General features: G+C 36.1%; 108 protein-coding genes, 13 tRNA genes and 1 pseudogene (1 of these 122 only partly in view). 47 read left to right on the top strand and 75 right to left on the bottom strand.

Going from position 1 to position 115343, the window contains the following annotated elements; all coding sequences use genetic code 11:
* Positions 1-241: 241 nt before the first annotated feature.
* From KIK00_RS19590 to dapA, 4 genes are all read right to left on the bottom strand, one after another.
* The gene (locus KIK00_RS19590; RefSeq protein ID WP_255813960.1) at positions 242-688 is read right to left on the bottom strand and encodes a response regulator; all 447 of its coding nucleotides are present in this window, start codon (positions 686-688) and stop codon (positions 242-244) included.
* A complete protein-coding gene (locus tag KIK00_RS19585) occupies positions 681-1262 on the bottom strand; it encodes an AraC family transcriptional regulator (RefSeq protein ID WP_255813959.1) in 582 nt (193 codons plus the stop codon). The genes KIK00_RS19590 and KIK00_RS19585 overlap by 8 nt, the downstream gene beginning before the upstream one ends.
* A 295-nt stretch (positions 1263-1557) precedes the next feature.
* Entirely contained in the window at positions 1558-2061 is a 504-nt protein-coding gene (locus KIK00_RS19580) for a GNAT family N-acetyltransferase (RefSeq protein ID WP_255813958.1), read from the bottom strand.
* Between the two features lie 112 nt (positions 2062-2173).
* Entirely contained in the window at positions 2174-3046 is an 873-nt protein-coding gene (gene dapA / locus KIK00_RS19575) for a 4-hydroxy-tetrahydrodipicolinate synthase (protein WP_255813957.1), read from the bottom strand.
* 107 nt (positions 3047-3153) lie between these two features.
* On the opposite strand from dapA, the gene KIK00_RS19570 reads away from it, so the two are divergent.
* Genes KIK00_RS19570 through recO form a run of 4 tightly spaced genes read left to right on the top strand, consistent with a single transcriptional unit; the run spans position 3154 to position 7809 of the window.
* Entirely contained in the window at positions 3154-3912 is a 759-nt protein-coding gene (locus tag KIK00_RS19570; protein WP_255813956.1) for a 5'-nucleotidase C-terminal domain-containing protein, read from the top strand.
* The gene (locus tag KIK00_RS19565) at positions 3912-4862 is read left to right on the top strand and encodes a bifunctional UDP-sugar hydrolase/5'-nucleotidase (protein ID WP_255813954.1); all 951 of its coding nucleotides are present in this window, start codon (positions 3912-3914) and stop codon (positions 4860-4862) included. Before KIK00_RS19570 ends, KIK00_RS19565 begins: the two co-directional genes overlap by 1 nt.
* Position 4863: 1 nt before the next feature.
* Positions 4864-7119, top strand: a complete 2256-nt coding sequence (locus tag KIK00_RS19560; protein ID WP_255813953.1) for a T9SS type A sorting domain-containing protein — start codon at positions 4864-4866, stop codon at positions 7117-7119.
* A 3-nt stretch (positions 7120-7122) separates the two neighbouring features.
* Positions 7123-7809, top strand: coding sequence for a DNA repair protein RecO (recO, locus tag KIK00_RS19555; protein ID WP_255813952.1), 687 nt, complete (start codon positions 7123-7125; stop codon positions 7807-7809).
* A 26-nt stretch (positions 7810-7835) separates the two neighbouring features.
* Here the strand turns inward: recO and KIK00_RS19550 are convergent, their stop codons facing one another.
* The 4 genes from KIK00_RS19550 to KIK00_RS19535 form a co-directional block, all read right to left on the bottom strand.
* A complete protein-coding gene (locus KIK00_RS19550) occupies positions 7836-10505 on the bottom strand; it encodes a glucosidase (protein ID WP_255813951.1) in 2670 nt (889 codons plus the stop codon).
* A gap of 94 nt (positions 10506-10599) precedes the next feature.
* Complete coding sequence (locus tag KIK00_RS19545) at positions 10600-11409, bottom strand: glucose 1-dehydrogenase (RefSeq protein ID WP_255813950.1); 810 nt, start codon at positions 11407-11409, stop codon at positions 10600-10602.
* Positions 11410-11482: 73 nt separating this feature from the next.
* Positions 11483-11956, bottom strand: a complete 474-nt coding sequence (locus KIK00_RS19540; RefSeq protein WP_255813949.1) for a GNAT family N-acetyltransferase — start codon at positions 11954-11956, stop codon at positions 11483-11485.
* Positions 11957-11960: 4 nt separating this feature from the next.
* The gene (locus tag KIK00_RS19535; RefSeq protein ID WP_255813948.1) at positions 11961-12578 is read right to left on the bottom strand and encodes a DUF1684 domain-containing protein; all 618 of its coding nucleotides are present in this window, start codon (positions 12576-12578) and stop codon (positions 11961-11963) included.
* Positions 12579-12709: 131 nt separating this feature from the next.
* Here KIK00_RS19535 and KIK00_RS19530 point away from each other — a divergent pair, with 131 nt between their 5' ends.
* Positions 12710-14290 carry a GMC family oxidoreductase N-terminal domain-containing protein gene (locus tag KIK00_RS19530; protein WP_255813947.1) on the top strand — a complete coding sequence of 527 codons (1581 nt, stop codon included), beginning with the start codon at positions 12710-12712 and terminating at the stop codon, positions 14288-14290.
* Between the two features lie 2 nt (positions 14291-14292).
* Here KIK00_RS19530 and KIK00_RS19525 read toward each other — a convergent pair whose 3' ends face one another.
* The 4 genes from KIK00_RS19525 to KIK00_RS19510 all read right to left on the bottom strand — a co-directional run bounded on the left by KIK00_RS19525 (position 14293) and on the right by KIK00_RS19510 (position 18455).
* The gene (locus KIK00_RS19525; RefSeq protein WP_255813945.1) at positions 14293-15159 is read right to left on the bottom strand and encodes an AadS family aminoglycoside 6-adenylyltransferase; all 867 of its coding nucleotides are present in this window, start codon (positions 15157-15159) and stop codon (positions 14293-14295) included.
* Between the two features lie 5 nt (positions 15160-15164).
* Positions 15165-15563, bottom strand: coding sequence for a hypothetical protein (locus KIK00_RS19520; RefSeq protein WP_142719526.1), 399 nt, complete (start codon positions 15561-15563; stop codon positions 15165-15167).
* Between the two features lie 66 nt (positions 15564-15629).
* Entirely contained in the window at positions 15630-17135 is a 1506-nt protein-coding gene (mqo, locus tag KIK00_RS19515) for a malate dehydrogenase (quinone) (RefSeq protein ID WP_255813944.1), read from the bottom strand.
* A gap of 279 nt (positions 17136-17414) precedes the next feature.
* Positions 17415-18455 carry an NAD(P)H-dependent glycerol-3-phosphate dehydrogenase gene (locus KIK00_RS19510; RefSeq protein ID WP_255813943.1) on the bottom strand — a complete coding sequence of 347 codons (1041 nt, stop codon included), beginning with the start codon at positions 18453-18455 and terminating at the stop codon, positions 17415-17417.
* 225 nt (positions 18456-18680) lie between these two features.
* Here KIK00_RS19510 and KIK00_RS19505 point away from each other — a divergent pair, with 225 nt between their 5' ends.
* Positions 18681-19709 carry a M23 family metallopeptidase gene (locus tag KIK00_RS19505; protein ID WP_255813942.1) on the top strand — a complete coding sequence of 343 codons (1029 nt, stop codon included), beginning with the start codon at positions 18681-18683 and terminating at the stop codon, positions 19707-19709.
* A gap of 59 nt (positions 19710-19768) precedes the next feature.
* On the opposite strand, the gene KIK00_RS19500 is transcribed toward KIK00_RS19505, so the two are convergent.
* From KIK00_RS19500 to KIK00_RS19475, 6 genes are all read right to left on the bottom strand, one after another.
* Positions 19769-20449 carry a hypothetical protein gene (locus KIK00_RS19500; protein WP_255813941.1) on the bottom strand — a complete coding sequence of 227 codons (681 nt, stop codon included), beginning with the start codon at positions 20447-20449 and terminating at the stop codon, positions 19769-19771.
* 166 nt (positions 20450-20615) lie between these two features.
* Entirely contained in the window at positions 20616-21788 is a 1173-nt protein-coding gene (locus KIK00_RS19495; protein ID WP_255813940.1) for an MBL fold metallo-hydrolase, read from the bottom strand.
* 17 nt (positions 21789-21805) lie between these two features.
* Complete coding sequence (locus KIK00_RS19490; RefSeq protein ID WP_255813939.1) at positions 21806-22459, bottom strand: NAD(P)-dependent oxidoreductase; 654 nt, start codon at positions 22457-22459, stop codon at positions 21806-21808.
* A 60-nt stretch (positions 22460-22519) separates the two neighbouring features.
* A complete protein-coding gene (locus tag KIK00_RS19485; RefSeq protein WP_255813938.1) occupies positions 22520-22930 on the bottom strand; it encodes an Rrf2 family transcriptional regulator in 411 nt (136 codons plus the stop codon).
* A gap of 66 nt (positions 22931-22996) precedes the next feature.
* The gene (locus KIK00_RS19480; RefSeq protein ID WP_255813937.1) at positions 22997-23947 is read right to left on the bottom strand and encodes a hypothetical protein; all 951 of its coding nucleotides are present in this window, start codon (positions 23945-23947) and stop codon (positions 22997-22999) included.
* A 145-nt stretch (positions 23948-24092) separates the two neighbouring features.
* A complete protein-coding gene (locus KIK00_RS19475) occupies positions 24093-24527 on the bottom strand; it encodes an FKBP-type peptidyl-prolyl cis-trans isomerase (RefSeq protein ID WP_255813936.1) in 435 nt (144 codons plus the stop codon).
* Positions 24528-24824: 297 nt separating this feature from the next.
* On the opposite strand from KIK00_RS19475, the gene KIK00_RS19470 reads away from it, so the two are divergent.
* Positions 24825-25826 (top strand): catalase, encoded by a 1002-nt coding sequence (locus KIK00_RS19470; RefSeq protein ID WP_255813935.1) that lies wholly within the window; start codon positions 24825-24827, stop codon positions 25824-25826.
* Between the two features lie 178 nt (positions 25827-26004).
* On the opposite strand, the gene KIK00_RS19465 is transcribed toward KIK00_RS19470, so the two are convergent.
* From KIK00_RS19465 to KIK00_RS19425, 9 genes are all read right to left on the bottom strand, one after another.
* Positions 26005-26418, bottom strand: coding sequence for a nuclear transport factor 2 family protein (locus tag KIK00_RS19465; RefSeq protein WP_255813934.1), 414 nt, complete (start codon positions 26416-26418; stop codon positions 26005-26007).
* Between the two features lie 3 nt (positions 26419-26421).
* Positions 26422-26949 (bottom strand): TetR/AcrR family transcriptional regulator, encoded by a 528-nt coding sequence (locus KIK00_RS19460; RefSeq protein ID WP_255813933.1) that lies wholly within the window; start codon positions 26947-26949, stop codon positions 26422-26424.
* A gap of 345 nt (positions 26950-27294) precedes the next feature.
* Positions 27295-28338 (bottom strand): TerC/Alx family metal homeostasis membrane protein, encoded by a 1044-nt coding sequence (locus KIK00_RS19455; protein ID WP_370647717.1) that lies wholly within the window; start codon positions 28336-28338, stop codon positions 27295-27297.
* Between the two features lie 85 nt (positions 28339-28423).
* Complete coding sequence (locus tag KIK00_RS19450) at positions 28424-29032, bottom strand: TerD family protein (protein ID WP_034693587.1); 609 nt, start codon at positions 29030-29032, stop codon at positions 28424-28426.
* Positions 29033-29102: 70 nt separating this feature from the next.
* The gene (locus KIK00_RS19445) at positions 29103-30044 is read right to left on the bottom strand and encodes a hypothetical protein (protein WP_255813931.1); all 942 of its coding nucleotides are present in this window, start codon (positions 30042-30044) and stop codon (positions 29103-29105) included.
* A gap of 16 nt (positions 30045-30060) precedes the next feature.
* Positions 30061-31236 carry a toxic anion resistance protein gene (locus tag KIK00_RS19440; RefSeq protein ID WP_255813930.1) on the bottom strand — a complete coding sequence of 392 codons (1176 nt, stop codon included), beginning with the start codon at positions 31234-31236 and terminating at the stop codon, positions 30061-30063.
* 2 nt (positions 31237-31238) lie between these two features.
* Positions 31239-31796, bottom strand: a complete 558-nt coding sequence (locus KIK00_RS19435) for a TerD family protein (RefSeq protein WP_047428250.1) — start codon at positions 31794-31796, stop codon at positions 31239-31241.
* Positions 31786-32610, bottom strand: coding sequence for a phosphoribosyltransferase family protein (locus tag KIK00_RS19430; protein WP_255813929.1), 825 nt, complete (start codon positions 32608-32610; stop codon positions 31786-31788). Before KIK00_RS19430 ends, KIK00_RS19435 begins: the two co-directional genes overlap by 11 nt.
* Positions 32611-32618: 8 nt before the next feature.
* Positions 32619-33287, bottom strand: a complete 669-nt coding sequence (locus KIK00_RS19425) for an HAD family hydrolase (RefSeq protein ID WP_255813928.1) — start codon at positions 33285-33287, stop codon at positions 32619-32621.
* A gap of 627 nt (positions 33288-33914) precedes the next feature.
* Between KIK00_RS19425 and fusA the strand changes: the two genes are divergently transcribed.
* Entirely contained in the window at positions 33915-35981 is a 2067-nt protein-coding gene (fusA, locus tag KIK00_RS19420) for an elongation factor G (RefSeq protein ID WP_255813927.1), read from the top strand.
* A gap of 158 nt (positions 35982-36139) precedes the next feature.
* On the opposite strand, the gene KIK00_RS19415 is transcribed toward fusA, so the two are convergent.
* Positions 36140-37678, bottom strand: coding sequence for a SulP family inorganic anion transporter (locus KIK00_RS19415; protein ID WP_255813926.1), 1539 nt, complete (start codon positions 37676-37678; stop codon positions 36140-36142).
* 624 nt (positions 37679-38302) lie between these two features.
* Between KIK00_RS19415 and KIK00_RS19410 the strand changes: the two genes are divergently transcribed.
* The gene (locus KIK00_RS19410; RefSeq protein WP_255813925.1) at positions 38303-38731 is read left to right on the top strand and encodes a transposase; all 429 of its coding nucleotides are present in this window, start codon (positions 38303-38305) and stop codon (positions 38729-38731) included.
* 11 nt (positions 38732-38742) lie between these two features.
* The gene (locus tag KIK00_RS19405; RefSeq protein ID WP_255813924.1) at positions 38743-39081 is read left to right on the top strand and encodes a helix-turn-helix domain-containing protein; all 339 of its coding nucleotides are present in this window, start codon (positions 38743-38745) and stop codon (positions 39079-39081) included.
* Positions 39082-39515: 434 nt separating this feature from the next.
* Here the strand turns inward: KIK00_RS19405 and KIK00_RS19400 are convergent, their stop codons facing one another.
* From KIK00_RS19400 to KIK00_RS19385, 4 genes are all read right to left on the bottom strand, one after another.
* The gene (locus tag KIK00_RS19400; protein ID WP_255813923.1) at positions 39516-40355 is read right to left on the bottom strand and encodes a hypothetical protein; all 840 of its coding nucleotides are present in this window, start codon (positions 40353-40355) and stop codon (positions 39516-39518) included.
* A gap of 444 nt (positions 40356-40799) precedes the next feature.
* Entirely contained in the window at positions 40800-41021 is a 222-nt protein-coding gene (locus tag KIK00_RS19395) for a phosphate ABC transporter substrate-binding protein (protein WP_255813922.1), read from the bottom strand.
* 342 nt (positions 41022-41363) lie between these two features.
* Positions 41364-41891 carry a DUF6584 family protein gene (locus KIK00_RS19390; protein ID WP_255813921.1) on the bottom strand — a complete coding sequence of 176 codons (528 nt, stop codon included), beginning with the start codon at positions 41889-41891 and terminating at the stop codon, positions 41364-41366.
* A gap of 297 nt (positions 41892-42188) precedes the next feature.
* On the bottom strand, positions 42189-43706 hold the full coding sequence (locus tag KIK00_RS19385) for a TROVE domain-containing protein (RefSeq protein ID WP_255813920.1): 1518 nt from the start codon (positions 43704-43706) through the stop codon (positions 42189-42191).
* Between the two features lie 364 nt (positions 43707-44070).
* Between KIK00_RS19385 and KIK00_RS19380 the strand changes: the two genes are divergently transcribed.
* A complete protein-coding gene (locus KIK00_RS19380; protein ID WP_255813919.1) occupies positions 44071-44523 on the top strand; it encodes a VOC family protein in 453 nt (150 codons plus the stop codon).
* A 134-nt stretch (positions 44524-44657) separates the two neighbouring features.
* Here KIK00_RS19380 and KIK00_RS19375 read toward each other — a convergent pair whose 3' ends face one another.
* Both KIK00_RS19375 and KIK00_RS19370 read right to left on the bottom strand, forming a co-directional pair.
* The gene (locus KIK00_RS19375; RefSeq protein ID WP_255813918.1) at positions 44658-46001 is read right to left on the bottom strand and encodes an SWIM zinc finger family protein; all 1344 of its coding nucleotides are present in this window, start codon (positions 45999-46001) and stop codon (positions 44658-44660) included.
* A gap of 3 nt (positions 46002-46004) precedes the next feature.
* Positions 46005-48701, bottom strand: coding sequence for a DUF6493 family protein (locus KIK00_RS19370; protein WP_255813917.1), 2697 nt, complete (start codon positions 48699-48701; stop codon positions 46005-46007).
* Between the two features lie 505 nt (positions 48702-49206).
* On the opposite strand from KIK00_RS19370, the gene KIK00_RS19365 reads away from it, so the two are divergent.
* The 3 genes from KIK00_RS19365 to KIK00_RS19355 are packed head-to-tail and all read left to right on the top strand — an operon-like array spanning position 49207 to position 50880.
* A complete protein-coding gene (locus tag KIK00_RS19365) occupies positions 49207-49632 on the top strand; it encodes a MarR family winged helix-turn-helix transcriptional regulator (RefSeq protein ID WP_255813916.1) in 426 nt (141 codons plus the stop codon).
* 4 nt (positions 49633-49636) lie between these two features.
* Positions 49637-49975, top strand: coding sequence for a GIY-YIG nuclease family protein (locus tag KIK00_RS19360; protein WP_255813915.1), 339 nt, complete (start codon positions 49637-49639; stop codon positions 49973-49975).
* 5 nt (positions 49976-49980) lie between these two features.
* Positions 49981-50880 (top strand): alpha/beta fold hydrolase, encoded by a 900-nt coding sequence (locus KIK00_RS19355; RefSeq protein WP_255813914.1) that lies wholly within the window; start codon positions 49981-49983, stop codon positions 50878-50880.
* A 13-nt stretch (positions 50881-50893) separates the two neighbouring features.
* Here the strand turns inward: KIK00_RS19355 and KIK00_RS19350 are convergent, their stop codons facing one another.
* The 30 genes from KIK00_RS19350 to KIK00_RS19205 form a co-directional block, all read right to left on the bottom strand.
* Positions 50894-51925, bottom strand: a complete 1032-nt coding sequence (locus KIK00_RS19350; protein WP_255813913.1) for a hypothetical protein — start codon at positions 51923-51925, stop codon at positions 50894-50896.
* A 43-nt stretch (positions 51926-51968) separates the two neighbouring features.
* The gene (locus KIK00_RS19345) at positions 51969-52523 is read right to left on the bottom strand and encodes a 3'-5' exonuclease (RefSeq protein ID WP_255813912.1); all 555 of its coding nucleotides are present in this window, start codon (positions 52521-52523) and stop codon (positions 51969-51971) included.
* 113 nt (positions 52524-52636) lie between these two features.
* Positions 52637-53179 (bottom strand): 3'-5' exonuclease, encoded by a 543-nt coding sequence (locus KIK00_RS19340; RefSeq protein WP_255813911.1) that lies wholly within the window; start codon positions 53177-53179, stop codon positions 52637-52639.
* 108 nt (positions 53180-53287) lie between these two features.
* Positions 53288-53851 carry a metallophosphoesterase family protein gene (locus KIK00_RS19335; RefSeq protein ID WP_255813910.1) on the bottom strand — a complete coding sequence of 188 codons (564 nt, stop codon included), beginning with the start codon at positions 53849-53851 and terminating at the stop codon, positions 53288-53290.
* Positions 53852-53942: 91 nt separating this feature from the next.
* Positions 53943-54959: an RNA ligase, Rnl2 family gene (locus tag KIK00_RS19330; protein ID WP_255813909.1), complete on the bottom strand. Its 1017-nt coding sequence runs from the start codon at positions 54957-54959 to the stop codon at positions 53943-53945.
* Positions 54960-54965: 6 nt separating this feature from the next.
* Entirely contained in the window at positions 54966-55529 is a 564-nt protein-coding gene (locus KIK00_RS19325; protein ID WP_255813908.1) for a DinB family protein, read from the bottom strand.
* Positions 55529-55900 carry a cyclic-phosphate processing receiver domain-containing protein gene (locus KIK00_RS19320; RefSeq protein WP_255813907.1) on the bottom strand — a complete coding sequence of 124 codons (372 nt, stop codon included), beginning with the start codon at positions 55898-55900 and terminating at the stop codon, positions 55529-55531. Before KIK00_RS19320 ends, KIK00_RS19325 begins: the two co-directional genes overlap by 1 nt.
* Before the next feature lie 87 nt (positions 55901-55987).
* Complete coding sequence (locus KIK00_RS19315) at positions 55988-56473, bottom strand: ribonuclease H-like YkuK family protein (protein ID WP_255813906.1); 486 nt, start codon at positions 56471-56473, stop codon at positions 55988-55990.
* 110 nt (positions 56474-56583) lie between these two features.
* Positions 56584-56654 (bottom strand) — tRNA-Trp (locus KIK00_RS19310).
* A 176-nt stretch (positions 56655-56830) separates the two neighbouring features.
* Positions 56831-56903: transfer RNA gene (locus KIK00_RS19305), tRNA-Phe, on the bottom strand.
* Positions 56904-56981: 78 nt separating this feature from the next.
* Positions 56982-57057: transfer RNA gene (locus tag KIK00_RS19300), tRNA-Leu, on the bottom strand.
* 340 nt (positions 57058-57397) lie between these two features.
* Positions 57398-57469, bottom strand: a tRNA-Glu gene (locus KIK00_RS19295).
* 82 nt (positions 57470-57551) lie between these two features.
* Positions 57552-57635 (bottom strand) — tRNA-Tyr (locus tag KIK00_RS19290).
* Between the two features lie 185 nt (positions 57636-57820).
* A tRNA-Cys gene (locus KIK00_RS19285) sits at positions 57821-57902 on the bottom strand.
* Between the two features lie 219 nt (positions 57903-58121).
* A tRNA-Ile gene (locus KIK00_RS19280) sits at positions 58122-58195 on the bottom strand.
* A gap of 83 nt (positions 58196-58278) precedes the next feature.
* Positions 58279-58350: transfer RNA gene (locus KIK00_RS19275), tRNA-Pro, on the bottom strand.
* A gap of 69 nt (positions 58351-58419) precedes the next feature.
* A tRNA-Arg gene (locus tag KIK00_RS19270) sits at positions 58420-58493 on the bottom strand.
* Positions 58494-58496: 3 nt separating this feature from the next.
* A tRNA-Lys gene (locus KIK00_RS19265) sits at positions 58497-58573 on the bottom strand.
* A 44-nt stretch (positions 58574-58617) separates the two neighbouring features.
* Positions 58618-58691, bottom strand: a tRNA-Ile gene (locus KIK00_RS19260).
* An 8-nt stretch (positions 58692-58699) separates the two neighbouring features.
* A tRNA-His gene (locus KIK00_RS19255) sits at positions 58700-58767 on the bottom strand.
* 574 nt (positions 58768-59341) lie between these two features.
* Positions 59342-59470: a penicillin-binding protein gene (locus tag KIK00_RS19250; protein ID WP_255813905.1), complete on the bottom strand. Its 129-nt coding sequence runs from the start codon at positions 59468-59470 to the stop codon at positions 59342-59344.
* Between the two features lie 231 nt (positions 59471-59701).
* Positions 59702-59962, bottom strand: a complete 261-nt coding sequence (locus KIK00_RS19245) for a hypothetical protein (protein WP_255813904.1) — start codon at positions 59960-59962, stop codon at positions 59702-59704.
* A 12-nt stretch (positions 59963-59974) separates the two neighbouring features.
* Entirely contained in the window at positions 59975-60997 is a 1023-nt protein-coding gene (locus KIK00_RS19240; RefSeq protein ID WP_255813903.1) for a soluble NSF attachment family protein, read from the bottom strand.
* Positions 60990-62687, bottom strand: a complete 1698-nt coding sequence (locus tag KIK00_RS19235; RefSeq protein WP_255813902.1) for an APC family permease — start codon at positions 62685-62687, stop codon at positions 60990-60992. The genes KIK00_RS19240 and KIK00_RS19235 overlap by 8 nt, the downstream gene beginning before the upstream one ends.
* A complete protein-coding gene (locus KIK00_RS19230; RefSeq protein ID WP_255813901.1) occupies positions 62677-65055 on the bottom strand; it encodes a hypothetical protein in 2379 nt (792 codons plus the stop codon). The genes KIK00_RS19235 and KIK00_RS19230 overlap by 11 nt, the downstream gene beginning before the upstream one ends.
* The gene (locus KIK00_RS19225) at positions 65046-65789 is read right to left on the bottom strand and encodes a hypothetical protein (protein ID WP_255813900.1); all 744 of its coding nucleotides are present in this window, start codon (positions 65787-65789) and stop codon (positions 65046-65048) included. Before KIK00_RS19225 ends, KIK00_RS19230 begins: the two co-directional genes overlap by 10 nt.
* Complete coding sequence (locus KIK00_RS19220; RefSeq protein ID WP_255813899.1) at positions 65762-66895, bottom strand: AAA family ATPase; 1134 nt, start codon at positions 66893-66895, stop codon at positions 65762-65764. Before KIK00_RS19220 ends, KIK00_RS19225 begins: the two co-directional genes overlap by 28 nt.
* Before the next feature lie 12 nt (positions 66896-66907).
* On the bottom strand, positions 66908-67489 hold the full coding sequence (locus tag KIK00_RS19215) for a DUF4919 domain-containing protein (protein WP_255813898.1): 582 nt from the start codon (positions 67487-67489) through the stop codon (positions 66908-66910).
* Entirely contained in the window at positions 67476-68132 is a 657-nt protein-coding gene (locus KIK00_RS19210; protein WP_255813897.1) for a hypothetical protein, read from the bottom strand. The genes KIK00_RS19215 and KIK00_RS19210 overlap by 14 nt, the downstream gene beginning before the upstream one ends.
* Before the next feature lie 336 nt (positions 68133-68468).
* Positions 68469-68858, bottom strand: coding sequence for a VOC family protein (locus tag KIK00_RS19205; RefSeq protein ID WP_255813896.1), 390 nt, complete (start codon positions 68856-68858; stop codon positions 68469-68471).
* Between the two features lie 262 nt (positions 68859-69120).
* Between KIK00_RS19205 and deoD the strand changes: the two genes are divergently transcribed.
* On the top strand, positions 69121-69831 hold the full coding sequence (gene deoD, locus KIK00_RS19200) for a purine-nucleoside phosphorylase (RefSeq protein ID WP_255813895.1): 711 nt from the start codon (positions 69121-69123) through the stop codon (positions 69829-69831).
* Positions 69832-69889: 58 nt separating this feature from the next.
* Here deoD and KIK00_RS19195 read toward each other — a convergent pair whose 3' ends face one another.
* From KIK00_RS19195 to KIK00_RS19185, 3 genes are all read right to left on the bottom strand, one after another.
* Positions 69890-70675: a TatD family hydrolase gene (locus KIK00_RS19195; protein WP_255813894.1), complete on the bottom strand. Its 786-nt coding sequence runs from the start codon at positions 70673-70675 to the stop codon at positions 69890-69892.
* A 288-nt stretch (positions 70676-70963) separates the two neighbouring features.
* On the bottom strand, positions 70964-71614 hold the full coding sequence (locus KIK00_RS19190) for a hypothetical protein (protein WP_255813893.1): 651 nt from the start codon (positions 71612-71614) through the stop codon (positions 70964-70966).
* A gap of 3 nt (positions 71615-71617) precedes the next feature.
* A complete protein-coding gene (locus tag KIK00_RS19185; protein WP_255813892.1) occupies positions 71618-72331 on the bottom strand; it encodes a DUF434 domain-containing protein in 714 nt (237 codons plus the stop codon).
* Positions 72332-72604: 273 nt separating this feature from the next.
* Between KIK00_RS19185 and KIK00_RS19180 the strand changes: the two genes are divergently transcribed.
* Complete coding sequence (locus KIK00_RS19180) at positions 72605-73444, top strand: DUF4822 domain-containing protein (RefSeq protein ID WP_255813891.1); 840 nt, start codon at positions 72605-72607, stop codon at positions 73442-73444.
* Positions 73445-73537: 93 nt separating this feature from the next.
* Here the strand turns inward: KIK00_RS19180 and KIK00_RS19175 are convergent, their stop codons facing one another.
* The 3 genes from KIK00_RS19175 to KIK00_RS19165 all read right to left on the bottom strand — a co-directional run bounded on the left by KIK00_RS19175 (position 73538) and on the right by KIK00_RS19165 (position 78231).
* Positions 73538-74587, bottom strand: coding sequence for an MBL fold metallo-hydrolase (locus KIK00_RS19175; RefSeq protein ID WP_255813890.1), 1050 nt, complete (start codon positions 74585-74587; stop codon positions 73538-73540).
* Positions 74588-74598: 11 nt separating this feature from the next.
* Positions 74599-76179, bottom strand: a complete 1581-nt coding sequence (locus tag KIK00_RS19170) for a Na+/H+ antiporter (protein ID WP_255813889.1) — start codon at positions 76177-76179, stop codon at positions 74599-74601.
* A 300-nt stretch (positions 76180-76479) separates the two neighbouring features.
* Complete coding sequence (locus KIK00_RS19165; protein ID WP_370647716.1) at positions 76480-78231, bottom strand: alkaline phosphatase; 1752 nt, start codon at positions 78229-78231, stop codon at positions 76480-76482.
* 223 nt (positions 78232-78454) lie between these two features.
* On the opposite strand from KIK00_RS19165, the gene KIK00_RS19160 reads away from it, so the two are divergent.
* Complete coding sequence (locus KIK00_RS19160; RefSeq protein ID WP_255813887.1) at positions 78455-78961, top strand: hypothetical protein; 507 nt, start codon at positions 78455-78457, stop codon at positions 78959-78961.
* A 51-nt stretch (positions 78962-79012) separates the two neighbouring features.
* On the opposite strand, the gene KIK00_RS19155 is transcribed toward KIK00_RS19160, so the two are convergent.
* The 3 genes from KIK00_RS19155 to mce form a co-directional block, all read right to left on the bottom strand.
* On the bottom strand, positions 79013-80761 hold the full coding sequence (locus tag KIK00_RS19155; RefSeq protein WP_255813886.1) for a T9SS type A sorting domain-containing protein: 1749 nt from the start codon (positions 80759-80761) through the stop codon (positions 79013-79015).
* 64 nt (positions 80762-80825) lie between these two features.
* Positions 80826-80899, bottom strand: a tRNA-Ile gene (locus tag KIK00_RS19150).
* 62 nt (positions 80900-80961) lie between these two features.
* A complete protein-coding gene (gene mce / locus KIK00_RS19145; RefSeq protein WP_126653567.1) occupies positions 80962-81360 on the bottom strand; it encodes a methylmalonyl-CoA epimerase in 399 nt (132 codons plus the stop codon).
* A 93-nt stretch (positions 81361-81453) separates the two neighbouring features.
* Between mce and rbfA the strand changes: the two genes are divergently transcribed.
* From rbfA to KIK00_RS19100, 9 genes are all read left to right on the top strand, one after another.
* Positions 81454-81813: a 30S ribosome-binding factor RbfA gene (gene rbfA, locus KIK00_RS19140; protein WP_047377769.1), complete on the top strand. Its 360-nt coding sequence runs from the start codon at positions 81454-81456 to the stop codon at positions 81811-81813.
* A 3-nt stretch (positions 81814-81816) separates the two neighbouring features.
* A complete protein-coding gene (locus KIK00_RS19135) occupies positions 81817-83022 on the top strand; it encodes an ABC transporter permease (RefSeq protein WP_255813885.1) in 1206 nt (401 codons plus the stop codon).
* A gap of 80 nt (positions 83023-83102) precedes the next feature.
* On the top strand, positions 83103-84893 hold the full coding sequence (locus KIK00_RS19130) for an endonuclease (protein ID WP_255813884.1): 1791 nt from the start codon (positions 83103-83105) through the stop codon (positions 84891-84893).
* A 62-nt stretch (positions 84894-84955) separates the two neighbouring features.
* Complete coding sequence (locus KIK00_RS19125; RefSeq protein ID WP_255813883.1) at positions 84956-85693, top strand: shikimate dehydrogenase; 738 nt, start codon at positions 84956-84958, stop codon at positions 85691-85693.
* Between the two features lie 74 nt (positions 85694-85767).
* Positions 85768-87570 carry a DUF349 domain-containing protein gene (locus tag KIK00_RS19120; RefSeq protein ID WP_255813882.1) on the top strand — a complete coding sequence of 601 codons (1803 nt, stop codon included), beginning with the start codon at positions 85768-85770 and terminating at the stop codon, positions 87568-87570.
* Between the two features lie 63 nt (positions 87571-87633).
* Positions 87634-88659: a bifunctional diaminohydroxyphosphoribosylaminopyrimidine deaminase/5-amino-6-(5-phosphoribosylamino)uracil reductase RibD gene (ribD, locus tag KIK00_RS19115; protein WP_255813881.1), complete on the top strand. Its 1026-nt coding sequence runs from the start codon at positions 87634-87636 to the stop codon at positions 88657-88659.
* Between the two features lie 63 nt (positions 88660-88722).
* On the top strand, positions 88723-88887 hold the full coding sequence (locus tag KIK00_RS19110; protein WP_255813880.1) for a hypothetical protein: 165 nt from the start codon (positions 88723-88725) through the stop codon (positions 88885-88887).
* A 38-nt stretch (positions 88888-88925) separates the two neighbouring features.
* Positions 88926-89108: a hypothetical protein gene (locus KIK00_RS19105; RefSeq protein ID WP_255813879.1), complete on the top strand. Its 183-nt coding sequence runs from the start codon at positions 88926-88928 to the stop codon at positions 89106-89108.
* A gap of 119 nt (positions 89109-89227) precedes the next feature.
* The gene (locus tag KIK00_RS19100) at positions 89228-89833 is read left to right on the top strand and encodes a YigZ family protein (RefSeq protein WP_255813878.1); all 606 of its coding nucleotides are present in this window, start codon (positions 89228-89230) and stop codon (positions 89831-89833) included.
* Here the strand turns inward: KIK00_RS19100 and KIK00_RS19095 are convergent.
* A complete protein-coding gene (locus tag KIK00_RS19095; protein WP_185097845.1) occupies positions 89830-90540 on the bottom strand; it encodes a zinc metallopeptidase in 711 nt (236 codons plus the stop codon). The genes KIK00_RS19100 and KIK00_RS19095 overlap by 4 nt on opposite strands.
* 104 nt (positions 90541-90644) lie before the next feature.
* Between KIK00_RS19095 and KIK00_RS19090 the strand changes: the two genes are divergently transcribed.
* The 19 genes and pseudogenes from KIK00_RS19090 to KIK00_RS19000 all read left to right on the top strand — a co-directional run bounded on the left by KIK00_RS19090 (position 90645) and on the right by KIK00_RS19000 (position 109517).
* Positions 90645-91775 (top strand): GNAT family N-acetyltransferase, encoded by a 1131-nt coding sequence (locus tag KIK00_RS19090; protein WP_255813877.1) that lies wholly within the window; start codon positions 90645-90647, stop codon positions 91773-91775.
* Positions 91776-91999: 224 nt separating this feature from the next.
* A complete protein-coding gene (locus KIK00_RS19085; protein WP_167510753.1) occupies positions 92000-92176 on the top strand; it encodes a hypothetical protein in 177 nt (58 codons plus the stop codon).
* A gap of 253 nt (positions 92177-92429) precedes the next feature.
* Positions 92430-92801: an NADH-quinone oxidoreductase subunit A gene (locus KIK00_RS19080; protein WP_047377762.1), complete on the top strand. Its 372-nt coding sequence runs from the start codon at positions 92430-92432 to the stop codon at positions 92799-92801.
* A gap of 100 nt (positions 92802-92901) precedes the next feature.
* On the top strand, positions 92902-93462 hold the full coding sequence (locus tag KIK00_RS19075; RefSeq protein ID WP_045492893.1) for an NADH-quinone oxidoreductase subunit B: 561 nt from the start codon (positions 92902-92904) through the stop codon (positions 93460-93462).
* A gap of 6 nt (positions 93463-93468) precedes the next feature.
* Entirely contained in the window at positions 93469-93963 is a 495-nt protein-coding gene (locus tag KIK00_RS19070; RefSeq protein ID WP_047377760.1) for an NADH-quinone oxidoreductase subunit C, read from the top strand.
* Positions 93964-94038: 75 nt separating this feature from the next.
* Positions 94039-95262, top strand: a complete 1224-nt coding sequence (gene nuoD / locus KIK00_RS19065) for an NADH dehydrogenase (quinone) subunit D (RefSeq protein ID WP_047377759.1) — start codon at positions 94039-94041, stop codon at positions 95260-95262.
* A 91-nt stretch (positions 95263-95353) separates the two neighbouring features.
* Positions 95354-95863 carry an NAD(P)H-dependent oxidoreductase subunit E gene (gene nuoE, locus KIK00_RS19060; RefSeq protein ID WP_047377758.1) on the top strand — a complete coding sequence of 170 codons (510 nt, stop codon included), beginning with the start codon at positions 95354-95356 and terminating at the stop codon, positions 95861-95863.
* 96 nt (positions 95864-95959) lie between these two features.
* Positions 95960-97319 (top strand): annotated as a pseudogene (gene nuoF / locus KIK00_RS19055) (NADH-quinone oxidoreductase subunit NuoF).
* A 5-nt stretch (positions 97320-97324) separates the two neighbouring features.
* Positions 97325-98236, top strand: coding sequence for a hypothetical protein (locus KIK00_RS19050; RefSeq protein WP_255813876.1), 912 nt, complete (start codon positions 97325-97327; stop codon positions 98234-98236).
* Between the two features lie 41 nt (positions 98237-98277).
* Positions 98278-99276 carry a 2Fe-2S iron-sulfur cluster-binding protein gene (locus KIK00_RS19045; protein WP_255813875.1) on the top strand — a complete coding sequence of 333 codons (999 nt, stop codon included), beginning with the start codon at positions 98278-98280 and terminating at the stop codon, positions 99274-99276.
* A gap of 176 nt (positions 99277-99452) precedes the next feature.
* Positions 99453-100517 carry an NADH-quinone oxidoreductase subunit NuoH gene (nuoH, locus tag KIK00_RS19040; RefSeq protein ID WP_213278082.1) on the top strand — a complete coding sequence of 355 codons (1065 nt, stop codon included), beginning with the start codon at positions 99453-99455 and terminating at the stop codon, positions 100515-100517.
* A 57-nt stretch (positions 100518-100574) separates the two neighbouring features.
* A complete protein-coding gene (locus KIK00_RS19035) occupies positions 100575-101132 on the top strand; it encodes an NADH-quinone oxidoreductase subunit I (RefSeq protein ID WP_040996950.1) in 558 nt (185 codons plus the stop codon).
* On the top strand, positions 101132-101629 hold the full coding sequence (locus KIK00_RS19030) for an NADH-quinone oxidoreductase subunit J (RefSeq protein WP_255813874.1): 498 nt from the start codon (positions 101132-101134) through the stop codon (positions 101627-101629). The genes KIK00_RS19035 and KIK00_RS19030 overlap by 1 nt, the downstream gene beginning before the upstream one ends.
* A gap of 4 nt (positions 101630-101633) precedes the next feature.
* Complete coding sequence (nuoK, locus tag KIK00_RS19025) at positions 101634-101963, top strand: NADH-quinone oxidoreductase subunit NuoK (protein WP_002983557.1); 330 nt, start codon at positions 101634-101636, stop codon at positions 101961-101963.
* A gap of 2 nt (positions 101964-101965) precedes the next feature.
* Positions 101966-103879 (top strand): NADH-quinone oxidoreductase subunit L, encoded by a 1914-nt coding sequence (gene nuoL, locus KIK00_RS19020; RefSeq protein WP_255813873.1) that lies wholly within the window; start codon positions 101966-101968, stop codon positions 103877-103879.
* Between the two features lie 2 nt (positions 103880-103881).
* A complete protein-coding gene (locus KIK00_RS19015) occupies positions 103882-105375 on the top strand; it encodes a NuoM family protein (protein WP_077413859.1) in 1494 nt (497 codons plus the stop codon).
* Positions 105376-105528: 153 nt separating this feature from the next.
* Positions 105529-106908 (top strand): NADH-quinone oxidoreductase subunit N, encoded by a 1380-nt coding sequence (locus tag KIK00_RS19010; RefSeq protein ID WP_255813872.1) that lies wholly within the window; start codon positions 105529-105531, stop codon positions 106906-106908.
* Positions 106909-107196: 288 nt separating this feature from the next.
* A complete protein-coding gene (locus KIK00_RS19005; RefSeq protein ID WP_255813871.1) occupies positions 107197-108966 on the top strand; it encodes a GAF domain-containing protein in 1770 nt (589 codons plus the stop codon).
* A 155-nt stretch (positions 108967-109121) separates the two neighbouring features.
* Entirely contained in the window at positions 109122-109517 is a 396-nt protein-coding gene (locus KIK00_RS19000) for a hypothetical protein (protein ID WP_255813870.1), read from the top strand.
* A 135-nt stretch (positions 109518-109652) separates the two neighbouring features.
* Here the strand turns inward: KIK00_RS19000 and KIK00_RS18995 are convergent, their stop codons facing one another.
* Positions 109653-110828, bottom strand: a complete 1176-nt coding sequence (locus KIK00_RS18995) for a Pycsar system effector family protein (RefSeq protein WP_255813869.1) — start codon at positions 110826-110828, stop codon at positions 109653-109655.
* A gap of 26 nt (positions 110829-110854) precedes the next feature.
* Here KIK00_RS18995 and KIK00_RS18990 point away from each other — a divergent pair, with 26 nt between their 5' ends.
* Both KIK00_RS18990 and KIK00_RS18985 read left to right on the top strand, forming a co-directional pair.
* Positions 110855-114571 carry a metallophosphoesterase gene (locus tag KIK00_RS18990; protein WP_255813868.1) on the top strand — a complete coding sequence of 1239 codons (3717 nt, stop codon included), beginning with the start codon at positions 110855-110857 and terminating at the stop codon, positions 114569-114571.
* A 299-nt stretch (positions 114572-114870) separates the two neighbouring features.
* Positions 114871-115343 carry the 5' portion of a hypothetical protein gene (locus tag KIK00_RS18985; RefSeq protein ID WP_255813867.1) on the top strand. It continues 247 nt past the right edge of the window, so only the first 473 of its 720 coding nucleotides appear in the window; its start codon is at positions 114871-114873; its stop codon lies beyond the right edge, outside the window.

Here is a 115343-nt window from a genome sequence, read left to right as displayed (position 1 = left end):
AACTAACATCGTGATTTATATAATTTTTGTTTTTAGAAACAATTACTTCTCATTCATCTGTATCTTTTACTGTATAATGAAATTTGTGTCTCAGATTACTTTTACAAATGTCAGTATATTAATTCAGATCCTTTTTATATTATTTTAATTATTAGTTATAAAATTTTCACTTATTTGTGAATAGTATGCATCAAATACGATTAATATTTTCTTAATACAAAATTAACAATCCCTTTATTCATCACACTTTTAGAATAAAATTATCTTTATTCAATCCTGAAGTATGATACTGCCAATTGATTGTAATAACTTCTGTAAGTACCTTTTTCAGGTTCTCAAAAGACTCAGGTTTTTTCATGAAAATATTGGCTCCTTTTACAAAAATATCTTCAATTTCATTTTCCGGAATCGGTTCCGAAAATATGGTGGTTACCATGTTATTGAATTTTGAATTTGCTTCAATTTCTTCCAGGCATTCCATGCTGTCTTTTCCAGGGATAGTATATTTGATGAAAACAATTTCCGGAACTACGGCATCATCATTATTAAGATATAGCATCATATCTTTTCCGTTACAGAAGCATTGAACTTTTATAGAGATTTTCAACTCTTTCAAAATATTTTTAAAAAAAATCAAAGTGTTTTCATCGTTATCTGCTACTATTACGTTCAGAAATTCTTTATTCATACTGCATTTTAGGGTTTATTACCGTGTTTTGAGCTCTCCTTCGTTTTCCAATAATCTTTTGAAATTGGGAGGGAGTAATTCCTGTTGTATTTTTAAACTGGGTGCTCAAATGCGCCACACTGGAATAATTCAGCTTATGGGCTATTTCTGTAAGGCTTTGTTTGTTTCTTATGATCAGGGCTTTCGCGTGCTCTATCTTTTGCAGAATAATAAAATTCTCAATAGATGTATAAGCAACTTCGGAAAATAGGTTGGAAAGATATCCATAGCTGTGATTCAGTTTCTCAGAAATATATATGGATGCTTTTACCGGTATGATCTCATCAGAAAAGACCAGTTCTACGATAGCATCTTTTATTTTCTGTACCAACGCAGTCTTTTGACTTTCTATGATTTCTATACCATAATCTTCAAGATTTTTCTTAAAAAGACTGTGTTGTTCTTGTGTGAGGGGCTCATAAAATTCTACTTCACCGAAGTTCAGCAATCTGTACTTCAGCCCGTGTTCTTTAAGTTTTTCGTCCAATACCTTCTTGCAAAGGGCATTGAAATCAAATTTAACATACATTTTCATCCTAGTATATATAAGCCTGTTTTATTTAGTAAATATAACAATTTATTTCATTTAAAAGTGAAATAGGTGTAAAATTTTCATTTTTACCAAATAGACGCAAAAACTCCTGTATTTAAGAATACAGGAATTTAAACACTAAGGATGAAAAAAATATACTGATAAAAAGCTGTGTCAGCTCAAAACCAAGCATATGAATGTATTGTTATAAGTGATTTGGTTCTGAAGCAAAGATCATTCAAAAAAAGAAGTCACTTGTTATAGAATTACAGGATAAAGTTACAAAATTTTAAGTCAATCATAAGTGAATTAGAAAATTCATCATATAATCATCCATCACAAATCCATTCCCGATATCAAAAACACCTTCCCCATAAACCTTGTATCCTTGGGACTCGTAGAAATTTCGGGCAGAATTATTTTTATTCACATTCAAAATAATTCTTTCATCTCCGTTTTCAGAAACTTTCTCATGCAGAAAATGAAGTGCTTTTTTGCCAAATCCTTTTCCCTTACTTTCCGGGACCAGATAAATACGGTGCAGCTTAGTGGTTTTCTCTTCATAATGATGCTCGTATCCGATAAACCCCTCATAAGAGTCATTATTTTCATCCTGAATAAGGTAATAGTGATAATGAGGATTTTTAAGGTGGTTCAGGATTTCTGTTTCAGAATACATTTCGGAAAGCATAAATTCCATCTGTTCTTTCGAAAGAATGTCTGCATAGGCATTTTCCCATGATCTTCTTGCCAGATCCTGAATTAAAGGAATATCCACAGCTGTTGCCTGTCTTAATTTCATGATTTATTGTATTAATATGATTAAAAAAAGTGAAAAGCCTAAACTTTTCACCCTTTATATTTTTCAATAATGAACTGCTGAATTTAAAACAATATTAAAATTCAATTCATTATTAAATGTTTGCCATTTCAGCTTTAATTTTTGCATGAAGACCTTCTGAAGCAGCTACTAAAGGAAGTCTTAAAAAGTTTTTAATGATTCCTTTTTCAGCCAGTATTACTTTAATACCGCAAGGGTTTCCTTCTGCAAAAATCAAACGGGTAATATCTACCAGCTTATTGTGAATTGCGTAAGCTTCTTTAACCTTTCCTTCAAAAGCTAACTGTACCATGGAAGAAAATTCTTTAGGATATGCCTGTCCGATTACTGAAATCACACCATCTCCTCCTGCAAGTGTTACCGGTAATGTATATTCATCATCTCCGGAAACCAATGAAAAACCTTCAGGTTTTTTTCTCAGAATATCAAAATACTGTAAGATATTGGGTGCAGCTTCCTTAATCAGGAATAAATTAGGAAATTCTTTTGCAAGACGAAGAGTAGTATCTGCTTCTACATTCTGCCCGGTTCTTGAAGGAACATTATAAATAATAATATTCTTTCCTGTGGAAGCTAAAGCTTTGTAGTGCTGATAAAGACCTTCCTGGTTCGGTTTATTGTAATAAGGAGATACTGAAAGTACTGCTTCAAATGCAGAAAGATCTGCTTCTTCAATCTGTTTCTTGACGTCAAGAGTATCGTTGCCGCCAATTCCCAAAACCAAAGGAAGACGTTTATTATTCACCTTAATGATATGCTCAATTACCTGTTTCTTCTCCTCCGCAGAAAGCGTTGCGGCTTCTGCCGTAGTACCCAATACTACCAAATAATTGGTTCCGTTTTCGATATTGTATTCAACAAGTTTTGTTAAACTATCGAAGTCAACGGATAAATCTTCATTAAAGGGCGTTACCAATGCAACACCTACTCCTTTTAAAATGCTCATCTGTTAGAATTATTTTTGTCAAATTTAATAATTTACAGTAAGAATTTGTAATAAATAATAATGTTTTATTATACATATAGTTATATTTGCATATACTAAAAGATATTATGAAAAATAAATTCTTGTTAATAGGAATTGCCCTGGTAGCCCTTACAGCATGCAAAACGGCTTCTACGCTGCAACTTGCAGATGTAAAGACCCAGAAAAATATTTCTATTAATAATGAGCTAAAAAATGATGAGGAGGTTGTAAAATTTATTGAGCCTTATAAGCAAAAACTGGATAAAGAAATGAACCAGAAGATTTCTCACACAAATGTGGATCTTACAAAGCAGGGCGATAACAGCAATCTGGGTAATCTTTTAGCTGACTACACGTTTGACGGAGGTAATGAATGGATAAAAACTCATCTTAAGCAAAATGTAGATGCTGCATTGATCAATATCGGAGGGATCCGTACCACTATCGGAAAGGGTGATATTTTACTTAAAAATGTATTTGAAGTAATGCCTTTCGAAAATGAGGTAGTTATTGTAAAAATGAAAGGAGCAGATTTACAGGGGCTTTTTGAGTATTATGCAAAAACGCAGGTCAACAATCCTGTTTCTCATTTATACATTGAAACAAAGAACGGGCAGATCGTTAAATCCTTAATCAACGGAAATGAAGTAGATCCGGCTAAAGACTATTATATTGCCACGTCAGACTATCTTGCTCTGGGAGGAGACAATATGAAATTCTTTGCAAAAGGAGAATCAATCTCAACAGGAATTAAAATGAGAGATTTGTTTATCGATTATTTTAAAAAGACTCCTGAAGTAGCAGTAAATTCGGATGTTCGTTTAAATTTTATCGGGAAGAAGTAATGGATAGAAAAAGTTTTTTAAAAGCAATAGGAGGCGGATCTTTGGCAATGGCTTTAGCTCCCAATATGATGATGGCGGAAGAGTTGAAAATTCTTGATCTAAAATCCGCAAATAAACTGACTATTCTTCATACCAATGACCAGCATAGCAGAATAGAACCTTTTGATGCAAGCTATACAAAAAATCCCAACCAGGGAGGTTTTGCAAGAAGGGCAAGCTTAATTCAGCAGATCAGAAATCAGGAAAGTAATGTGCTTCTTCTTGATTCAGGAGATATTTTCCAGGGAACTCCTTATTTCAATTTTTTCGGAGGAGAACTGGAGTTTAAATTAATGTCCATGATGAAATATGATGCCTCTACCATGGGAAATCATGATTTTGATAATGGTCTTGATGGATTTTTAAAAGTACTTCCTAATGCGAAGTTTCCTTTTATCTGTTCCAATTATGATTTTAAAAATACTATTCTTGACGGGAAAACTTCCCAATATCAGATCTTTAACAAGAATGGAATCAAAGTAGGAATTTTCGGAGTGGGAATTCAACTGGACGGCCTTGTAGGTAAAAAACAGTATGGAGAAACCGTTTATTCCAATCCGATTGATGTAGCACAACATTATTCAAATTACCTGAAAAAAGATCAGAAATGTGATCTGGTGATCTGTCTTTCACATATTGGTTACGATTATAAAGATGAACCGAATAAAATAAGCGACAAAATTTTAGCGGCCAATACAGAGAATATTGATATTATCCTGGGAGGCCATACTCATACATTCTTACCGGAACCTCAATCTTATACCAACAGACAGGGCAAAAACGTTCTTGTCAATCAGGTAGGATGGGCAGGTCTTCTTTTGGGTAGAATAGATTTTTATTTTGATACAAACAAAAACGTACAGCATATTTCCTGGAATAATCAGGTAATAGACAGCAGCATAACCGCATAATATGAAAAAACTCTCTATAATTTCTCTTGGTATTTTAGCATCCCTGCAGTTTACAAAAGCGCAGGTTATTTCATCAAAAAAATGGGCAGATTTATTTTCCTATAACAAAGTCTTAGCTATGAAAGAAGACAATGGGAAAATTATTGCTGCTACAGAAAACGGAATTTTCTATTATACAATATCAACAGGAGAAATTACGAAGTTGTCAAAGGCCAATGGCCTGCATAATATTGGAATAACAGCCTTCGATTATAACCCACAGACTAAAACAGGACTTATTGGGTATGAAAATGGTTCCATGGATGTTATCACCCCACAGGAAGTCAAATATATTGTTGATATTCCTATTGCTACCGGCTATAACGGAAATAAAAAAATCAATCATATTTCGATAACCGGAAATCAGGCTGTCATTTCTGTAGGCTATGGACTTTCCATATTTAATCTGAATAATAAAGAATTTGGAGACTCTACGTTTTTCCTGAATGGCGGGGTTTATGAAGCCAGTAATGAAGCTACCATATTTGGGAATAAAGTATATTCAGTAACTGATACAGGGTTGAAAAGCCATCAAATGAATACTACTTTTCCGGTATATTCTACCTGGACTACAGAAGCACCAGGAGCTTTCAAACATATAGATTCAGAATCAGAACTGGTTTTCTCAACGGCAACAGCAGCTTATATTTATAACAACGGAACTCCAACACAACTTCCTACTACTTTTGAAAAAATACGGGATGTTGTCATTACTCCCAATAGCATTATAGTTACTGATAACAGAGTATATACTTATGGTATTAATGGAGTATCCCAAAATGCGGTAAGCCTTGGTGAAGAATGTAATACTGCCCTAACAGCTGGTGGAAAAATCTTCGGAGGAACCGTATTATCAGGGATCAAGGATGAAAGTAACAATACTTTTAAACCATCAGGCCCTTACTTCAATTTTGCATATAATATTAACCTTTTCGATAATAATCAACTTTTGGTTTCCTCTGGCGCCAGAGCAAATAATTACAACCACCCGGTTATTCTTCCGCAAGGTCCAGGTTTTTATTATTTCAATGGTACAGAATGGATTTACCCTTCATTCTTTGTGAAAAATCCTCCAACCTTTGTTAATGTTCTGGATGCTATAATAAGTCCTTACAACAATAATGAAGTGCTATTCACCAATTATACGATGTTGAATAATGGAGTTTACAGAATGAAATATAATGCCACAAGCAAAGATTTTGAACTGGTAAAATATTATAATCTTGGCGCGCAGCCTTACTACAGACGTCCTGTAGGTTTTGCTACAGATACTCAGAATAATCTTTTTGTTTCTTTTGGATTTAATGACGGAAACCCTTCCATGGGAATCTATGATAAAGCCGCTGATGATTTTATCATCAAGAAAATCGTTCTTGCCAGTGATGGTATACAAAAGACTGTTTTCCATGAAAATATGTTATGGACTCCACTACCGAGATCTAATAACTTTTGGGTATATGACTATAAAAATGCGACTAACCTTTCCGATGATACAGATTATATTCTTGGTTCTGCTAATGGATTTAATAGTTCAGGAGGGATCTTATCTGTAGCATTTGATAAGTCCGGAGATGCATGGATCGGCACAGACGGAGGTCTAAGGATTATGCCTGATGCTGCGTCCGAAATAAAAAAACCACAGCCTGAAGTAGAACCTATAGTAATAGAACAAAACGGGCTGGGTGAAGAGCTTTTCAGAGAATCAGCTATTCTTCAGATTGCAGTAGATGAAGGAAATTACAAATGGGTATCCATTGATGGCGGTGGTGTATATTATCTCTCTGCTGACGGCCAGAAAACAATAAAACATTTTACTAAAGAGAATTCACCTCTTCCTACAAACAGCGTTACAGATATAAAAGTTGATAAGAAAACCGGGAAAGTATATTTTGTAACGTATAATGGTATTGTAACATATCAGGGTGATGTTGCTGATGTAACTTCCAATTTCGGTGATGTTGTGGTATATCCTAACCCTGTTGTGTATTCTAATTTTAAAGGAAAAGTAACCCTTAAAGGTCTTGCAGAAAAAACGAATATAAGAATTGTAGATGCAGCAGGAAATGTTGTACATTCTGCGGTGGCAAGAGGAGGTTATTATGAATGGGATCTTAATAACCAGAAAGGGGTAAGAGTAGCATCAGGAATGTACTTTGTCCTGATGACCAATGAAGATGGGTCTGATAAAGCTACAGCCAAAATAGGAGTAGTCAACTAATTAATGAATTCACAAAACGGTTTTTTACTTTCGTTTATAAAATATGGGGAAAATGATGCTGTATTGCATTGTTTTACTGAAGAAGAGGGTTTTCAAAGCTATTTTCTAAAAGGAATTTATTCTAAAAAGAACAAAAAGAAAGCCCTGCTGCAGCCACTGAACCAGCTTAATTTTTCAATAAATCCGCCCCGCGGCAATGGTATACCAACTGTTTCAAAATTTGAACTGGTAAAAAACAATGATATTTATACGGATATAAGAGTCAATACCGTCATTTTCTTTGTTTCAGATTTCCTGAGCCATATTCTTAAATATGAGGATAAGAATATCCCTATCTATGCCAGTATTAATCATTTTATCAATGAACTGACAAACAGAAATTATCAGGCACATCTGCTTTTTTTACTGGCTGTTTTAAAAATTCAGGGGGTTGCTCCACTGTTGGGTGATGGTAAGTTTTTAGATCCGGAAACCGGAACATTTTCTTTAGGAATCAGTCATCAGCAATTCAATGAAGAAATTTCCACATTATGGAAAGAAGCACTTTGTGCAGAAAACCTGTATGCTACAAAAATCCATTCTTCACTAAGAAAAGATTTCCTGGACAGCCTTCTGGTGTACTATCATTATCATATCACAGACTTCAAAACGCCTGCTTCACTGGAAATTATCCAACAGATATTTGAATAGGCAAATTCATGATTGACAGATTGCTTTTACTGTTCTTTTGTTTTTTCAATATCTTCAGGCATTTCAGTTTCAGATTCTGCAATTTCTTTTTTAGAGAATCTTGGCTGCAGGATCTTGGCAATAAGTCCCGTCCAGCCTGTCTGGTGAGAAGCTCCTACTCCACGGCCATTGTCCCCATGAAAATATTCATAGAACAAGATATAATCTTTAAAGTCCGGATCGGTCTGAAATCTTTCATACTGCCCATGAACAGGTCTTTTCCCATTTTCATCCATTAAAAAAATCTTTGCAAGCCGTTTATTTAAAGCATCTGCTATCTGGTCAAGGTTTAAGTAATTCCCACTTCCTGTAGGATATTCAACTAAAAAATCAGGACTGTAATAGAAGAAAAAGCGCTGAAGGCTGTCAATAATCAGAAAATTGATAGGAAACCATATAGGGCCGCGCCAGTTGCTGTTGCCTCCAAACAGCCCGCTGTCACTTTCTGCAGGTGTATATTTCACGCTATAATCCGTTTCATTCAGAGTTAAAGTATAAGGATTATTTTCATATTCTTTTGATAACGCTCTTACTCCATAATCACTTAAAAATTCATCCGGGTTCAGCATTCTGCTTAACAATCTTTTCAAACGGTGTCCACGAAGTAAAGACAAAAGGTGTTTGGAATCCTGGCCTTTGACTTCCCACCTTGAAACCAGCGAAGCCAGTTCAGGTTTATTATCCAGTATCCATTTCATCCTTTTCTTAAAATTGGGAAGATTTTCAATCATTTCATCATCTATAACCTCAACGGCAAACATAGGGATCAGTCCTACAATGGTCCTTAATCTTAAATACATATGAGTTCCGTCATTAGAAGCTATGGCATCATAGAAAAACTCATCTTTTTCGTCCCACAAACTGAATTCTTCATCGCCCATATTATCCAGTGAATTGGCAATCGACAGGAAGTGTTCAAAAAATTTCATTGCCATTTCTTCATACACATTATTGTAAAGTGCCAGTTCTAAGGCAATCCGCATCATGTTCAGGGCAAACATAGCCATCCAGCTCGTTCCATCCGACTGCTCCAGCTGTTCTCCGTTGGGTAAAACAGCATTCCGGTCGAAAACACCAATATTATCAAGCCCTAAGAAACCTCCTTCAAATATATTGTTGCCGTTGGTATCTTTTTTATTGACCCACCAGGTGAAATTCATCAACAGTTTCTGGAAAGCACTTTCCAAAAATTCAAGGTCGGGTTTATCTTTTAAATATTCATCAATTTTAAATACTCTGAAAACAGCCCAGGCATGTACCGGAGGATTCACATCGCTAAAGTTCCATTCGTAGGCGGGAAGCTGCCCGTTGGGATGCATATACCATTCAAACAGGAAAAGTTTCAGCTGATGCTTTGCAAAATCAGGATCTATCAAAGAAAAACTGATGGTATGAAATGCCAGATCCCAGGTGGCATACCACGGATATTCCCATTTATCCGGCATGGAAATAATATGTTCATTATTAAGATGCTTCCAGTCGTAGTTTCTTATTTTTTCCCGGGACTTTGGAGGAGGCATTTCAGCCGGATCACCTTTCAGCCATTTTTCAACATTGTAATGGTAAAACATTTTATTCCACAACATTCCAGCAAAAGCCTGCCTTTGCACCAGTTTTTCATCTTCCGAAGCAATTCCTTTCTGGATTTCAGCATAAAATTCGTCTGCTTCTTTTTGTCTTTGATTAAAAAGATCATCAAAATCACCGAATGGCTCTCGTAAGTCCTTATCTGATATTCTGAATTCAAATATTCTGGATTCCCCGGCTTTGAAATCTTCATCAATAAAAAAAGAAGCTTTTGTTCCGACATTTTTTGGATTCACTGACTGAGAATTACCTGTCATTACAAAATTATTGATCCCGTCTTTGCAGAACTTTGATTCATTTTGTGACTGGTAGAGTCTTTCATTATTGGTTTCATTGTTACAAAACAAGGTCTTCAAAGATTGTTTTGCATACACATTTTTGATGTCAAGATCCTGATGGTTCACTTTAATGCGGTCTGCATCTTCAGCATACAATTGTGGTTCATATTCATCGTATCCCCAATTCCAGGTGTTCCGGAACCAAACTGTTGGTAATATTACAAGAGGTGCTTCTTTTTCAGATTTGTTGACAATCGTTAGTCTGACCAGAATATCATTCTGACTTTCCTTTGCATATTCGATAAAGATGTCAAAATATTCATTGTGATCAAAAATTCCGGTATCAATCAGTTCATACTCCGTTTCATCTTTACTTCTTGCTGCATTTGTTTTCACAAGATCTTCATATGGAAAAGTATTTTGAGGATATTTATACAGCATTTTCATGTAAGAGTGGGTAGGTGTAGAATCCAGGTAATAAAAATATTCTTTTACATCTTCACCGTGATTTCCCTGGCCGTTGGTCAATCCAAAGAACCGTTCTTTCACTATTTTATCTTTTTTATTCCAGAATCCAACAGAGAATACAAGCTTCTGAAGGTCATCACAGATTCCGCATATGCCTTCCTCACCCCAACGGTATGTTTTGGCTTCTGCCGTATCATGGCTGGTGTAATTCCAGGCATCTCCGTTTTCACTGTAATCTTCACGAACAAGCCCCCATTCCCGGTTACTTACATAAGGACCCCATTTTTTCCACGAAATATCTGAAATTCTCTGTTTTTCTGACATAAATAAGATTGTTTTGTACAATTGTAAAATATATTCACGTATAATGACAATAAGCTCAAAACTTTAAACTATAAACCTTGAACATTGAACGATACTATCCACCTGTAGAAAAACTCTCAAACGTAGTCATTCCACCATCAACGAAGATGCTGGTTCCCGTAATATAATCAGCGAGATCACTGGCAATAAAGGCTGCTAAATTCCCGATATCCTGCGGCTGTCCGATTCTGTTATAAGGAATAAGAGTAAGAAGAGAATTGAGTGCTTCAGGAGTATTCCATGCATTTTGATTAATAGGAGTCTGAATAGCTCCCGGACAAATAGAATTGACCCTGATTTTGTCTGCACCATATTCCTGAGCAAGTGTTTGCATCAACATCCTGATAGCACCTTTACTGGATGCATAATTGGCATGCCCCGCCCACGGTATGATTTCGTGTACAGAACTGATATGAATAATTTTTCCACAAGCAACAGAACGTGAAGGGTCTATTCCCCTCCGTAGAAATTCTTTAATGGCTTCTCTGGCACATAGAAACTGCCCCGTAAGATTGACACCTATGACAGCATTCCATTGGTCAACAGTCATGTCCGTAAATTTCGCATCCTTTTGAATGCCTGCATTATTCACCAGAATATCTACAGTTTGAAATTCGGAAACAACATCCTGAAACATTTTGACTACCTGATCTTCTTTGGAGACATCACATGCGTAGGTCATCCCTTTTCCTCCGGCATCAGTAATTTCTTTCAAAACAGCTTTAGCTTCTTCTGTAGATCTTTCCGAAGAATGATTAACAATAACTGTCGCTCCTGCGGCTGCTAATGATTTTGCAATTCCTGAACCTATTCCACTGGAGGCTCCTGTAACCACAGCAACCTGATTTCGAAGTGATATTTCCATGTTTTGTAATTTGATGTTACTCAAAGTTATGGAAAGATATCAGCAGATAAAAAATTATGATTTTAAAATTTTATTAAAGTTTTTTATACATCAGGTATTGAGGTCCGCTCCTTCCGATTCTGGTTTTACCATCAAAAATATATCCTGCCTTAAGATAAATATGGTAAGCAGAATTGTTTTGTTGGTTTACTGCCAATACAATTTCATTGCAATCCCTGAAGTGGTTCTTTACAAAATTCCCTGCCTCCAGCATAGCCATTTTTCCTATTCCTTTTCCCTGCATTTGCGGATTTACAGATAAGGAACGCAGCAAAACAGATGTTTCGTTATTGGTAAGTTCAAATTTATCTTTTCCAAAATCAAGTACAAAAAAACCTACAGGTATATCATTTTCAAATATTGTCACCGGAAATGCGTCATTATCATCCCGTTCACTGATGCTTTGTAAAGCCTGTTGAGCAGTCGCTGTAAACCTCATCTGGGTTTCATCCAGAGCATAACTTAATTCGGAAAGGTCTTCTGGTTTAAAGAATTCTAAATGTATCATAATATTAGTGATGATAGATATCTTCATACATTACTCCTGCCCGGATTTCCACAGGAAGTTTATTTTCCTCGGGGACAATAGGGCAATTGTAATCGTAAGCATTATAAGCGCAAAAAGGATGATAGGACTGATTAAAATCAAGCACGATGGTATTTCCTTTCGGAATTTTCAGATCCATATATTTTCCTCCTCCATAAGTTTCCTTTTCATTGGTAGCATCGCGGAATGGAAGAAAAAGATAGTCTTTAAATTTATCTTGCTTAATCAAAGCCAGGCTTTGATACAAAGTAACCGTATAGGGTTTATCATCCAGCATAAAAGTGGCTTTCCCATACTCCTGATACGTCTTTGTTTTTCCTGAAGAAGTGGGAAGTTCAAAGGGTTTTGTATCTTTTGATTTAACAAATTTTGCCTTTACTCTGTATTTGGCATCAAAAGGAAAGAAAGGGTGTCCTTTAAAGTTTTTAAAGTTATCTCCCCTTAATGGAGTCTCTTTTGGATTGAGATATTCAGCATTAAGTTCTTTCTGAAATTTCTGAACATCTTTCTCTTCCTTTGAAACTGTTTTCTGAGAAAAAGCCCATAATGGAAGGAGTAAAAAGAGTACTATATATTTTTTCATGCATGTAAAATTATAAGTAAAACTATGAATTTTCGGAACAACAAAAGTTAAAATTCTAATAAAAAAACATAATCTGTTTTAAATAAAATAAGCGCCTGCTGATCTAGCATACTTTTTGGAAACCAAAGCTCATGGACAGAAAAAATTTCATCAGGACCAGTGCATTGGCCATATCAGGTTTCTACTTTCTTCAATCTGAATTATTCCAGGCTGCGGAAAGAAAAAACAGCCAGATAAAAGAAAATACAGATGTTCCTATTGTAATTATTGGCAGCGGGTACGGAGGAGCTGTATCTGCATTACGTCTTTGTGAAGCTGGGAAAAAAGTAGTGATGCTTGAAATGGGTCTTAACTGGGAAAAAGCAGGAATCCCATTTTCCAATCTGCTGAAACCGGGAAAAAGTTCGGCATGGCTGAAAAAGAAAAGCATTGCACCTTTCATGAATATTTTTTCTTTGACTCCTTTTACCGGGATATTAGACCGTCTGGATTTTGATCATATCAATATCTGGGTAGGAAGAGGTGTTGGCGGAGGTTCTCTTGTGAACGGAGGAATGGCTGTTACTCCCAAAGAAAGTTATTTCAAAGAAGTTTTTCCTGATCTTGATACTGAAAAGTTTTACAGTCATTACTTTCCTTTGGTACGGGAAGAACTCAAAGTAAATGTGATTGACGAGCAGTTTCTGAAAGACTGTCCTTATTATAAATTCACGCGGGTAGGTGAAGAAGAGGCCCATAAAGCTGGTTTTAAAACTATGAGAGTTCCAAATGTGTATGATTTTAAGTATATGGAAAAAGAATTCCGGAATGAGGTGCCCCGTTCTGCTCTTAATACCGAGGTTATCTATGGCAACAATTATGGAAAAAACAGTTTGGATAAAACCTATCTCAGAAAAGCACTGGAAACCGGAAACTTAGAAATCCTTGACCTCCATCGTGTCCAAACAATAAAACTCAATGATGATAAAAGCTATACATTAAATGTCCAACAGATTGATACTTCGGGAATTTTGGTTGCTGACAAAGTTTTTAACTGTAAAAAGTTGATTCTTTCTGCAGGAACAATGGGAACTTTACAGCTTCTGTTACAATCTAATGCAGAAAACAATTTTCCTGTTCATGAAAAGATCGGGAAAAAATGGGGGAACAACGGAAATTTTATGACCGGAAGAAACTGGGTAAAACCTTTATCAGGAGGTACAGGAGCCAAGCAGTCTACTATTCCGGTAGGTGGAATTGACAACTGGGAGGATCCGGAACATCCGTTTTTCACAGAAATTGCCCCTTTACCAATGGGAATGGACGTTGCTACCGCTTTATATCTGCTGATCAACAGAGTTGATAAAAAAGGGGAAGTTGCTTACAATAAAGCCAGCCAATCCCTGACTTTGAACTGGGACGAAAGCAACACTGTTAAAATGAGAGAAAATGCTCAATATTTTATCCGGAAAATGAATAAGGCTAATGGCGGAACCAGAAGTCATTTGCTTTTCAATAATGGTTTTGGGGCTGATATCTGCTATCATCCGCTTGGAGGATGTGTTTTGGGTGAAGCTACCAATGAATTTGGAAAGCTAAAAGATCATGAAAACCTATATGTTCTGGACGGATCGCTGATTCCCGGAACTATTGGTGTTAATCCCTTTGTAACCATTACAGCCATTGCTGAATACTGTATTGAAAATCTCATCAAACAGAATGAATTTGTCTGAAATTAAGGCATTGATTGTATTTCTGTAAGATAGTTTCGGATATCATCTTCCAGTTTTACCGGATAGATAAAATGAAGTTTTTCGACCAAAGAAGTTCCCAGTTCATGTACCAGATCAGCAAAGGCGAATAGGGCTTTCCAGTTTTCTTCAATATTATTTCCAGAGAAAGTGTCTTCCACTTTATTCCATAGGTCTGAGGGAAGATATTTTTTGAAGAGCCTTCCGTGTTTATTGGCTGTTATATTATTCCAATCATGATTTGCACCAATATACCATTCTATCAAAGGAACAAGGTAATCTGTACGCAGTACATTTTCAGACATAAATTTGGCATAAAAAATATCACCGCGTTTAAGGCATTTTGCCACATAGGTAATATCCCACCAGAAATCATTGAACAGCTGCTGAAATTCTTTTTCTGTGGGCTGATGTATCATGATAGACTGGTACGTAGCCGGTTTCAGATTTTTTGTAAGATGATCTTTATCTATTAAAACCTGATATCCTACATCCCAATCTTCAGGAAGAGTTTCTTCATTGATTTCTTCAATAAATTCTGATACCTGATACAGCTTAAAGTCAACTTTCACATGATCTCTATACAGAACCATTTTCATGGCATGTTTTCCCTCAAAAACACTGTCATCTTCTTCAATCATAGAAATAGGATCACCAAAAAGCCTGATCCATTCATTTCTGTGTTCATAAGATGCCCTGTTTTCAAAAACAAGTTCTACATCAAGGTCGCTTAAATCATCTACAGGAGCATACGGGTTTACCAATGAACTGGTCAGAAGAACAGCACGGATGTCAGGATTGTTTTCAGCCCAATGAATAATCTGTTCCAGTTTTTCTTCCCTTATTTTCATTTTTATTAGGATTCTGATATTTTTACCCGATACACATCAGAAGAATTTCTTTTGATTGATTCTACAAAAAAGCCGCCTTCTTCAGGAATTACTTCTTTTAAATCAAAACTTTTACAGTCTTTCGGAAGCCCGGAAAATATCAGGGTAAACCAAAAATCTTTCATAAAAGGAACCGCTGTCCAATAGGGAGAAATTGAAATATTTTCTGCATGAATCAATTTGCTTCTATGCTCAGACTGGTTGTCAAAAAGATAGGTCGAATGCCAGATCCTGATCAGGTTTCCCAAAAACGGTGATGCCGGAAAACAACAGTGTACAATCACCTGTTTTTCCTCTTCTGTTTTTGCCTGAAGAGATTCCAGGATTTCCTTTGCAATAACAGGTTTTACAATTACTTCTTCCACCTTCTATAAATAATGAGTGATGAACAATGAGTAATAGCGGCTACTACTCATTGTTCATCACTGATGTTAATATTCTAATTCTAATTTTTCTTTTGTATAATTTCTCACCTCATTGGTCAGTTCAGGATTTTCAGCCAGTTTTTGTCCATAGGAAGGAACCATTTCCAGCAGTTTCCCTTTCCATTCGCCATGAAGTTTTTCCGGGAAGCATTTTTCCAGCACGTTCAACATAGCATATACTGCTGTAGACGCACCTGGTGAAGCTCCCAGCAGAGAAGCAATAGTGCCGCTCTTATTCACTACCACTTCAGTTCCGAACTCCAGTTTTCCCCCTTCTTTTTCATCTTTCTTGATGACCTGAACCCTCTGGCCTGCTACTTTCAGTTCCCAGTCGTCTTCTTTGGCATCTTTTACAAATTCTCTTAAATGCTGCATTCTCTGAGATTTCGTCATTGCAACTTGCTGGATAAGGTATTTCGTCAGAGGAATATTATGCCACCATGCTCCAAAAAGTGATTTCAGGTTTTTGGTGTTTACACTTTCGGGAAGATCAAGATAACTTCCTTCTCTCAGAAATTTGGTGGAGAATCCTGCAAAAGGTCCGAATAGAAGAGCTTTTTTACCATCAATAATTCTAAGATCAAGGTGAGGAACAGACATTGGAGGTGCATCTACCGTAGCCTGCGTATATACTTTAGCCTGATGTTTTTCTACCAATTCCTGGTTATGGCTTACCAGCCACTGTCCGGAAACCGGGAAACCTCCATAGCCTTCACTTTCTTTAATATCCGAACTATCTAATAACGGAAGTGCGTATCCTCCGGCTCCAATGAAAACAAAGTCTGCCACCACTTCCTGTTTTTGGCTGTTGATCCTGTCTTTAACCTTCATTTCCCATTTCCCGTCTTCTCTTGCATCAATATCTTTCACTTCGTGATATAAGAAAACCTCTACATTGGAATCTTCCAGAAGATGTCTTCCCATTTTTCTTGTCAGTGTTCCGAAGTTCACATCCGTCCCCATGTCCATCTTCGTTGCTGCCATTACTTCAGACTGATTTCTTTTGCTCATAACCAAAGGAATCCATTCTCTCAGTTTCTCATGATCTGTAGAAAATTCCATTCCTGAGAATAGAACAGATTCTGCCATTTTATCATGGCGCTTTTTAAGATATTCAGCATCTTTTTCCCCGAATACCAAACTCATATGCGGGCAGGAATTAATAAATTCTTTTGGCTCATGAATATAGCCCTTGGTGAGCAGATAGGCCCAGAATTGTTTTGAAATTTCAAACTGTTCTGCAATACTTTCTGCCTTGGTGATATCAATAGACCCGTCTGGTTTTTCCGGAGTATAATTTAGCTCACAAAAAGCAGAGTGCCCTGTTCCGGCGTTGTTCCACGCTGCTGTACTTTCTTTGGCAAATCTTCCGAGTCTTTCGAAGATTGCGATTTCAAGATTTGGATCAAATTCATGAAGCAGCGTTGCTAAAGTGGCGCTCATGATTCCGCCGCCTATCAGTACAACGTCATATTTAGGTTTCGGTGTTCTGCTTGTAAGCGATTGTGACATAATTTTAAATTTTACTTCAAATTTCGGGAAAAGTTTTAAAAACCGGAACGCGTTTAACGATTTTAACACGTTAATTTTTGCTGTGGAAATACTTCTTGAGTACACAACAAAAAGCCATGGAAAATTTCAATAAAACATCATTGAAATGATTGATAATATCAGATCATTATGATCTCGGGGATTATCAGAATGAGTACAAAAAAACTTAAGCATTGAAATGCTTAAGTTTCGATTAATTTTATTTTGCAAACAGGGGTTTAGCAATAAAGCTCTGTCTTTTTAATTCAATTTTGCCGTCAGTTTTTTAAACTGTTTTTCAGCATTTTTACCTTCATAAAGAATGGCGTATATGGTATCTATAATTGGCAGTTTAAGATTTTTCTGTTTCGCAGTTTTATAAATAGAATCTGCTGCATAGTATCCTTCCGCTACCATATTCATAGATTGAATTGCAGATCTCACAGTATATCCTTTTCCAATAAGATTTCCAAGGTTTCTGTTTCTTGAGAAAAGTGAATAAGCAGTCACCAGAAGGTCGCCTAGATAAGCACTTTCATTCACATCTCTCGGGGCTTCATAGATTGCCTCCAGGAAAGCTTCCATTTCACGGATTGCATTGGAAACAAAAACAGCGGTAAAGTTATCTCCATACCCTAAACCACTTGCTATTCCCGCTCCTATCGCAAAAATATTTTTAAGAATGGCACTGTATTCATTTCCTAAAATATCTTTACTTGTATGCACCTTAATAAAGTCTGAACTGAAAATTCCTTCAAGTTTTTCAGCCGTTTCATCTTCTACTGCCGCAATGGTAAGGTAAGAAAGTCTTTCCATTGCTACTTCTTCCGCATGACAAGGTCCTGCAATAACCGCCTGATTTCTGAACCCGATTTTAAATTCATAACGCAGATAATGGGCTACTACATCATTTACTTTAGGAATAATCCCTTTAATTGCAGAGATAAAAATCTTATCTGAATAATCACAGGTCATTTTATCCAGTGTATCAGACAGGTAAATAGACGGGGTTGCCAGAACAATAACGTCACAGGCAGAAACCAGTTCGTTGATATCTGTTGTTAATTTTAAGCTTTTCAGATTAAAGTGAGCAGCTGTAAGGTAAGTCGGGTTGTGTCCACGAAGCTCGATGGCTCCTTTTACAAATTCATTTCTTACGCACCAGTGTACAACTTTACAGTTTTCAACAAGCATTTTTACGATAGCGGTTGCAAAACTTCCGCTCCCTACAACTCCTACAGAAATATCCTTTTTATTCTTTTTTGGATTCGAAGATTCTGAAATAATTTTCTTTTTAGCCATAATTGGAATGTGAACTGCAAAGATATTAAAACAAAGACGTAACGAAGGCTTTGAAACTATGATAAACACCATTTTCTGAAAAAATTAACACTTCAACACAATTAAACAGCTAATTAACCGTTAAATACAGAAAAAACTGAATTTTAATTAAAAATAACCCTCAAAGCTTATTTTTAATTAAATTTGCAGCTTCAAAACCGTTTTAAATTTACTAAGAGAAGAAATATGAAAAAATTTCTAAGCAGCAAGAAGAACGTAAACATTCTCCTGGGAGGACTTTTGCTAGTAGTTTTTGCACAGGGTGTCTTCATTGCGAAGCTCTTTTCTGAAAGAGACGACAAAACCTACGAAGTCAATCTTGTAAAAATAAACACTGAAAAAGACAGTGTAGATTATCTAAAAATGAAAACTGATCTTACGCTCGTAGATCAGACAGTTGCTCAGCTCAACTCCTTCCTGAAGTCCAAAGACATTACCAACGAAAAGCTGATGATGCTCAACCAGGACAGTATTTCAAATTCTATTTATCTTTCCAAACAGGCAAACCGATACAGCCAGTATCTGATGGACCTTCAGAAAAAACTGATGCAGGTTCCACTAGGTATGCCTACAGACGGATATATCTCCTCTAATTTCGGAGTGAGAAAAAATCCTATCCCATTCAAAACTGTTTTTGCATCGGTAAAAACCAGTACTGCAGCAGAAGCGAAACCGGTAGTTGCTGCAACTCCAAAACCTGAAGTAAAAGCTGAACCTGTTGAGAAAATTATAGAGCTTACTGACAGCTATGGAAATAAAAGAGAAGTAAAGGTGATGGTTACACCAAAAGCTGCTCCTGTGGCTGCAACCTCTGCTCCTTCCACTATAAAAACTGTTGCCGGAACGACAACAACCAAAACGGCCACTGCTGAAAAAAACAATCCGCCTGCTGAAGCTGACCAGATGCAATTCCACAAAGGACTGGACATTGCCGTTGCCTATGGTTCTGATGTAAGAGCTGCTGCTGCCGGAACAATCATTTTTTCCGGACAGAAAGGAGGCTATGGAAACTGCGTAATTGTTTCTCACGGAAACGGGCTGGCTACACTCTACGGGCACTTATCACAGCTTGTATCTAAAGTAAATGATAAAGTAAAAGTAGGTCAGGTGATTGCTAAATCCGGAAATTCAGGACGTTCTACAGGTCCTCATCTTCATTATGAAGTACACAAAAACAATACTCCGATTAATCCGAAATTGTTTATGAATCTATAAAAAGAAAGGCTGTTCACATAGAACGGCCTTTTATTTTTAAATGTTGATCTGTTGTATTTTTATGGAAACTCAATATTCAAAAGTTTTTTTGTCTTTCTGTCGAATGCCATATTAATAAAAGGAAAAACTTTGTCTCTCACTCCTACTTCTCTTATTACAACAATATGTCCCAAATTGGAATCTTCAATGAATTCAAATCCCTGGAACTGTGTTTTTTTAATTGGTCCTGCTATAGAATCCATTCTGGAAAGGACCTCTTTTGCCACTTTCTCCTTAGGTTTAAATTTAGGATCAAACATTTCAAGAATTCCGCTGTAATCTTTTTTGAGTAGAAATGAATTCACCTTTTCTACTTCCGGATATATATTTTTTACTTCCTGCAGTTCTTTTTGGGTGAATGATTTTGTAAAACTTGCACCATCAGATAAAAGTAATTTTGTTTTAATAACATCATATTCTCCAGGTTTCTGATTCTGAAAAACTATAAATGCAATATTGGCGGCATTGGAGATCGCTCTTTGAGGCTGACTATTGATGAGCTTACTATCTTTAACCTCCACTTCAAAAAAATCGCTGGATTTCCCATTCAACGTTTGCACTCCTTTTAACATTTCAGCATGGCCTCCATAAAATTTGAGAATTTCGTCGACAGATTTTTTATCTTCGGGTGTTGTTGAAAGTTTACCACAGCTGAATAAAAACAGCAGCAACAGAAAAGGCAGAATTTTAATTAATTTCATCGGTTATTATTTGGTTAGGTTACAGGTCCTTTTTGTTTCATAAAAGAAAATTTTATGCAAATCAAATATAACAAAAATGAGTATATAAAACGTTTCTGCACTTTGTTCCACTGCCAGACATAAAAAAAGTACATGTAAAATTTACATGTACTTTTAATTTTTATCATTACTTCAAAATCTTAAGAGTTCCTTTCGGATGGGTAAATGTACCGTCAGGACTTGCAATATTTGAGTACACTATATTTTTATTATAATCCTGAATATGGGTTACGTTGAAGCCAAGATGTGGTTCATGCCAATACACCATAAAGACATTCTTCGCTACTTCTACAGCAGTATATTCTACAGTATCTGTGCTGTTTTTTGAACTTCCTGCTGTTCCGGTGAAAGTCATTGTTTTGTTATCTTTAAAATCAAGAAGGAATTTTACGGTTCCGAAATCAACTTCAATCTTATGACCGATGGCCGGGTATGGAGATTTCAGATCCCAATCCATTTCTTTAAGAAAAACCTTCACACCCATTTCCAGTTCTTCTTTTCCAGGCAGGTTAGGGTATTTTTTAACCATAAAATCTACAATGGCAGGTGAAGTTTTATTTTCTGTAACTGCTTGTTTATAGTTTTCCAAATAGCTTTTCACAAAATTAAGAGACTGTGGTGATGTAGAAAGTTCTGCGAAATGGGAAGCAATCACCTGCTCCGGTTTCAAAGTTTTCATCGCATCAATCTGCCCAATCCACTGGTCAATCGCTTTTACATTCTGAGTATCAGCCATCCAAAGGTGTGAGCCTACAGAAACTGAAATCCCGCCAGCAATGGTTTTAATAGAAGGAATCCAAAGAAAACTGTGTGCCGAATCTTCTGGATTTTGTCTGATTTCAATTTTGTTTCCTTCAAGATCAGGAATTGAAACAGCGGCTTCCGGAACTATAACTTCCGATGGTGCATCTGCTTTCAACTGTGGTTTCCATACTGCAAGTTTATCATCTTTTGAAGCGGATATCAGATAGGCTGTCTGTGCTGTTGAAATGATCTTTGCATTAGGAAAAGCTTTTCTTATCACATCCAGTCCAAAATAAAAATCAGGATCACTGTGAGAAATAAAAACTGTTTTCAGGTTTTTTCCTGTTGCTTTTATTTCTTTAACAAGCTGCTCTGCATATTGTTTCTGAAATTGGGCATCAACAAGCATTGCATCTTTATCTCCATAAATAATGGTGGATGTGATCGGGAAAATAGCTTTGGTTCCCGGATTGTACACTTTCACTTTGAGATTTCCGGCAAATATGCTGATAAATCCCAACAGCGTCAATAAAGACAATAATTTCTTTTGTATCATTTCTGTTCTTTTCTTAATTAATAAGCTGCTGTAAAACGTTCTCTGATATGGTTGTTCTGCTCCAGTTCATCTACCAAAACTACGGCTACATCTTCTACAGACAGACGGCTTCTTCCGTTTTCATCAAATACCGGGGTTTCTAATGAAGTTCTGTATTTTCCTGTTCTTTCTCCTACATTTGCCTGGTTCATTTCTACTGCAGGGCTGAAGAATGTCCAATCCAGAGTTTTGTTTTCTTTGATTTTGTTCAGATAATCTCTTGCTGCTGTAGCACCTGGTTTGTAAGCATCCGGGAAATCAGGAGTGTCTACGATCTGTACATTATCCGGAGTGTAAAGGCTTCCTGCTCCACCTACTACGATAAGTCTTTTTACCCCAGACTGTTCTACTGCTTTTTGAATATTCTCAGAACCATTCAAAAAATCATTGTAAAGATTAGGATTTGTCCATCCTGCATTGAAGGTGCTGATTACGGCATCATTTCCTTTTAATGCTTCAGTCAATTCATCTACATTGTTTACATCAACGCTTTTTGCCGTTACATTTGCCTGTGATTTTACCTTAGATGCATCTCTTACCAATGCTTCTACAGCATATCCTCTGTCTGCTAATTCTGCTACTACGTGTGCCCCTACAAATCCTGTTGCACCAATTACTGCTACTTTTTTCATAATGTTTTATTTTTAAATTAAATTGTAATAAAATTTGTTACATTTAAGGTTAAAAAATTTTTATTCGAACTGGTCAGCGAATTTCTGTAATGACTTGTCTCCTAAAAACTTTACCACCAAATGATCCGTTTCTTCAAATAATGTATTTAAATGAACGTTAATTTCCTTACCAACACTGCATGCCGGATTAGGATTCTGATTTTTCTTACCTAATACTTCTGTATTCTTTACTGCTTTATAGATCTCCGAAATGGTGATCAATTCTGCATTTTTGCCAAGCTGACTTCCTCCTTCTTTTCCTTGTCTGCTGTTAATCAGACCTGCTTCTCTCAATACGCTGATCTCCTTTCGGATAATCACCGGATTTACATTGATACTACCGGCTATCCACTCGGAAGTAAGCCACTCCTGAGGGCTCTTCGCCAATAATGTCATAATATGTATTGCCGTAGCAAATCTTGTATTGTTCATTATAATTACATTGCAAAGGTAAGTATTTTTCTAAATGTAACAAATTTCATTACAGTTAATTTTTTCTTAAAGGATTAATTTATCCAGATCAAGCAGCAGATAATTGATATTCTGATTGATAGTACGGGTTGCAGATTGCATCTGATTGAGCATGGCAGCTCGGTTATTAAGGTCATCTGCTCTATAATATCCCCCATCACTGAAGATTACAGACTTATCTGCAGCTTCTTTTACATCATCAAACTGATAATGAAGCCATCTTTGTTTCATATTTCCGATAATAGAATATTCTTCTTTGTTGGAAAATTTTTTCTCAGTATACATATACCAGATAAAGGGAGGAAAGTTGGGAGATTCCAGTTTTTCTCTCCATATATCCCTCAAAAGATTTCTCTGGTGGATAAATTCTACTTTTTTTCCTTTAGGATTAAGGGTTGCCAAACCGAACCCTGCTCCTAAAACACCTCCTCCGATACCTATTGCATTATCCCAGCCGTCACTTTTCACAATTCCACCGGCAATGGATGAGGCTGCTCCGGCAATGATAGAATATAAAATCAGCTTATTGTTTCTGGAGGCATTCAGATTATCCACATAGCTACCGATCTGAGCAACCCGCTCTCCTTCACAGTCGAATTCTGCAGCCACAGCATCCAGCTCTGTTAAAGCAATGGTAATTCTGCTGTTGATTTTGGTTTTAAGCTGCAATATTTTCACCTGTGAAGTGAGAGAAGAATCTTTTTTAAGTTCGATGATTTTATGTACATCATCAAGATTACCCAATGCATTTAAAATTAAAACACTTTGATCGGTAAACATTCCGCTGAGTTCTTTATTGGCTGTTAAAATAGAATCCGAATTATAAGACGGAAGTTTATTACTGTAATTGTACTTAAAGGGAGCTTTACAGTAACTGTCCTTAAGGGTAAGAATATTCTGCTGGATTGCCTGGTTCTTTTTGGAAACACAGGATACCAGTAAGCTAACCACAGCGAAAAGGTAGAAGAGTTTTTTCATTCAGTCATATTTTTGTGTTGCCGAAACAATTATAAAACAAATCTTTTTCTGCCACCTTTGCTTTACAATTTACCAATACGAATATAGTACAAATAAAAAAAATTACCTGAAATCAGATAATTTTTTAATTTATTTTTAAGAAGGATTATTTAATATCCAACAATTCAACTTCGAAGACAAGCGTACTGTTTGGTCCGATCTCTTTGCTGATCTCCTGATCTCCATAGGCTAAATGCGGTGGAATGATCAATCTCCATTTGCTTCCAACCGGCATCAGCTGAAGTGCTTCTGTCCAACCTGAAATCACTCTGTTTAAAGGGAAAGATGCAGGTGTACCTCTTTTTACAGAGCTATCGAATACTTTACCGGAAATAGTGGTTCCGTGATAGTGGCATTTTACAGTAGACTTAGGTCCTGGTTTCTGGCCATCTCCTTCTGTAATGATCTCATATTGTAAGCCGCTTGGTAATTGCACAACGCTTTCTCTCTTACCATACTCTTCCATATATTCTTTACCATCTTTCAGGTTCTTTTCTGCCAATTCTTTTTTACGTTTAAATAACAAATCTGCTACTCCCATATTATAATTTTTTTACAAAGATAAGGCTTTTAGACTTTGAAGATGGAAGCACCAGGATGGAAGTTTAAAAATCCGGAGCATTTTCATATCAAACCACGCCTTTTAATCCATTCATATTGTAAGATAATTAATCACTAATAATCAACAAGTTAAACATATTATTTATTAAGATTTAGCAAACATATTATCTTACATCTCTTTATTTAAAAGTATCTTTTCAACAAAATTCAAATAATTGTAATACTTACTTAACACAGATTCCGAAACTTGGCGTTATAATTGAATTTTAAAAACTAAATGCCAAATCCACTAAAATATAATAAGAAGTTTGATGAACTGAATGAGGAGGAAAAAAAACTTCTGGAAATCAATAAAAAAACAATTGCTGATTTTGTTGAGCAGTCCTCTTCCATCAGTGACGTCAATTATGCAACCCGGAATGCCCATGCTAAAACATATGCCGTAGCAAAGGGAACGTTCTGGATTGAACCTGATATTCCGGAATCTCTACAGGCTTTCTTTGACAAGGAAAAATTTGATCTGACCATCCGGTTTTCCAATGCTCAGCTGAAAATTCAAAATTCAAAAAAAGATATTCCTGCTTATGGGTTTGCTGTACAGATCAGGGATGAGAACGGTGGATTGCTTGCCAATTATCCATTGGTGAATTTCCCTTTGTTCCCTATCAATTCTGTTGCTACTTTTCTGAAATTGTTTACCGCTGTTAATAAGCTTTACATAAAAAAATGGAGCAGCCTGTTTCCAATGCTTTTTCAGATAGCAAAAATAATTCCCTCATTATTAACAAATGACATGGTTCGCAACATGATCAGACTTATTGGGAAAAGAAATGATTTCATCCTGTCGTTTGATTATTATTCTGTAGGAGCTTACCGTCTGGGAGATCAGGTCATTAAAATAAAGCTGTGTCCTCAATCTGTAGATAAAAATATTGGAAGAAAACAAAAGATCAAAGATTCGTTAAAAAACTACCTTCAGATGCATGATTTTTCAGCAGATGTTTTGATACAGATTTGTTATGACCTAAAAGATCAACCGATCAACCGACTGAATGTTGAATGGAAAGATTCTCCTTTTATTAAAATTGGTGAGGTCAGAATCAACAAAGACTCCTTATTGGATTCACGCAATTGTTCGAATGAGCTTCTTTCATTCAATCCTTTTGAAAGTAAAATATTCTTCCAGCCCGTAGGAAAAATACAAAAACTGCGTGATGAAGCTTATAAAGTTTCTGTACAGACGAGGAGAAAGATTAATAAGCTGCTGCATGGGAAATAAAAGTAGATGAATAATAATTTAGAAACGTAAGGGCGCAAAATTTTTCTGATAAACATTATACTTTTAAGACACAAGGATTTTATCTCCGATAAAATTTGTCGAGATCTATTATGACAACATTAGTAGAAATTTTTTTATCAATAAAACAAAAGACTGTTGTAACAACAGTCTTAAAATTTTATCTGAACTTTCGATCTTCTTCTTTGATAGCCAGATCATTGATGCTTGCATATCTTTTCGCCATTAATCCGTTTTCATCAAACTCCCAGTTTTCATTCCCGTATGCTCGGAACCAGTTGCCATCTTTTGTCTGATATTCATATTCAAAGCGAACAGCAATGCGATTATCCGTGTGTGCCCAATATTCTTTTTTAAGCCTATAATTAAGCTCCTTCTCCCATTTTTTCTGAAGAAATACTACAATCTTTTCTCTACCATTCACAAATGTATCTCTGTTTCTCCATTCACTGTCGATAGTATATGCTTTGGAAACTTTTTCAGGATCCTGACTGTTCCAGGCATCTTCTGCAAGTTGAATTTTTTCCAGTGCCGTTTCAAGGGTGAAAGGCGGAAGCGGATGTTTCTGTTCCATAACTTATTGTATTAAATTGGTTGCTATTTTTTTTGATTTTTCAATTAATTCATTGGATTTGAAAAGCTGGCTTTCTATGATACTGCTTTCAAAAAGCATATAGACATGGTCGGAAAGAATATCATCATTCATTAATTCTAAAAAATAATTTCTGAGATCAGCTTTATGAAACTGAATGACACTCAGAATTTTAACATTATCCATTGGAATTTCTGATAAAATATTCAGGAAGCTGCACCCTCTGAAGTTTTCCTTTTCGTTCATATAAACCAGGAAATCGAAAGCTTTGATAATTTTAGATGTTGAATCTTTTTCTTTTGCTAAGAAGTTATTGAGTTCATTGAACCAATATTCATGTCTAACATTGAGAAATTCTACACACAGATCTTCTTTGGATTTAAAATACTGATAGAAGCTTGCTTTGGCTACTTCTGCTTCAGAAATAATCTGGTTGATTCCGGTAGAGTTATAGCCCTGTTTGGCAAACAATTGAAATGTGGTTTCTATTATTCTTTCTCTTGGAGATTTCATGTTGCTTCTTTTTATGAAACAAATGTATGAAAAAAAATAACATACAGACCAGTCTGTCTATTATTTTTTTGAAAAATATTTTCTTGAGAATTTTGAAAACGCAAAGGCACGAAATTCTTATGGATATATCATATTAAAGGGGCAAGGATTCTACCTCTGATAAAATTTAATACTGCTACAAATAATTAATAAGTACTCTTGTTGAAAATCTTCGATTTTCTTGTGTCTTTAAAAAAGTAAAATGTTTATTCTCTTTGCGCCTTTGCGTTTTCCAACAAAAAAATTTGTAAAGAAAAAAGCCTCCAGAATTAAATTCTGGAGGCTTTTTATATATTTTAAATATGATTATTTTTCTTCCAACTCTTCTTTCTTCTCTTCTTCTTTTTCTGGGAAGATAATAGATAAAAGAACAGAGATTACCAATACTCCTCCCACAATTCCTAATGAAACCGGGGATGAAATGTGAATCCATGGTGCAATAAGCATTTTAACTCCAATAAAGGATAGGATGATAGCCAACCCGTAAGGAAGTTTGCTGAACATATGAATAAAATTCGCTAACAGGAAATATAATGATCTTAATCCTAAAATCGCAAAAATATTTGATGTATAAAGGATGAATGGGTCATTAGATATTGCAAAAATAGCCGGAATAGAATCTACCGCGAAAAGAACGTCAGTAAATTCGATAACTCCTACTACCACTAAAAGAGGAGTTGCCATTTTAATCCCGTTCTGAATGGTGAAAAATTTATCTCCATCATAATTGTCAGAAACTTTCCAGAAACTCTTGATCAGTCTTGCTCCTGCTGTATTGCTGTAATCTTCATCGTCATCATCATCACCATCGCCCCACGATTTGATTCCCGCATACACAAGAAATAATCCGAACAATGTCATTACAATGTTGATTTTCACTGCTTCTCCAAAGATATTCATTTCAGGAAGATACGTCAGATTGATTAGCCCTACTCCGGCAAAAATAAATATCGCTCTGAAGATAAGAGCTCCAATGATTCCCCAGAAAAGAACTTTGTGATGAAGGTATTTCGGAACTTTAAAGAACCCGAAAACGAGGATAAATACAAATAAGTTATCCACAGACAGGGCCTTTTCAATCCAATAGGCTGCCTGATATTGTGTAAATTTCTCTATTGCTAAAGCGTGGCTTTCAGGGCTTCCATCGGTATTGAATACCCAATACACCACTCCTGAAAAAACCATTGAAAGCGAAATCCACACGATAGACCATATGGTAGCTTCTTTGGAAGAGACTTCATGACTTTTTTTATTAAATACCCCTAAGTCAAGGAGCAGCATGATAACGACTGTTACTGCAAATCCCCACACCAGACCAGGGTGCAGTTCTAAAATACTTTGATGTTCCACTTGAGTTATGTTATTATATGATAAAAGCAATAGATGTACAGGGTACAAATATTGCTATTTTACTTATCTTTTGATTTACAATTGATTATAGGTAATTCATCTGAACTGTCTGAACCGTCTGTTCCAGTTTTTTGTCTGCAGTAGGATCTCCGATCGCATTGAATTTCCACTCTCCGTTTCTCTTATAGAAAACTCCCATTACCATGGCCACATGTCCGCTGAAAGAAGCATCATTTGCAATATCATATTTTGCAAAAACTTCTCTTACATTGGTAGGTGATCCTTCATAAATACGGATAGAAGCAAAAGGAATTGTCCCGAAATCCTGGCCTCTGTAGCTGTTCAGTACCATTGCCACATGCTCTACATTCGGTTCCAGCTGGCTGAAATCTACAGTGATCACTTCGTTATCCAAACCGTCATCTCCGTTTACGTCACCCGTAAGGTCATCTCCGCTGTGTCTTACAGATCCGTTTCTGGATTTAAGGTTTCCGAAATAGATTACTTCTGTAACATTTTTGTTTGAATCATATAAAATACAGCTTCCATCTAAGTCTACTGCTTCTTTTTTAGTCCCAAAAAATCCTTTTTTCTCAATTGCTCCCCAGTTGATTCCTACACAAGCTTGGGAAAGTTCAGCTCCATTTTCTTTTTTAAGGTTGATTCTCTGACCTTTTTGTAAGTTGATAGCCATCTTTTTATCTTTAGTTGTTATTTATATTTTTTGCAAAAAAGTAAACCTTCTTTGCTTTTCAAATTTCGTCTTAGTTATTATTCAAATTAAGCATTGCCCGCAGGATATTTGTTTCTTCATCGAAGTCAAATATTTTGCTCATAATATCTATATTTTCCAGGTTTTTGATATAATCTTTCAAGACCCCTTCCACTTCTGCTGGTAAAGTACGTTTTCTTTCGTTCATACTATGTTCCAGTTGCTCATTTTTACTTCTCAGCTGATCAATAATAGAGCTCTGGTTAGATTGATTTTCAGAAATATCCAGCTTATCCAGTTCTTTGTCGAAAAGATACAACTTCTTTTCGTCTACACTGAAAATAAAGTGATCATCAGACTGAAAGATTTTAAAAAGTTCATAATCATGGGTTCCTATAAGGTATCCACACACAAAACGAACTTTAAACCCCTGTATATTGAGCCTTCCCAACAGCTTTCTTTCAATTGAATAATCTTTATACTGATAAGCCGGAAAAGTATCGGATTTCAACAGCATTTCGTCTGCTTCCGTCCTGTAAAATTCCTGGGCATATTTTTTATGAAAGTACAGTACATTATCCCAATTAGCTGTAAAACTATCTTCCGTAAGGTCTTTATACAAAGTTTTCAGATGTTGGGAAAATACACCGCTGTACATTTTCCTGTCAGTCTGAAAACTGTCTACCCGTCTTTCTTCAAAACCTGAAATATATTTATTGTTGATGTTAATTTCGTTGATGACAGCCAGCATATCATTTTCTTTCTGTCTTTTGATTTTAGTCAGAAGCTCTATGAGACTGTCCGTATACTGTAGGTGGAAAAGTTCCAGTTTATTATAATCTAAAGCCGTATTTTCCTGGAACAGATTGTGGATAATATCTGTTTTGATGTAAATTGATATTATGTCAATATGTTCAAAAAAATTAGCGAGAAGCTTAAGCTTTGTTAATCTCCTTTTGCTTTGCGACAATATGGTTGCTGCATCATCCCCCACCTTAGTATCCTATAAATTAACCTCTGACATTAGCTTTAAGTTCATGCTCCAATGTCTGAAGATCCTGATCCAGTTTTCTTCTGTTATCTGCTCCCTGTTTCTGGATTTGTTTCACTTCATTCAATGTATTGATAAGCATTGATGTTGTTTCTTTCAATGTTTCCACAGATACGATAGTCTGCTCATTAGCTCTGGCAACATTTATTGAGTTCTGCCCAAGTCGTTCTGCATTCTTTCTTAAGATTTCTTCAGTAGTAGAAGATACCTTCTGCTGGATTTCAATATTCTGCTGTTGTCTGTACATCGCGACAGCAAGTGAAAGTTGGTTTTTCCAGACAGGAAGTGTAGTGGTAAGAATTGTCTGTGCTTTTTCAGCAATAGAAACATTGTTATTCTGTACCAGTCTGATCTGTGGAAGCGACTGCATCATGATTACACGCACCACTTTAAGATCTGCCATTCTTCTGTCTAACCTTGCAATGAAATCTCTCTTATCCGCAATTTGGTAATCCTGAAAATTCTGAGGAGCAGTTTCCATTTGTGCCAATTCTACTGCAGCTCTTTCCATTCTGATATTTCCTGCAATTACAAGATCTTCAATTTGTTTTATCGAATTCACATTGCTCTCAAAAATAGTCTGAAGTACAGCGTTATCTTTTGTAGAAGTGATGATTCCTGCATTTACTTTGTAAGAGATCTGCTCAATATTATTGATGATCTTGTCATATTTTGCAAATAAATTTTCCACTTGAGTAATTACCTTCTTCATGAATGGTAGTTTACTTAGGAAGCTTTTAACTTTATTTCCGTTAAGCTCATCTACATCTACATAGTTAAGCTCTACTAAAAGATCATTGATAAGCCCTCCTACCTCTCCTGAGTTTGATCTTCTTACATTTCCTAAGAAGCTGTCACTCTGATTGGTTAAAGTTTTCTGAAGTTCCGCCCCGAAATTCACAATGGAACCTGGGTTGGCCTCGTCAATAGAGTTCGCAAGAACTTCATATTTCTGGCGTTCTTCTGACTGCAGCTGCGTCAGATTTACATTTCCTTCTCTATCCACAAGAACTGCCGGTGCTGCATTCTGAACAGGCTGAGCCGGAGTTGGAGGAACCATTGGAGTAGGTTCAAAGGTTTTAAGAGGTTCTATTGACCCTAGTGGATCTATGGGTTGATTTTCCTGATTTTCCATGATTACTTCTGATAAATTGATACAAATTTCTCAAGGCCGTCTCTTTGTCCTGCACCTACAGCCTCAAATTTCCATTCTCCGTTTCTGTTATAGATTCTTCCGAATTCTACAGCAGTTTCGATTGAGAAGTCTTCATCTAATTCATATTTTAAGATCTCTTCATTCGTATCTGTATTGAAAATTCTGATGAAAGAATTTCTTACCTGTCCAAAGTTTTGTTTTCTCGAATCTGCTTCGTGAATAGTTACTACTACTGTAATTTCTTTGATAGCATCATCTATTTTCGTAAGATCAATCTTGATCTGCTCATCGTCCCCTGATCCTTCACCTGTAAGATTATCTCCTGTGTGGATTACAGATTTGTCCGGAGACTCAAGGTTGTTATAGAAAATAAAGTGATTATCTGAAACTAATTTTTTGTCGTCCCCAAGTAAGAATAAAGATGCATCAAGGTCGAAAGCTGTTCCTGTAGAAGTATTATTGATATCCCATCCTAAACCTACAGTAAATTTAGGTGCGTTAATGTTTTCTCTTTGTCCTTTTTGTAAGTTAATAGCCATAATATAATTCCGTTTGTGTTAAAGTATTGATGTTATTTTCGTATTCTTTTATTAAATGATAATTGTTGCTGATAGCAAGTTCCAAAAGCTGCTCCATCTGTTCTTTTTTTACTTTAGACGTAAGATAATCAAAATTACTTGAATCCAGGCCTAAAATATATTTTACAATCCTAGTGTTGAACTGAAAACTTTCTTTATTCATCACATCTGCAACATGTTTTACATTTTTTACTGCATAATAATTAAAAAAGTTTTCAATTTTAGGATCAAGGTCAAAATTCATCAGTTCCGCATAATACAGGAACATAAAATCAGCTTCCACGCTATATTCATTCAGAATTCTGTTCACTGTATATTCATGACTTCCCGTGATTTTTATATCGTCTATAAAAATACAAAGTTTTCCTCTCAAAAAATCCTTATCTATATAATAAGTATCATTTGCGATCAGATTTTTTCGGTCTTCAAAATTAAGATTCCCGTAATCTGTGATGTAAGTATGATTACGATTGATTTTAGATAAAATACTGGATTTCTTTCCTTTTTGAAACAAATAAAAATCAAGATGTTTTTTAAAGTAAAAACATAAAAAATTGGAAGCCGTAGGAATAGCCATGTAAGGGCTTGGCAGCACTACAATCTCTTTATTTGTATTTAAAAGCTCTTCGTTTTCGGAAATAAATCCTTCGAATAATTCTCTTGCAAATTTTTCAGCATACGACTTATCGCCATACTTGAAATAGCTGTATTCTGCAGGTGAAAATGTAAACTCATCTGCGGAATGAATGTGGTGTAAGCTGTATCTATTGTTCATGTTTATTTTTAGTGTTTAAGTAAATGTGCACTGAAACCGAAGTTCTTTGCTCCTTCATAATCAGCAAATGGATTGTCTCCGATATGCAGAATCTGATGCATTGGCAAATCCTGATTTTTGATATTATTTTTCACTTCCTGAAAAATAAGCGGATTCGGTTTGGAACAGTTGATTTCATCAGAGTAGATATGGAAATCTATGTACTGATCCAGATTTTCATGAATCAGAAATTTCCGCATTGTTTTTCCTTTGATAAACCCTGTATTACTCAGAATATTAATGGTCTTGCCCTGATTTTTGATATCCTCAAAAAAACTATGGATATTTTCAAAAATCACAACTGGTTTGTATTCCAGAAACAATTCTTCACTCTTGTTGTAAAACTCATTGAGCTTTTCATTAGTCAAAAGTTTTACATCCACGTTCAGAGAACTGAGAATCATCAGATAGATCTCAAAAGTATCTATATTTCCTCCTGTCACTTCATTGATGGTATTGCAAAGATCATCGTAATATTTTACGGTTTTCGCAACTTCTCCTATCGGTTTATCTACGTTGAAAAATGAGGAGAACAGCTCAACTCTTTTTGCTTTAAATTCAGGATGAGATTTGATTAAGGTGAGCCACAGGTCAAAGGAAAAATGACAGTGGTTATGAATGTCGATATCTGTTTTCAATAGGTTTTAAGTTAAAAGTTTTTATTTAGCTTCTTGAAAAAGATTTAAATTTTTTTAATCATCAAAAAGTGTTTACAATACTATTCTTTCCAAAGATAAAATATTTATCATAAAAGCATTACGTTCGTTATCTGTTTTAAGATATTTTTATGAAATTCTACGAATTTGACAGACATACAGAAGGTGATTTATGAAGCGTTTAATATCCATTCACAAAAATTTTTTTTTAAAAATTCTTGGGAAATCAAAAAAAAATTATAATTTCGCAACCGATTAAAAATCAACAATGTCAACAAAAATGATAAATATTATAACTTTAAGCAATCCTGTCAGAGCTGTGTTCTTTGGCAGCACTGAATATTTATCTGAATAGTTCCATAGATCTTTTATACCCAAAAATATTTGAAGACCTGTCTATTCGGATAGGTCTTTTTTGCTGCCCTAATTTCAGACTTTAACAATTCAAAAAAACATCTGTTATTTGTTAAGATCTCTGAAAATTTCACTTTGATACAGAATACAAAAAATGTTTTACCGGCTTTATAAGACCGGAGTGTATTTTGTGCTCATTTTTTCAGAATTTTTTCTATACACAGATCTAAAAATCAAAAATTTAAATCAAACAAAATGAAATACAACACACGAAATATAGGGATCATAGCACACGTAGATGCAGGAAAAACAACGTTGTCGGAACGGCTTCTTTATTACACAGGACTCATTCATAAAATAGGTAATGTAGATGAAGGAAACACCACCATGGATAAAGACATCCAGGAAAGAAACAGAGGGATTACCATTTCATCAGCTGCAGTTTCTACGCAATGGAAAAAAGACAATAAGGTTTATAACATCAACATTATTGATACGCCGGGACACATTGATTTTGCGGTGGAAGTAGAACGCTCTCTAAGAGTTCTGGACAGCGTTGTCGCCGTTTTCTGTGCTTCTTCAGGAGTTCAGCCACAGACTGAAAATGTTTGGTTCCAGGCTGAAAAACATGGAACATCCAAAATATGTTTCATCAATAAAATGGACAGAATTGGAGCAGATTTCTTTGCCGTTCTTCATGAGATAAAAACCAAACTGAATGCTGTTCCTCTGGCTCTTCAGATTCCGATTGGCGCTGAAGTACATTTTGAAGGCGTCATTGATCTTGTCAAAATGAAAGCATTGTACTGGACTGATGAAACCGGAGAAACCATTGTGGAAAAAGAAATTCCTGGCACCTCTATTGCTGAAGCCAATGAATACAGACTGAAATTAATGGAAACTCTTGCAGAAAATGATGAGAAGTTCTTTGAAATTTTTATGGATGCTGAACAAACAGCCACCATTGAAATGATCTCAGAAGCGATACAGAGAGTCTGCAGATCCGGATCAGCTGTTCCTGTTCTTTGTGGCTCTGCTTTTAAGAATAAGGGAATCCAGCCTCTTCTTGATGCTGTGGTAAATTATCTTCCAGCTCCGGATCAGTTAGCTGATCTAAAGGGAAGAGATCCACATACGGAAGAAACAGTAACGTTGGAAAGAAATGAAACTGCTGTTTTTTCAGGGCTTGTCTTCAAAGTTGTGATTGATAAACATATGGGAAGACTGGCTATGCTCCGTGTATATTCCGGAAAAATTAAATCCGGAGATACTTTACTGAATGTAAGAACGGGCGAAAGTTTCAGGATTTCCAGGATTTTACAAATGCAGTCTGACAAAACGTTATCTCTGGAAGAAGCCAAAGCTGGAGATATTGTTGCTTTAACAGGAATAAAAGATGCCAAAACCGGAGATTCTTTATCTTCTTTAGACAAGCCTATATTGCTGGAATCGATTACGATCCCTACTCCTGTTATCAAGGTGGCTATTGAACCGAAAACTAATGGTGACGAGAAATCATTTGGTTTGGTGCTGGCAAAAATCCAGGAAGAAGACCCGTCTTTGGTGGTTGAAAGGGATAAACAGACCGGGGAAACTTTATTGAGTGGACTGGGAGAGCTTCATCTTGAGGTTACTTTGGAAAAAATCCGCCTGAATCACGGTATTGAAGTTAATCAGGGAAAACCTAAAGTTTCTTATCGTGAGATCTTAACGGAAACTAAAGTTCACAGAGAAAAACTGTCCAAGCAAAACGGAGGAAGCGGTCAGTTCGCTGATATTAGTTTTGAAATCGGACCAAGGAATGATAATGAACATGGATTGGAATTCATCAATATGATTAAAGGAGGAATTATTCCCACTGAATTTATTCCTTCTGTGGAAAAAGGATTCAGAGAAGCTATGGAACATGGAGCACTGAAAGGATATCCTTTGGAAAATATGAAGGTCACTCTTCTGGATGGATCTTTCCACGCTCAGGATTCTGCAGCATTTGATTTCGAAATTGCAGCAAGAGAAGGATTCAAAGCGGCGGCAAAAGGATGTAGCCCTAAACTGATGGAACCTATCATGCAGGTAGAGATCCAAAGTATTGAAGAATATACCGGTGCTGTTACTGCGGATATCAACAGAAGAAGAGGAATCATTACTTCTATTGATGAAAGATCAGGAAGAAAGATTTTTGCAGCGGAAGTTCCGTTAGCTTCAACTTTCGGTTACATTTCTGATTTGAGAACGCTTACAAGCGGAAGAGCATCCATCAGCATGAAATTATCACACTACGCTTTAGTGCCTGATTTTATTGCGAATACATTAATAACCTAAACAAGCAAGGACTGTAGATTTTTCTTACAGTCCTTGTGTGGTTTATGGGAAGTTTTATTGTGAATAGTCAATCGTCAATCCGCTACGCTTGTCAATTTTTAAAACTATAAAAATTCACTATTCACTTGAGAAGCAAAATTCACTTATTGACTACTTCCCTATTTTTCCGGCATCACCTTATAAGTTGGATCTTCCTGGATATTAACCTCTACTACAGCTTCTGCATTTTTCAATATTTTCCTACAGTCTTCGCTGAGATGTCGTAAGTGTAATGTCTTATTTTGTTCTTGATAACGTTTAGATAGCTTTCCTAGGGCTTCTATTGCGCTCATATCTACAATACGGCTTTCTTTAAAATCAACCACCACCTGTTCTGGATCATTCATTGGATCAAATTTATCTGTAAATGCCATTACAGAACCGAAAAACAAAGGTCCATATATTTCATAATATTTCACTCCGTTTTCATCAACATGCTTTCTTGCTCTGATTCTTTTAGCATTATCCCACGCAAAAACCAATGCTGAAATGATTACTCCAATCAACACTGCTAAAGCCAGATTATGCAAAATTACAGTAATCAGTGCTACGGTAACCCCTACAAAAATATCCGACTTCGGCATTTTATTAACAATTCTGATAGATACCCACTGAAAAGTACTGATGGCCACCATCATCATCACCCCTACCAAAGCAGCCATAGGAATTTTCTCTATCACAGGAGCTCCACACAGTATAATTATCAAAATAAGCAGAGAGGCTATAATTCCGGATAATCTTGCTCTGGAGCCTGCATTCAGATTCACCAATGTCTGTGCTACCATTGCACAGCCGCCCATTCCGCCAAAAAAACCATTGGTAATATTAGCCAGTCCCTGAGCTACGGATTCTTTATTTGTACTTCCTTTGGTGTTAGTAATTTCATCTACCATTGATAATGTCAGAAGAGATTCAATAAGACCTACTCCGGCCATAATTAAGGCATAAGGGAAAATAATCTGTAAAGTTTCCAGGGAGAAAGGAATTTTTGGGATATGGAAACTTGGAAGATTTCCACTAATATGAGCAATATCTGCTACGGTTTTGGTTGGAATATTAAATCCAAGAACTAAAGCAAAGACAATTATAATTGCTACAAGAGAGGCTGGAACAACTTTTGTGATTTTTGGAAAAAAATAAACGATGGCAATTGTAAGAGCCGTTAAGCCCCCCATGATGTATAAAGGCATTCCCTGCAACCAATTCACCACTCCGCTGCTATCTCTAATTTTGAACTGTTCTACCTGTGCCATAAAAATGATAATAGCCAGTCCGTTCAGAAACCCATACATAACAGGTTGTGGAATAAGTCTTACAAATTTCCCCAGTTTAAAAATTCCTACCAGCATTTGAAGTATTCCGGCAAGCACTACAGTAGCAAAAAGATATTCTATTCCATGAGATTGTATCAGAGCGATCAATACAACGATGGTTGCTCCTGCTCCACCGGAAACCATTCCCGGACGCCCTCCCAAAACGGCCGTTACGAGTCCCATCATAAAGGCTGCATAAAGCCCTGTGAGCGGAGACAAACCGGCAAGGATAGCAAATGAAAGAGATTCAGGAATCATCGTCATTGCTACAGTAAAGCCAGCCAGCAGTTCATTTTTGTAATTGATTTTCTTCGAAAAATCGAATAAGCTTATAGTATTTTTCATTGATTTGCAAAGGTATGGACTGTCCCCATGCTATACAATTTTTTCTTTTTATCATTTTCTATGATGAAACCTATTACTTGTAAGCAATTTACAAATCAGTTTTTATAATATGTTAATTTTAATTAAAATAAGTAAATAAAGCATGATTTTTACATTTCTATCTCTTTTTACTTCTTATTTTTGTTTACATTTGAAAGCGAATAAGCAATTATTTGGTACTAATTAAAAAATTCAACGCGTAAAAAGCTGTATATTAATCTATCTGCAGCTTCAACTCATAGAATTGGTTAAAAACCTTAATAGGTCATATATTATTTTACACAAATGGCAGGAAAAGAAGTTTGAAAGAGAAGAAGAGGAAACCCATTGAAAATAAAGAATATATCTCAAGTACATTAAGGTGATTCCTACCCACCTGTTTTTAAGATATTTGATAAGTTACAGATCCGTTTTTTAAGACTCATCGTCTTATTAAGCGCAATTTAACATTCTTACATCATAATTTCCATTTTCTATCAATTTCAAATTAAAGTGAATTATTTCCTATCACATGAGATAATATATAGATTTTATTTTCGTTTTTTTGATACATAAGTTTAAACAAAAGAATAATATTCAATAAAAATGTTATATAAAGAAATCCATATTGGGAAGTTTATTAAGGAAAGGGTAGATGAAAATGAAATAACAATAGAAAGGATATGCAAATTTTTAGGCAAAGATGAAGGAACGATCGAAGTTATGTATGGCAGCAAATCGATGGATACAGATCTTCTTCTAAGATGGAGCAAATTATTGGAATATGATTTTTTCAGACTTTACAGCTCACATTTGATTTTATATGCTCCTCCTTCTGCCATTAACAAAAACCAGCAGAAGTCCGAAAAAACACCTTATTTCAGGAAAAATATTTACACCCAGGAAATCAAAGATTTTATTATGAAAAGAATTCTTTCCGGTGAAATGACCCAAAGTGAAGTCATTAAAGAATATTCTATTCCTAAAAGCACCCTTCACAGATGGCTTCAGAAGAGCGATAATGTAAACGGATAAACAGATAAGACATGCGTCCCAATTATAAAAAAATTTACCAGGATATGCTTAAGATGGAATATCCTGAAAAACTGAAAGATCCGAAAATCAAAGAACTTCTTGAAAAGCTTCATACCAGTGAGGATGTGCTTAAATTCAATGAGAAGCTGTTCAAGCAGTCCAGAGAAAATCAAAAACTCAAAACATATGACAGGCAGACGATGCTAAAACTGCTGCAGTATCAAAAAAAGCACGGTCATTCCACAAGCTATATGTCAAGAAAATATAAAATAAGCAGAACTACTCTCTCCAAATGGAAACTCATGTTTGAAGAGGAGCTTGTAGGTACAATGAAAAATGCCGGTAAGTAATTTACCGGCATTTTTTAAAGGTAATAATAAGGAAAAAACCGGGCTAAACGTTTGCCGGAGTCGAACCGGATAACCTTGCCGGAGTAACCGGCTTCGCTATTCCTCCCATAGTTATGTTACGATGAATTTTTTCCTAACGACACTTTAGAATGGTAATATTAAGAAGCTGGAAGTGGGATGAAGAAAGGGGTTAAAGTCTGAAAGATCTCTCTGACTTTATAGAAAATTATATACAAAGATGTCTTTCAACGTCCCACTTCCGGCTTCTGATATGAGAAAAACAAGGCTAAAATCGAATAATGTAGTCGTGCTCTAACCAACTGAGCTACTCTTCCTATATAAACTGTGTTTTTTTGTTGTGGAAGAGACGGGATTCGAACCCGTGACCCCGTCGTGATGAGCGAAGTAACATTTTTCTACGGCACTTGTCTGTTTTATTTTTCTTCTTCAGCTATATATGTTTTAACAATAGGATGAACTCTGACATTTTCAGGGTGATAACTTAACCCAAAACCTCTCCATCCGGAAGACCAATAAAGAATAATTTCTTTCAAATAAGGAATATCTTTGGATTCATCATACTTAAAATTTTCATTATTAATTTTTTGCACTTCATCAATAAGTTCAGGGTAGAACCTTTCATCTTCTTCATCATATACATCTGTATAAATATTAAGATGCTCTCTTAACTCATATAGTAAATAAGTTCTGAAATCCCAGCCCAGAATGTTAACATCCGAACCACTAACGCTTACTACAGGATTCCATTTTAAGTTGTCATTGTCTACAACACATGATGAATTCCTAATAGGCAATAATTGCGGAAGCTTTGAAAACCATTCGTCAAATATTTCTTTTTTCCTTTCTAAAGACTTAGGCTTTACTCCCCACGATTTCAGCCAAACATAATTCACACTGATAATATCATCCCACATCCATTTGTAAAAACATTTTATTTGGCGGATAATCTCAACTTCATTTTCAAGCCAATTATAAAAGAAAGTACATTCTTCTGTAACCATTTCTCCTTCATCTTCATATTCAACAATTTCTTTTTTGTCGATAGCATGAAGAACCTTTAGAAATTTTCTATGTTCGGAAGTAAAACTGACCTGATATTTTTGTTCAACCTGATCAATCTGTTCTTCAGAAAGCCCCTGCCATCTGGCGCCGTAAAATCCTTTGGGGCAATTTTCATCATCTACAGACCATAGTTTTTCTGTTTGGTCTTTGACCCAGTATAAAAATTCTGTTAAGTCTTCAGGTATATTCATGGTATTAATAATTTTAAATAAAAAAGAGGCAAGATTCGAAAAGACTTGTACAAGATCATTTCCATGACCTTCTGGAGTCGAACCAAATTAAACCGAAGTAGGCCTTTTCTACGGCACTCTTTTACAAATCAAGGTAATATTTTTCAGAATCTTCCGTGCATTTGCTCTACCTGCTGAGCTACCTCTCCTTTTCGAGGGAAAAGGCAGGATTCGAACCTGCGACCCAATGTTTACTCAATCTCGAAGTATGATTCTAAGACGACACTTGATTTTTATTTTTTTATGCATCTACTCTTTTATAGTATCAGGGTAAAAGCGGCGGAATCTTTTCTTTTTCTTCTGCTCTATCTTTTGAGCTACATTCCGTTTACAACAGGAATGGCAGGAATTGAACCTACATCTGAAGACTTAACTCGAAGTATGACTCCAAAACGACACCTGATATTATTTTTTCCATTGGGTTTTTCTATATTTCTTCCAGTTTCTCTGGAACTTTGTATACGTTGCGTTTACCACTTCATAACCGTGTGGAAAACAGTATGAGCAACCCATATCATATCCGTGCATAATTCTTGAAATCTGTACACCGGAAATTTTCTTTGGAAAGTCAATCAATCCATATTCATTGAATCCAAATCTCTTTCTTAATGTTTTTGTTTTTTTCATAAGTATTGAGTATTAACCTCAATACAGTGCTTCTTTTAGATTTGGTTTATGGTTATTCATCGTTATTAGTTTTCTTTTTTTACAAATTTATATTGTTAGTGCGCATTCTTTTTACGCAGTTCTATTTTTATTAAAAACCAAGCAATTAAATAATAAGAGTAAATGATATTCAATTGGAAGTTGATGATGAAACTCTTATCTACGGCATTGGTTATAGCTACCGGGCAATCTGGTGAAAGACTCTGTCAGTTTAGAATCGAAGAATGTCTTTCTAACGGCACTGGTAATATTAACACTGCAAAATTATATTGTATGTGCGCAATCTTTTTACGTAGTTTATTTTTATTGAGAAAATAATGATGAGATCAATTCCAACAATTTAAAAATTCCTAAAACCGGAAGTAAAATAATAAATCCAATCAATAAAAAGATTCCAATCTTGCTTAGAAAACCTGTATGATGTTCCTGATACTTTTCTTTTTCTCTCGTTTTAGCTTTAAAAACAGGGATTTGTTTGGTCGCTTTGAAGCTATCTTGCTCAAGCTCTATGATTACTTTCTTTGCATGCTCATCAAGCAAATCTTTATCTCCTCTGAAAACAATATCTTTTAAAATTGCATTTCCTGAATTACTTAAAGATTTCCTGTACAACTCTACCGCATTTTCCATTTCATTATTTTCAGGAGCAGACAGAATCCAGAATTTTCCCGCTTCATCAAGAAATCCAGCTTCAAAATAAATCTGTCCTAATCTTTTTCTCAGAGAAATATCATTGGGAAACTGATTGATCATATTTCTCAATCTGTCACATGTCTTTTTCTTTCTGCCTTCTTTGAGATCCTGTTCAATTCTGTACAATAAATTTCCCATAATTTTTAAGCCGTTTATTTTTATTTAAATATTTGTTCGTTTTGCCTTGAAGCAAAAGAACCAAAAATTCAAGACTTGGAAATTCCGGCCAATTGTTTTGAAATTTTCTCTGGATATTTATAATTCAGCATTTTTAGTATATAGTTTAATTCAATAGCCCTGATTGCAACGTCATCCTTTTTCTGAATTGCTTGAAAAAAGCCTTGGTGAAAAAGATATAGTGGAAAGCAGGATTAGCTCCTGAATATATTGATTGTTTTGATGCTTATCAATTATTATTTTTAAAAGCAGTGCCTGTTACAGCACTACTTTTTGAATCATTTCTACGGCTGATTTCTTGTCTTCCAAAGCATTCAGTACATCGAAAATTTTGTCTGACCAGCCAGCTATAAGATGTACATCATTCTTTCTGATATCAAGTGGCTGTCTGCCATAACCTGCCAGATCAAAGATATACAGCTTTGCATTGGGTGCGATCGTTTTGTACCTGTTCCATAGATCTTCAAAAGATTTTCTGTTTCCAGTGCTGTCCCACATCTGAGTATCGGTGAATAGCATTACTTTGTCCACTTTTTCACCTCTTTTGATCAGATCTTCTATAACAAGATAACCATTTGTAGAATATCCTACTTCACCTTCGCGTTTGTAGAATGCATCTACATTTCTTAAAATACCGTTTTTAGGCATTGGAACTCTCAGCCAACGGTCACCGAAGATACCTGTCACCACGTTTTTACATTGTGACTGCAGAATCATAGACATCAGCAAACCGATATCATACAGCAAAATTTTACTTTTATTGGAAACTGCTTTCTGCATAGAACCCGATACATCCGCAGCGATCACTACTGAAGTGTCAAAACCAAAACCTTTGATATTTCTGGCACTTACCACAACAGCATTCTCCAATGCTTCCAATACTGAGGACAGATAAGGAGAATCAATATTTTTTAATTCTCTGTAAGCCGCAAGAAATCGGAATGGGAGTTGTTTTGAATTAGATACAGCTTTTTCATCAGAAAGATATCTGCATACTTTATTCATCGCATCTGGTGATACGCCCGCTTCCAGGATATTTCTCAGGTTCCTCATGGTTGCCATATAACCCAATTTATTGCTGAAGATCAGTTCTTCCCATTTGTTTTTGAAGGCTAACTTTCTTTCTGCATCATTTGCAAATTTCGCCTGACCTAAAACGGAAAGTTCTACTTCCCATGTATAAGGAGTTTCCAATGTGTTATTGGCAATTTTGTTGAAAACAGCCTGTTGGTTTTCATCCTTAGCTTTAGGGTGAATAAGGAAAAGCGCATCTTTCAAGGTCACCTCTGCTTTTCTGTTGTATTTTGCAAACTGGTATTCATCAAATTTATTGAATGATCTCACCAGACCTTTTTGAATCTGTTTTGACAGTTTGTTCAGTTTTTTCGTATCTGTTCTTTTATTCGCAAATTGGTAGTACGCCAGTAATTCTGTGATTTCATCCGCTCTCTGAACAACACCTTCTACCGTTTTACTTATCAGATCCGTACCGGAAACCTGCTTTGCCAATTCGGTAGTTAATACCAATGGAATGGAACGCAGATACATCTCTTTTCTTGCATACACTGCCAGTTTAGCTACAAATTCGGGATCATTTTTTTTGATCAGAGACTGGATTCTTTCCAATCTGTCATTTCCTTTTTCATAATTGGCATCTGACAGTCCTGTTGTAACAACAGCACTATACAATTCTTCTGCAGGTGTCATGGCATATGCTTTTGCACCTTCGTAGTTCAGGACTACTGTAGTTTCTTTTTTTAAAAAATTAAATTTCATGGTTACTGTTTTTTTGTTAAACATGGAGAAGGATTGATACTTCCTCTCTGATTTCTGATGCAAAGTAAAAACAGTATTACGCAATCTTTTTGCGTAGATTTTTTTTTATTTTTTTATTTTTTTATTTTGAAAAGATATGTTTTGAATAAAGCCGGATGAATGAAGTCAGAATTTATTAGGGGGATTCTCTTCATCTACTTTCAAAACAGCTCTCTATTGAATTAACATTGAAAACAAATATTGATATTTAACAACAACCTAATTCCTAATTATAAAATCCTTCTATCATTCATTTTCATTAAAGAAATCATCTCTTATGTGTTTTTCAGAAAGCGTTTTCTAGCTTTGTTCCTAAAATTAAGCTATGATTAAGGGAATATATGAAACTCATGTTCAGGTAAGCAATCTGGAAAATGCGATACAGTTTTATACGGAGGCACTAGGGTTGAAGTTGGCTCATAGAGATGAAAACAGACCTATTGCTTTTTTATGGGTTGGAGAAGGGAAAGAATTTATGTTGGGATTATGGGAGCAGAAGGAAAATCTTCAGACGAGACATTTTGCTTTTTCAAGCAGTAAAGAAGATATTTTAAATTATTCGGTAGAATTTTTGAAAAATAAGGATTTGAAACCTTACAATTTCCTGAAAAACGGAAGTATTGAACCTATGGTATTTGCGTGGATGCCAGCACTAGCTATTTATTTTAATGATCCGGATGGAAACCAACTTGAGTTTATCTCTATTCTTGAAGGGGAAAGTAAACCGGAATTGGGTGTACTTAGCTATGAGGAATGGATGAAGCAGATAAAAAATTGATATAGAAATATTTGTTAGATGCAGACATAATGCAGAGGCGCAAGAAAATCAAAGGCTTTATGAGATCAAAATAGAATCTTTATTAAATAAAATTTCTGCGCCCTTGCGATTGTCACAAAATAATAAAAGCAATTTTAACCGCTTACCAGTTTCTTCACTGCCAGCACGTGCTTACAAGGACCTCTTTCTCCCTGATATTTACTGAACCATTCGCAGGTACAGCGTTCTTTTTCTTCTTCAATGATTACCGTATGATGTACATCAGTTCCTTCTACTCTGGCTTCTGTTCTTTCTTTGTTGTTATTTAAAATTTCTACTTTTCCGCTTTCTATCAGCTTTTCAGCATTTTTTATACGGGGATTGAGACCAATAATACGGCTTAATTTAAAAGGAAGTCTGCGGTAGAAAAATTCATGATCATCAAGATCATAGCCCAGTAACCCCATTGCAGCGAGTCTTCCTGTCATATTATCAGCCTTGCTGAAACTCAGATTTTCCTTCAGAGCAAGGATGACTGGATTAAAAGATTGATTGGCATAGGCATACTTATCCAAAGCATCAATCCACTCATCAGAAACCTCAGAAATAAGGTTTTCCAATACAGCACCTTCTCCTGAGAAACCTCTCCAGCACTCTCTTGACAAAGAGAAGCTGAATCTGATATGTCCCATATAGAGCTGCCATGTCGTAGACTGCATATTAGAATGTGCAAAAACCTGCATACAATCAATATAAGGAAGCAAAGGTTCTAAAAGACGAAGCCTGTGGAGCCCGCCTATACAAACAGCATCCACTGATTTTACCGGAGAAAAAATGGGTTTGTTTCCTCTCACAATCAGATAATAATCCGATTTTATAGTTCCTTTCGGCATTCCCCGGAACAGCTGTTGAGCCTGGATTTTATTAAAAGTATACCTTTTTTCAGATTCTGATAAATAAACCTGAACAGTACCCAGTCCTTTGATCCATTTTGTAGGTAAAGGAACTTTTTTTTCTATTATCTTTTCTTCTTTTTTGTACAGGCCCACTTCTTTCTCACCCACGGAAAGCATAATTTTTTCATTCGGACGGATGCTTCCCAGGGCGGTTATCATAGGCTGATTAAAATCTACATTCGTAGTTCCGTTTTCCAGAAACTCACCTTCCAGACCGTCAGGCAGTATGTCAACTCTTGCGTAGACTCCCGCGCAGTGAGAAAAACCTTCAAAGCGCAGTCTTTGATTTCCGGCTGTTACTATCGGATCTTTGATAAGCGCCATCTGAAACGTAGACAGATTAAAGCTGGATTTCACAATATTGGAAAGTGTAATCAGGCAACGTGCTAAAATAAAAGGCTGCCTGATATTTCCCCAGAAAAAACATGGAGCATCGGTATTTTTATGTACTTCACTGTATTTAGCCAGAAAAAGCTCTTCAAGTGCATCTTTCCTTACTAAAGAGGATGCTCCTGAATAGTTGTAAATAAGCATACCCTCCATGATCTATTTTTTCAGAAGAAGACTGCAGATTTTTTTCAGACTCGAGTTTTCTTTCCAGCTATCTAGTTTTACGATTATCTCTTTATGTGCTTCTGAGTGATTCAAAGCCAATACTTCATGGTAGATTTCCAGAATCTTTTTCAGATTGGTTACCGGTGTTTCCATTTGAAGCAATATATTGGAAATCAATTCTTCCAGAGCAATATTATGGTTCTTACTGACATTCAGCATATGATGCTGCATAAGATCTGTTAATCTTTTAACAGGTGCCCATTCCAGCTTTTCATGCAGACCGATCACTCTTCCTAACCATGCATTATCCATCGTTTGGGAAGAAACGTGTTCCAGCCAAATTTCAGCTGCTGTACCACGGATCGTCTTATCGCTGTCAAGGAAAATAGTTCCTAAGAACAGATATCCAATTTCATCCAAAGGTTTTTTAACCTGATAAAGTGCATTTGCTGTATTCAAAACAAGACTTCTTTCATAGACTTCGGCAATTCCTGAAAAGAAAAGACAGTGTTTGATTACTTTCGCCAAAGCATTTGCCGGAGTATTCGGAAAGCACAGCATCAAAGCAGGAATTTCGGAAAGTTCTTTCTGTTCGGCAACGAAATATTCCACGAATAAAGGTTCTCTCCTTTTTACAAGATGATATTTCGGAATAATAATCTTCAGCTCTACAGGATAGTATGAGTTTTTCTTATTATCAATAGTTTTCCATTTGTAGGCCCCTGAAAAGAATTCTACAGGAATATCATCATACCCGAAGCTGCTGAATTCTTCAAACACGATTTCCGGCGAACGGGTAATTCCTGCAGTCATCCACCATGAAGGGTGTTCAAATTTTCCTTCCGGCTTAGCATTTTTGCCAAAGAAGAAAAGTAACAGTTCTTTATATTCTCCTTTTAATCTTCTTTCAACTTCTATGACAGCTTCTGAAGTATTGTCTAAAGCACAACGCTGCAATGCCAGCTGAATATCCAGATGATGAGGTTCAATATTATTATTCTGATAGCTCTCCAGTCTTTCCACCAGTGTAACAGGGGAAATCCAGCATGGAGCATGGGTAACCGGAAACAATAACGGGATTTTATCTCCTGATTTTATTTTTTCATAAGCATGGATAGCTAGCTCCTTAAAAGCTATTCTGGCAGGACAATCTGCCCCCACATTTTCAATCGGCCCCAATTTTTTCTGATAATTGGAGTAAGATTCTCTTGCTGTTTCCTCTTCCTTGGTCTTATGGTAAATTTTTTCCAGGTTTTTAAGCTGAATCGGATATTTTTCCAGTAAATCCAAGCCATAATTGATAATAGCATTGCACAATAAAACATTCAGATAGGGAACTTCCCACTTCGCAATTGTTTTACAGGCTTTCAAAAATACCGGTTCTATTAATTTCACAGACTCAGCATTTACATCACCGGCAAAACGGATAAATCCAGTCAAAGCAATATCACAATGCTGGCTGTATGGATCATCCATGGCCAAAGGAAGATAAAACATCAGATCTTCAAAGTTTTGAAGTACTTTCACGGCATTTTCCTCTGTAGTCAGGGATAATTTTTTCGAAGCTATTGCTTCCAGCTCTGGTTGTGTTTCTTCAATATATTTTATCAGAAGAGGACGTACATTCGTCAGTATATTATCTGAATAATGGGAAAGAGCCTCTATGATATTTTCTGAAGCTGGAATATACTTAAGGATGATCTTCGCAGCTTTTGACTGTACGCCATCATCTTTGCTGACAAATGCCGTACTTAAAGCCATTCCCAGCATTTCAGGATCTATTTTTTTTCTCTGGAATATTTTTTCGGTCAGTACCAGACTGGAAACCACCACTGTTTTTACTTCCGAACTCAGTAGATTCGGAAGGTAATGGGAAAATTCATCATTTTTAAAATCAGGAACTCCCACAATTTTTTTCAAATGTGACAATATGGTATTCACGGCTTTTGACTGTGAGGAAGCCAGCCCTGCAAGCAATTCATCCTGCAGTTCAGTCAGTTCTTCTTCAGTTGGTTTTAATGAAGTAAATGCATCCATAAACCAGCCTGTGACATTTTTATTAAAATTTCTGTTGGAAGCCAGAAGGCATTCTTTCAAAAATCTTTTTCTTTCAATCTTTTTTTCTGTAATTAACTTCTGAACGATAGGAAACCATTCTTTACGGAAGGGTAAAGATTTGGAAGGATATTCACATAAATACCAAAAGTGTGTATTAAGTGTTTCCGGGTGGCGGTCCAGTTCAGCAGGATAATTGCTCAGATGATGTCCAAGCAGTTCCGGTTTGGGTTTTACATAACCTTTTTCTGTCCATCCTAAAATATCTTTATAGTTAAATGCTGTAAATTCAGCTTCTACGGATTCATTGATAAAATCTGAAAACCATTCCGGGCAGCCCCACTCCAGAATCTGTTCGGTCTGTTCTGCATTACGGAAAAGACTCCAGTAATTTTTACCGAAATTCTTTTTGTCCATGCAGACAAATGAAGCAATATCAATAATGGAATGTTGATTCACAGATCCTGCTGTATGGTAGGAGTTTTTAGTCATCACAATTTTACTGATCTCCCTATCCATTTTCTTTATAGATGGCACCAGTGTTTTCCTTTCTTCATTACTAAGCTCTTTTAAAAAAGGGATAATCTCATGTATCTTTTCCTCATTAAGGATCTCATAAAGTCTTTCTTTCATGTGCTTCTAATTTGATGTATAAATTTGTTTCAGGTTATTGAGCAACGACTTCTTTTTTATCTTTGGTGTAAGCTTTTTAAGAAAAGAAACTATCTCCTTTATTTTATAGTTTAAATATTTTCTCTTAAAACCCTCATCAATAAGCATAAATTCATTCTTATCAGCTAAAATAAAAAAAAATGACTGACAGACAGTAAATTATCCCATTAAAGTGAATTTTTTAACAAAATATTAAGTTAATAAAACAACTAATATCCTCATTTTAACATCATATAAACAATTCTCTGTTTAAAGATATATTATTAAAAAAGTTGTTAAAGACTCTCTACCCTGATATTTACACATTATTTGGTGTCTTATTTTTAGAATTTGTAATATCTTATAATAAAACCATTATATAGGACAGATACGTTAATTTTATTTAAAATATAAAAAGCAGGATTGCAATTCATTAAATTTTATATATTTGTAAAATAAAAATACTTTACAACTCAAATACTTTTCAATGATAAGCACTGAATTATTATTTTTAATAAACATCAATAAATTGCAGTCTGTAATTTCCAGAAAATTCGATTCCCTGAGCGTTCATGGTCTGGGATTCAATGACTTTGTTATTCTTTATATTCTGAATTCTTCTTCTGAGAGCAGGATGCGAAGAATAGACCTTGCTGAAAAAATAGGTCTTACGGCGTCTGGAGTAACACGATTACTGAACCCACTGGAAAAAATAGGATTGGTAACCAGGGAAACCAATGAAAGAGATGCCCGCGTGAGCTATGTGGTCATTACACCTAGTGGCAAAAAGATATTTGAAGAGGCTAAATTAAGTGCAGAGCATCTTACCAAAGATATTATTCCTTCTAAAAAGAGTAAATCTTTAAAAACAGTAACCGAATTTCTATTTGATTTAGGAGGAAATATACAATGAAAGCATGAAAAATACATTAAAAAAACAGCTTAGGAAAAAAGCAAAGGATCATAAAACAACAATGGGAGCTCTTGCTGTTACGAATACTTTGAATGGAAAAAAGTTTATACAGGCTTCTTTAAATCTTGAAGCGCTGGTGAATAAAATGAAGTTCCTTTTAAACGGCGGATCGTTTACCCATGCACAATTACAGAAGGAATGGACTGAATATGGAAGTGATGTTTTTACTTTTGAATTTGCATTGATTGTCCCTGATCAGAATAATGAATATATCAACTATCGTCTGGAGATACAGAAAGCTGAGCAGAAAGTAATCTCAGAAAGTAACACAGAATTGTATTAATTTCTATGAAAACGATTCGCATAAAAGGTATAGACTTATGTTACGAAATTTTTGGTGAAGGAAATTCCAAAAATATAGTCCTAATCTCAGGATTAGGAAGCCAGATGATCCGATGGGATAGCAAATTTTGTGATCTTCTGGTGAAAAGAGGCTTCAAAGTGGTTCGTTTTGATAACAGGGATTCAGGAAGTTCTGTTTATAATACAAAGAATGAAATTCCTTTTGATAAAGGGATTGAACAAACCTTCGCTACATTGAGTAAGGAAAGTATCCCCTATTCATTGATGGATATGACGAATGATGTTATTGGTTTACTGGATTACTTAAAAATTGAGAAAGCCCATATTGGAGGACGTTCTATGGGAGGAATTATTGCACAGCTTTTAGGTTCATATTATCCGGAAAGAGTTTTATCATTAACGATCATCATGTCTACCTCTTTGAATCCTACTCTTCCCAAGCCAGATCCTGAAGTGATGGCTATGATGACCAAAGTGTCTGCAGATCCTTTTCTTCATAGAGAAGAGTATTTTGAAGAGAAACTTCATTTTGCAGAAAAAATATCAGGTTCAAAATATCTGTTTGATCCGAATCAGGAAAAGGTTTTGATTGAAGAAGAGCTTCATCGTTCCAGAACAAAAAATGGCATCATTCGCCAGCTTATGGCTATGGGCTCTTTTCAGTATGATCCTAACATGTTGAAAAAAATAACTGCTCCGGCTTTGATTATTCATGGAACAGATGATCTGATCTTTCATCCTGAATGTGGAAAAGATATTGCGGATTCAATTCCGGGTTCTGAGTTTGTGCTCATTGAGGGAATGGGTCATTCTATTCCTGAGGAATTACATAATACAATCAGTGAAAGTATTGTCAGTAATATCAACAAAAAGCTCCCATATTAAAGGGAGCCTTTTACTATTCATCCTGTAAAATTTGTAAAATATGAATTGCCTTATCTTCATTATTGGCAAAATAAAGTTTCAGCTCTTCGTACATAAAGTTCTTAATTTCTGTCTGTACTTTCGGAGTTCCAAGCTTCCATCTTGTTGAACCCAAAAATGTAAGTTCTCCTTGTACAGAAGCATAAAGCAACAGGTATTTTTTAAGTCTTGTTGTACTTATATTTAATTTCATATTTCTCTTTACGGCTTCTTCTTTCAAAGACATCTTGAATCCTTGTATAATTCCATCCAGTAAAGATCCCCCCAGAAAGGTTTCTTGATAATTTGCATATATCTTGATTTTAGGTTTAAAGATCTGATTATCTGCAAAGGCAAATGCTACTGAATATGAATATTCTGTTTTTTTCAGAAAATTCAATGTAAAAAAAAAATCATACCGCAATCTCTTTTCCACTTCATAATTTATGATCTCTGCTAAACCATTTGGGTAATGAAAAATATTGATCTGTTGTTCATCTTTAGATTCATCAATACTTTTTATTTTCATATTTGAATCCAAAAAGGAAAATCTTCTGAATAAATCATTCAAAATTTGGTAACTCAATATCAAATCTTTAAAAATATTTTGATCAGGAATGAAATCAATCGTCCAACTGCAGCTCTCTTCATCATTAATATAATTGATGCTGTCCAAAACGTCAAAGTTTCCTTTTTCTGATTGTAATACAGATAAACCATTAATCTCAATCGTAGAACACTCTGTCAGTGCAATAATACCAGCCAATGATAAATAAAATGGTTCTTCTTGATACTGATGAATCTTCTTTATGATTTCTGTATTAAAAAGCGTTTCTTTATAACTAGTCCATTTCATAACCAGTCTATTATCTCTTTTCAGGATAAAAGTAATATCATAGATATGTGCTCTGATAAAATCTTTAATGAAATAGCTTATTAATTCATTATAGCCAAAATGGTTCAGAAAACCGACATACATTGCAGGACGCATTCTCATGTGCTCCAGGATATTATATTTTTCAGTCATTTATTAATATTCAAGATATTTAAATATATGAATTTTAAGGGTTTCACAAGGACTTTTGAAGGCACCAATGCAGAATCTTTGCAATGTTTTTGGCGTCATCCACTCCTCTGTGGTGCGTACCTTCCAGCTTAAGGCCCAATTCACCCAAAGCTCTGTTCATCCCGACACTTTTCCTGATGGTAGGATGAATTTCTCCAAATAATGTTTTCACATTGATGTGGTCATCACTCATAGGATAATCTGTGTAGAATCTTCTTGCCTGGTTCTGAAGTATATTCAGGTCATAGTTTCCGTAGCTGGCCCAAGTCAGTTCTTCTGAATCATATTCTGCTCTCAGAATATCGAAAGCATCATCCAGCATGATTCCTTCATTATCCAGCATATTTTGGGTAAGAGTAGTAAGTTCCGTACAGAATGGGCTTACTTTTGAATACTGGGGCTTTACAAGAATGCCTTCATTTTTAGAGATCCTACCTGTCTTTGCATTCATGATGCAAACACCAATTTCGATGATCTCACTTTCCTGCCCTCTAGGCGGTCGGTTTTCCCAACATGTTGCTTCGAGGTCTACTATTAATATATTTTCTGTTGTTTTCACTTGTTTAAAACTTAATTGTTAAAGGGTGGAAGATTGATTTGGCAAGAGGGAAGTTTTTACAGTTTCTAATTTACTTTCAGCCTCCAGCTTCAGTCTTCCAGCCTAATTACTATTTACAGAATCTTACTTAAAATTCTGGCTGTATTGTAAGCATCATCTGCTCCGCTGTGATGTGTACCTTCAAAATCCATATTCAGATAATTGAGAGCTCTTTTAAGACCTATTGATTTATACAGTCCGAAATGTCTTTTAAATTCATACATCACATTCAGATAATTTTCTGAAAAAGGATTTTTTATACCGAGCCAATCACATTGTTCTATGATCTGCTCTCCGTCGAAGTTTCCATATCCTGCCCAGGTAAGCGGTGCAGAATGGTACTGATCCCTAATCATTTCACAGGCTTCCTCAAAATAGATTCCTTTTTCTTCTATCAGCTGTGGGGTAATTCCGGTCAGTTTTGTGCAGAATCTGTTGATTTCTGATCTTTCGGGAATTACATAAATACTTTGTTTTTGGGAAATTGCTTTTGATGTTAAGCTTAATTTGCAAATCCCTATTTCTATAATATCGACCTTCTGCCCGATGGGAATTCTGTCGTTTTCCCAGCACGTAGCTTCCAGATCGATGATAATAATCTCATTGGTTGTTTTCATTGTTATTGTAAAATGTACTATATAAAAAGTAAAATGTATGATGAGGGCTATTCAATACTAAATGAAGTTTCATTTTTACTTTTTCTACATTTAATCATTACTCATTGTTTAATTTCTAGGAGCAAATGGAGGTGTCCATTTTTTCCTTTTCATAATTTCTTTGACTTCCTCGTAGGAAACCGGATAAAAGTTGTGGCAGTCTACTCCAACATCAAAACTGAGTGCCATCTCATCATCCGGCAAGGTTCCGTGTGAATGACCGTATAATTGCCAGACACCGCGGTGTGAGCCATTCCAGGTACGCATAGCGTAGTGGAAAAGGATGATTTTCTGTTTACCGTTATTTTGATCCGGTTCATCAATTTTCAGTTCATGGTAATCTCTGATGGAAGCAAACCGCTTGGGATAAGTTAAAGCAGCTCCTTCGTGATTGCCTTTGATCAGATGGATATTACCATTTAACCTGTCTAAAATTTCCTTTGTAAAATCCGGTTTTCCTAAACTCATATCTCCTAAATGGTAAACTGTGTCACCAGGTTGAATTTTCTCGTTCCATCTTTTGATGAGTTCTTCATTCATATGATCCAGAGATTCGAAAGGTCTTTCTGAAAATTTTATAATATTCTCATGACCAAAATGATGGTCTGCTGTAAAAAATATATTGGGTTTCATTTTTTTAATTGTTTGAATGTTACCGTAAAAATCATATTACTTTACGGTTAAGGTTATACATAAAAAAGTTTCGGTAAAAAAATCACCGAAACTACACTTTAAGAGTCATCAACTCTTCTTTTATAAAATCAATTGCTAAAGAATTCAATTTTTTATTGATCCTTTTCTGCTCGTCTTTTTCAATAGCTGTGAAAGCTGCCGGAAAGTCTTTTTGAAAATCCTCTAAAATATCCTGTGAAAAAAGACCAATTACCTTACCTATCATTTTAGGTTCGAATTCGCCGATTTTGCTTACCACATTATTTAATCTGTTGGCTGTAGCATATTTTTGGATTTCTTCCCATATTCCCTGAGCTTTTTCACTGAAATGGACCTGCTTCTGAACAGTTTTACCTTCCTTTTTAACCATTTTGGACTTTTCTACCCATTTTTCATTCTTATTTTTCAGAATGATTCTGGCACCGTTTCCAAAATATTTGGTTTTTAAAGTTTTCACAATGGTACCTTCACACATATTGTTCTCCAATTCAGGTAATCCCAACCAAGCCGGAATTTTTGAATTGAAAACATTGGGAAATTTCAAAGCTTCTTCCAGAGTTCCCTGAAACAAAATTTTAGCATAGAAAAATCCTGTCTCTTCAAAAATCTGATTGACAACTTCTGTATCCAAATAGGTAATTCCATTCAGTTTGATATCGAAAGCGTAAAATTCGTTGTAAGGGGCATATTCAATACCTTTCTGTACTTTTACAGCATCTTTTACGGGTTCCACTTCATTATGTTTGTAACCGCCACCGAACAATTCACCGTAGATTACTACAGTTTTTACATCCGGGTAAATGGCTTTCACTTTTTGAAACACTTCTATTACATTTTTTCTGTAGCGTTCCAAAATCTGATGTGCATTGAAAAATTTCTCATCTTTTTCGATGAAAGCAGTTCTCTTCGCGATTTTAATTTCCTTTCCGTCGGTAAAGAAAGAGAAATTAGCTCCGTGAACTTTTTCCTGTACTATGAAAACCTCGTCCCCAAAACCCTGCATCCTGATCTGTTCGATCACGCGGGCCTGGTAAGCATTTTCTATAGAGTTATATGTTTTGAAAATCATTTTGTTTTAGTTTTTAATCATTTCTGATTCGTTTTTCTTCATCTGGGTAATATGCCTTTGAGCATGGAGTGAAAGAAAATAAATATATTCATATACATTAATTTTCCCCAGTTCATTCACCGTCATTGTTGTTTTATACAAGAAACCCTCGCCATTCTTCATTACTTCCAGATATTGTAAACACTGAAGATATTGTTGGGTAATCCGGTTTCTGATTTCATCCAGATTTCCTTCTCCTTTTGGTTCCATATGTTCCGGTCGTATCCATTCAAAAGCGCCATGCTCACCTACCTTGTCAAAGCTTTCCTTATTGAATCTGTAGTTTTTCATTTCAGATTCCAGATCAAGATGTAAAGAATTCTTCATTGCTTTTTTTGAGCCCTTTTCAATAAGGATCAGCAGATAAAAATTCGTAAGATAAATGTGCTCTAAAATCTGCTGAATTGTCCAGCCTCCGTTTGAAGGTTGATAATTCAACGTTTCTTTATCTTTATTGAACCATCCGTCCACCTCATCAAATGTGAGTTTCAGATGTACTTTTATATCTTGGATATATCTAAAAATGTCCATTACAGTTTTTTAAAGTTTTTTAAAAGGCTAAGAATATTTTCCTTTCCTACAGGATTCATAGAGTTACAGTAGAATTTTGGAAGGTCCAAGTAGTTGTCCATACAATATTCTATCAGCCATTTGGCGCAGTCGTATCCTGTTCTTTCAACATATTCCTGGGAATCCTTTTTGAAATAATGCTCATCGGCAAGATCATGGTCAAAAGAAATCATTTCCGGAAGTCCTTTTCCCAAAATTCTGTTAACAAACTGTTCGTAATTCCGAACGATATGCCAATCGCTTCTGAGGAAAATATCCTGTTTTGTATAATGATAAGCCTCTATTGGGTATCTTATATCATCCAGAAACAGTAATCTTTTTGTTTTTTCCATGACTTTTTTTGATTAGAAGCTGAACACTGAAAGTTTATACTGTAGTGTCAAAAACTTCCAGCTTCCAGCATCTGACTTCATATCTTTTTACACCATCATATCAGCACAGTTGGAACTTGCGAAAGCGAAAGGTTTTGCTTTAAACACATATCCCATTCCCAGAATGTATCCCATTGCATCTTTTAATGCAACATTAGATTTAAAATCCGGATCGGTATTAATGTCTGCGTGTACCTCCATTTCCACACCATAAGTATCCAACACAGAGCAGATAGCGTATGCAATTTCAACGGATTTGTTAACCTCATTAAGCATTCGCTCCTTGATACTGATACTCTGTATTTCTCTTTCTTTTCTGATAAAGGTAAACGCTCCTTTTCCCTCACGAATAAATACTACTGCCGTAGCATAGCTGATGGCATCTCCGTATACATGAGAGTCTGATCCCACACATACTTTCAGACGGTGTCCGTTGGCCTGTTCGCGGATGATGGCTTCTTCTACCAGCTGTGTGATAGAGTTTTGGAAAAATTTTCCGTTCATATTCTGCCATGTTTGTTGTTGCGTTTCCATTTTTTCTACATGTTTTAAATTTTGTTTTAAATTAATTTGTGAATTGTGAATCATCAATTTTTTTAAATTCATTTCCGAAGCAAAATTCACTATTGACTATTCATCTTTTGCACTCCGAACCGGACTCGAACCGATACCATCAGTTTTGGAGACTGAGATGCTCTCATTACACTATCAGAGTAAATACTGTTAATTCATTAGGACTCGAACCTAAACTACAAGAATCAAAATCTTGTGTGCTGCCTATTACACTATGAATCAAGGTTTAAATTAATGAGTAATTGGTAATGATAATGCCAGAAATTAATCAGGTATCAATGATTACTCATTGTTTATTACTTATCATTCATGTTTCTGTGGAACAGACAGGAATTGAACCTGTACCTTTAGTTTTTCAGACTAACGTGCAGACCTTCTACACCACTCTTCCGGATTTTATAAGTAATGGGTAATTAGTAATTTTCACACTGCAGCATTACTTATTGCTCATTGCTTATCATTTATATTTTGGTACGGGAAGAGGGATTCGAACCCCCAAAAGCTTGATCCTAAATCAAGAGTGTCTGCCATTCCACCATTCCCGCAGTTTTTTTATGAGTAATAGGTAATATGAAAATCTATGGCTATCACTCATTATTCATCTCATATCATTTCTAGGTTTGAGAAAGCTCTGTCTTATTATAAACTATGCCTGCTAGTGTTTGTAAAGATCTTCTGCGCTTGACAAACCTTTCTCATTTCCTAATGTATTTTGTTTTTAAAAAAAGTAAAAGGCTGTCTATTTTTATTGACTAAAGATCTTCTGCTCTTGACAGACCTTTTCTCTTTTCTTCATTTTTTGTGTGAATGGTAACTGGCCAATTTTTTTAAAAAATCTGAACTTTCATGGTATTATATCAATATTGACCAGCTATTCACATCCAGTACTCTATAAGGGAATCGAACCCATATTTTCTGCTCGAAAGGCAGCCGTCCTCACCATTAGACGAATAGAGCTTTTAACCCACTGATCAGGAATCGAACCTAAACAACAAGAGTACATTTCCTGCATGCTGCCATTACATTACCAGTGGTTGGGTGGAAGTAGTAGGATTCGAACCTACTCAGCTATGAAGCAACAGATTTACAGTCTGCCCCGACTCTCCAACTTCGGCGTACTTCCGGATTTTTATGAGCAATAAGTAATTCCTCATTTCCTCTTAAAAAGAAAAGGTCTGTCTTTATATTGAATGTTTAACTAAAGATCTTCTGCGCTCGACAGCCTTTTTCTTTTATTAATAAAGGATATTTCTTAAGAGTGATGATATTTCATCTGCATTCCTGCTTCTACTCTCATTCTCTTTTTTGAGATGGCTATGGGATTCAAACCCACTCAGTTTACACAACGGTTTTGCAGACCGCCCCGACTCTTCCACTTCGGCGAACCATCAGATTAAAAAAATAAAGTCTGTCTAAAATTGTTTGATATAAGAACTTCTGCGCTTGACAAACTTTATTTTTACCTAAAAATTTATAAATGATATTCTTAACTTTTAATTAATCCGGAGAGAAGAAAAGCCTGTCTGTATTTTTCGTGTTTGGCGTAAAGATCTTCTGCTCTCGACAAACTTTTACTTTTTCTCCTGAAACAATTAACAATTAGTTACTGTAATTTCGGAAGGACTCGAACCTTCAACCTTCGGTGTATCAGACCGATACTCTAACCACTTGAGCTACGAAATCATTTGTATTCCATAAGGGGATCGAACCCTTGTCGTTCGGTAGAAAGCCGAATGCACTCACCTCTATGCTAATGGAACAAATTGTCTGGAAAGCAAGATTCGAACTTGCGACCTCCCGCGTCCAAGACGGGTAAACAACCACCGTTATCTTTCCAGCTTTGGGGTTCACTTCTATTTCTTTTCCGGGAGACAGCCGGATTGGAAATTTTCCATGAACCTTTTTTGTGATTCCGAGAGGACTCGAACCTCTAACCCTGGGTTTAGAAAACCCATACTCTATCCAGTTGAGCTACGGAACCGCTTGGTAATCCCAGAAAGATTTGAACTTTCAACCCCCGGTTTAAAAGACCGGTGCTCTGACCATTTGAGCTATGAGATTGTCTTTTAGTTTGTGAATCGCCAATGATCAATTCACATTTTTTGTAATCCCAGAAGGAATCGAACCTTCAACCTTCGACGTATCAGGTCGATGCTCTAACCATTTGAGCCATGGGATTTTATATTTTGGGTATCTCCGGGAATCGAACCCTGTTCTCCGGTTCCACACACCGATGCTTTACCAAATAAGCTAAAGAAACCATAAAAAAGCGCCTCTTTTCGGGAGGCGCTTTATATTTTTAAACGTAAGAGATCATTAGCTGACCCACGTATATAAGCACCTTTCATCCACAATTTCACTATCAAGAATACACAGAACTCCTGCCGGCTCATGTCCGAATAGTCTTGAGTATTGATTGAATATGTTGTGTAACTGTTTCATTTTATTTTTGTTTGTTTCTAAATTATTTTTAATTGAATCCTGAAAACCTGTTGCTTTCAATTTTCGGTTGCAAAGTAAATATGAATTTTTGGAATCCGCAAATAAATTTTCAAATTAAATTATTGATAATCAATTACTTATGCTTTGTTTTTAGAATAGAGAATTTCTGTCCGCAATATTTTGCAGATATCTTAATTACCTAAATGACTGTCTCTCACCGGGTTGCTTATCACTCTATTTTATCGTATTAAAGTTTCATTGTTTATTAAAAATTTTTCATGTTTATAGTTATTTTTTTTCATTCTAAATAATTTCTGACCTAAAAAACAAAAAACGCCTCGAAAAATCGAGGCGTTTCTGTTGTATTTTGATTAAATTTTTACAAGTTTACAGTAAATAATTTCCAAAGTCAGCACATTTCGCCTCATTCCATATCACCTCATCATATCCGAATAACCCTTTTGTAGAAGGACTTTCGCATAGTTCTGCATTGATATGTGCTCTTTGTATTGTCATAATTTTCTGGGGCAAAGATAAATCTTTTTTGTTATTATTTTATAATTGTCACAAGGAAGGGGAATAAAAATGGCATGCTATCATGGCTTTTTACAGGTGAATCTTATTTTTTAAAACGCAAAGTTTTTTGTTCTTATAACTGATTATTCTAAGAAAGCTAAGAGGGATCAATTAAAAATTGATTTGATGAAGCTGTCTGCTAAATTTTATCATGCAAAATTTTCTATTCCCTTAATTAATGTTGTTCATTTCTTCATCCAGTTTTTCAAGTTGTTTGAACAAATCTCCCTGATAATCATAAAGACTTTTATGTTCTGAAGTTGCTATAACAAAGACTTCTTTAGCTTCCATTAACGAAAATGCAGGAAATTTCTCCTTAATTTCTTTTACTGCATACAATGGTGGTTTGCCTTTTGATATCATTTCCTGTACAATTTCAAATGGATTTTTATTATCATATTTAAAATAAAGATATTTTGCTGTATTGTCCATTTTATTTTTTCTTTAATTTCTAAACATTTTATTCCTTCCCGTTTTAAATCTCGAAATATCTTTAAGAATCACTTCATCATTGGGATTAAAAAATTTCAGCTCATTGACAATTTCGGAGCGGGTGGCTACTTTTTCGGCAATGATTTCGTAGGCAATATTTCTTGTGACGGCATGTAATTTCGGATCTTTTTTAAATTCATATTTCAGAGCCTCCAGATAAGTGATCTTTTTGTGAGCCGGAGTTTTCTGATATAAATGCTGTATTTCAGATTCCAGTTTTTTAATGTCAAAGATATTGGCGAAGTAGTTATTCAAACAATTGAAAGCATCTCTGTCTTCTTCCCATCCTTTCAGCAGTACTTTTTGTGCCTCTTCAGCTTTTTCCATTTTTTTACGGTATACAAGGGAAGCTTTCACCATCTGATTATTGATTGTATAGTCATCTGCAACTATTTGATAGTAATGGTGGGCATTTTTAAGATCATTGATTTCTTTATAGAGATCTCCTACTTTTTCTTTCTGCTCCATTTCTTTATAGAGATCAATGGCTTTTTTGTATTGTTTTGCTTTTTCATAGCAGGTTGCTGCATCGGATTTATTGTTCAGTTTTTTAAGATAGACTACGGCTGCTTCATTGTAGAACCCTCCATTTTCAAGTGTTTTTGCACCTCTGTAATTATCCTGCAACAGGTTCATATAAACTCTGGCTGCTTTTTTATAATCGTTTTCAGCAATATATTTTTCGGCTAGTTCTTCATATTTGCTTCGGATTCTGTCAAAAAGTGAATTTTCCAGATAGAAACTGCTGCTTCCACTGCCTTTTCTTCCTGCTGAATTTCTGTTGTTCTGTTCTTTATCTTTTAAAGAAGTAATCACGAGAAGAATGATAAACGCCACAACTAAGAAAATAACCAATGTTCCGACTACACTCCAAAAGCTTTCATGAAATAACTGGGCTACGATTCCGATAACCTTAAATAGGGCAAGCAGTACAAATGCCGCCATAAATTTGTCTATAAATTTCTGTTTATTCATCATCATCGGATTTTAAAATGGTTTTATCTTCTCTGAACAAGCGATAAAGGAGCAGCATCACACAAATCACCAGAACCCATACAAACCAGTTATAGCCAAACATCTTTACCAACGGATAAAATAAGTACACCAGCATCACCACAAGGATTCCTATTAAAATAAATTTCACCCAGACAGGCACATTATCACCACCAAGGTTTAATGATTTATTTTTAAATAAAAACAAATACAATCCCACCCCTGCAATCATCAGCATAACCATATACATAACATCTGAAACGGGGGCTTTTTTCTCTAATGGAGATCCTTCCGGACCTATTCCTTTGACCTTGGATTTGTCAATTGAAGCAGAAGAAGGATCTACGATATCCAATGTACCATAAAGTTTTCCCAAGGAATCAGCCATCAAAGCCTTCCTCTTTTTCAGAAGATATTTTACAACATCACCATTCACTGGCTTTTCTTTGGTGTATTGTTTTAAGGAATCTGAAATTTTACGTTTCAGTTTTTCTGTATTTTGTTCAAGGTGCTTTGTAATTTTTTTGGTATAAATGGTTTTGAGAGAATCTCTGCTCTGTTTTTCTTTATTAACAAGCTTTCCGATATCGCTTCCTATTTCACTTACATCTCTTCCACCAGCTTTTTTGTAATTTTCTTTGTCTTTTTTTGTTTTGGATTCTATGATTCCGGCATGAATAAGCTCTTTAGATAATCCTGTTCTCTGCTGGTGATACATTGAATCAATCTTAAGATCAATTTCTGAAGTTCCGGACTGGAAAGCAATCATATCAGAAGGTGCTTTTACAGCATTGTCTGCAATTTTTCCTGAAGAGGCAGTATTTTCTTCCTGTTCAGAATTATTTTTTTCTGAAGGTAATACAATCTTTAGGACTATAGCCGCAATAATTACCGCCCAGAATATTCTGCGAAAGTTTCTTGTTCCTGCACTTTCGGTTTTCCCTCCGGAACCTCCGCCAAATAATCCTTCCAGCCAGGTAAATTTGCCAAAGCCGTCACCTCTGGAAGTTCCCATCACATCAAGTGAAACTCCTAATTCTACTGCCCGTTCAGGATATTTTTCAATATATTCTAAATACTTTTCTATTTCTTTTTTATTCCCGTCCATTACTTTTTTAAGATCAAACGGCAGGTTATTTATCCATTCTTCTTCGGTTTGCTTTGGCTGTAATGCTTCCATCACTTTTTCATCATCTATTTCAACTGTATAGCTTTCAATTTTTTGAGGAATTGAAACTCCATTCAGTGGTTTTCTGATGCTTTCATTTATAATACCGGGCTGTTGAATTAATGAAATCCAGTCGATTTCTTCAGATAGTTTTACCAGTCCGAATTCAGGATGTATCACCAGAAAACGGGAATCAAGCTGTGTCCAATCTTCCGGATTTATTTTGGGATAGAAAGTAGTATTTTCAGGAATAAAAAGTCTGTTATCTACACACTGGAAGTAAGAATTCCTACCTATTTCCTGCGGAATATCATCAGTAAAAACAAGGAAACAACCGTACAGCACATTGGGACTGTTGGCCGGAATTGCATAAGATCTTATTTGGCTTAAATTAATTCCAAGCATTTCCATTTCCTGAAGCCATATCATAGGTGAGGAGCCTCTAATTAAAAGCCCTTTTTTGGGATAGTTATTTTTCGGGAAAGGTTTTATTCTAAGCTCCATAATCCAAAATCTGTTCTATAAACGGTTTTAAAAACCTGTCGCACATATCATCCATTGTTCTTACTTTCAACAGAGCATGTTCCGGAAGATAATACTCTGATCCTCCAAATTCAGTATAGGTTGCCAAAGAGAGAAATCCATGAGTTGTGGAAGGAATGAAAAACTCTTCAATGCTCTTGTTACTGCTCCGGAAAGTCAGCATTCCCCGTGAATCTGTAATGATTTCACTTCCGTCAGGAAATGTAAATTTATTTTTGTTCTGCTCAGCAAAAATTTTAATATCATATTTATTTTTGGAAAAATCAAGCGTGTTTTCTGAAGAACTGTACAGTTCATGTCCGGAAATAACCAGATTTTCATATTGATTGATTCCTATTTTGTTGAAATTATTGATAATCTTCAATCCGCTTCCCTTCAGTTTATCAACTTCCGCTTCGGCTTTTATATTATTTTTTTCAAATTCTTTATCTTTTCCGGTAATAGGTTCCACAGAGATATTTCCATCTCTGTTTATTTTATAGTGGGTAGAATTGTCTGGGTGATGCAGGTAAAAACTCCGCCCAAAATAAATCAGTTTGTAGGACTCCGGAATATTCATCCCTATAAGATTCTGCTCTGAATATTCTCTGGTATTAAGATTAAGCTTTGATATTAATTTTTGATCAGACTGATACTGACACAGAATAAAGTGCTGCTGTTTGTTTTTTGCAAGAGCAAACTGTCCTTTTGGTTTTATGGAAATATTATCAAATAAAACTTCACAGCCATGATGTGTTTTATAATAATCGTAGGAATGTTTGTCATAATAGTTATCAGAAAGGTAAGTCTTCAATAGCTGCTTTTTCGAACTCAGAATGAAAAATTCTCCTTCATATAAAAACTTAGCGATCTTATTAACAGGTGTTGGAAATAAAATCGGATAATTTTGTGGAAGATCTGTTTTCTTTCCGTTGAAGTTTTGAACAGATTGTTTTTGCTGTGGCGGATTGGCCCATAGCTCCTGCAATGGAAGTTTTATTTTCTGAATATGCTTTCTGGCTCCTTTGTGATGTTTGTAAAAATTAATTTCACCATCTGAAGTGGTGGTCACCAAAAACTTCAGTTGATCTCTGTTCTGATGTACAACCCTCTGAATTTTTTCATCATCCATATTGTCCTGATGGGTAATGAAGAAAACTTCAATATCCTTTTCTGAATGATGTTCATTAAAAAACTTTTCCAGGGCTTCTGACACTTCCAAAACCGGACTTACCTGATTAAGGTTTTCCACCACTTCTTCCACTTTGTTAAGCGCAATCGGAACACCTGCCTGTCCTAAAGCAAAGACTTTACATTCAGAATGGGCTTTCGGATGTTTGATAACGGCTATTGCTGAGGCAAAAGCCAATACTTTTGGGGTTCCCCAGTTTCTAAGAGAAGTATCAATCAGAATAATTCTTTCAAAAATATTTTCTTCAGGCGGAATTTCTCTTTGGATGTAAAGCGCCTCATTATTAGCAACACGATTCATGAAGACATCATCTTCATTCGCAAATTCGGAAAGAAGCATCCTATGAAAATCGCCTTTGTTGGTCATATCAGAAATTCCTCCAATGGGTTGTTCTCCGGGAGAAAGGTGGCGCATCGGAATTTTCAGACCGCTCCATATTCTTTTGATGAGACTTCCAACCTGAAATGTCTTTGGTTCTTCAATTAATTCTTTGATGAAATCTTTATCAGTATCCGCCGTTGTTTCTTCTTCTACGACCTCATCATCGAGTTCAGGCTCATTAACCAGCCCCTTCACAGCATCAATGATTGATTGTACTGTAGGAAACTTTTCGTTCAGATCTAAAGCGCTTAAATCTTTGTTTAAAACAAATGGAGCAGCATCCTGTTTTTCTGCACTTGAAGCCAGCTCATGCGGCCGCTTATAATAGATTCTTATATTAGCTTCAGAGTTCAATGAAGATATTCTATTGTGGCTATTGTTGAATAAGGTCTGCAGCAGTACAATTCTGTTCTGTTTTTGCTTGTAAACTTTGGGAAGTGCTTTTATTTTTTCAAGGAATTCAATTTGTTTTTCCACATTAAATTCAAAATCTTCTCCACTATAAAACTCTGCTGTACGTCTCAATGGGCCGGCAAAATCAATATAGCCGTCCTGCGTGGCATACAAAACCATAAGCAATGCCCCGAAAGGAGGCCATCCCTGCGACTGAAGTTCTTTAAGAATCTCCATTACATAAGGTCTGTAAGCAATCGCTCCCACTCCCGGAACCGAGAGGAGATTATTATCATGATAACCACAATCTCCGGGAACATCTTCATCTGTTTTCCATTCCCAGAAATAATTTTCATAGGACTGGAAATAGAACTTTAATTCCATTCTCTTGATTTTTCTGTAAGACGGAATGAACTTACGGACAATGGGCGGAAATCTGTTTCTTTTATTAAAAGGTAATTTCCATTTTCATCCCAAAGCAACCATTCTTCCGGTTCTTTATTATATTTCTGCTGTAACAGGGTACTTACATTTTTAAATTCAAAATCCAGACCGGCAGGCAGTAGATGTCTGTCTTTAGTCCAATAAGTTTTCCCAGGAAAGCTTAACAGAGGAACTCCTATAAACAGAGCTTTATCTCCCAGCAAAGTCCATTTTATTTTTTCTAGTTTAAACTTGGGTAATGCTGCAATACTTTCTTTAATATCAGCAATATTGCTTAGTAAAGCGATTACGGGCTGCTCTTCATTACTTTCTTTTAATCTTACCCTAACCTGTTCCTGAATTCCAAAATAATTTTGATTGGAAGGAGGAAAGCTAAGTTGTAAAGCCTTGTCTATAGGTATCCAAAGCAATGCTGTCCTCATTTTTTTACTCGGAACCAAAGCTTCTTTCCTGAATAAAAGACCATCCCTAAGTTCATACAGGATAAAGTCCGGTAACTGTTGTATTTCCGGAGCTGCTGCCTGGTCTTCGGTAAAGCCTTTCAGCCAGATTGTGTCATCATCCACAGCAATCTGAACGTTTTTCCAGTCTCTGATGGAGCCCAGAAAGTCTTCATCAGCACGTGGAAGTTCTGCCCAGAATTCTTTTAAACGCTTTGAAGGATCTTCTGCCATAAGTTTTCAATTTCTTGCTGGATGTACTGCTTCTGCTCAGGATTTCTAATCCAGTCGCAGCGGGTCTGCAGGTATCTCAGTTTATCTTTAATCACATTCTGTTCTTCAAAGCTCAGCATCCCGCTATTCCATTTTTCCACAAGAATTGTCACATCTTTCATGACTTCTTCGGGATTGGGTGTTTTGTTGTGCATCGCCTGTGGATGGGAATCCGGATGATCATCTTTCTCTATCGTCCTGTTGATAATCCCTTCCAGAATTTCAATCTGTTCTTCTGTATCCCAGATATGCTTCAGTACCCAAAGATCGGAAAGTACGGCTTCTTTTCTTCCGCAGATCAAGGCACTTGCTGCAATCAGGTTCTGAAGTTTCACTGCTCTACGGTCTGAAATAGCAATTCCCGTATTCCGAAGGCTCATAATGGTATTCAGATAGACTTCATATATGGGTTTAAGGTCAATTGTTCTACATAGGTTCTGAAGCTGCCTGATTTCATCAGCATGGATTTCCGGAATTTCCTTTTCTTCATCATTCTCGAGTTTTCTTCCGGCTAAAAGTACCTGCTGCAATAGTTCAGGTTTTACGTAATCTACATTTATTCTCACAAGAAAACGGTCAAATAATGCGTTCAAAGCTTCATCTTCGGGAAGAACGTTACTTGCTCCTACGAACATCAATGCAGGTAAATGCTTTGTTTCTTTTCCTCTTTTAAAAATCTTCTCGTTAAGTGCCATTAGAAGTGAGTTCAGAATTGCCGAGTTGGCGTTGAAAATTTCATCCAGGAAAACCATGGAAGCTTCAGGCATCATTCCTTCTGTATTGGTCAGAAGTTCGCCATCTTTCAGTTTTCTGATATCAAAAGGTCCGAAAATTTCGTTCGGTTCTGTAAAGCGGGTTAATAAATATTCAAAGTTTTTTCCATCTTTTACGGTTTTTGCCAACGTTCTGACAATCGCCGATTTTGCAGTCCCCGGAGGACCGTACAAAAAAGCATTTTCTCTTGCCAAAAGGCAGATTCCCAACAGATCTACGACATCATTTTTACCTACAAAGGTTTCTTTTACGTAGGTAAGTACTGTATTGAGTTGATTGATATTCTGATTCATTGATTTAAAAAATTAAAATTTCCACCATTTTTTCTTGTGGGGTTTCTCTTCATCTTTACTTTCTGCCTGTTCATTTCTTTTGCTGAATGAAAAAGCGAGTCTCTGATAAGGGTCTTTGATATCAAAGTACAGTTGCGTTCCGTCATCAAGTGTAAGGGCATCCATGATTTTATCTCCATCTTTAACCAGATTTTGGGATACGTCCTGTTTGTTGAGATGATGTCTTACTAAATCCCTTTCGTCAGAAATTCTTGTAATCATATAGGGAGACTCTTTGGTTCCGTCTCCGGTTTTTTCAAGACATTCAAAAATAATCTGAGCGATTGTCATTTCAATACTCCTTCCTTTTTCATCACCCAATTCTTTGTATGCAAAATATTTATAAATATGAGCTCTCGGGCTTAATAGAATATTGACATTTACATATTGTATAACCTCTTCAAATTTTCCTTCATTCAGTAAATTCCGTATGTTTTCAAGATCCTCTGAATAAGGATCGTATTCAGGATCATTGATTACCAGTTCACGGCATTTCAGAAAGGTTTCTTTGGTAGGGTCAGCTAAAAATTCAAATACTTTCTCATACGTTTTCATTGTTTTCTTCGGTTATAGTTTTTAGTTCTCGCCAGAATACGTCTTTGTGAATTCCGAATTCGGCTGTTATTAGTTTATTGATAAACGGAATTTCCGCCAGTTTATAATCTTTTTTTTCAACAATTCTTTCCAGATAGAGTTTTCTGTAAGTCTTATCTTTCAATTCTTCCTGCCAATTGACATTTTTCAGATCAAGATCATACCCGATTCCTGAATAGTGAAAATGTGTCAGAATCTCTTCCAGCATGGCAATCAAAGGATCTTCCGGATCTACAGAGTTTAAAGCAACAATAATTTGTGGTAAAAACCTCAACGATAAGTCTGCGGATAAGATAGAAGAAATATCCCGGCTTCCTTTAAATGCGGGAATAAGATTTTCAATATTTTTCTCTGTATTTTCTCTGATCAGATAAAGCTGTGCGCTGTGATAGAGAATCTTTGCGGCCCATACGGCTGCCAGTTTGTTACAGTTTAACTGATCGGATAAAAACTCAAGTCGTTCTTTTTCAAATTCTATTTCAAAATAATCTCCGGCTTCCGTCTCTTCCTGAGGGGAAATTTTCTGTAAGTTTGAAAAAAGAGTAATACATTCTTCCTTACGAAGCAAAAAGATCGTGTCTAAAAACGGTGACTTGGTTTCCATGATCTAACAAAAATAAAATTATTTCGCTGAGAATAAAATTTTTAAAGTGAAGATTCATGTTAAATATGGAATTATAGGGTTGGAAAACGTAAGGATGCAAAGATTATAGACATTATGTTGTTTATAAGGCGCAAGTCAATCTGAGATTTTCAGCAAGGCTACTTTCTAATGGGTTATCTTATCAGAATTATAATTTGTAGTATTAATTTTATCGGAGATAAAATCCTTGCGACTTAATACACAGCATTGATTAAGTTTTGCGACTTTGCGTTTCCAACCTATTGACTTGTGTTTATAAAGATTGCTTCGTCGCTAAAGCTCCTCGCAATGAGCGGTTTAGGCTACAATTTCAATGATATTGTTTTCCGGGTCAAGGATTACACTTTCATAATAACCGTCTCCGGTAGTACGTGGTTCTCCAACCACTGTGTATCCGTCTTTTCTTAACGTCTCTGTAAGTTCATCTACCCTTTCTTTACTGTCTACTGAAAATGCAAGATGGATGATTCCATATTGTTGGAATTCGTAGGAGTTTTCGGTTTCTCTGAGATCAGGTTTGGTCATAATTTCGAGCCTGCAGCCATTATCAAAGCTTAAAAAGTAAGACTGAAAATTTTTGACAGGATTATGGTATTTTTCATTGGAAACAGCTCCGAAATATTTCTGATAAAATGCTCTTGATTTTTCAAGATCTTTGACCCAAATGGCAATATGCTCGATTTTCATTTTTAAAAATTTTGTTGTTTTACATTTGCAAAACTAGCCTGACTACTTCCATCATACCTGCTTCGTATTATTCTTTTATTGTTCTGCATTTACCAGATTACGTTTTGAATTACACAAAAGACTACATATATAATATTATTTAAGGCATTTATTGATAACATCTTATATATTCTGTTGATATGAGGTGGCTTCCTTGTTTCCATTATCGTAATCATGGAAACAATCTAAAAGTTATTATCTTTGCTCCATTCAAAATAACATTATGAGTATTCACATCAGTGCAAAAAAAGGAGAAATTGCTAAAGTAGTATTGCAGCCGGGGGATCCGCTTCGTGCACAGTATATTGCTGAAAATTATTTAGAAAATGCTAAACTGGTAAGTAAAACCAGAGGAATTTTTTATTATACAGGTCTTTATAAAGGAAAAGAGCTTACTGTAGGAGCTAGTGGAATGGGATTCCCAAGTATCGGGATCTATTCTTTTGAGTTATTTACAGAATATGAGGTAGAAACGATCATCAGAATCGGGACTTGTGGTGCTTACAATACGGATCTTAAACTTTTTGATATTTTAAATATTGAAAATGCTGCCAGCGAAAGTACTTATGCCAAATATGCATGGGGAATTGAAGATGAAATCCTTCCTCACCAGGGAAATATCTTTGGTACCATCAATGAGACGGCTAAAGAATTATCATTAAACGCTAAAGCAATCAACATTCACAGTAGTGATATTTTCTACAGAAAAGATCCTGCGATTCCTGAAATTGCTACAAAATACAACTGTCCCGCAGTAGAAATGGAGGCATTCGGTTTATTTGCCAATGCTCAGCATTTAGGAAAAAATGCTGCTACTATTCTTACGGTAACGGATATCATTCCTACGCATGAAAAAATCTCTGCTGATGAGAGAGAAAAAGCCTTGAATCCTATGATGGAGCTGGCTTTAGAATCAGCAATAAAGAGTTTGTAAAAAGAAAGACAATTCTGCTTATAAAAAAAGAGCTTTACTTTATCAGTAGAGCTCTTTTTTATAGCCTGAAAAAGTTTCTGGCCGTTTCTGTAGTCTCGTCTGCGACTTCAGAAATACTGATCTTCTTCAGGTGGGCAATTGTTTGTGCTACGTAAGGTAAAAAGGATGGTTCATTACGTCTGTTTTGCATTCTGGGCATATTTTTCGGAAGCATAAAAGGAGCATCCGTTTCAATCATTATTCTGTCAAGAGGTATATATTTTATAACGTCTTCAAGATGTTTAAATCTTTTTTCATCACTGATGGCTCCGGTAAATCCTAAATAAAATCCTTTATCGAGATAAATTTTTGCCTCATCCAATGTCCCGGTAAAGCAATGTACAACAGCTTCGGGCAATTGAGAAAGATATTCATCTGTGATCTCATTAAACCTTTTAAATGCTGATCTTTCATGAAGAAAAAGTGGTTTATTGACTTCTGTTGCGAGTTCTAGCTGGGCTTGATAACATTTTTCCTGTATGGGCCTCGGGGAGAAATCACGGTCAAAATCAAGTCCGCACTCACCTACTGAAATCACATAATCCTGTTTCAATAATTTTCTGAGTTCAGCAATGCTTTCTCCGTTAAAAGATTTGGCATCGTGGGGGTGAATTCCGGCTGTTGAAAATAAAATTTCCGGATATTCTTCTGCAATCTCGGCAGATTCTTTACTTCCCCTTACGCTGGTTCCTGTGAGAATCATATGTTCAACACCATGATCCAAAGCGCGGTTGATTATTTCTTCGTGTTCATTATAGAACTGTTTATTGGTCAGATTAATGCCAATATCAATGTATGTATTCATTTCTTTTTAAAATTTTTATTATGTATTATTTTCAAATATAAAATGGAAGCTGGCAGAAATTCATGACTTCTGTTCTATGGCTGCAAAAATAAAAACTGAGTGCGCAATGTTTTTACGTAGGATAAAAATGACAAAAATGCTAAAAAGTGAAGAGGTAAAATTGCTAATCCGTGCTGGGGATATGTAATTCAATCTTTATGATTGAAGGAATCTGCTTTATTAACAAAATCAACAAGAGTTTTTATCTTCCCACAGATTTCGCAGATGACACAGATGTTTATGCTTTATTTATTCGTTGATAAATTTTTCCAGAAAACCGATCAGTCTTGTTCCACCATGGCTCCATCGGATTCCATGGCCTTCTTTTTCCCTGACTTCAAAAACCAGTTCATGTTTGTAATGGAAGAAAACATTCCACCAGGTTCTGTTGTCAATGATATCATGAATTTTTATCATTACTTTTTCTTGTTTCTGCTGGTTATTTCCTTTTATGTCTCCCCAGAAATCGTCATCCATCCTTCCAATATGTTTTTCCCAGGCTCTTTGTGCAATGGTAATTTCATTGTTGAATGGTTCTCGGCAGGCATTGATCAGCATTGCTTTCAAAGGGGGAATTGCACTTTCATCACGGATGCTTGCTGAGGTCAATCTTTGTCCTAAAATATTCAGCCAATGCTCAAAGGGAATTGCTTCCAGAGATTCTGTTTTCACCTCATCTGAATTATTACTTTCAAGAATATCAATGAATTTTTCAAAGCTTTCCTGCCTGTCAATAATTATTTCTTCGTTAAAATAAGGTAAGTACAGTTCTAAAGTATTCTCCTTAAATTTATAGATATTTTTTTCCAGAGTTTTCAGATGTTCTTCCGCTAAGACACCTTGGTATTTGTCTTTCCATTCTTCAGAAAACAGGGAAATATAAGCTTCAAACAACTTCATATTTTACATCATTTTAATCAGATTAACAGGAAGCTTTTCTTCTCTGATCAAGTAGCCGATCAGATTAAACCATTCTTTACAGTGATCCAGAATCCAGGCATCTGAGGAAATGATAAGTTCTGAACTTTCCGCCAGAAATTTATCGGGGTTGTATTGCAGATCACCTTCCCAATTAAGCTGTTGCTGTTCTGCAAATTCAAGAATAATCTGCTTAATCCGTCCACTGTTGGAAACCGGTTTGTCAAAGATCCAGACGAGCTTCTGAATCTGATTTTTCTGGTAAAAAGCAGCAACCAGTTCTACCGCTCTTAAAGTCTGATTTACTCTTTTATAAGTTCCATGAACTCCGGAAAGGTCGCGGATACAGCCATCCAATCCTTCAAATATATAAGCTCCGGAGAGCAGACTTTCCAACAGGATCAGAACATTAAAGCCATCGAGATAAACCGTTTCTCCTTTTAAATCTAAGGTTTCCACGTGTTTCAACCGCCTGTTGTAGAGTTGTGAATCTGATGCAGACGCACCCCGTAAAGCCTGTATCTGACGGGTTTTCAATCTATATCTGTTTCCAACAAGTTCAGAAGCAGCTTTTTCCGGGTACTCTCTGGTTAGAAGATACCGCATGTCCTCAACAGCCAGTTTCAGCTTGCCAATCTGCTTCTCTGAACCGAACAGAGTGTCATCTCCTGTATTTTTACCGCGGTTTCTGTTATTCATATTCAAAAATAGAATTTTTGGTGAATTTTTATGGTAAGAAATTGAGATTTTAACCGCAAAGTTTTAGTGTTTACCGTTATTTTTTCAGGGAGCAAAGAATGAAATCAATTTCATTGATTTTTTCTGAGCATATGTAATAATTAAGATAGATCATATATCATTTCTTTCATACTAATTCCTGATCTGTTATATTTTCTACAACAAAAGAGATATTTTGTACAATGTTTTGATATTTATTACAGATAAGTTTGCAAAGACTTAAAAAATACCCTTATGAATACACTGAAAAAATTATGTTATCTGTCTGCATCCATGCTGCTATCAGCATCTTTCGTTGCATGTTCAAGTGATGATAATGAGATTATTATTGAACAGCAGACTCCCTCACAGGTACTATCTTCTACTCCATGGGAAACAACCGGAGCTAAGGATAAAAGTGGAAATAATGTAGCACTTACAGATGCCAGTGTTGCTGGATATGTAGGTTTTGCTTATTTCAAAGCAGATGGAAAGTTTGCTATTTACAATCTTACTGATGTACTGAGATCAATGGGAACATGGTCTGTAGATGCACAGGGAAAAACAAGAACTATTGCAGCATTGAACCCGGATGGGACGACTATTTTCACCCGCGATGTTGAAATTCTTGTTTTAAACAGAAATGAATTTACGTACAGAATCCGTCCTAACTCCAGCGATCCGTCTGTTTATTATGACATTATCCACACGAGAACTTCTCATGCAGAACCAACTAACGGACAGCTTACACTAGCTTCCACGCCATGGGAAACGACTGGTGCTAAGGATAAAAGCGGAAATAATGTAGCACTTACAGATGCAAGTGTGGCCGGATATGTAGGATATTCTTATTTCAAAGCTAACGGAACTTTTAAAATTTTCGGATTAAATGATGCATTGAGATCTGAAGGTACATGGTCTATTTCTCCGGACGGGAAAACGAGAACACTTACCACGCCTACTTTTACACGTGTTGTGGATATTCTGCTTCTGAACGAAACAACGTTCACTTACAGAATTACTCCTGATGCAGCAAACCCAGCTGTATTTTACGACATTATTCATACGAAGGTAAACCATAAGGAGCCTTTGTAGTGATTATTTTTTTTATAAGAAGGAAGAAACCTGCTCAGTGATGGGCAGGTTTTTTATTTTTAAAATTAAAAAAATGGTCTGCTTTGTAATTCATTACATATATTCCTTCCACCATTTTTTCCAGGTTGTGGTTCCCAACTGATCCAGATCTACTTTTTCTCCGATCATAGGAAGAGTAATCGGTATATCGTTTTCTTCTGCATATTTTGAGGCAAGAACTAAAGGTTCATACCATGCATGTTGTGCGAGTTTAAATTTTGAATTGTGTACAGGAATGAAGTTTTTAGCTTTCAATTCTTTAATTTCTGTGATAAGCTGATCCGGCAAAGTATGAATATACGGCCACTTTTCGTTATATTGTCCGTTTTCCATGATGGCCAGATCAAACGGTCCGTATTGGTCGCCAATTTCTGTAAAATGATTTCCATAGCCGCTGTCGCCACCCAAAAACAATTTTTTCGTAGGTGTTTTTAAAACAAATGAAGTCCAGAGTGAGATATTACGGTTCAGTAATCTTCCTGAAAAATGCCTTGCAGGAGTAAGCGTGATTCTGAAACCTTCTGCGATGTCTATGCTTTCCCACCAGTTTTTTTCGATGATTTTGTCAAAGCTCCAGCCCCAGTATTCAAAATGCTGGCCCGTACCTAAACCACAAATGACTTTTCCTACTTTATCTTTTAAATCCTGAACGGTTTTATAATCGAGATGATCCCAATGGTCATGTGAGATCAGCAAAAAGTCTATCTCCGGCATATGTTCCGGCTTATAATAATCGGCTCCCTGAAAAGCTTTTATGGAACCTGGCATCGGGGAAGCATTTCCGCTGAAAACGGGATCTATCAGAAATTTTTTACCATCTACCTGTATGAAATAAGAACTGTGCCCGAACCATACCAAAACATTTTCTTCAGGTTGAATGCTCTTTAAATCTGTTACTATAAACGGAAGTGCAGTTTTGGGTGAAGTATTTTCTACTTTACATAAGGTGTGGAAAAGTACCTTGGTCATGCTTTCTCCTTCCAGTAAAGGAGGTGTTGTCAATATATTCTGAAATCTCCCATTGAGATAATTGGGAAGTGTATTAAAATATTCTTTTCTTTTTTCGTCGGGAAACTGCCCGAGCTGCTTTTTTAAATTTTTCATTCCCTTACTTTTTACATTCTGAGCCTTTCTTCTTCCAGGTCCAGCCTTGTTAGATAATGTCTTATATATTCTTCGTCAATATTCGGGTTGCGTCTGTTTTCTTCCCGAAGCCAGGTTCTTTGCTGCTCGATGGTTTCAAAATAGATTGCTTTCGCTTCTTCAGACAGCTTATGAATAGAGTCTTCTTTATCTTCCTGTTCCCAGCGGTCCATCAGTTTGCTAAAATATTCATTTTCGCTTCTTCTTTCTTTATAATTTTCATCCAGATGTCTGAAAGCTACGCGTCGCATTTCTCTTCTCAGAAAATGTTCAGATTCTTCTTCGGACATATATCCTCCTCCTGCATCAGATAAATTGAGTTTTTCGATCAGGGCAGGCAATGTAAGCCCTTGAATAATCAGAGTAGCCAGAATCACAATGAAGGTAATGAAAAGGATGAGATCACGATGCGGGAAAGGCTGCCCGTTTTCCATCACTACAGGAATAGATAAAGCTGCCGCAAGAGAAACTACCCCGCGCATTCCCGTCCAGCCCATTAATAATGGAGCTTTCATTCCCGGATCTCTGTCTGCTACATTAATAAAATTCCGCATAATCAGAGTCACAAAAACAGCGCCAAAGGATGACAGAAAACGCACGAGAATAAGTACTGCGGTAATCAGTACTCCGTAACCGACAGCATCAGATAGACTTATTCCTTCTTTGTTTAAACCTATCATAATTTCCGGCAGATCCAATCCGATGAGTAAGAACACGATTCCATTGATCAGAAATACAAAACTTTCCCAGACGTTGGAGCCTCTTAATCTGGATTGTGAAGTTCTGAAAATCTCATGTCTTCTTACAGAAAGGAATAACCCTCCACTCACTACAGCTAACACCCCCGAAGCATGAACTTCTTCTGCTGCAATATACATCACATAAGGAGCTACCAGGCTAAGGATAGCATCCATATTAACGTCGGTAGGAAATATTTTTTCAATTTTAAGAAATACAAAAGCCAATACAACTCCAATTCCCAAACCTCCAAAAACCATCCATCCAAAACTCGAGGCTGCATCCTGCCATATAAACTGCCCTGTAGCCACTGCGACCATTGCAAACCTGAAGATGATCAGCGAGGAAGCATCATTGAATAAGCTTTCCCCTTCCAGAACGGTAGACAGATTTTTAGGAACTTTTACAAATTTTAAAATAGCTCCTGCACTTACAGCATCCGGTGGTGACACTATTCCTCCCAACACAAAACCTAGCGCCAGTGAAAACCCGGGAATATATGAATTAGCTACAAACGCTACAGATATTGCGGTAAGAAAAACTACAATGAAGGCAAAGCTGGTAATGATCCGTCTCAGTTTCCAGATTTCCTTCCAGGAAACGGCAAAAGCTGCTTCGTATAAAAGCGGAGGCAGGAAAATAATAAAGATCAATTCAGGATCAATTTTTAACACCGGTAATCCGGGAATAAAACTGATAAGAAGTCCTGCAATAACCAATATGATAGGATAGGCTACTTTTAATCGGTTAGCCAGCATAATGGCCCCGATAATGACAAGGACCAGTCCCAGATAATAAATAAAATTTTCCACCATTGCTTTTCAATTAATCTTAAATTAAGTCTCTGTTTATTGGATCACAAAATTTAAAAGAAAATTAAATATAAGGATAAGATTTTGAGATGTGAAAATAAATTTGAAAAGAACTGCCAACGTTCTTGTCAGCCAGATCATGAACCACCATGACTTAGAAACTAACGGTAAAAAATCTTTTCTTACATCCTCTTGCATCTGTTCAAGATACGAATACGAAAAAAGCTAATAATATAAAAGAGCCACAGTGGCACACCATGACTCTTTTTACTAAATTGAAAATAAGATATAATTAAATTAAAACTATGAAATTGTATATGTTTTTTCTGTAGTTGTATTGTACGTATCGGAGATGACGTTGTCTACAAATCTCCATTCTGCTACGGAACTTCCGGTAGTAAATTTCACATGCAGATAACCTCTTTTATAGAGATTAGCATAATCAAGGTCATCAATCAATAATGAAAATGCCTGAGCCAGTTCTATAGCTTTTGTAGGATCGGACGTGATTCCCAGGTAACCTTCTAATCCTGGAGAAGAAACGGAACTGCAGGCCAGCTCGGTTCCGATAAATTTCCCTTGAGAGTCTGTCAGTTTTCCTAACCAGGCATTGTGGGTATCCCCTGCCAATACTACTACATTTTTACCTGCAAGAATGGAATACAGCTGTTCTCTTTCCATGAAATATCCATCCCAGGCATCTAAATTATAGGGTAAAGTAGTTGTGATTCTGGCAATTTCCTGTGGCGTTAATGTAGGATCCTGCTGTTGATGTCTTGTCTTAAGAATAATCAATTGTGTGATGGTATTCTGAAGAGCCTGCATGGTAGCTGGTTGTGCACTTCCGTGCTGTTTTATTTCTGCTAAAATCTGGTTCAATAGCATCAGAAGTTCTGCCGGAACCATCATTTTGGTCATTAAAATCTGTTGTCCAAGTACTTTCCATTTTGCAGTGTCTCCATTGATCTGAGAACTCAGCCATGACATCTGTTCGCTTCCGATCAGTTTTCTGCTGGTACTCAGGAAGTCTGTTTTAAACTGTACCTGATTAAAGTTGCCCGTACTATCAAGATAATTAGAATATTCCATTTGTTTATCCCTTGCAATTACCCTGGTATCCATCATATAAAGAGAAACGATATTTCCGAAATTGAAGCTTCTGTAAATTCTCATATCCTTACCCGTTTTAAGAGGAATATATTCACTGTATGCCTGGAAAGCTGCCATTTTTCTTACCTGAAAATCGCCTTCATTAGGCTGATGGTTTTCTGCTCCGGTTTTATAGGTGTCATTGGCAAACTCGTGATCATCCCAAACACAGATGAATGGTTTCTTCTGGTGAAGAAGCTGAAGGTTTTTATCTCCTCTGTACTGTCTGTATCGTTCTCTGTAATCGCTGAGATTAAGGATTTCCTTAGCCGGCTGGTGGGCTCTTCCTAATTGATTGGTGTAAGGATTTGTTCCATATTGCCCGGGAGCATATTCATAGATATAATCTCCAAGGTGTACCACTATGTCAGCTTCAGATTTTGCAATAGCTCCATAAACATTAAAAAGTCCTGCAGGAAAGTTGGAGCAGGATACCACCGCCATCTTCACTTCGTTTACAGTATCTGATTTCGATGGTAAAGTAAGAGTTTCCCCTGTCACACTTACTTCTTTGGTTTTGCTATTATAGAATCTGTAGTAATACTTTGTGTTGGAAGAGATATTCTGTACATCCACCGCTACTGTAAAGTCATTTACTGCTGTTGCATTGACCTGGCCTCTTCTTACGACTTCTGAAAAGTTGCTGTTTTTACTGATCTCCCATGTAATTTCTGCATCAGTACCCTTAGAATATCTTGTCCAGATAATGATTCCCGCTGCACTTGGATCAAAACTTGCCACTCCGGATTCAAATCCTCCGTTTTTAAGATCGTCAGGGGCATTACCATTTTCAGTAAAATCGTCGCTGCAGCTTTCAATTAAAGGAGCAATGAAAATTCCTCCGGCTGCCAATAATGAGTTTTTAAGAAATCTTCTTCTGTTGAATTGGTTATTGTTTTCCATCATTACTTTTTTTGCAAAGCAACGGTATCTGTGGAAGAAGGCTGTTAACTGAATCTTAAATGTATTTTATGGTTTTTTAAACAAATGTTTAATGTTATGCATAGGAAATTTAAAGGAATAAAATGTCTCTTTTTAAGAAAATAAAAATGGGAATCTATGTAAATATTTTTAAAAGTTGTGCTGCTTTTCATTACATTCACCAGACTAATAATTATAATTAAATGATATGACTAAAAAAATCATTCTTTCGTTATTTCTCTTAATAACAGGATATTTTTTCTATAACCCAATGATCATATCCTTAGCAGCTGTGAAAGATCCTGAATCTATTCATTTTAAACCCGGCCAGGTATTTAAATTAAAAGATATTCCTGAACTGAAAAGTTCTCAAAATATGGCTGTATATATTACTTTAACTCAGGAAGACCGAAAAAACCTCAGCCCCACAATTCCCAAATGGAAAGTTTTAAAGTCTGACAATACAGCTTTGATACACGATCTGCTTAATTGTAATTTCAGATATAACAATTCAGATGTTTCAACAATACAAAGTAAGATATATGTATACTCCAACAATATATTGGTTTTTGAAAGTGAGATTTCTCTTAATACAAACGGCTTAGGACTCCAAAACAGGACTACAGGCTGGGCAACTCCTGTGGATAGTAATCATTTGCTTAATATTATAAGTCAGTTTGACAGGTTTAACCTACCAGTTTTGATTATTAAATAGTATGTTTTCTTGAATAAAAAAACCGCTTATGATACGTAAGCGGTTTATTTTTTATTTCTTAATAATTTTCTGTGTAGTATTTTTAGATCCGGTTACAGTATTTACAAAATAAACACCAGTCGGTAAATCTTTTATACTTAGCGTTACTGAAACTGCTTCAACTTTTTTTGAAAGAATAAGCTTTCCTTCGGCATTGTTTACTGTTACTACTGAGATTTTTGAATCGGAGGTAACTGTAATGATATCGCTGGTTGGGTTCGGATAAACTTTTAAACTTCTTCTAAAATCAGATTCATCTGTTTTTAGGTTTAAATAAGCATTCTCTTTCAGTTTTAATAAAAAGCCATCATATACTCCCAAAACCGGAGCAAAGGTTACTCCGGGATAAAAATTCACCTTGTTAGAATATCTTCCACACAATAAAATATCATTATTTGCATCAATATGAATATTATAAGGATAATCATAAAGTTCTCCACCGTAGCTTTTTGCCCATAAAAAGTTTCCACCAGCATTGAGAGCAATAAAGAAAATATCATCATTTCCTCCATTGGCATATATCCAGTTCTCCGCGTTATCATCAGGATTACAGTCCATACTGGTAAGAAAGTGTCCGGCAAGATATACCTTATCTCCTTTTACAGCTACAGAATGTGGTAGCTCAGATGATGTAAAACCTAAAGTCCCCATTGCTCCAAAGTTTTTAACCCAAACAAACTGTCCCGCGGAATTCAGTTTCAGGAAATAAATACTGGATGGGCCTATGGATGTCATATTAAAAGTAGTATTTGGATCAGGGTTAAAATCTACAGTCCCTTTAAATGTTCCGGCACTGTATACATTTCCGGTTTCATCTACATCTACAGCATACCCGAAAGCAAAATCATTGGAAGCAAAAGACCTTACCCATTGAAAACCTCCATCTGAGAGTTTATATTTCCCAACAAATGCATCTCCAAGCGCATGAGATTGAACCTGATGTACAGAACTTCCCGGATCAAAATCTATTTGTCCTTTAAAATACCCTGTGATATAAATATTCTGACCATCGATAACCATCTTTTCAATTTTATCATCATTTCCAAGAGACCCCATTTGTTTTGCCCAGGCAAAATTTCCATTAGTATCCAGTTTCATAAAGAACATATCAGATAGAGTATCTGTTGTAAGATTATAAACACCTGGTCCCGGATCTACATCTATAGTATATCTAAAGTCACCACCCATATATATATTTCCAGCAGGATCAACCTTCATACTATTAATCCTTGCTACATTAGGATCATCCCCTCCTACTTTCTTTGCCCACATGAAATTCCCATTGGAGTTATATTTCCCAACAAAACGAAAAACAGAACTTATAGGTGCGCCGGGAATAAAATATGAACTGAACGGACTTGGATCCAGATCTACATTTGTAAAACACATTCCTGTAATATATATATTGTCAGCACCATCAATGGCAATTTTAGGATGGAGTTTTTCATCATCTGTAATGGATGCCATAATATTACCTCCCATTTGTTTTGCCCAAATTAAGTTACCATTGGGACTTAACTTTATGCAAAAGATTCTTCCTTTATCCTGTGTAAAGGTGTTCATATAATAAAGTCCTGGCCCCGGATCAAAATCAACATGTCCCTCAAACAAGCCTACGGCATAGATACTTCCATCCGAACCTGTCACCATATCTGATATTGATTCCTTATCAATTTCTCTTATTGGTACTACCCATTCAGGTACCTGCGCTGTTAAAAATGATTGAAAAAATAATAGAATTAAGAAATAAAAGAACTTCATGGTTATGTTTTTTATAAATATTAATAAAAAAACCGCTCACATAACGTAAGCGGTTGATTTTCTGTGGTCCCACCTGGGCTCGAACCAGGGACCACCTGATTATGAGTCAGGTGCTCTAACCAACTGAGCTATAGGACCTCAAAACTTGGTTAAATTTTGTGTTTGCAAAAATAGTAAAATTTCTTTCACTACAAAATTTTTTATTGCTTTTCTTGGCAAAGTTCTACCAGCACGCCGTTTGTAGATTTTGGATGTAGGAAGACAACTAATTTATTATCAGCACCTTCTTTCGGTTCTTCAGAGATAAACTGAAATCCTTCTTTTTTCAGTCTTTTCACTTCTTCCAGGATATTTTCAACTCCAAATGCCAGATGATGGATGCCTTCACCCTTTTTATCGATGAATTTTGAGATCGGACTTTCAGGATTACTGGCTTCCAACAGCTCAATTTTACTTTCTCCTGTTTCATAGAAAGAAGTTACAACTCCTTCCCTTTCTACAGATTCTTTTTTATAGGATTCCTTTCCCAATAGTTTCGCAAAAAGCTCATCAGAAACTCCTAAAGACTTTACGGCAATACCAATATGTTCTAGCTTCATAAATACTAATAAATATAATTAAATCGTAAATTTGATACTACAGTTGAATTTCAAAGTATCAATTCAAACAAAAGTACTAAATTTGCAGAAATTATGGAAAGTAACAGACAAAGAAAAGTAGCACAGATTATTCAGGAAGACTTCGCAGAGCTTTTCCGCAAACAGGCTGCAGAAAGCAAACAGAGTATTTTAGTATCTGTTTCAGATGTAAAAGTAACTGCTGACTTAGGAATTGCTAAGATTTATTTAAGCATTTTCCCACAGGAATTCCGTACCGCTGTGATGAAGGAAATTGAAGAAAACAAACCTCAATACAGAAACTTCATTGGTCAGAAAATGTCAAAACAGGTACGTATCATTCCACAACTTAACTTTTACCTTGACACTGCTCTGGATGATGTTGAAAAATTAGAAAGAGAATTAAGAGGCGAAGGCGACAATCCTGTTTTATAAATCTTGAAGAATATTGCATTTTACATAGCATCCAGATACCTTTTGGCTAAAAAAGGCAGCACCGCGGTTACGTTCATTACGTGGCTGTCTGTGGGTGCCATGACGGTTGCTGTGACTGCAATGTTCGTTATTATTTCTGTTTTCTCAGGTCTTGAGGACCTCAATAAAGACCTTATTTCTAATCTTCATGCAGACCTTACTTTAAAAAGCGCTTCCGGAAAAACCATTAAAAATCTGGATAACGTCAATAAAATATTGGGTACCCATAAAGAAGTCAGCAGCTTCTCCCGTGTTATTGAAGAAAAAGTATACATCAGTTTCAACGGGAAAGGAGATATTGCCTATTTAAGAGGTGTTGATTCTGCTTACATCAAAGTAAACCCTATCAATAAAGATGTTTTCTACGGAACTTATCCAAGCTTCAAATACTCCAATGAAGTATTGATGGAAAATAGTCTGGACAACAGACTTTCAATTCCTGTAGATTCTTCCAACCATTATGCGACAGTCTTTATGCCCAAACCGGGAACAGGGATTATCAATAAAGAAGAAGACATTTATAATAAAAGAGATATTTCAGTAACTGGTGTTTTCCCTGGCAAAGATCAACTGGACAATTATATTATCTCTCCTATTGAGCTTGCAGAAGAATTACTTAATCTTCCCAAAAAGTCAGCTTATCAGATTGTTATTAAACTAAAAAATCCGGAAAATGCAGATGCTGTAAAGCAAAGCCTGCTTTCTTCTCTCGGAAAAAATATTGAGATCAAAACCAAGGAAGAAGAAAATGCTGCTTTCTGGAAAATGATCAATACTGAAAAACTTTTTATCTACCTGATTTTTGCACTGGTTATCTTCATTACTACCTTTAATCTTGCCGGAGCGATCATTATCCTTCAGCTTGATAAAAAAGAACAGGCAAAATCATTGATATCACTAGGATTTCCTTTGAGCCATTTAAGAATGACCTATTTCTACACCGGCCTCCTGATTGTTGTTTCCGGAGTGATTACCGGATTGATTCTTGGAACAGCACTTTGCTACTTCCAGCTCTACACAGGATTCTTCAGAGCCAATGAAGTACTGCCGTTCCCTGTAAAAATTGTAGGAAAAAACTATCTTATTGTAGCCCTTACAGCTTCCTTATTTGGAATCACTATTTCATGGTTCTTTTCAAAAATAAGCAAGGAATATATTACTAAAAACTAATAGATTAAGTTTATATATTACATTAAGTTAATATACTTCGTTTTCATTTTTTCGTACCTTTACGCCCCAATTTTAAATAAATGAAACGAATTTTATCTTTTTTTCTCTTAAGTCTGACATTTATCAGCGGTTTTGCACAAGCTCCCGCAGGATATTACAACCAGCCAGCAGGGTTAACAGGAGCTGCTCTAAAAACAGCTCTTAAAACCATCATCACCAATGGACATGTAGATCATGGCTATGGTGGTTTATGGACAGGCTATGCTACCACTGACCGTGATTATTTTTATGAAAATGACGGAACCATTCTGGATATTTATTCTGAAAATCCAAATGGACCGGATCAATATAATTTCATCCTGGGAACCAATCAATGTGGATCTAATGGCTACTCTAATGAAGGTGACTGCTACAACAGAGAGCACGTCATTCCACAGAGTTTATTCAACAGTGCTTCTCCTATGGTAGCTGATATTCATTTTATACGTGCTACAGATGGAAAAGTAAACGGAATGAGATCCAACTACCCTTTTGGAATCGTTGGCAACACTTCTTTCACTTCTAAAAACGGATCAAAATTAGGCACATCCGTATCTGCAGGATACTCAGGTACTGTATTTGAGCCTATTGATGCTTTCAAAGGAGATATTGCCAGAATGTTCTTTTATTTCGTTACAAGATACGAAGACAAACTTCCCAATTTCACTTCTGGTGATATGCTTGGCAACACAGCATTTCCGGGGCTACAGCCCTGGGCGCTTAATCAATATTTAGCATGGAACGCAATGGATCCTGTATCTCCGGAAGAAATTGCAAGAAATAATGCTTCTTATACTTACCAGGGAAACAGAAACCCTTTCATTGATCACCCTGAATATGTTTCTCAAATCTGGGGATCTCCGGTAATTGATAACCAGGCACCTACAGCAGCAACCAACCTTATTACCAACAACCCTACTTCAAACTCTATCGCTGTAAGCTGGACAGCCGCTACAGATAATGTAGGAGTAACTACTTACCAGGTTTACGCAAATGGTACATTAAAAGCTACTGTTTCCGGGACAACAACAGCTACTATTATATCAGGATTAGCTCCACTTACTCAATATACATTCTACGTGATTGCTAAAGATGCTTTCGGAAACTCTTCTCCACAAAGTACAACAGCTACAGAAACTACTCTTGACGTTCCTGCCGGAGGCGGAAGCTGTGGAACGGAAGATTTTGAAATGATCACCGGTGCAGCAAATACTTACCTTACAGCAACCTGGACCAATAATGGAATTTCGTGGACTGCAACGGATGCAAGAGTTGATCAGACTATCAACAATAAAGCCATCACAATCAGAAATGGCAACTTAACAAGTTCTGCACTTTCAAGCGGAATCCAGAATTTAACTTTAACAACACAGCTGAAATTCAGCGGAAGCGCTGGCAATATCAATGTTTTTGTAAACGATGTTAATGTAGGAACTATTCCTTACAGTAATGTTGCAACAACTACTACCATTTACAATATCAACGTAAGCGGAAATGTTGTCATTAAGCTGACAAACTCTTCTAATTCCAACAGAGTTGCTCTGGATGACCTTAGCTGGACGTGTTTCGGTACATTAGGAACTGCAGAAACCCAAAAAGATAAATCAGAATTCACCATCTACCCTAACCCTGTAAGAAACAATGAATTATTTGTAAAAGGAGAAAACCTGAGCAAAATTTCAAAAGCTGATATCTATGATCTTTCCGGAAAATTGATTGAAACTATTGCTAATCCTTTCAAACATTCAAACAAGATCAACCTTAAAGGTGCTGTAAAAGGAACTTACATCCTGAAAACAGATAATTTCTCTACTAAATTTATTGTAGATTAATTATTAAAAAATATTTCAAACCAAAGGCCGGATTTATCCGGTCTTTTTTTTATTTTTGATATATGGATTCCAATAAAAAATTAGGATTGATAGGAAAAAACATTTCCTATTCTTTTTCTAAAAAATTCTTCGAAAATAAGTTCCAAAAGCTAATGCTAAAGAACTTCTCCTATGATATTTTTGATCTGAACGAAATCAATGAAGTGGAAAACCTTTTTTCTTCTCCGAACCTTTTAGGATTCAATGTTACCATTCCCTACAAAGAAAAAATCATTAATTATCTTGATGAATTAAGCGATGAAGCAGAGAAAATAGGTGCAGTAAACTGTGTTCTTATCCAGGATGGCAAAAAAACAGGCTACAATACGGATGCTTACGGATTTGAAAAGACTCTTCTTTTGCATAAAACCCCTTCACAGGACAAAGCACTGATCTTAGGAAACGGCGGCGCTGCAAAAGCAGTAAAATATGCTTTAGATAAGCACAACATTCCTTCTATAACCATTGCCCGAAGTACGGAAATCAATTTTGAAAACCTTGATAAAGAAACCGTTGCAAAGCACAAAATAATCATTCAGTGTACACCGGTAGGGACTTTCCCGAATGTTACAGACTGTCTGAGTTTTCCTTTTGACGGGCTTTCTCCGGAGCACCTGGTCATCGATCTTATTTACAATCCCAACTATACCCAATTCATCATCAATGCCTCTGAAAAAGGAGCAAAGACTGTGAACGGATATTATATGCTTGAACAGCAAGCAGAAAAAGCTTGGGAAATTTGGAATTTTCAAAAAAAATAACATAAATTAGTGCTTTAATTGGCCTTAAAGCTATATTTAAAGGATATAAACGCCACTCACATAAAAGATTTGCTATGACTACAGAAAACAATCTTTCTGAAAACGAAGAAAAGAACAATCCTAACGAAGTATCTCAGGACACATCAGAAAACACAGTTTCTCATGATGCAAACCGACATGAAGATGATGCAGAGCACCTGGAAGAACATGAAGAGGTAGAAATTTCCCTGACTGATGCTTTAAAGGAAATGGAAAAAATCATCAACACTCCCAACGCCGGTGAGAATTTTAAAAGATTCAACCTGCTGAAGGAAAAAGCAAGTCACTATATCCATGATGAAGTAGAGGATAAAAAGCATGAATATGTAGAAGCCGGAAATCCTGCTGAAAACTTCAGCTATGAGCATCCTTCTCAGACTAAATATTCTGCATTGGTTAATATTTTCAAGGAAAAACATGACAGCTTCCAGAAAGGACAGGAAGAAGAGCAGAAGAAAAACCTTGAGCACCGTCAAAGTATTATTGAAAGACTTAAAAATCTATATACAAGTTCTGAACCGGGAATCAATCTTTTCAAATCCATCCGTGAAATTAAAGAAGAGTGGTCAAAGGCAGGACAGGTTGCAAAATCTGAATTCAAAATTCTTAATAACAACTACTTCCACCACCTGAACCAGTTTTATCAGATGCTGGATCTGAATAAAGAATTTCTGGAACAGGAATACAGCCACAACCTTGAAAAAAGAGAACACATCATCGCTCGTGCTAAAGAACTGGAAAACGAACCGGTAATACAAAAGGCTTTAAACGAACTCCAGTATCTTCATAAGCTTTGGAAGGAAGAAGCTGAGCCTGTTGCAGAGGAATTCCGTGAAAAAACATGGGAAGAATTCAAAGAAATTTCCAACAAAATTCACGAGAGAAAATCTGAACTTTCCGCATCTATTGAAAAAGAACAGACTGTAAATCTTGAAAAGAAAAATGAGATCATTGCTGAAATCAAGAAACTTTCTGAACCCTCAGAAACTCCTAATCACAACTACTGGCAAAATGCCATCAAAAGAGTTGAAGATCTGCGTTCTGATTTCTTAAAAACCGGAAGCGTTCCAAGAAAATTATCCAACCAAAACTGGAATGATTTTAAAACAACACTGAGAGGTTTTAATACGACGAAGAATAACTATTACAAATCGTTAAAAGGTTCACAACAAGCGAATCTTGAAGAGAAATTAAAACTGATCCAGACAGCACAGGACAATATGAACAATGAAGAATGGGATATTGCAGTTCCATTATTCAAAAAACTACAGGAAGACTGGAAAAAAATAGGCCACGTTCCAAAGAGCATGACCAATAAAATCTGGGATGAGTTCCGTGATGCATGTAATGCATTCTTCAACAACTACAGAGAGAAAAGCAATACTTCCACTGATAACTGGAAAGAAAATTATAAAAACAAAAAAGCGCTTCTTGATGAATTGAAATTAGTTTCCAATGAAGAAGGAAGCATCGAAAGAATTGAGCAGATTAAAACTTCCTGGAACAACATCGGAAAAGTTCCGAGAGATAAAATTTCAATCAACACTGAATTCAACAAGACATTAAGAGAGAAATTAAAAATAAACAAAATCAATGAACTTGAACTGAAAGAAGAAGGCCTATCTGAAAACCAACTTACTGACAAAGCAAGAAAGATCAAAAACCAAATCTCTGATCTTGAAGGTGAAATTGTAAAACTGGAAAACAACCTTTCTTTCTTCAATAAACCATCAAGGGAGAATCCTCTTTTAAGAGATACTTACAACACCATTGATGAGAAAAAAGCTCATCTGGAAACATTAAAGCAGAATCTTCACAGCATCATCAGCGGAGATTAATAGATAACAAAATAAATAAAGGCGGAGCAAAGCAATTTGTCTTCGCTTTTTCTTTTTATAAATATGAACAACGACGAACTGTATATCAAAAGATGTATTGAGCTGGCTAAGAAAGCCCTTGGCAAAACCTACCCCAACCCTCTTGTAGGAAGTGTGATTGTACACAACGGACAGATCATTGGTGAAGGCTACCATCATAAAGCTGGGGAAAACCACGCTGAGATCAATGCCATCAATTCTGTTAAAAATAAAGATCTTATTCCGGAATCTACCATCTATGTATCCCTGGAGCCCTGTGCACACTTTGGAAAAACTCCACCTTGTGCTTTAAAGATTAAAGAATTAGGATTTAAAAAAGTGATTATCGGCGCCATGGATTCCCATGATAAAGTCAATGGTAAAGGAAAGAAAATCATTCAGGATGCAGGAATTGAAGCCGTTTCAGGAATTCTTGAACAAGAATGTATTGAACTTAATAAAAGGTTTTTCACTTACCATGAGAAGAAAAGACCTTATATTATTCTAAAATGGGCAGAATCCGGCGATGGCTTTTTGGATAAAGATTTTAAACCGACGGCTGTTTCCAATACCCTGGTGAATCAGTTTGTTCATCAGTTAAGGGCTGACGAACATGCCATTTTAGTAGGAACGCAAACCGCTTTAAATGACAATCCAAGTCTTACTGTAAGAAATGCAGAAGGAACGAACCCTGTCAGAATTCTGATCGATTTTGATTTAAAAGTTCCTTCAAATTTCAACATTTACAATAATAAAGCAAGGACATTGGTTTTAAACGCTGTAAAAGAAGGTACCGAAGGATCTATTCAATTTATTAAAATCAACAGGAATAATTTCCTGTCTGAGCTTATGGAAGCATTGTATAAAGAGCAGATACAGTCTGTCATTATTGAAGGAGGCCGTTTTACACTACAGCAGTTTATCAATGCTGATCTTTGGGATGAAGCCATTGTCATCAAAAATGAAAATCTGAAACTGGAAAATGGTACAAAAGCACCTGAATTCAATCATACAGCAGCTACAATTGAAGACTTCAGAGACAATACAGTTTCTTTCTTCAGACAAAAATAAAAGTGTTTTATCCCCAGCGAATGAAATAATTTCTTTATATTAGGTACACAAAAAAAAATTACTATGAAAAATTTAAAGAAAGTTTCAAGACAGAATTTAAAGAAAGTAAACGGAGGAAATGCTCCTGAATGCTGTTCATTCTATCCACCTTCATTACAGCACTGCTGTGCAACACCTTCAAGTATGAGCTGCCCGCCACCTTGGGCAGACGGAACATTCCCATGCTAATATTTAAACGTACAAATTAATCAAACAAAAATATTATCATGAATAACTTTAAAAAAGTATCCAGAGCCAACATGAAAACCATTAAAGGAGGTGTTTTTGTAACATGCACACTACCTAATGGGCAACCCACAAGATGCAGAGATAAATGCCCTCAGGATTTTTGCGGCCCAACAAGTTATATGTGCCTGATTCCAATGGATCTGTGCGGAGATGTGATGTAAGAACGTAATTTTACATTCAAAAATATATAAGCCGTCAAATTCTGACGGCTTAATTTATGATCATGATGCAGAATACTAAAGCATTTAATATTTTTGCATAATTAAAGCCGGAATATACAATGACGTTTGAATACAAAACCATAGAAAAACCCATAGAAAATACTCTTTTAAAGGAAAAAGGAAGCAAGTTTATAGGATTTGCATTCCCTGTAACCAATGAAAAAGAACTAAAGAACGCACTGGAAAAAATAAGGGAAGAACATCCGAAAGCTACCCACCACTGTTATGCCTTCAGAATAGGATTAAATGGTGAAAACTACCGTGCCAATGATGATGGTGAACCTTCTGGTAGTGCCGGATTACCTATTTACAATCAGCTGTTAGCTAACGAGGTCACCAATATTCTTGTGATTGTAGTCCGTTATTATGGAGGAACCAAACTTGGGGTTTCGGGATTGGTAAAAACCTATAAGGAATCTGCGAAGATCACATTGGAAGAAGCCCAAATCATTACCCGTGAACTGGAAACAGAGATAGAGATTCAGTTTAATTTTAATCAACAGAATACGATATTCACCCTGCTTTCAAAGTTTGATGCTAAAGTTTTGAATTTTGATGCTAACGAAAACTGTATCCTTACAGCCTCATTGAAGCTTGCACAAAAAGAAAGCATCTCGGAAAAACTCTCCGAGATGCAATATGTTTCATTTGAATTTAATGACTAATCTCTTCTTCCACCAAGAAGCAATGATCCCCAGTAAAGAAGCTGTGCCAGAGACCCTAAAGCTGCTACCACATAAGTTCTTGCTGCCCATTTCAGGCTGTCCTGTACTCCTACAAATTCTTCTGCAGTTACAGTTCCTGTATCTTTAAGCCATTTCATCGCTCTGTTACTTGCGTCATATTCCACAGGAAGGGTTACAAAAGCAAAAAGCGTTGTCACCGCAAACATTGCCACCCCAATGGCAAGAACAGTTGTATTTCCATTCGGATTCTCAATCGTTCTTGATGCTGCCATTACCGCAATACCCGCTATAAGGACAAACTGCATCAGATTGGAACTTATATTAACAATAGGAACCAGTTTTGAACGTAAATTCAACATAGAGTATCCTACGGCATGCTGTACTGCGTGTCCGCATTCATGTGCTGCTACTGCAGCTGCCGCTGCATTTCTCTGCATATAAACTCCTTCAGACAGGTTTACTGTTTTATCTGCCGGATTATAGTGGTCCGTCAACTGCCCGGGTACTGATATTACCTGAACATCATTTATCCCGTTATCTCTCAACATCTTTTCCGCTACTTCTTTCCCCGAAAGGCCATTTCGAAGGTGTACATTGGAATAATATTCAAATTTCGATTTCAATCTGGACGAAACCCACCAGCTCACCAACATTGAAATACCAATAATGATATAATAACCCACCATTTTATATAAATTTTGTGTTTAATTTTACCCATAATGATATAAAAACTGTGCCAAAGTATAAGATATTATTATTTATATTTGTCCTTAAATTACCATCAAAAATTATGTCTAAGGTTTCAATTATTGAAGTAAAAACAGCCGGTCAACTCAAGCAATTCGTAAAATTTCCGATGGATCTGTACAAAAATAATCCGTACTATGTTCCATCCTTTATCAAAGACGAAATGAAAATCTGGGATGCAAATGAAAATCCGGCATTCCATTATTCCGAGTCCAAGCAATTTCTGGCCGTAAAAGACAGTAAGGTGGTGGGGAGAATTGCAGTAATTATTAACCATAAGGAAGAAAAAGAATTAGACATCAAAAAAGTACGCTTTGGCTGGATAGACTTCATCGATGACAATGAGGTTTCTAAAGCGTTGATTCAGACTGCCATTGATTATGCCAAAGAACATAACATCAATAAAATTGAAGGCCCCATGGGATTCACCAATCTTGACAAAGCAGGGATGCTGACAATGGGTTTTGATAAGCTGGCAACAATGATTGGAATTTACAATCATGCATATTATCCCAAACATCTTGAAAATCTTGGACTAGTCAAAGAAAAAGAATGGGTAGAATATGAGATGAACTTTCCGAAAGTACTTCCTGAAAAAGTAGAAAAATTCAGTGGGCTGATCGCTCAAAAATACAAACTCAGCGTTCTTAAATTCAAATCAAAGGAAGAAATTCTCCCTTATGTGGAGCCCATGTTCAAACTACTGGATGAGACCTATAAGCATCTTTCTACTTATACTCCCATTTCTGATGAACAGATCAAAACGTACAAAGAAAAGTACTTTCCATTCATCGATAAAAATTATGTGATTTGTGTAGTGGATGAAAATCAACAGCTGGTTTCTTTCGCAATTACAATGCCTTCTTATTCTAAAGCCCTGCAAAAATCAAAAGGAAAATTATTTCCTTTCGGATGGTGGCATTTCTTACAGGCCGGCAAAAAAAATGACAGAGCCAATTTTTACCTTATCGGAATTCATCCTGAATATCAAAGACGCGGCGTAACGGCTATTATCTTCAAAGAAATTTTTGTACGCTTTACCAGTATGGGAATTAATTTCGCAGAAACCAACCCTGAACTTGAAGAAAATAAAAGTGTTCAGCTCTTATGGCAGGATTATAATCCGGTAAATCACAAGAGAAGGAGAACCTATTCTATGGAAGTAAATAAATGATATTGTATTTTGTACAAGGTAAAAAAGTAAAATAGAGTAATGGCTGGGTCCAGACATAAGAGGAAAGAATAAATAACCGAATGTCAGGTATCAGTTATTACCCGGGACTTTAAACATTGAATCTTTAAATCCTCAATCTTTACTCTCGCACCTTGAAACCAGATTCACCCCTCTATTTACCTACTACCTGCTACCTAAAACCCATAAATCCCTATCTTTACATTATGAAACCGCAGCTCATCATTTTCGCTATTTTAATCGCTGGATTTATCAGTTATAACTTCTTTTTTCAGTCACAGGATGACAGAACGAATACCGTTATCAACATCCTTTTTGCCAGCATACTTTTCGGCTACATCTCTTTTATGGCATATTCTGTTCTAAGGAAAATGAAGAAATAAAATACAAAGCCAATTTTTATTATATCTGCATATTATTCAGTTAAAATACCTCCAATACAGAGGATGAGATATATTTTTTTGGCAGCTGCTACAAAAAAAGGGAAAAAACACATCAAAAAAACAATCTCCAAAAGCTAATTTTTATTGATTCTAAATTACCGATTTAGCTCATTTTCATCAGACTTTTAAGCTGATAAATTTCATGCTTTCTTGTTTATTCGCTAAATTTGCAAATTGAGATAATAATGCAAAAATGAATTTACCTGAAAGTTATATTCCAATCCTTATCCAGGCTGGTGTAGCAGTAGGATTTGTAGCTGTTTCTTTGCTTGGAGCACATTTCTTGGGGCCACAGCAGAAAAAAGGAAACTCTGTAAAAAACCAAAGCTGGGAATGCGGGATTCCTGTAGAAGGAAATGCTAGAACACCGTTTTCTATCAAGTACTTCCTGACTGCGGTATTGTTCGTACTATTCGATATTGAAATCGTATTCTTTTATCCTTACGCAGTAAACTTTAGAGAATTCGGTATGGAAGGATTCCTTGCCGTACTTACGTTCGTTGCAATCTTCTTCGTAGCGTTTTTCTATGTTTGGAAACGCGGTGCGCTGGATTGGGATAAATAAATTTTAACATTAAAAGATTGAATTTATTTAAGTAGTTTAAAGATTGTAAAGGTCTTGTTTTTAATCTTTAAATATTTTAATCTTTAAATATTTACTAAAAATGTCAGATAAAAAACCAGTAATAAAAACAGATGCACCTGCTCCCGAAGGATATGAAGGAGAAGGGTTTTTCGCAACAAAACTGAGCAGTGTAATCGGGATGGCAAGAAAGTTTTCACTTTGGCCATTACCATTTGCTACCTCTTGTTGTGGTATTGAGTTTATGGCTACCCTAAACCCAACGTATGATGCTTCAAGATTTGGTATGGAAAGAAACTCTTTCTCTCCAAGACAAGCAGATATGCTGATGGTTTGTGGAACTATATCAAAGAAATTAGGACCAGTCCTGAAAGAAGTTTATACTCAGATGGCAGAGCCGAAATGGGTAGTAGCAGTTGGAGCTTGTGCTTCCAGCGGTGGTATTTTCGATTCATATTCTGTGCTTCAGGGAATTGATAAAATTATTCCGGTAGACGTTTATGTTCCTGGATGTCCTCCAAGACCTGAACAGATCATTGAAGGCGTAATGCAGGTACAGGCTCTTGCAGAAAGCGAAAGCATCAGAAGAAGAGACATGCCTGAATATCAGAAATTATTAGATTCTTACAACATAAGCAACTAAACGGAAATGACAAACGAATTTGTATTAGAAGCAATCACAAGAGAATTTCCGGAATCTGTCATTTCCAGCTCAGAACCTTATGAAATGCTGACAATTGAGGTGAAGAAAGAAGATATTAAGAAAATCATTCACTATCTTAAAGATTCATCATTAGAATTTAATTTCCTTACGGATATCTGTGGTATTCATTACCCTGAATTCCCTGAAAAGGAAATAGGAGTTGTATACCATTTGCATAACATGATGGCCAATTTCAGATTACGTCTGAAAATATTCATGTCCAGAGAAAATATTGAAGTAGATTCTCTTACGGAGCTATATGCCGGGGCAAACTGGATGGAAAGAGAAACGTATGATTTCTATGGGATTAAATTTAAAGGACACCCGGATCTTAGACCTATTTTGAATATGGAAGATCTTGGATACCACCCCATGTTGAAAGAATATCGCCTTGAAGACGGTACCAGAACCGATAAGGACGATAATATGTTCGGAAGATAAAAAATAATGCAATAAGCCATAAGTAGTAAGCATTAAGCTTAAAGCCTATAGCCTATAGCCTAAAGCATTTAAATTATGAAAGATAACTCATTATCTAATATACTAAACCAATACGAAAGTAAGGAACAGATTGACGGACAATTATATACCCTCAATTTAGGACCTACCCACCCTGCTACTCACGGGATTTTCCAGAATATCTTAACGATGGACGGAGAAAGAATTCTTCACGCTGAGCAAACGGTAGGCTATATCCACAGAGCATTTGAGAAAATTTCTGAAAGAAGAAACTACTCTCAGATCACTACCCTTACTGACCGTATGAATTACTGTTCTGCGCCTATCAACAACTTAGGTTGGCACATGACAGTAGAAAAACTGATTGGTATTAAAGTTCCAAAGCGTGTAGACTATATGCGTGTTATCTTAATGGAACTGGCAAGAATCGGTGACCACCTGATCTGTAACGGGGTAACCGGAATGGACTCAGGAGCTATTACAGGTCTTACTTATATGTTCATCGAAAGAGAACGTATCTATGATATGTATGAACAGATCTGCGGAGCAAGGATGACAACCAATATGGGAAGAATCGGAGGTTTTGAAAGAGATTTCACACCTAAGTTTCATGAGTTATTAAAAGACTTCTTAAAAACTTTCCCACCAAGATTCAAAGAATTCTGTACCTTATTGGAAAGAAACAGAATTTTCATGGACAGAACCATCGGTACAGGAGCTATTTCTGCTGAAAGAGCATTAAGCTATGGTTTCACAGGTCCAAACTTACGTGCAGCAGGAGTAGATTATGATGTAAGAGTTGCACAGCCTTATTCTTCTTATGAAGATTTCGACTTCATTATTCCTGTAGGAACTTCAGGAGATACTTACGACCGTTTCATGGTTCGTCAACAAGAAATCTGGGAATCGATAAAAATCATCAAACAAGCATACGAAAATCTTCCGGAAGGCCCATTCCATGCGGATGTTCCTGACTTCTATCTTCCTGAAAAGGCAGATGTATATCAGAAAATGGAAGCATTGATCTACCATTTCAAAATTGTAATGGGAGAAACTGATGTACCGAAAGGAGAAGTGTACCACGCTGTAGAAGGTGGAAACGGAGAATTAGGATTCTATCTTGTGAGCGACGGAGGAAGAAGCCCTTACAGACTTCACTTCAGAAGACCATGTTTCATCTACTATCAGGCATATCCTGAAATGATTACAGGTTCTGTAATTTCAGATGCCATTGTAACGATGTGTAGTATGAATATTATTGCGGGAGAATTAGACGCATAACTGGAATTATAAATTTTGAATTATAAATTATAAATTGATTTTAGACCGTTATTCATTTAGAATTTAAAATCTAAAATCTAAAATTTCAAAAATGAGCGAAACAATAGCTTTTAAACCGGAAAGTTTAGCACAGGTACATAAAATTATCGCAAGATATCCTGAAGGAAGACAGAAATCTGCTCTTCTTCCTGTACTTCACTTAGCACAGAAAGAATTCGGAGGATGGTTAGATGTTCCTGTGATGGATTATGTTGCCGAACTATTAAGTATCCAGCCAATTGAAGTATATGAGGTGGCTACTTTCTATACCATGTTTAATATGAAGCCGGTAGGTAAATATGTTTTGGAAGTTTGCAGAACAGGACCTTGTATGGTTTGTGGAAGCGAAAAAATTCTTGACCATATCAGAACCAAACTGAATATTAAGGATGGAGAGACTACTGAAGACGGTATGTTTACATTAAAGCCAGCTGAATGTCTTGGAGCATGCGGATATGCACCAATGCTGCAGTTAGGAAAATTCTTTCATGAAAATTTAACAATAGAGAAAGTAGACGAAATCCTTGAACTTTGCAGACAGGGACAACTTGCTTTAGACTAATAAAGATTTTGAATCCTGAATTTAAAATCAGTTAATTTTTAAAATAATTATAAAAAGCTAACGGCAACCAACCAATAGCTAAAAGCATAACAAACAATGAGTAAAAAACTTTTACTTAAAGACGCACATATAGAAGGTATTCGCTACTTTGAAACTTACCGTAAACAGGGAGGTTATACAGCAGCTGAAAAAGCCTTGAAGATGACTCCTGACGAAATTCTTGAAGAAGTAAAAGCTTCAGGATTAAGAGGACGTGGTGGAGCTGGATTCCCAACAGGAATGAAATGGAGCTTTTTTGGCAAAGCCTGAAGGCGTTCCAAGACACCTTGTTGTCAATGCGGATGAATCTGAGCCTGGAACATTCAAGGACAGATATCTGATGGAGTTCCTTCCTCATTTATTGATCGAGGGAATGCTAATTTCTTCTTACTGTTTAGGTTCCAATACTTCTTATATCTACATCCGTGGAGAATATTCATGGATTCCTGATATCCTTGAAGAAGCTATTGAAGAAGCTAAAGCAGCAGGATTTTTAGGTAAAAACATCCTGGGAACAGGTTTCGATTGTGAAATTTATGTTCAGAGAGGTGGTGGAGCATACATCTGCGGTGAAGAAACTGCATTGCTTGAATCCCTTGAAGGAAAAAGAGGTAACCCAAGATTAAAACCGCCATTCCCGGCTGTAAAAGGACTTTGGGAAAGACCAACGGTAGTAAATAACGTTGAATCTATTGCTGCAATAGTTCCAATTATAGATATTACTGGTGCTGAATACGCTAAAATTGGAGTTGGAAGATCTACTGGTACGAAACTGATTTCTGCTTGTGGAAACATCAACAAACCGGGTGTATACGAAATTGATATGACGATCACTGTAGAAGAGTTCATCTATTCTGATGAATACTGTGGTGGTATTAAAAACGGTAAAAGATTAAAGGCTTGTATTCCTGGAGGAAGTTCTGTTCCAATCGTTCCAGCTAATTTATTGCTGAGAACTGTGAACGGAGAGCCAAGATATATGAACTATGAATCATTGGCAGACGGTGGTTTTGCTACCGGAACAATGATGGGTTCAGGAGGTTTCATCGTATTGGATGAAGACCAGTGTATTGTAGATCATACTATGACATTGGCAAGATTCTACAATCATGAAAGCTGTGGACAATGTACTCCTTGCCGTGAAGGAACGGGATGGATGTACAAGATTTTGAAGAAAATCGAGAAAGGAGAAGGAAAAATGGAAGATATCGATCTACTTTGGGATATCCAGAGAAAAATCGAAGGAAATACGATTTGTCCGTTGGGTGATGCAGCAGCTTGGCCGGTTGCAGCAGCAATCCGTCACTTCAGAGATGAATTTGAGTGGCATGTGAAAAACCCAGAGTTGTCTCAGACACAAAACTATGGATTGGCACATTATGCAGATCCTATCCCGGCTGTTGAAAAGAATGCATAGGTAAGATGAAAAAATTATTGGTTGTCGGCTTAATGATGTCGAATCTTGTATTTGCACAGAACAAGAAGAGTGATACAGCAACTTATAACAGATCCGTTGAAGAGGATTTGTCATATGTAGCAAGTGAGAAACAACAGATTAAAGCTGAAAAAAAGGAAAAGCCTTTACCATTAAGCAAGAAAGGTCAGGTTTTCGTATTTTATGGATGGAACAGAGCTGCTTATAGTAATTCTGATATCCACTTTACCGGAAACGGGTACGATTTTCAATTGAATAATGTAACCGCACAAGACAGACCTACAAAATTTGGAATTGTCTATTTTGATCCAAGCTGGTTTACTGTAACACAGTATAATTTCAGAATAGGATATTTTATTAAAGACAATTTAGCACTGGTACTTGGGATAGATCATATGAAATATGTAATGGATCAGAACCAGACTGTAGGTTTCAAAGGACATATTTCAGATCCTGAATATGCCGCGATGGTTCAAAACGGGCAAGTGAATCTTGCAGATGAGAAGTTCCTTACTTTCGAACATACAGATGGACTTAATTATGAAAACTTAGGTCTTGAAAAATACAAAAATCTTGTTCACAAGAAAAATATAGATTTAGTATGGTCTTATGGAGCCGGAATCGGATTTATGTTTCCGAAAAGTAATGTAAAACTTTTTGGTAATGAGAGAAGTGACCGTTTTCATGTTGCAGGTATGGGAACCGATATCAGATCTAGTCTTAACTTAGTTTTCTGGAAAAACTGGATGCTTAGAGTAGAAGGAAAAGCCGGTTATATTAATATGTGGGATATTAAAACTACATTGAATAACAAACCCGATAAAGCACGCCAGGACTTTGTTTTCGGACAGGTTCTAGCAGGAATTGGATATACATTTAATACTAAGAAATATAAATAACAAAGCCTATTGCTTAACGCATAAAGCTTAAAGCATATCATATGAGCGAAGAAGTTAAAAAATTCAAAATAACTATAGACGGACAGACTACTGAAGTGATGCCTGGTACTTCCATTCTGGAAGCTGCAAGACAAATTGGTGGAAAATCTGTACCTCCCGCTATGTGCTACTACAGCAAGTTAGAAACCAGTGGAGGGAGATGTAGAACATGTCTTGTAGAAGTTTCTAAAGGGTCTGAAGCAGATCCTCGTCCTATGCCGAAATTGGTAGCAAGCTGCAGAACGAATGTAATGGATGGGATGGAAGTAAAAAACCTTACTTCTGAGAAAGCTCAGGAAGGAAGAAAAGCGGTTACCGAGTTTTTATTGGTAAACCACCCGCTGGACTGCCCTATCTGTGACCAGGCAGGAGAATGTCATCTTCAGGACTTAGGATATGAGCATGGTGTAGACAGTACAAGAACAGAATTTGAAAGAAATACTTACGAAGCCGATGATCTTGGACCGAACATCAAATTGAATATGAACCGTTGCATTCTTTGTGCAAGATGTGTATTGACAGCAAACCAGCTTACAGAAACAAGAGAACACGGTATTCTTTTCAGAGGAGATCATGCTGAAATTTCAACCTATTTAAATAAAGCTTTAGACAATGACTTCATCGGAAACGTTATCGACGTTTGTCCGGTAGGAGCATTAACAGACAGAACAGCTCGTTTTGCAAGCAGAGTATGGTTTACAAAACCAATGAACGCTTCTTGTAAATGTGATAAGTGTTCCGGAAAAGTTGTAGTATGGATGAAAGGTGACGAAATCGTAAGAGTAACTGCAAGAAAAGACCAATGGGGTGAAGTGGAAGAATTCATCTGTGATACATGCCGTTTCGAAAGAAAAGCATTATCAGACTGGAATATCGAAGGTCCAAGACATATTGACAGACATTCTGTAATTTCATTGAACCACTACGAAAAACCTAAGGATGAGCTAAGAGTTTTAGACAATCCCATGGCTAAAGAAATCAGTGAAAAAGACGAAAAATAAAATAGCTGGATGCTAGAAGCCGGAAGCTGGAAGTTCATAATAAACCTACAGTCCACTTTTAATATCAATTGTTTTAAAAAATATATAAAAAATTTGGTAATGTGATGAAGAGTTGATGCCGCGAGGTGATAAACTTCCAGCTTTCAGCTCCCATCTTCAAACATTTAAAATAAAAAATGGATTTACTTACATTTAAACTTATACTTGTACTAGCACTTTTCCTGCTATCGCTTACGATTGCAGCCTACTCTACCTGGGCAGAAAGAAAAGTAGCCTCTATCATGCAGGATAGAATTGGTCCCAACAGGGCCGGACCTTTCGGATTGCTGCAGCCTCTTGCTGATGGTGGAAAGTTTTTCTTCAAAGAAGACTTTACGCCAGCCAATGCAGAAAAATTCCTTTTCGTATTAGGACCTGCTTTGGTGATGTTTATTTCATTGATTACAGGAGCTGTTATTCCTTGGGGTAAAAGTTTAAATATTGCAGGTACTTCTTTTGATCTTCAGGTAGCTAACATCGATGTTGGTGTACTTTTTATCATCGGAATGGCTTCAATCGGGGTTTATGGAATTATGATCGGAGGTTGGGCTTCGAATAACAAATATTCATTATTAGGTGCTATCCGTGCTTCTTCTCAGATGATTTCTTATGAATTGGCAATGGGACTGGCACTTCTTTCTATCATTATGATGACAGGAAGTTTAGACTTAAAAGAAATTACTGAAAGTCAGACTACCGGGAAATTATGGGGTGTTATTCCTTGGGTTTCGGGGTTGAACTGGAATATTTTCTACCAACCGATTGCTTTCCTTGTTTTCTTTGTAGCAGCATTGGCAGAAACCAACAGACACCCATTCGATTTACCTGAGTGTGAATCCGAATTGGTAACAGGATATTCTACAGAATACTCTTCCATGAAATTAGGTTTATATATGTTCGGAGAATATGTGAACATGTTTATTTCTAATGCATTCATGGTAGTTCTTTTCTTTGGAGGGTACAACTATCCTGGTATTGAATGGGTAACTCAAAACTGGGGTGAGAACACTGCAGGGATCTTGAGTATCGTAGCATTCTTAACGAAGACTGTAATCGGAATTCTGATTTTTATGTGGATCAGATGGACGCTTCCAAGATTCAGATACGACCAGTTAATGCACTTAGGATGGAAAACATTAATCCCAATGGCATTGGTAAACCTATTAATTACAGGAGCTGTAATTTTAGCATTTGCAAACTAAGAGATAAGAATATATTTTTAATGCTGGATACAAGTTCAGCCTAAAAAAATTAAATAAATGAAACTTACAAACAGATCAAAAGTTGTTTCCAATAAAGAAATGACCCTTGCTGAAAAAATCTACCTTCCTGCAATCTTTACAGGGATGGGGATTACATTTAAGCATGCTGTAAGAACCGTGATAAAGGGTGCTCCCGCAGTATATTCGTATCCGGAAGTACAGAAGCCAAGAACAACCATCTGGAGAGGCCAGCACGTTTTGAAAAGAGATGAGGAAGGCAGAGAAAGATGTACAGCTTGCGGGCTTTGTGCGGTAGCTTGTCCTGCAGAAGCCATTACGATGACTGCTGCTGAAAGAACTAAGGAGGAAAAAGGTCTTTACAGAGAAGAAAAGTACGCTTCAGTATATGAAATCAATATGCTAAGATGTATTTTCTGTGGTATGTGTGAAGAAGCTTGTCCTAAATCTGCGATCTATCTTACAGACAGATTGGTAGACGTGGAAACCAACAGAGGTTCTTTCATTTACGGAAAAGATAAATTAGTTGAAAAAATAAATGAAAGGATTGATATCACGACAAGACAATCCGAGAAACAAAAAAATGCGGTAAAATAATGGATCAGTTTTTATTTTTCTTGGTGGCGTTTTTAGCAGTAGCAAGTGCAGTTTACTTTGTATTTGCAAGAAATCCTCTCTATGCTATTTTGTCATTGATTGTTACAATGTTTTCAATTGCAAGTATGTACATCCTTTTAAATGCACAGTTCCTTGCCATTATCCAGATTATAGTGTATGCAGGTGCTATCATGGTACTTTTCCTTTACATCCTGATGATGCTTAACCTTAATAAAGGAGACGAAAGTAAGAAGAACAATACTTTAAAGTTTGTTGGAGTTTTTACAGCAGGGCTTCTTTTAGTAGGTGTACTTGGAGTTTTCAGAGGAGTACAGGACAACCACATTGTTGTTGAAAATGTAGACAGAGGTGTTGGTCTTACGAAAAACCTGGGTAGACTTTTGTTTAATGAATATGTTTTACCGTTTGAGCTTGCTTCCATCCTAATTTTGGCAGGTATTGTAGGCGCGGTATTAATCGGTAAAAAAGATTTATAAAATTATGGGAGAAGTAAATACATTTATACAAAGCATCCCTTTGGACTACTTCATCATTCTTTCATCAGTATTGTTCTGTTTGGGAGTAATGGGAGTATTACTTAGAAAAAATGCTATTGTGATTCTGGGCTGTGTAGAGCTTATGCTGAATTCTGTAAACCTTTTATTGGCAGCTTTTTCAGCGTATAAAGGCAACGGCGACGGACAGCTTTTAGTTTTCTTCATTATGGTGGTGGCTGCTGCAGAAGTAGCAGTAGGTCTGGCAATTATTGCTATGCTGTATAGAAATACCCGTTCTGTAGATGTGAGTATATTTAATAAATTAAGAGGATAAGAATGGAGAATCTAGTATATGCAATAGTACTTTTACCACTTTTAGGGTTTCTTATTAACGGTTTATTCGGGAAAAATCTTCCAAAAATATTGGTTGGATCTTTGGCTACGGCAATGGTTTTCGGATCATTCTGTATCGCTGTAAGTCTTTTCATGAATTTCAATTCTGAAAGCCAGCCTGTAATCGTAAAAGCTTTTGAATGGTTTAGAGTAAATGGAGTACAAATTAATTTTGGATTCCAGATTGATCAGCTTTCTTTAATGATGGTGATGATCATCACAGGTATCGGTTCACTGATCCATTTATACTCTATCGGATATATGAGTCATGATAAAGGATTCTATAAGTTTTTTACTTACCTGAATCTTTTCATTTTCTCAATGTTACTTTTAGTAATGGGAAGCAACTACCTTATCTTATTCATCGGATGGGAAGGTGTAGGTCTTTGTTCTTACCTGTTGATCGGGTTCTGGTACACCAACGAAGAGTACGGTAAAGCAGCAAGAAAAGCTTTCATCATGAACAGAATTGGTGACCTTGCTTTGTTGATCGGTATCTTTATGATCGCCTCTCAGACAAACGCTGTAGATTATCTTTCTGTAGCAGAAAATGCTTCAAAATTTGAATTAGACGGAACAGTGATCATCTTTATCACAGCGAGTTTATTCATCGGTGCTACCGGTAAATCTGCTCAGGTTCCATTATATACATGGTTGCCGGATGCGATGGCCGGACCTACTCCTGTATCAGCGTTGATCCACGCGGCAACAATGGTAACTGCGGGTATTTATTTGGTAGTAAGATCAAACTTCTTATTTACTTTAGCACCTACAGTACAGGGAGGAATTTTATTCATCGGATTTTTAACTGCTGCATTGGCAGGATTCTATGCACTACGTCAGAACGACATCAAAAAAGTATTGGCATACTCTACAGTTTCACAACTTGGATTTATGTTCATCGCTTTAGGTCTTGGAGCGTATACAACGGCTATGTTCCATGTAATGACACATGCATTCTTTAAAGCTTTATTATTCCTGGGTGCAGGTTCTGTAATCCACGCAATGAGCAACGAACAGGATATGCGTTTCATGGGAGGTCTTAAAAAATATATTCCTCTTACACACGCTACATTCCTTATTGGAACATTAGCCATCTCAGGTTTCCCTTTATTATCAGGGATGATCTCTAAAGACGAAATTTTAGTAGCAGCTTTCGCTAAAAACCCTGTTTACTGGGTAATCTTATTTGTTTTAGCGGCAATGACTGCAACATATATGTTTAGACTATACTACCTGACATTCCACGGAGAATTCAGAGGTACTGAAGAACAAAAACACCACTTACACGAAAGCCCGTCTAATATGACATTACCATTGATCGTATTGGCTGTTCTTTCTGTAATCGGAGGTTTTATCAACCTGCCACACTTCATCGGTCACGGGCATTATGCGAAGCTGATGGAATGGTTGAAGCCAGTTCTTACAGAACAAAGCTACAGCCAGATGGAAGCTACTCTTTCAGGAGTACCTTTCAATACTGAAATGATCTTATTAGCAGCTACAGTGATTATGTTCTTCTCTGTATGGTTCATCGTTAGAAATACTTATGTAAGTAAGAAAAAGATGGCTGTTGCAGAAGAAAACTATACCGGATGGGAAAAGCTTTCTGCTAAAAAATTATATGTTGACGAACTTTACAACGCATTGATTGTAAAAACTGTTGAAGGATTAGGACGCGGAGGAAAGATGTTTGATAAGGGTATCTTAGACCGTTTTGTAAACTTTGTAGGTGATGGTGCTGAAGACAGCGGAAAAGCTATGAAGCGTGTTCAAAACGGAAATGTAGAGACGTATATTCTTATCATGTCTTTAGCTGTGGGAATTATATTAATTGTTAACTTTTTATTACAATAATAATGTCTTGTTTATTATTAACATTATTACTATTACCTCTAGTAGGTTCGGGATTAGTTTTTGCATGGAAGAGTAATTCCAGCAAATATTTGGCACTGGGAATTGCATTGGTCCAAATGCTTCTTACATTTTATATACTTTCGGATTTCGATTTTACTCCGACGGTAGATAGTGTATTGCAGCATGAGATCAATTATCCTTGGTCACAATTTATGAAGAGCTCTCTTCACTTCGGTATCGATGGGATGAGCATGCTTCTTTTATTATTGACCAATATTCTGGCTCCAATCATTATTTTATCATCTTTCAACGAAAATGTAAACTATAGAAATACATTCTACGGATTGATTCTGCTGATGCAGTTCGGTCTTGTAGGAGTGTTCACTTCTTTAGACGGATTGTTATTCTACATTTTCTGGGAAGTAACTTTGATTCCAATTTGGTTCATTGCCGGACTTTGGGGACAAGAGAATAAAAGGTTTGAATTCACTACGAAATTCTTCGTATATACATTCGTAGGATCATTATTTATGTTAGCCGGATTGATCTATGTGTACAACCACTCTGCATCATTCGCTTTAACAGATTTATATAATGCACAACTGAACGAAGTACAACAGACTGTGGTATTCTGGTTTATTTTCTTTGCATTTGCAGTGAAATTACCGGTATTCCCTTTCCACACATGGCAGCCTGATACCTATACCTACTCTCCTACTCAAGGATCAATGTTGTTATCGGGGATCATGCTTAAAATGGCAGTATATGGGGTATTGCGTTATTTACTTCCAATCACTCCGCTTCCGATAGCAGGAATTTCCGGACAGATTGTGATCATCCTTGCAATTGTAGGAATTGTTCACGGAGCATTGATTGCTATTATCCAGACAGATATGAAGAGAATCATTGCATATTCATCTTTCTCTCACGTAGGATTGATGGTAGCAGGGATTTTTGCTTCCGCAGTAGTTACTCTTAGAGGAACTTTCAATGTAGAAGGGGCAGAAGGGGCATTGGTACAGACTTTCGCTCACGGTATCAACGTAGTGGGATTGTTCTACTGTTGTGATATTTTATACAAAAGATTTAAATCAAGAGACATCAGACAAATGGGTGGTTTAGCTAAAGTAGCTCCTAAGTTTGCCGTATTGTTCTTGATCATTATATTAGGTTCAATGGGAGTTCCATTGACCAATGGATTCATCGGAGAATTTATTTTGTTGAAGTCTGTTTATGATTTTAATGGAACAGCAGCAGTAATTGCGGGTCTTACGGTAATTCTTTGTGCTGTATATTTATTGAGATTCTACGGAAAAGCAATGTTTGGAGAAGGAGATGAAGCAGTTTTAAGTACAGCAAAAGATTTATCAGGAGTAGAATTTTCTGTATTGGCAAGTTTAGCGGTTTTTGTGATTTTACTAGGTATTTTCCCACAGCCGGTAATCGACATGGTGAGTAGTTCAGTGAAGTTTATTTACATGGCGATGGCTAACTAAAAAATTAAAAGATTTAAAAATTAAAAAATTAAGAGATTAGAGAAGAGTCAAAGAAAGAGACAAAGAAATGAAAACAGGGAATCTTTAAACCTTAAATTTTCAACTTTGAACCTGAAACTTTAAACTTCAAATCTCGCATCTCAAATCTATATTATGAGTGTTTTAATTATTGTTTTCCTAACGGCAGTTATTGCGTTATTTTCAGGAGTTTTTGAACAAGGAAAATTCGCAAGATACATTGGGATTTTGGGATTAATCATCGCATTGTACGTAAGTTTTATGCCGGAATGTTCGTTCTTCGACCATTACAAGCATATGTATGAGTACAGTGGTAATACTGCATTATTCACTAAAATATCAATCGTAACAACATTATTATTATTCTTCCTAGGAGGTTTTGCTTTCAGCAACCACAGAAGCCACCAGTCAGAATTATATGCATTGATGCTATTTGCATTATGTGGAGGGATCATCCTTTTCGGATATCAGAACCTGGTGACGATGTTCCTGGGAGTGGAGATTCTTTCTATTCCATTATATGTAATGGCTGGAGCTAACAAAACTGATCTTAGATCCAACGAAGCTTCTATTAAATATTTCCTTATGGGTGCATTTGCGACAGGTTTCTTACTGTTCGGGATTGCGTTCATCTATGGAAGTGCAGGAAGTTTTGATCTGTACAAGATTCATGATTTTGGAGTAGCTAATTCAGGGAATGTAATGTTCATCTTAGGAGTATTACTGATTCTTTGTGCATTGGCATTCAAAGTAGCTTTAGCACCTTTCCACATGTGGAGTCCTGATGTATATGCAGGTTCTCCTTCATTAATCACAGCTTTCATGGCGAGTGTAGTAAAAATCTCAGGATTCTTTGCGCTATTCAGATTGATGACGCTTGGTTTCGCTGGGGTGACTCATGAATGGATCAACGTTTTAGGAGTATTCTTAATCATTACTTTACTTTTGGCAAACGTTATGGGTCTTGCTCAGACGAACGCAAAAAGAATGCTGGCTTACTCTTCAGTTTCCCATGCAGGATATATCGGATTGGTATTCTTCGGAATGACAAGCCTTTCTACTTATAACCTTGCCTTTTATTTATTTGCTTATTCTTTATCTACAGTAGGAGTTTTCATGTGTCTGATCTGGGTAGAGAAGTTAAAGAGAGAAACTTCCTTCGGAGCATTCAAAGGATTGGCGAAAACTGAGCCGTTATTAGCAACAGCAGCAGCAATCTCTATGCTTTCAATGGCAGGGGTTCCGTTAACCGCTGGTTTCATGGGAAAATTTGCTTTATTCTCCCAGGCTATGAACGGTGCCGCTTTCTTAGTATTGGTGGCTGTATTAGGTTCTGCCTTATCTATTGCTTACTATTTAAGACTGATCATCGCAATGTTCTTCTTTAAAGAATCTACATTCAAATCATCAGAAAAAGTAACTCTTACTTACAATATCATTGCAGTAATAATAATTGTTTTAATTATCATCCTTGGGGTTTTCCCGGATCTGTTTGCAAGAATGTTCGGATTGTAAAATCAGAATTATACAATATAAAAAGCACAACTGATAAGTTGTGCTTTTTTATGATCAAAACTTTTCATATTCAAATAAAAACAAAATAAGAAAAATGATCTGATCACCCAACTGACCATAAAATTTATTAATCAGTAATCCGATAATCTGTCTTTCCAAAAAACATCAATAAATTATAAAATACATTGCAAAATTTCAGAATACACAAGTAAATTATATACAATAAAATAAAATTTTAATCCTGCCGATATTCTCCTTTTTTCATAACTTTACTTTAAATTTCAGCTTTTGGCTAATCTCTATAAAAAAGACTCTCCTTTTCAGGTTTATATATCATTCAAAAAATATTTGGATGTTCTGGAGCATATCCGACATAACGACAGACTGGAGTACAGAGTCAACTATGCAGAATCTTTGATCGAAAGCATCAGAAATTTTAAAGAACTCAGAGAAGGGTTTCAGGATACTGCACTTCTTGAAAAACATGAAGACCTCATCAGGGTGCTTCTTGCCGATCTTTTCCCAACCGGGCTTACCAGAAATGAGATAAAAGCGGCAAGTATTCCTCTTTCAAACATCACTTTCAATTATACCGAAAGGTTTAAAGATATTCTTAAAGATGCAGGAAAAGACTTCGAAATAGAACTCAGAAATATTTCAGATAATGAGTTTTATGTATTCTGCTGCTGCCTTATTCTCCAGAGCTATTTCAAAAAAGATATTAAAAGTACGATTCCGTTCTATTATGATATCCCCAACAAACAGGGGATTATGAAACATTATAAGATTACAGTCAATTCAGATTTTACGGAAATTGCCCCTACAGAAGATGCTAAAATCCCATCTGATGATGTTCTGGATATGCTGTTGGAAAATCTGGATGATTTTAAACTGTGGAAAAAACATTTTCCATCGCAGTCTTGGATACTGAAAGGATTTACCATTATTTCACTGGTAGACTGTACGTCTGAAGTAGCACTTTCTGACCTGAAATCAAGCATGATTGAAATTGATCCCGAAGATTTGAATCCCAATGAAAATCTGACCGAAATTTTCAAATCTTATTTTGATGTTCCGGAACTCAGCTTCGGACTCATGACTTTCAACAAAAAAGAACAGAAACTGGATAAACTTCCTATTTATGAGAGTCTTCTGACCAATCATATTCTGGATTTCTGGATCAATGCTTTTGACGAAGATACGCGTAAGAGTACGTTTAATAATTTAAATCATAATTCAAAACCCGTTGTTGTTTCCAATGTAAACAATCTGGATGAAAATGTAAAACAGCTTCCTTCATTCAGTATTTTAAAGGATAATAATGTCAACAGCTTCATGGTAATTCCTATAATGAAAGACGGCGAGCTCCTTGCGATCATGGAATTCACCTCTCCTATTGCCGGCAGTTTCAATGGTTTAAAGCTCAAAAAACTGGAGTTTTTCACCGATATGGTTCTTTTCTCCTTAAACAGATTCTACTTTGAGAAAAATTATCAGATAGAAGCTATTATCCAGCGTGAATATACTACCATCCACGACAGTGTGGTCTGGAAATTCAGGAATGAAGCTGAAAAGTACTTCACGGCATCACTGGGAAAAAAAATATATACTTTAAAGCAGATTTCTTTTAAAAACCTTACTCCGTTATTCGGGGTTTCTGATATCCGTTCCTCATCAGAGAAGCGTTTTAATCTGATGCTTCAGGATCTTAATCAGCAGATTGAATGGCTGAATGAGATTTTTGTACTCACCAATTCCGATTCAGAAAAATTTGTGCTGGCACTGGATATTTTTGAGAATGAATTAAACAATGAAATCAAAGCGGATACAGAACAACAGCGTTTTCAAAGATTATTAAGAGAAGAAATTCATCCTTTTTTACAGGGGAAACTGGAAGTAAGAACTTCCAGAGAAATAAAGGCAAAGCAAAGATCAAAGATTATTTTTCACACATCTTTGCACCTACAGATCTGTTTTATCATCACAGAAAAAACCTGGATGATTCTATCACACTGGTCAACCGAAAACTGGCAGATTTACTGGATGAAAGCCAGATAAAAGCGCAGGAAATTTTTCCGCACTACTATGAGAGATTTAAGTCTGACGGTGTAGAGCATAACCTGTACATTGGATCTACCATCGCTCCTGAGCTGCACTATACCTCAAAAGTTGTCCACAAACTGAGATACTGGCAGTTGAAAACCATCTGTAAAATGGAACTTGAGTTTCAGTCGTTCAAAAAAAATCTTCCTGTACAGCTGGATATTGCCTCACTGATTTTTGTATATAATGAAAAAATAGACATCCGTTTCCGAATGGATGAAAAACGCTTTGATGTAGACGGAGCTTACAACTCCTATTACGAAATTATCAAAAAACGTCTGGATAAAGCGCATGTGAAAGATTCTTCAGAACGCATCACCGCTCCCGGAAAAATCACCATCGTATATTTCGGAATGGAAAATCAGAAAGAATATCTTGACTACATTTCAAAACTTCAGAAAAAAGGAGTTCTACAAAATGATATAGAATTCCTAAAAGTAGAGGATCTCCAGGGAATTACGGGATTGCTGGCGCTGAGGGTTTCTTTTACACTTCCACAGGAATAGAAACCAATAATTTTTAATCCACAAAATAAGTATCCGGCTTCTTCAGTCAGTCTGCAATAAACCCCAAAATAATACTTGGAATAAATTTTTTATTCTTCACCTGTTCCAGGTGTATAGGAGAAAGAAGTCTTTCAATTAGAGGCTAAGAAATGCAGCCCCAAAAGATAAAACGGAAATAATAATTCCAGCCATAAAGATTTTATAGGTAATGGATAAAAGCTTGTACTTCCTGTCCAGAACTTTCCCAAGATAATACAGATCTTTTACCATAGAATCGTAGATATAATCTCTGTCTTTAATAAGATCTTTCATCGCATTGTGATAGTCATCAAACAACATCTGCTGAAAGTTTCCAAAGAACAGCAGGTTTACTTTTCTGTTTGCAATATCCTGAGAAGTAAATGTGGTTTTCGTCACATTGGGTTTTGTGGATAAAATAGCAAATATGATGGTAAATACACTTGATAACAGCAGTATGAAACTCGGAAGAATCAGATGGGAATTTTTAGGAGCATCCAGCTTCGGAACCAATACTGAAAGACAAACGGAAATAATAATTGCGTTTACAGATAAAAGGATATTGGCCTTGCTGTCTGCAATATCACTCAGTCTTGTATGGTTGTTAAGCGTTACTCTGAATAAAGTATCTACACTTCTGTCAGATTTTTCTTTTTCCTTTTTACCTTCTGAATTATCCTTTTTATTGTCTTTTTTCTCTTCTTCTTTTTCCAATTTCTTTTCGATCTTTTTAATGTTCTTCTTTTTCAAAGGTTCCCAGTTTTCTTTGGCGTAGTCCGTATAAAAAGTATGCTTGTTTTTCAGCATATCCAGATTTCCGGCGTTCCATTCTTCATTAGAAAAACATCTTACATTAGTCAGCTCCCATTCTTTTCTCAAAGCATCGGAAATATCGTTATAATCATGACCTGCAAAATGACTGAAATCAGCATCTTTTACAATTTTTTCCAGTAAATTCTGAGGTTCATAATGTATTTTCGTAGCCAGAATGAGTTTTTCAACATCCGCGATATAATTTTCCGGATAATTTTCTTCCTGTAAAAAGGCTTTCATCACCTCCACACTCCTCTCTTCATGGTTCAGGGCACATTCTATATACCCGGTATCATGAAACCATAATGCTACGAGTACTTTCTCCTGATCCTCTTCAGAGACAGGAGTATTTTTCATGATTTCCTCAGCCTTATTCACCGTATAGGCAGTATGGATAAAATTATGATAAAAATATACTGAAGATAACTTATCTTTGAATAAGATTTCAACATAATTTTTAGCTTTTTGTAGAATGCTCATTCCTGAAATTTTGTTAATGTAAATTTATGAATTTATCCTTTAAAACTCATCTAAAAAATACTTCTATTGTTCTTCGAACTGTAATGTCCGCAGGAGCACTTTATTCCTGTGCTACATATAACGTACAAAAGGGCAAAAACTTATTTGAAGTAAAAGATTCTGAGATAAAATCTGAAAATGATTTTAAACTTTTTCTGATTGGAGATGCAGGAAATGCAGATGAACCTCAGGCACAAAAAACACTTAGTTTACTGAAAAACCAACTGGATTCTGCAGACAGCAACTCTATGCTGATCTTTTTGGGAGATAATATCTATCCCAACGGCATGCCCAAAGAAACAGATAAAGAGTATGCCTCAGCTAAAGAAAAACTGGAGAATCAACTTGCTATTACTAAAAATTTCAAGGGTAAAACATTGGTAATTCCTGGAAATCATGACTGGTATAACGGACTGGAAGGATTGAACACCCAGGAAGGACTGGTAAAAAAATACCTAGACGACAAAAAAGCTTTTCTGCCTAAAAACGGATGCCCTATTGATGATATCAACGTCTCTAAAGATATTAAGCTTATTGCTATTGATACGGAATGGGTTATTGCAAACTGGGACAACTACCCCGGAATCAATAAAAATTGTAATATCAAAACCCGTGAGAATTTTTTTGATGAATTTAAAGATCTCATTATCAAAAATCAGGGTAAAAAAATCATTGTTGCTTTACACCATCCCATTATCAGCAGTGGAACTCATGCCGGCTTTAATTCTGCAAAGTCACATCTTTTTCCTTTAAAAAGTAAGATCCCTGTTCCTGGTGTTGCAAGCTTAATCAATATTTTAAGAAGTTCCTCAGGAGCAAGTCCTGAAGATATCAATAACCAGCATTACGCGGATCTGGCCAACAGATTGAAAAGTATCGTTCAGGATAAGGAAAATATTATTTTCGTTTCCGGGCATGATCATAATCTTCAATATCATGAGGATGAAAACATAAGACAAATCATCAGTGGTGCTGGTTCTAAAACAGATCCGTCTACCATTATAGAAAAAACTGATTTTTCTTACGGAGGCAGCGGTTTTGCCGTTTTAAATTTCAGAAAAGACGAAAGTACAGACGTTGAATATTTTTCTACAAAAGATGCAAAGCTTCAAAAACTGACTCATATTTCAGTAATTTCCAAGCCGGATGTATTTGTTAATAACTTTCCAAATTCTTTTCCTCAGACATTCTCTTCCACTATTTACCCGGTACAGCTTACTGAAAAAGGGAAATTTTACCGTTGGTTATGGGGAGATCATTACAGAAGATATTACGGAATACCAATTGAGGCTCCAACAGCAAATCTTTCAGAATTGAACGGAGGATATATTCCTTTCAGAGAAGGTGGGGGGAACCAATCCAACAGTTTACGTTTGAAATCTACAGATGGACAGGAGTTTGTGATGCGTGGAGTGAAAAAAAGTGCTATCCGCTTTCTTAACAATATGGCTTTCCAGAAAAGTACATTAGGAGAAGAACTTGCAGATACATTCCCTGAAAAATTTCTGCTGGATTTTTATACGACCAATCATCCGTTTACCCCATTTACTATTGGAAATATGTCAGAAAAGCTGGGTATTTTCCACAGTAATCCAAAACTGTATTATATTCCTAAGCAGCAGGCTTTGGGAAGATATAATGAAAACTATGGGGATGAAATGTATATGATTGAAGAGCGTTTTTCTTCTGACCCTAAAACATTAGCTTATCTCGGTAATGCAAAAGATATCGTTTCTACGGATGATGTATTAAAGAACCTTAGCAAAAACAATAAATATTCTGTTGACAGAGAATCCTACATCAGAGCTAGATTATTTGACATGCTTATCGGTGATTGGGACAGACATTCGGATCAGTGGAAATGGGCAGAATATGAGGTAGGTGACAAGGTAGTTTACAAACCTATCCCAAAAGACCGGGACCAGGCGTTCAGTAAATATGATGGAGCAGCATTCAGGCTTATTATGAATGTTCCGGCCATCCGCCATATGAAAACTTTTACAGAAGATATCAGCAGTGTGAAATGGCTTGCCATGGAACCCTATCCAATGGATCTTGTTTTTTTAAAAGGAGCAGATCAGACAGAATGGGAAACACAGGCAAAATATATTCAGGACCATCTTACTGATGCAGATATTGATGATGCTTTCCATAACCTCCCAAAAGAGGTACAGGATGATACCATTGCTGAAATTCAAAGAAAATTGAAAGTAAGAAAAACAAAACTTCAGAGCTACGCCGCTCAATACTATGATGTATTACAGAAAAAAGTATCTCTGGCAGGAACGGTAAATCCTGATAAGTTTGTCATCACCAAAAATGGACATTCCGTACTCGTACAGCAATATAAGCTGGGTAAAGATAAAGATAAGAATGAACTGGTTTTTGAAAAGACTTATTATGATTCAAAAACAAAAGAATTATGGATCTACGGACTGGAAGATGATGACATCTACGAAGTAGCCGGAACCGGCAACCCTAGAATGAATATCCGACTGATTGGTGGATATAATCATGATACCTATACTGTAAGTGACGGAAGAAAAGTGAAGATTTATGATTTTAAATCTCAGAAAAACACTTATAATGCTGGCAATGCAACCAGGAACATCACGGATGATTATGACATTAACAGCTATAATTATAAGCACCCGAAATACAATTCTTTTGCAGGATATCCAAATTTGGACTACAACCCGGATGATGGGGTCATTGTAGGTGTTCTGGCCAATTATACAGTTAATAATTTTATCCGTGATCCTTATACTCAAAGACACAGCTTAAAAGCTAATTTTTATACTGCTACTGCAGGATTCAGCCTTACTTATAAAGGAGTATTTAAAAAGGCTATCTCAGGTTGGGATTTCAATCTGGATGCATTTTATACTACCCCAAGGTTTTCTCAAAACTTCTTTGGATTGTCCAATGAAAGTGAATATGACAAAGAAACTACAGAAAGAGAATACAACAGAGCCAGAATTTCAAAATTCAACTTTGCACCTTCTATCTCTCAGAAGAGCTGGATGAATCTGAGCCATCAGTTTCAATTGACTTTCGAAGATAATAAAGTTCAGAGAAAAGCTGACCGCTTCATCAACCAGTCACCGGACGTAAGACCGGGCGTATTTGACAGCCAGCAGTTTGTAGGGGCCAATTATACATTTGGTTATAAAAATGCAGATAATGTAGCTTTTCCTACTCTTGGACTGGAATTTATGCTTAATGCTGATTGGAAGGCAACTCTTTCTGACTTTAATAGAAACTTTTTGACTGTAAAAGGAAAGCTTGCCATTGATCACAGAATTGACAAGAAAGGAAAATTTGTTTTTGCCAATTCCAGTAACGTAATGTGGATCAATAATAATAATTTTGAATTCTATCAGGCTGCGACTATTGGGGGTAATAATGGAATGAGAGCTTTCAGAAATGAGAGATTCTCAGGAAGATCTTATTTTACCAATAACTCAGAAGTACGATGGGATTTCGGGAGAGTAAGAAACAATATTATTCCTGCGAATATGGGAATCCTTATCGGATATGATATCGGCCGTGTATGGAATGACAATGAAAATTCCAGAAAATGGCATCAATCTGCTGGCGCCGGTGTTTGGTTAAGTATTGTAGAAATGGTGTCTGCAAGACTGAATTATTTCTATGGCTCAGATGGCGGAAGACTTTCTGCAGGGATAGGAATGAAGTTTTAAACAATCAAATTTTCATCACCCTGTATTTCAATTTTAAGGCATATACAAAGCATTGTTTAAAACCTATTAAAACTAATTACAGTTGAATATTCAAAAAAAATCAATTTTAATTAAATTTAATAATTCTAATTTTCAGCACACATTTTTCATCAATAAAACAAATATGGCTTTTAAATAAAAGCCATATTTTCAGCCATATAACTCAATACCACAGATAGTGTTATATGTTTATCAATTCTTTAAAAAACAGACATATTAAAAACATTTTATATTTGTCTCAACAAAAAATCAACAATTAGATGAAAAAAAAGCCATTATATATGGCATTATTTGTCATGTTCACACATTTAAATGCACAGATAGGGATTAAAACATCAACTCCTCAACATACATTACATGTCAACGGTTCACTACAGGTAGTTAAAGACCTGAATGTAGGTGGTGACGGTAGAACAAAAGGTAATTCAGGAAACAAAGGTGAAGTCTTAATGTCAAACGGAGCCGGAAATACTCCGGTATGGAAAACGATTGAATCTGAAAACTTCTTAAAAGTAGTTTATGTGGGAAACAAAACAGACATCAGCCCAGCTAGTGGCAGTTATACAGGAACACACTCTACTCCTGTCAATACTCATGAAAATTACTCACAAACCTATGTTTTCAATGTAAGCAATAAGATTGATACTGCTTACTTGACTTACAACTCAACAACAGGACTTTTCACAGTAGTAAAACCCGGGTTCTACAATATTGTTCCTTATGCAACCTATGA

Source organism: Chryseobacterium sp. MA9, assembly GCF_024399315.1.
Lineage (GTDB): Bacteria > Bacteroidota > Bacteroidia > Flavobacteriales > Weeksellaceae > Chryseobacterium.
Note: the sequence above shows the minus strand (reverse complement) of the source record. Positions and strands in the feature narration are given on the sequence as shown.

Bases quoted from the DNA above. Each gene is read 5' to 3' on its own strand.
- KIK00_RS19590 (WP_255813960.1), bottom strand. From the start codon at position 688: ATGAATAAAGAATTTCTGAACGTAATAGTAGCAGATAACGATGAAAAC.
- KIK00_RS19585 (WP_255813959.1), bottom strand. From the start codon at position 1,262: ATGAAAATGTATGTTAAATTTGATTTCAATGCCCTTTGCAAGAAGGTA.
- KIK00_RS19580 (WP_255813958.1), bottom strand. From the start codon at position 2,061: ATGAAATTAAGACAGGCAACAGCTGTGGATATTCCTTTAATTCAGGAT.
- dapA (WP_255813957.1), bottom strand. From the start codon at position 3,046: ATGAGCATTTTAAAAGGAGTAGGTGTTGCATTGGTAACGCCCTTTAAT.
- KIK00_RS19570 (WP_255813956.1), top strand. From the start codon at position 3,154: ATGAAAAATAAATTCTTGTTAATAGGAATTGCCCTGGTAGCCCTTACA.
- KIK00_RS19565 (WP_255813954.1), top strand. From the start codon at position 3,912: ATGGATAGAAAAAGTTTTTTAAAAGCAATAGGAGGCGGATCTTTGGCA.
- KIK00_RS19560 (WP_255813953.1), top strand. From the start codon at position 4,864: ATGAAAAAACTCTCTATAATTTCTCTTGGTATTTTAGCATCCCTGCAG.
- recO (WP_255813952.1), top strand. From the start codon at position 7,123: ATGAATTCACAAAACGGTTTTTTACTTTCGTTTATAAAATATGGGGAA.
- KIK00_RS19550 (WP_255813951.1), bottom strand. From the start codon at position 10,505: ATGTCAGAAAAACAGAGAATTTCAGATATTTCGTGGAAAAAATGGGGT.
- KIK00_RS19545 (WP_255813950.1), bottom strand. From the start codon at position 11,409: ATGGAAATATCACTTCGAAATCAGGTTGCTGTGGTTACAGGAGCCTCC.
- KIK00_RS19540 (WP_255813949.1), bottom strand. From the start codon at position 11,956: ATGATACATTTAGAATTCTTTAAACCAGAAGACCTTTCCGAATTAAGT.
- KIK00_RS19535 (WP_255813948.1), bottom strand. From the start codon at position 12,578: ATGAAAAAATATATAGTACTCTTTTTACTCCTTCCATTATGGGCTTTT.
- KIK00_RS19530 (WP_255813947.1), top strand. From the start codon at position 12,710: ATGGACAGAAAAAATTTCATCAGGACCAGTGCATTGGCCATATCAGGT.
- KIK00_RS19525 (WP_255813945.1), bottom strand. From the start codon at position 15,159: ATGAAAATAAGGGAAGAAAAACTGGAACAGATTATTCATTGGGCTGAA.
- mqo (WP_255813944.1), bottom strand. From the start codon at position 17,135: ATGTCACAATCGCTTACAAGCAGAACACCGAAACCTAAATATGACGTT.
- KIK00_RS19510 (WP_255813943.1), bottom strand. From the start codon at position 18,455: ATGGCTAAAAAGAAAATTATTTCAGAATCTTCGAATCCAAAAAAGAAT.
- KIK00_RS19505 (WP_255813942.1), top strand. From the start codon at position 18,681: ATGAAAAAATTTCTAAGCAGCAAGAAGAACGTAAACATTCTCCTGGGA.
- KIK00_RS19500 (WP_255813941.1), bottom strand. From the start codon at position 20,449: ATGAAATTAATTAAAATTCTGCCTTTTCTGTTGCTGCTGTTTTTATTC.
- KIK00_RS19495 (WP_255813940.1), bottom strand. From the start codon at position 21,788: ATGATACAAAAGAAATTATTGTCTTTATTGACGCTGTTGGGATTTATC.
- KIK00_RS19490 (WP_255813939.1), bottom strand. From the start codon at position 22,459: ATGAAAAAAGTAGCAGTAATTGGTGCAACAGGATTTGTAGGGGCACAC.
- KIK00_RS19485 (WP_255813938.1), bottom strand. From the start codon at position 22,930: ATGAACAATACAAGATTTGCTACGGCAATACATATTATGACATTATTG.
- KIK00_RS19480 (WP_255813937.1), bottom strand. From the start codon at position 23,947: ATGAAAAAACTCTTCTACCTTTTCGCTGTGGTTAGCTTACTGGTATCC.
- KIK00_RS19475 (WP_255813936.1), bottom strand. From the start codon at position 24,527: ATGGGAGTAGCAGATTTGTTATTTAAACGTAAAAAAGAATTGGCAGAA.
- KIK00_RS19470 (WP_255813935.1), top strand. From the start codon at position 24,825: ATGCCAAATCCACTAAAATATAATAAGAAGTTTGATGAACTGAATGAG.
- KIK00_RS19465 (WP_255813934.1), bottom strand. From the start codon at position 26,418: ATGGAACAGAAACATCCGCTTCCGCCTTTCACCCTTGAAACGGCACTG.
- KIK00_RS19460 (WP_255813933.1), bottom strand. From the start codon at position 26,949: ATGAAATCTCCAAGAGAAAGAATAATAGAAACCACATTTCAATTGTTT.
- KIK00_RS19450 (WP_034693587.1), bottom strand. From the start codon at position 29,032: ATGGCTATCAACTTACAAAAAGGTCAGAGAATCAACCTTAAAAAAGAA.
- KIK00_RS19440 (WP_255813930.1), bottom strand. From the start codon at position 31,236: ATGGAAAATCAGGAAAATCAACCCATAGATCCACTAGGGTCAATAGAA.
- KIK00_RS19435 (WP_047428250.1), bottom strand. From the start codon at position 31,796: ATGGCTATTAACTTACAAAAAGGACAAAGAGAAAACATTAACGCACCT.
- KIK00_RS19430 (WP_255813929.1), bottom strand. From the start codon at position 32,610: ATGAACAATAGATACAGCTTACACCACATTCATTCCGCAGATGAGTTT.
- fusA (WP_255813927.1), top strand. From the start codon at position 33,915: ATGAAATACAACACACGAAATATAGGGATCATAGCACACGTAGATGCA.
- KIK00_RS19415 (WP_255813926.1), bottom strand. From the start codon at position 37,678: ATGAAAAATACTATAAGCTTATTCGATTTTTCGAAGAAAATCAATTAC.
- KIK00_RS19410 (WP_255813925.1), top strand. From the start codon at position 38,303: ATGTTATATAAAGAAATCCATATTGGGAAGTTTATTAAGGAAAGGGTA.
- KIK00_RS19405 (WP_255813924.1), top strand. From the start codon at position 38,743: ATGCGTCCCAATTATAAAAAAATTTACCAGGATATGCTTAAGATGGAA.
- KIK00_RS19400 (WP_255813923.1), bottom strand. From the start codon at position 40,355: ATGAATATACCTGAAGACTTAACAGAATTTTTATACTGGGTCAAAGAC.
- KIK00_RS19395 (WP_255813922.1), bottom strand. From the start codon at position 41,021: ATGAAAAAAACAAAAACATTAAGAAAGAGATTTGGATTCAATGAATAT.
- KIK00_RS19390 (WP_255813921.1), bottom strand. From the start codon at position 41,891: ATGGGAAATTTATTGTACAGAATTGAACAGGATCTCAAAGAAGGCAGA.
- KIK00_RS19385 (WP_255813920.1), bottom strand. From the start codon at position 43,706: ATGAAATTTAATTTTTTAAAAAAAGAAACTACAGTAGTCCTGAACTAC.
- KIK00_RS19380 (WP_255813919.1), top strand. From the start codon at position 44,071: ATGATTAAGGGAATATATGAAACTCATGTTCAGGTAAGCAATCTGGAA.
- KIK00_RS19375 (WP_255813918.1), bottom strand. From the start codon at position 46,001: ATGGAGGGTATGCTTATTTACAACTATTCAGGAGCATCCTCTTTAGTA.
- KIK00_RS19370 (WP_255813917.1), bottom strand. From the start codon at position 48,701: ATGAAAGAAAGACTTTATGAGATCCTTAATGAGGAAAAGATACATGAG.
- KIK00_RS19365 (WP_255813916.1), top strand. From the start codon at position 49,207: ATGATAAGCACTGAATTATTATTTTTAATAAACATCAATAAATTGCAG.
- KIK00_RS19360 (WP_255813915.1), top strand. From the start codon at position 49,637: ATGAAAAATACATTAAAAAAACAGCTTAGGAAAAAAGCAAAGGATCAT.
- KIK00_RS19355 (WP_255813914.1), top strand. From the start codon at position 49,981: ATGAAAACGATTCGCATAAAAGGTATAGACTTATGTTACGAAATTTTT.
- KIK00_RS19350 (WP_255813913.1), bottom strand. From the start codon at position 51,925: ATGACTGAAAAATATAATATCCTGGAGCACATGAGAATGCGTCCTGCA.
- KIK00_RS19340 (WP_255813911.1), bottom strand. From the start codon at position 53,179: ATGAAAACAACCAATGAGATTATTATCATCGATCTGGAAGCTACGTGC.
- KIK00_RS19335 (WP_255813910.1), bottom strand. From the start codon at position 53,851: ATGAAACCCAATATATTTTTTACAGCAGACCATCATTTTGGTCATGAG.
- KIK00_RS19330 (WP_255813909.1), bottom strand. From the start codon at position 54,959: ATGATTTTCAAAACATATAACTCTATAGAAAATGCTTACCAGGCCCGC.
- KIK00_RS19325 (WP_255813908.1), bottom strand. From the start codon at position 55,529: ATGGACATTTTTAGATATATCCAAGATATAAAAGTACATCTGAAACTC.
- KIK00_RS19320 (WP_255813907.1), bottom strand. From the start codon at position 55,900: ATGGAAAAAACAAAAAGATTACTGTTTCTGGATGATATAAGATACCCA.
- KIK00_RS19315 (WP_255813906.1), bottom strand. From the start codon at position 56,473: ATGGAAACGCAACAACAAACATGGCAGAATATGAACGGAAAATTTTTC.
- KIK00_RS19250 (WP_255813905.1), bottom strand. From the start codon at position 59,470: ATGACAATACAAAGAGCACATATCAATGCAGAACTATGCGAAAGTCCT.
- KIK00_RS19245 (WP_255813904.1), bottom strand. From the start codon at position 59,962: ATGGACAATACAGCAAAATATCTTTATTTTAAATATGATAATAAAAAT.
- KIK00_RS19240 (WP_255813903.1), bottom strand. From the start codon at position 60,997: ATGAATAAACAGAAATTTATAGACAAATTTATGGCGGCATTTGTACTG.
- KIK00_RS19235 (WP_255813902.1), bottom strand. From the start codon at position 62,687: ATGGAGCTTAGAATAAAACCTTTCCCGAAAAATAACTATCCCAAAAAA.
- KIK00_RS19230 (WP_255813901.1), bottom strand. From the start codon at position 65,055: ATGGAATTAAAGTTCTATTTCCAGTCCTATGAAAATTATTTCTGGGAA.
- KIK00_RS19225 (WP_255813900.1), bottom strand. From the start codon at position 65,789: ATGGCAGAAGATCCTTCAAAGCGTTTAAAAGAATTCTGGGCAGAACTT.
- KIK00_RS19220 (WP_255813899.1), bottom strand. From the start codon at position 66,895: ATGAATCAGAATATCAATCAACTCAATACAGTACTTACCTACGTAAAA.
- KIK00_RS19215 (WP_255813898.1), bottom strand. From the start codon at position 67,489: ATGAAAACGTATGAGAAAGTATTTGAATTTTTAGCTGACCCTACCAAA.
- KIK00_RS19210 (WP_255813897.1), bottom strand. From the start codon at position 68,132: ATGGAAACCAAGTCACCGTTTTTAGACACGATCTTTTTGCTTCGTAAG.
- KIK00_RS19205 (WP_255813896.1), bottom strand. From the start codon at position 68,858: ATGAAAATCGAGCATATTGCCATTTGGGTCAAAGATCTTGAAAAATCA.
- deoD (WP_255813895.1), top strand. From the start codon at position 69,121: ATGAGTATTCACATCAGTGCAAAAAAAGGAGAAATTGCTAAAGTAGTA.
- KIK00_RS19195 (WP_255813894.1), bottom strand. From the start codon at position 70,675: ATGAATACATACATTGATATTGGCATTAATCTGACCAATAAACAGTTC.
- KIK00_RS19190 (WP_255813893.1), bottom strand. From the start codon at position 71,614: ATGAAGTTGTTTGAAGCTTATATTTCCCTGTTTTCTGAAGAATGGAAA.
- KIK00_RS19185 (WP_255813892.1), bottom strand. From the start codon at position 72,331: ATGAATAACAGAAACCGCGGTAAAAATACAGGAGATGACACTCTGTTC.
- KIK00_RS19180 (WP_255813891.1), top strand. From the start codon at position 72,605: ATGAATACACTGAAAAAATTATGTTATCTGTCTGCATCCATGCTGCTA.
- KIK00_RS19175 (WP_255813890.1), bottom strand. From the start codon at position 74,587: ATGAAAAATTTAAAAAAGCAGCTCGGGCAGTTTCCCGACGAAAAAAGA.
- KIK00_RS19170 (WP_255813889.1), bottom strand. From the start codon at position 76,179: ATGGTGGAAAATTTTATTTATTATCTGGGACTGGTCCTTGTCATTATC.
- KIK00_RS19165 (WP_370647716.1), bottom strand. From the start codon at position 78,231: ATGATGGAAAACAATAACCAATTCAACAGAAGAAGATTTCTTAAAAAC.
- KIK00_RS19160 (WP_255813887.1), top strand. From the start codon at position 78,455: ATGACTAAAAAAATCATTCTTTCGTTATTTCTCTTAATAACAGGATAT.
- KIK00_RS19155 (WP_255813886.1), bottom strand. From the start codon at position 80,761: ATGAAGTTCTTTTATTTCTTAATTCTATTATTTTTTCAATCATTTTTA.
- mce (WP_126653567.1), bottom strand. From the start codon at position 81,360: ATGAAGCTAGAACATATTGGTATTGCCGTAAAGTCTTTAGGAGTTTCT.
- rbfA (WP_047377769.1), top strand. From the start codon at position 81,454: ATGGAAAGTAACAGACAAAGAAAAGTAGCACAGATTATTCAGGAAGAC.
- KIK00_RS19130 (WP_255813884.1), top strand. From the start codon at position 83,103: ATGAAACGAATTTTATCTTTTTTTCTCTTAAGTCTGACATTTATCAGC.
- KIK00_RS19125 (WP_255813883.1), top strand. From the start codon at position 84,956: ATGGATTCCAATAAAAAATTAGGATTGATAGGAAAAAACATTTCCTAT.
- KIK00_RS19120 (WP_255813882.1), top strand. From the start codon at position 85,768: ATGACTACAGAAAACAATCTTTCTGAAAACGAAGAAAAGAACAATCCT.
- ribD (WP_255813881.1), top strand. From the start codon at position 87,634: ATGAACAACGACGAACTGTATATCAAAAGATGTATTGAGCTGGCTAAG.
- KIK00_RS19110 (WP_255813880.1), top strand. From the start codon at position 88,723: ATGAAAAATTTAAAGAAAGTTTCAAGACAGAATTTAAAGAAAGTAAAC.
- KIK00_RS19105 (WP_255813879.1), top strand. From the start codon at position 88,926: ATGAATAACTTTAAAAAAGTATCCAGAGCCAACATGAAAACCATTAAA.
- KIK00_RS19100 (WP_255813878.1), top strand. From the start codon at position 89,228: ATGACGTTTGAATACAAAACCATAGAAAAACCCATAGAAAATACTCTT.
- KIK00_RS19095 (WP_185097845.1), bottom strand. From the start codon at position 90,540: ATGGTGGGTTATTATATCATTATTGGTATTTCAATGTTGGTGAGCTGG.
- KIK00_RS19090 (WP_255813877.1), top strand. From the start codon at position 90,645: ATGTCTAAGGTTTCAATTATTGAAGTAAAAACAGCCGGTCAACTCAAG.
- KIK00_RS19085 (WP_167510753.1), top strand. From the start codon at position 92,000: ATGAAACCGCAGCTCATCATTTTCGCTATTTTAATCGCTGGATTTATC.
- KIK00_RS19080 (WP_047377762.1), top strand. From the start codon at position 92,430: ATGAATTTACCTGAAAGTTATATTCCAATCCTTATCCAGGCTGGTGTA.
- KIK00_RS19075 (WP_045492893.1), top strand. From the start codon at position 92,902: ATGTCAGATAAAAAACCAGTAATAAAAACAGATGCACCTGCTCCCGAA.
- KIK00_RS19070 (WP_047377760.1), top strand. From the start codon at position 93,469: ATGACAAACGAATTTGTATTAGAAGCAATCACAAGAGAATTTCCGGAA.
- nuoD (WP_047377759.1), top strand. From the start codon at position 94,039: ATGAAAGATAACTCATTATCTAATATACTAAACCAATACGAAAGTAAG.
- nuoE (WP_047377758.1), top strand. From the start codon at position 95,354: ATGAGCGAAACAATAGCTTTTAAACCGGAAAGTTTAGCACAGGTACAT.
- KIK00_RS19050 (WP_255813876.1), top strand. From the start codon at position 97,325: ATGAAAAAATTATTGGTTGTCGGCTTAATGATGTCGAATCTTGTATTT.
- KIK00_RS19045 (WP_255813875.1), top strand. From the start codon at position 98,278: ATGAGCGAAGAAGTTAAAAAATTCAAAATAACTATAGACGGACAGACT.
- nuoH (WP_213278082.1), top strand. From the start codon at position 99,453: ATGGATTTACTTACATTTAAACTTATACTTGTACTAGCACTTTTCCTG.
- KIK00_RS19035 (WP_040996950.1), top strand. From the start codon at position 100,575: ATGAAACTTACAAACAGATCAAAAGTTGTTTCCAATAAAGAAATGACC.
- KIK00_RS19030 (WP_255813874.1), top strand. From the start codon at position 101,132: ATGGATCAGTTTTTATTTTTCTTGGTGGCGTTTTTAGCAGTAGCAAGT.
- nuoK (WP_002983557.1), top strand. From the start codon at position 101,634: ATGGGAGAAGTAAATACATTTATACAAAGCATCCCTTTGGACTACTTC.
- nuoL (WP_255813873.1), top strand. From the start codon at position 101,966: ATGGAGAATCTAGTATATGCAATAGTACTTTTACCACTTTTAGGGTTT.
- KIK00_RS19015 (WP_077413859.1), top strand. From the start codon at position 103,882: ATGTCTTGTTTATTATTAACATTATTACTATTACCTCTAGTAGGTTCG.
- KIK00_RS19010 (WP_255813872.1), top strand. From the start codon at position 105,529: ATGAGTGTTTTAATTATTGTTTTCCTAACGGCAGTTATTGCGTTATTT.
- KIK00_RS19000 (WP_255813870.1), top strand. From the start codon at position 109,122: ATGGAACTTGAGTTTCAGTCGTTCAAAAAAAATCTTCCTGTACAGCTG.
- KIK00_RS18995 (WP_255813869.1), bottom strand. From the start codon at position 110,828: ATGAGCATTCTACAAAAAGCTAAAAATTATGTTGAAATCTTATTCAAA.
- KIK00_RS18990 (WP_255813868.1), top strand. From the start codon at position 110,855: ATGAATTTATCCTTTAAAACTCATCTAAAAAATACTTCTATTGTTCTT.